116 protein-coding genes, 10 tRNA genes, 1 other RNA gene and 1 pseudogene (1 of these 128 only partly in view) are annotated in these 112047 nt (G+C 72.2%); 98 read left to right on the forward strand and 30 right to left on the reverse strand.

Annotation, left to right across the window (positions count from 1 at the left end; translation table 11 throughout):
- The 3 genes in view from ACIP5K_RS10735 to ACIP5K_RS10745 are tightly spaced (each overlapping or abutting the next) and all read left to right on the forward strand, a layout consistent with a single transcriptional unit that may run on beyond the window.
- Positions 1-897: the 3' portion of a hypothetical protein gene (locus ACIP5K_RS10735; protein WP_401407693.1), read on the forward strand. 567 nt of this gene lie to the left of the window's left edge; 897 of the gene's 1464 nt are visible here — the last part of the coding sequence; its start codon lies beyond the left edge, outside the window; it ends in the stop codon at positions 895-897.
- Positions 894-2738 carry a class II fructose-bisphosphate aldolase gene (locus tag ACIP5K_RS10740; RefSeq protein ID WP_401407695.1) on the forward strand — a complete coding sequence of 615 codons (1845 nt, stop codon included), beginning with the start codon at positions 894-896 and terminating at the stop codon, positions 2736-2738. The genes ACIP5K_RS10735 and ACIP5K_RS10740 overlap by 4 nt, the downstream gene beginning before the upstream one ends.
- Positions 2735-3229 carry a YbaK/EbsC family protein gene (locus ACIP5K_RS10745; RefSeq protein ID WP_401407697.1) on the forward strand — a complete coding sequence of 165 codons (495 nt, stop codon included), beginning with the start codon at positions 2735-2737 and terminating at the stop codon, positions 3227-3229. The genes ACIP5K_RS10740 and ACIP5K_RS10745 overlap by 4 nt, the downstream gene beginning before the upstream one ends.
- Before the next feature lie 320 nt (positions 3230-3549).
- Here the strand turns inward: ACIP5K_RS10745 and ACIP5K_RS10750 are convergent, their stop codons facing one another.
- The 3 genes from ACIP5K_RS10750 to ACIP5K_RS10760 all read right to left on the reverse strand — a co-directional run bounded on the left by ACIP5K_RS10750 (position 3550) and on the right by ACIP5K_RS10760 (position 6001).
- Positions 3550-5136 (reverse strand): site-specific integrase, encoded by a 1587-nt coding sequence (locus ACIP5K_RS10750; RefSeq protein ID WP_401407699.1) that lies wholly within the window; start codon positions 5134-5136, stop codon positions 3550-3552.
- A 9-nt stretch (positions 5137-5145) separates the two neighbouring features.
- On the reverse strand, positions 5146-5391 hold the full coding sequence (locus ACIP5K_RS10755) for a hypothetical protein (RefSeq protein WP_401407701.1): 246 nt from the start codon (positions 5389-5391) through the stop codon (positions 5146-5148).
- Between the two features lie 190 nt (positions 5392-5581).
- Positions 5582-6001, reverse strand: coding sequence for a helix-turn-helix domain-containing protein (locus ACIP5K_RS10760; RefSeq protein ID WP_401407703.1), 420 nt, complete (start codon positions 5999-6001; stop codon positions 5582-5584).
- 270 nt (positions 6002-6271) lie between these two features.
- Between ACIP5K_RS10760 and ACIP5K_RS10765 the strand changes: the two genes are divergently transcribed.
- From ACIP5K_RS10765 to ACIP5K_RS11030, 54 genes are all read left to right on the forward strand, one after another.
- Positions 6272-6565 carry a helix-turn-helix domain-containing protein gene (locus tag ACIP5K_RS10765; protein WP_401407705.1) on the forward strand — a complete coding sequence of 98 codons (294 nt, stop codon included), beginning with the start codon at positions 6272-6274 and terminating at the stop codon, positions 6563-6565.
- The gene (locus tag ACIP5K_RS10770) at positions 6562-6810 is read left to right on the forward strand and encodes a hypothetical protein (RefSeq protein WP_401407707.1); all 249 of its coding nucleotides are present in this window, start codon (positions 6562-6564) and stop codon (positions 6808-6810) included. Before ACIP5K_RS10765 ends, ACIP5K_RS10770 begins: the two co-directional genes overlap by 4 nt.
- A gap of 87 nt (positions 6811-6897) precedes the next feature.
- Positions 6898-7335, forward strand: coding sequence for a hypothetical protein (locus tag ACIP5K_RS10775; RefSeq protein ID WP_401407709.1), 438 nt, complete (start codon positions 6898-6900; stop codon positions 7333-7335).
- On the forward strand, positions 7332-7907 hold the full coding sequence (locus tag ACIP5K_RS10780; protein WP_401407711.1) for a hypothetical protein: 576 nt from the start codon (positions 7332-7334) through the stop codon (positions 7905-7907). Before ACIP5K_RS10775 ends, ACIP5K_RS10780 begins: the two co-directional genes overlap by 4 nt.
- Positions 7908-7984: 77 nt before the next feature.
- Positions 7985-8809 (forward strand): hypothetical protein, encoded by an 825-nt coding sequence (locus ACIP5K_RS10785; RefSeq protein WP_401407713.1) that lies wholly within the window; start codon positions 7985-7987, stop codon positions 8807-8809.
- 15 nt (positions 8810-8824) lie between these two features.
- Positions 8825-9436, forward strand: a complete 612-nt coding sequence (locus tag ACIP5K_RS10790) for a hypothetical protein (RefSeq protein ID WP_401407715.1) — start codon at positions 8825-8827, stop codon at positions 9434-9436.
- A gap of 79 nt (positions 9437-9515) precedes the next feature.
- Complete coding sequence (locus ACIP5K_RS10795; RefSeq protein WP_401407717.1) at positions 9516-9731, forward strand: hypothetical protein; 216 nt, start codon at positions 9516-9518, stop codon at positions 9729-9731.
- Positions 9732-9823: 92 nt separating this feature from the next.
- On the forward strand, positions 9824-12313 hold the full coding sequence (locus ACIP5K_RS10800) for a phage/plasmid primase, P4 family (RefSeq protein ID WP_401407719.1): 2490 nt from the start codon (positions 9824-9826) through the stop codon (positions 12311-12313).
- 289 nt (positions 12314-12602) lie between these two features.
- Entirely contained in the window at positions 12603-12959 is a 357-nt protein-coding gene (locus ACIP5K_RS10805) for a hypothetical protein (RefSeq protein ID WP_401407721.1), read from the forward strand.
- On the forward strand, positions 12956-13423 hold the full coding sequence (locus ACIP5K_RS10810) for a hypothetical protein (protein ID WP_401407723.1): 468 nt from the start codon (positions 12956-12958) through the stop codon (positions 13421-13423). Before ACIP5K_RS10805 ends, ACIP5K_RS10810 begins: the two co-directional genes overlap by 4 nt.
- A complete protein-coding gene (locus ACIP5K_RS10815) occupies positions 13420-13629 on the forward strand; it encodes a hypothetical protein (protein ID WP_401407725.1) in 210 nt (69 codons plus the stop codon). The genes ACIP5K_RS10810 and ACIP5K_RS10815 overlap by 4 nt, the downstream gene beginning before the upstream one ends.
- A complete protein-coding gene (locus tag ACIP5K_RS10820; protein WP_401407727.1) occupies positions 13626-13784 on the forward strand; it encodes a hypothetical protein in 159 nt (52 codons plus the stop codon). The genes ACIP5K_RS10815 and ACIP5K_RS10820 overlap by 4 nt, the downstream gene beginning before the upstream one ends.
- A gap of 11 nt (positions 13785-13795) precedes the next feature.
- Positions 13796-13960, forward strand: coding sequence for a hypothetical protein (locus ACIP5K_RS10825; RefSeq protein ID WP_401407729.1), 165 nt, complete (start codon positions 13796-13798; stop codon positions 13958-13960).
- Entirely contained in the window at positions 13957-14091 is a 135-nt protein-coding gene (locus ACIP5K_RS10830; RefSeq protein ID WP_401407731.1) for a hypothetical protein, read from the forward strand. Before ACIP5K_RS10825 ends, ACIP5K_RS10830 begins: the two co-directional genes overlap by 4 nt.
- Positions 14088-14291: a hypothetical protein gene (locus tag ACIP5K_RS10835; protein WP_401407733.1), complete on the forward strand. Its 204-nt coding sequence runs from the start codon at positions 14088-14090 to the stop codon at positions 14289-14291. The genes ACIP5K_RS10830 and ACIP5K_RS10835 overlap by 4 nt, the downstream gene beginning before the upstream one ends.
- Entirely contained in the window at positions 14288-14839 is a 552-nt protein-coding gene (locus tag ACIP5K_RS10840) for a hypothetical protein (protein ID WP_401407735.1), read from the forward strand. Before ACIP5K_RS10835 ends, ACIP5K_RS10840 begins: the two co-directional genes overlap by 4 nt.
- Positions 14840-14845: 6 nt before the next feature.
- Entirely contained in the window at positions 14846-15508 is a 663-nt protein-coding gene (locus ACIP5K_RS10845) for a hypothetical protein (RefSeq protein ID WP_401407737.1), read from the forward strand.
- A gap of 26 nt (positions 15509-15534) precedes the next feature.
- Positions 15535-15780 (forward strand): hypothetical protein, encoded by a 246-nt coding sequence (locus ACIP5K_RS10850; protein WP_401407739.1) that lies wholly within the window; start codon positions 15535-15537, stop codon positions 15778-15780.
- Between the two features lie 120 nt (positions 15781-15900).
- Positions 15901-16119 (forward strand): hypothetical protein, encoded by a 219-nt coding sequence (locus tag ACIP5K_RS10855; RefSeq protein WP_401407741.1) that lies wholly within the window; start codon positions 15901-15903, stop codon positions 16117-16119.
- Complete coding sequence (locus tag ACIP5K_RS10860; RefSeq protein ID WP_401407743.1) at positions 16116-17087, forward strand: hypothetical protein; 972 nt, start codon at positions 16116-16118, stop codon at positions 17085-17087. The genes ACIP5K_RS10855 and ACIP5K_RS10860 overlap by 4 nt, the downstream gene beginning before the upstream one ends.
- Positions 17084-17665, forward strand: a complete 582-nt coding sequence (locus ACIP5K_RS10865; RefSeq protein ID WP_401407745.1) for a hypothetical protein — start codon at positions 17084-17086, stop codon at positions 17663-17665. Before ACIP5K_RS10860 ends, ACIP5K_RS10865 begins: the two co-directional genes overlap by 4 nt.
- Entirely contained in the window at positions 17662-18165 is a 504-nt protein-coding gene (locus ACIP5K_RS10870; protein ID WP_401407747.1) for a hypothetical protein, read from the forward strand. The genes ACIP5K_RS10865 and ACIP5K_RS10870 overlap by 4 nt, the downstream gene beginning before the upstream one ends.
- Positions 18162-18758 carry a hypothetical protein gene (locus tag ACIP5K_RS10875; RefSeq protein WP_401407749.1) on the forward strand — a complete coding sequence of 199 codons (597 nt, stop codon included), beginning with the start codon at positions 18162-18164 and terminating at the stop codon, positions 18756-18758. Before ACIP5K_RS10870 ends, ACIP5K_RS10875 begins: the two co-directional genes overlap by 4 nt.
- A gap of 195 nt (positions 18759-18953) precedes the next feature.
- The gene (locus tag ACIP5K_RS10880; protein WP_401407751.1) at positions 18954-19334 is read left to right on the forward strand and encodes a DUF6221 family protein; all 381 of its coding nucleotides are present in this window, start codon (positions 18954-18956) and stop codon (positions 19332-19334) included.
- Positions 19331-19627 carry a DUF6221 family protein gene (locus ACIP5K_RS10885; protein ID WP_401407753.1) on the forward strand — a complete coding sequence of 99 codons (297 nt, stop codon included), beginning with the start codon at positions 19331-19333 and terminating at the stop codon, positions 19625-19627. The genes ACIP5K_RS10880 and ACIP5K_RS10885 overlap by 4 nt, the downstream gene beginning before the upstream one ends.
- Positions 19628-19641: 14 nt before the next feature.
- Positions 19642-19845 (forward strand): hypothetical protein, encoded by a 204-nt coding sequence (locus ACIP5K_RS10890; RefSeq protein ID WP_401407755.1) that lies wholly within the window; start codon positions 19642-19644, stop codon positions 19843-19845.
- Positions 19846-19976: 131 nt separating this feature from the next.
- A complete protein-coding gene (locus tag ACIP5K_RS10895) occupies positions 19977-20252 on the forward strand; it encodes an HNH endonuclease (RefSeq protein ID WP_401407757.1) in 276 nt (91 codons plus the stop codon).
- 2 nt (positions 20253-20254) lie between these two features.
- Positions 20255-20473 carry a hypothetical protein gene (locus ACIP5K_RS10900; RefSeq protein ID WP_401407759.1) on the forward strand — a complete coding sequence of 73 codons (219 nt, stop codon included), beginning with the start codon at positions 20255-20257 and terminating at the stop codon, positions 20471-20473.
- A gap of 6 nt (positions 20474-20479) precedes the next feature.
- Complete coding sequence (locus tag ACIP5K_RS10905) at positions 20480-20917, forward strand: AAA family ATPase (protein ID WP_401407761.1); 438 nt, start codon at positions 20480-20482, stop codon at positions 20915-20917.
- A 273-nt stretch (positions 20918-21190) separates the two neighbouring features.
- On the forward strand, positions 21191-21457 hold the full coding sequence (locus tag ACIP5K_RS10910; RefSeq protein ID WP_401407763.1) for a hypothetical protein: 267 nt from the start codon (positions 21191-21193) through the stop codon (positions 21455-21457).
- Entirely contained in the window at positions 21435-22925 is a 1491-nt protein-coding gene (locus ACIP5K_RS10915; protein ID WP_401407765.1) for a terminase, read from the forward strand. Before ACIP5K_RS10910 ends, ACIP5K_RS10915 begins: the two co-directional genes overlap by 23 nt.
- 5 nt (positions 22926-22930) lie before the next feature.
- Positions 22931-23095, forward strand: a complete 165-nt coding sequence (locus ACIP5K_RS10920; protein WP_401407767.1) for a hypothetical protein — start codon at positions 22931-22933, stop codon at positions 23093-23095.
- Entirely contained in the window at positions 23092-24423 is a 1332-nt protein-coding gene (locus ACIP5K_RS10925; protein WP_401407769.1) for a phage portal protein, read from the forward strand. The genes ACIP5K_RS10920 and ACIP5K_RS10925 overlap by 4 nt, the downstream gene beginning before the upstream one ends.
- Positions 24407-25162, forward strand: a complete 756-nt coding sequence (locus ACIP5K_RS10930; RefSeq protein ID WP_401407771.1) for an HK97 family phage prohead protease — start codon at positions 24407-24409, stop codon at positions 25160-25162. Before ACIP5K_RS10925 ends, ACIP5K_RS10930 begins: the two co-directional genes overlap by 17 nt.
- Before the next feature lie 68 nt (positions 25163-25230).
- Positions 25231-26481, forward strand: coding sequence for a phage major capsid protein (locus ACIP5K_RS10935; protein ID WP_401407773.1), 1251 nt, complete (start codon positions 25231-25233; stop codon positions 26479-26481).
- A 41-nt stretch (positions 26482-26522) separates the two neighbouring features.
- Positions 26523-26906, forward strand: coding sequence for a hypothetical protein (locus tag ACIP5K_RS10940; protein ID WP_401407775.1), 384 nt, complete (start codon positions 26523-26525; stop codon positions 26904-26906).
- Complete coding sequence (locus ACIP5K_RS10945; protein ID WP_401407777.1) at positions 26906-27124, forward strand: hypothetical protein; 219 nt, start codon at positions 26906-26908, stop codon at positions 27122-27124. Before ACIP5K_RS10940 ends, ACIP5K_RS10945 begins: the two co-directional genes overlap by 1 nt.
- 13 nt (positions 27125-27137) lie before the next feature.
- The gene (locus ACIP5K_RS10950; protein ID WP_401407779.1) at positions 27138-27686 is read left to right on the forward strand and encodes a head-tail connector protein; all 549 of its coding nucleotides are present in this window, start codon (positions 27138-27140) and stop codon (positions 27684-27686) included.
- Positions 27687-28154 (forward strand): hypothetical protein, encoded by a 468-nt coding sequence (locus tag ACIP5K_RS10955; RefSeq protein WP_401407781.1) that lies wholly within the window; start codon positions 27687-27689, stop codon positions 28152-28154. It begins immediately after the preceding gene.
- Positions 28155-28178: 24 nt separating this feature from the next.
- Positions 28179-28430 carry a hypothetical protein gene (locus tag ACIP5K_RS10960; protein WP_401407783.1) on the forward strand — a complete coding sequence of 84 codons (252 nt, stop codon included), beginning with the start codon at positions 28179-28181 and terminating at the stop codon, positions 28428-28430.
- Position 28431: 1 nt separating this feature from the next.
- A complete protein-coding gene (locus tag ACIP5K_RS10965; protein ID WP_401407785.1) occupies positions 28432-29418 on the forward strand; it encodes a phage tail tube protein in 987 nt (328 codons plus the stop codon).
- A gap of 7 nt (positions 29419-29425) precedes the next feature.
- Positions 29426-29932 (forward strand): hypothetical protein, encoded by a 507-nt coding sequence (locus ACIP5K_RS10970; RefSeq protein ID WP_401407787.1) that lies wholly within the window; start codon positions 29426-29428, stop codon positions 29930-29932.
- A 10-nt stretch (positions 29933-29942) separates the two neighbouring features.
- On the forward strand, positions 29943-30398 hold the full coding sequence (locus tag ACIP5K_RS10975; RefSeq protein WP_401407789.1) for a hypothetical protein: 456 nt from the start codon (positions 29943-29945) through the stop codon (positions 30396-30398).
- Positions 30399-30581: 183 nt separating this feature from the next.
- The gene (locus tag ACIP5K_RS10980) at positions 30582-33914 is read left to right on the forward strand and encodes a hypothetical protein (RefSeq protein WP_401407791.1); all 3333 of its coding nucleotides are present in this window, start codon (positions 30582-30584) and stop codon (positions 33912-33914) included.
- Positions 33915-33927: 13 nt separating this feature from the next.
- A complete protein-coding gene (locus ACIP5K_RS10985) occupies positions 33928-36378 on the forward strand; it encodes a LamG-like jellyroll fold domain-containing protein (RefSeq protein WP_401407793.1) in 2451 nt (816 codons plus the stop codon).
- Between the two features lie 13 nt (positions 36379-36391).
- Entirely contained in the window at positions 36392-36859 is a 468-nt protein-coding gene (locus tag ACIP5K_RS10990; RefSeq protein ID WP_401407795.1) for a hypothetical protein, read from the forward strand.
- Positions 36856-37374 (forward strand): hypothetical protein, encoded by a 519-nt coding sequence (locus ACIP5K_RS10995; RefSeq protein ID WP_401407797.1) that lies wholly within the window; start codon positions 36856-36858, stop codon positions 37372-37374. The genes ACIP5K_RS10990 and ACIP5K_RS10995 overlap by 4 nt, the downstream gene beginning before the upstream one ends.
- 62 nt (positions 37375-37436) lie before the next feature.
- Positions 37437-38357: a GH25 family lysozyme gene (locus ACIP5K_RS11000; protein ID WP_401407799.1), complete on the forward strand. Its 921-nt coding sequence runs from the start codon at positions 37437-37439 to the stop codon at positions 38355-38357.
- Between the two features lie 11 nt (positions 38358-38368).
- Positions 38369-38596, forward strand: a complete 228-nt coding sequence (locus tag ACIP5K_RS11005; protein ID WP_401407801.1) for a holin — start codon at positions 38369-38371, stop codon at positions 38594-38596.
- Positions 38597-38625: 29 nt separating this feature from the next.
- Positions 38626-39027, forward strand: coding sequence for a hypothetical protein (locus ACIP5K_RS11010; RefSeq protein WP_401407803.1), 402 nt, complete (start codon positions 38626-38628; stop codon positions 39025-39027).
- Positions 39027-39299 (forward strand): hypothetical protein, encoded by a 273-nt coding sequence (locus ACIP5K_RS11015; protein ID WP_401407805.1) that lies wholly within the window; start codon positions 39027-39029, stop codon positions 39297-39299. Before ACIP5K_RS11010 ends, ACIP5K_RS11015 begins: the two co-directional genes overlap by 1 nt.
- 138 nt (positions 39300-39437) lie before the next feature.
- Entirely contained in the window at positions 39438-40685 is a 1248-nt protein-coding gene (locus ACIP5K_RS11020; RefSeq protein WP_401408964.1) for a helix-turn-helix domain-containing protein, read from the forward strand.
- A gap of 79 nt (positions 40686-40764) precedes the next feature.
- Entirely contained in the window at positions 40765-41115 is a 351-nt protein-coding gene (locus tag ACIP5K_RS11025; protein ID WP_401407807.1) for a hypothetical protein, read from the forward strand.
- Positions 41112-41282, forward strand: a complete 171-nt coding sequence (locus ACIP5K_RS11030; RefSeq protein ID WP_401407809.1) for a hypothetical protein — start codon at positions 41112-41114, stop codon at positions 41280-41282. Before ACIP5K_RS11025 ends, ACIP5K_RS11030 begins: the two co-directional genes overlap by 4 nt.
- A gap of 193 nt (positions 41283-41475) precedes the next feature.
- Here ACIP5K_RS11030 and ACIP5K_RS11035 read toward each other — a convergent pair whose 3' ends face one another.
- The 6 genes from ACIP5K_RS11035 to ACIP5K_RS11060 all read right to left on the reverse strand — a co-directional run bounded on the left by ACIP5K_RS11035 (position 41476) and on the right by ACIP5K_RS11060 (position 47961).
- Positions 41476-41712, reverse strand: coding sequence for a helix-turn-helix domain-containing protein (locus ACIP5K_RS11035; RefSeq protein WP_401407811.1), 237 nt, complete (start codon positions 41710-41712; stop codon positions 41476-41478).
- Between the two features lie 291 nt (positions 41713-42003).
- Positions 42004-42076 (reverse strand) — tRNA-Lys (locus ACIP5K_RS11040).
- Between the two features lie 83 nt (positions 42077-42159).
- The gene (locus ACIP5K_RS11045) at positions 42160-43662 is read right to left on the reverse strand and encodes an amino acid permease (RefSeq protein WP_401407813.1); all 1503 of its coding nucleotides are present in this window, start codon (positions 43660-43662) and stop codon (positions 42160-42162) included.
- Positions 43663-43928: 266 nt separating this feature from the next.
- Positions 43929-46235 (reverse strand): DEAD/DEAH box helicase, encoded by a 2307-nt coding sequence (locus tag ACIP5K_RS11050; protein WP_401407815.1) that lies wholly within the window; start codon positions 46233-46235, stop codon positions 43929-43931.
- 216 nt (positions 46236-46451) lie between these two features.
- Complete coding sequence (locus tag ACIP5K_RS11055) at positions 46452-46919, reverse strand: hypothetical protein (RefSeq protein WP_401407817.1); 468 nt, start codon at positions 46917-46919, stop codon at positions 46452-46454.
- 691 nt (positions 46920-47610) lie between these two features.
- Positions 47611-47961 carry a metallopeptidase family protein gene (locus tag ACIP5K_RS11060; RefSeq protein WP_401407819.1) on the reverse strand — a complete coding sequence of 117 codons (351 nt, stop codon included), beginning with the start codon at positions 47959-47961 and terminating at the stop codon, positions 47611-47613.
- Positions 47962-48019: 58 nt separating this feature from the next.
- Here ACIP5K_RS11060 and ACIP5K_RS11065 point away from each other — a divergent pair, with 58 nt between their 5' ends.
- From ACIP5K_RS11065 to ACIP5K_RS11080, 4 genes are all read left to right on the forward strand, one after another.
- A complete protein-coding gene (locus ACIP5K_RS11065; protein WP_401407821.1) occupies positions 48020-49579 on the forward strand; it encodes a metallophosphoesterase in 1560 nt (519 codons plus the stop codon).
- A gap of 80 nt (positions 49580-49659) precedes the next feature.
- A tRNA-Glu gene (locus ACIP5K_RS11070) sits at positions 49660-49732 on the forward strand.
- A gap of 37 nt (positions 49733-49769) precedes the next feature.
- Positions 49770-49844: transfer RNA gene (locus ACIP5K_RS11075), tRNA-Asp, on the forward strand.
- Positions 49845-49871: 27 nt separating this feature from the next.
- A tRNA-Phe gene (locus ACIP5K_RS11080) sits at positions 49872-49945 on the forward strand.
- A 99-nt stretch (positions 49946-50044) separates the two neighbouring features.
- Here ACIP5K_RS11080 and ACIP5K_RS11085 read toward each other — a convergent pair.
- Complete coding sequence (locus tag ACIP5K_RS11085; RefSeq protein ID WP_401407823.1) at positions 50045-51193, reverse strand: ABC transporter permease; 1149 nt, start codon at positions 51191-51193, stop codon at positions 50045-50047.
- A 115-nt stretch (positions 51194-51308) separates the two neighbouring features.
- Between ACIP5K_RS11085 and hrpA the strand changes: the two genes are divergently transcribed.
- The 3 genes from hrpA (at position 51309) to ACIP5K_RS11100 (ending at position 55854) form a co-directional block, all read left to right on the forward strand.
- On the forward strand, positions 51309-55328 hold the full coding sequence (gene hrpA, locus ACIP5K_RS11090) for an ATP-dependent RNA helicase HrpA (protein ID WP_401407825.1): 4020 nt from the start codon (positions 51309-51311) through the stop codon (positions 55326-55328).
- Positions 55329-55423: 95 nt separating this feature from the next.
- A tRNA-Asp gene (locus ACIP5K_RS11095) sits at positions 55424-55498 on the forward strand.
- A 122-nt stretch (positions 55499-55620) separates the two neighbouring features.
- Complete coding sequence (locus ACIP5K_RS11100) at positions 55621-55854, forward strand: DUF6274 family protein (protein WP_401407827.1); 234 nt, start codon at positions 55621-55623, stop codon at positions 55852-55854.
- A gap of 493 nt (positions 55855-56347) precedes the next feature.
- Here ACIP5K_RS11100 and bldC read toward each other — a convergent pair whose 3' ends face one another.
- Positions 56348-56554, reverse strand: a complete 207-nt coding sequence (gene bldC / locus ACIP5K_RS11105) for a developmental transcriptional regulator BldC (RefSeq protein ID WP_003949541.1) — start codon at positions 56552-56554, stop codon at positions 56348-56350.
- Positions 56555-57043: 489 nt separating this feature from the next.
- On the reverse strand, positions 57044-57913 hold the full coding sequence (locus ACIP5K_RS11110) for a hypothetical protein (RefSeq protein WP_401407829.1): 870 nt from the start codon (positions 57911-57913) through the stop codon (positions 57044-57046).
- 243 nt (positions 57914-58156) lie between these two features.
- On the opposite strand from ACIP5K_RS11110, the gene ACIP5K_RS11115 reads away from it, so the two are divergent.
- On the forward strand, positions 58157-59269 hold the full coding sequence (locus ACIP5K_RS11115; RefSeq protein WP_401407831.1) for a Leu/Phe/Val dehydrogenase: 1113 nt from the start codon (positions 58157-58159) through the stop codon (positions 59267-59269).
- A gap of 246 nt (positions 59270-59515) precedes the next feature.
- Complete coding sequence (locus ACIP5K_RS11120; protein ID WP_401407833.1) at positions 59516-59782, forward strand: DUF3073 domain-containing protein; 267 nt, start codon at positions 59516-59518, stop codon at positions 59780-59782.
- A gap of 112 nt (positions 59783-59894) precedes the next feature.
- Here the strand turns inward: ACIP5K_RS11120 and purM are convergent, their stop codons facing one another.
- Positions 59895-60962 (reverse strand): phosphoribosylformylglycinamidine cyclo-ligase, encoded by a 1068-nt coding sequence (gene purM / locus ACIP5K_RS11125; protein ID WP_401407835.1) that lies wholly within the window; start codon positions 60960-60962, stop codon positions 59895-59897.
- Between the two features lie 33 nt (positions 60963-60995).
- On the reverse strand, positions 60996-62522 hold the full coding sequence (gene purF, locus ACIP5K_RS11130) for an amidophosphoribosyltransferase (RefSeq protein ID WP_401407837.1): 1527 nt from the start codon (positions 62520-62522) through the stop codon (positions 60996-60998).
- Positions 62523-62796: 274 nt separating this feature from the next.
- Between purF and ACIP5K_RS11135 the strand changes: the two genes are divergently transcribed.
- The gene (locus ACIP5K_RS11135) at positions 62797-62889 is read left to right on the forward strand and encodes a putative leader peptide (protein WP_401407839.1); all 93 of its coding nucleotides are present in this window, start codon (positions 62797-62799) and stop codon (positions 62887-62889) included.
- A gap of 183 nt (positions 62890-63072) precedes the next feature.
- Positions 63073-64482 (forward strand): sulfatase, encoded by a 1410-nt coding sequence (locus ACIP5K_RS11140; protein ID WP_401407841.1) that lies wholly within the window; start codon positions 63073-63075, stop codon positions 64480-64482.
- A gap of 20 nt (positions 64483-64502) precedes the next feature.
- On the opposite strand, the gene ACIP5K_RS11145 is transcribed toward ACIP5K_RS11140, so the two are convergent.
- From ACIP5K_RS11145 to purS, 5 genes are all read right to left on the reverse strand, one after another.
- Positions 64503-65318, reverse strand: coding sequence for an META domain-containing protein (locus tag ACIP5K_RS11145; protein ID WP_401407843.1), 816 nt, complete (start codon positions 65316-65318; stop codon positions 64503-64505).
- 49 nt (positions 65319-65367) lie between these two features.
- A complete protein-coding gene (locus ACIP5K_RS11150) occupies positions 65368-66174 on the reverse strand; it encodes a sterol carrier family protein (protein ID WP_401407845.1) in 807 nt (268 codons plus the stop codon).
- A 107-nt stretch (positions 66175-66281) separates the two neighbouring features.
- Positions 66282-68543, reverse strand: coding sequence for a phosphoribosylformylglycinamidine synthase subunit PurL (purL, locus tag ACIP5K_RS11155; protein WP_401407847.1), 2262 nt, complete (start codon positions 68541-68543; stop codon positions 66282-66284).
- Positions 68540-69223 carry a phosphoribosylformylglycinamidine synthase subunit PurQ gene (gene purQ, locus ACIP5K_RS11160; RefSeq protein ID WP_401407849.1) on the reverse strand — a complete coding sequence of 228 codons (684 nt, stop codon included), beginning with the start codon at positions 69221-69223 and terminating at the stop codon, positions 68540-68542. Before purQ ends, purL begins: the two co-directional genes overlap by 4 nt.
- Positions 69220-69486 carry a phosphoribosylformylglycinamidine synthase subunit PurS gene (purS, locus tag ACIP5K_RS11165; RefSeq protein WP_401407851.1) on the reverse strand — a complete coding sequence of 89 codons (267 nt, stop codon included), beginning with the start codon at positions 69484-69486 and terminating at the stop codon, positions 69220-69222. Before purS ends, purQ begins: the two co-directional genes overlap by 4 nt.
- A gap of 316 nt (positions 69487-69802) precedes the next feature.
- On the opposite strand from purS, the gene ACIP5K_RS11170 reads away from it, so the two are divergent.
- The 8 genes from ACIP5K_RS11170 (at position 69803) to ACIP5K_RS11205 (ending at position 74400) form a co-directional block, all read left to right on the forward strand.
- Positions 69803-70141, forward strand: a complete 339-nt coding sequence (locus ACIP5K_RS11170) for an Lsr2 family protein (RefSeq protein WP_401407853.1) — start codon at positions 69803-69805, stop codon at positions 70139-70141.
- A 135-nt stretch (positions 70142-70276) separates the two neighbouring features.
- Positions 70277-70348: transfer RNA gene (locus ACIP5K_RS11175), tRNA-Gly, on the forward strand.
- Positions 70349-70427: 79 nt separating this feature from the next.
- Positions 70428-70503, forward strand: a tRNA-Gly gene (locus tag ACIP5K_RS11180).
- A gap of 128 nt (positions 70504-70631) precedes the next feature.
- Positions 70632-71603 (forward strand): ABC transporter ATP-binding protein, encoded by a 972-nt coding sequence (locus ACIP5K_RS11185; protein WP_401407855.1) that lies wholly within the window; start codon positions 70632-70634, stop codon positions 71601-71603.
- On the forward strand, positions 71600-72379 hold the full coding sequence (locus ACIP5K_RS11190) for an ABC transporter permease (protein ID WP_401407857.1): 780 nt from the start codon (positions 71600-71602) through the stop codon (positions 72377-72379). Before ACIP5K_RS11185 ends, ACIP5K_RS11190 begins: the two co-directional genes overlap by 4 nt.
- Positions 72380-72395: 16 nt before the next feature.
- A complete protein-coding gene (locus ACIP5K_RS11195) occupies positions 72396-73673 on the forward strand; it encodes a sensor histidine kinase (RefSeq protein WP_401407859.1) in 1278 nt (425 codons plus the stop codon).
- The gene (locus ACIP5K_RS11200) at positions 73670-74278 is read left to right on the forward strand and encodes a response regulator (RefSeq protein WP_401407861.1); all 609 of its coding nucleotides are present in this window, start codon (positions 73670-73672) and stop codon (positions 74276-74278) included. The genes ACIP5K_RS11195 and ACIP5K_RS11200 overlap by 4 nt, the downstream gene beginning before the upstream one ends.
- Before the next feature lie 46 nt (positions 74279-74324).
- Positions 74325-74400: transfer RNA gene (locus ACIP5K_RS11205), tRNA-Gly, on the forward strand.
- 55 nt (positions 74401-74455) lie between these two features.
- On the opposite strand, the gene ACIP5K_RS11210 is transcribed toward ACIP5K_RS11205, so the two are convergent.
- From ACIP5K_RS11210 to ffs, 6 genes are all read right to left on the reverse strand, one after another.
- Positions 74456-75361 (reverse strand): phosphoribosylaminoimidazolesuccinocarboxamide synthase, encoded by a 906-nt coding sequence (locus ACIP5K_RS11210; RefSeq protein WP_401407863.1) that lies wholly within the window; start codon positions 75359-75361, stop codon positions 74456-74458.
- Positions 75362-75449: 88 nt separating this feature from the next.
- On the reverse strand, positions 75450-76898 hold the full coding sequence (locus ACIP5K_RS11215) for a N,N-dimethylformamidase beta subunit family domain-containing protein (protein ID WP_401408966.1): 1449 nt from the start codon (positions 76896-76898) through the stop codon (positions 75450-75452).
- Positions 76899-77233: 335 nt separating this feature from the next.
- Positions 77234-79063 carry a hypothetical protein gene (locus ACIP5K_RS11220; RefSeq protein WP_401408969.1) on the reverse strand — a complete coding sequence of 610 codons (1830 nt, stop codon included), beginning with the start codon at positions 79061-79063 and terminating at the stop codon, positions 77234-77236.
- Between the two features lie 362 nt (positions 79064-79425).
- Complete coding sequence (gene purD / locus ACIP5K_RS11225; RefSeq protein WP_401407865.1) at positions 79426-80685, reverse strand: phosphoribosylamine--glycine ligase; 1260 nt, start codon at positions 80683-80685, stop codon at positions 79426-79428.
- Between the two features lie 154 nt (positions 80686-80839).
- Entirely contained in the window at positions 80840-83173 is a 2334-nt protein-coding gene (locus tag ACIP5K_RS11230) for a DNA polymerase III subunit gamma and tau (protein WP_401407867.1), read from the reverse strand.
- A 57-nt stretch (positions 83174-83230) separates the two neighbouring features.
- An RNA gene (gene ffs / locus ACIP5K_RS11235) (signal recognition particle sRNA small type) lies at positions 83231-83327 on the reverse strand.
- A 72-nt stretch (positions 83328-83399) separates the two neighbouring features.
- Between ffs and ACIP5K_RS11240 the strand changes: the two genes are divergently transcribed.
- From ACIP5K_RS11240 to ACIP5K_RS11270, 7 genes and pseudogenes are all read left to right on the forward strand, one after another.
- Positions 83400-83484: transfer RNA gene (locus ACIP5K_RS11240), tRNA-Ser, on the forward strand.
- A 375-nt stretch (positions 83485-83859) separates the two neighbouring features.
- Complete coding sequence (locus ACIP5K_RS11245) at positions 83860-85200, forward strand: MFS transporter (RefSeq protein ID WP_401407869.1); 1341 nt, start codon at positions 83860-83862, stop codon at positions 85198-85200.
- Positions 85201-85517: 317 nt separating this feature from the next.
- Positions 85518-86605 (forward strand): annotated as a pseudogene (locus tag ACIP5K_RS11250) (transposase); the annotation flags it as partial.
- A 60-nt stretch (positions 86606-86665) separates the two neighbouring features.
- The gene (locus tag ACIP5K_RS11255) at positions 86666-87148 is read left to right on the forward strand and encodes a hypothetical protein (RefSeq protein ID WP_401407871.1); all 483 of its coding nucleotides are present in this window, start codon (positions 86666-86668) and stop codon (positions 87146-87148) included.
- 283 nt (positions 87149-87431) lie between these two features.
- On the forward strand, positions 87432-87761 hold the full coding sequence (locus tag ACIP5K_RS11260; protein WP_401407873.1) for a trypco2 family protein: 330 nt from the start codon (positions 87432-87434) through the stop codon (positions 87759-87761).
- Between the two features lie 19 nt (positions 87762-87780).
- The gene (locus ACIP5K_RS11265) at positions 87781-91821 is read left to right on the forward strand and encodes a trypsin-like peptidase domain-containing protein (protein WP_401407875.1); all 4041 of its coding nucleotides are present in this window, start codon (positions 87781-87783) and stop codon (positions 91819-91821) included.
- Between the two features lie 282 nt (positions 91822-92103).
- Complete coding sequence (locus ACIP5K_RS11270) at positions 92104-92964, forward strand: DUF7019 family protein (protein WP_401407877.1); 861 nt, start codon at positions 92104-92106, stop codon at positions 92962-92964.
- Between the two features lie 204 nt (positions 92965-93168).
- Here ACIP5K_RS11270 and ACIP5K_RS11275 read toward each other — a convergent pair whose 3' ends face one another.
- Positions 93169-94449, reverse strand: coding sequence for an MFS transporter (locus tag ACIP5K_RS11275; RefSeq protein WP_401407879.1), 1281 nt, complete (start codon positions 94447-94449; stop codon positions 93169-93171).
- 138 nt (positions 94450-94587) lie between these two features.
- Between ACIP5K_RS11275 and ACIP5K_RS11280 the strand changes: the two genes are divergently transcribed.
- Positions 94588-97842, forward strand: coding sequence for an AfsR/SARP family transcriptional regulator (locus ACIP5K_RS11280; RefSeq protein ID WP_401407881.1), 3255 nt, complete (start codon positions 94588-94590; stop codon positions 97840-97842).
- Here ACIP5K_RS11280 and ACIP5K_RS11285 read toward each other — a convergent pair.
- Positions 97832-98158, reverse strand: a complete 327-nt coding sequence (locus ACIP5K_RS11285) for a cupin (RefSeq protein WP_401407883.1) — start codon at positions 98156-98158, stop codon at positions 97832-97834. The two genes, ACIP5K_RS11280 and ACIP5K_RS11285, sit on opposite strands and share 11 nt — an antisense overlap.
- Before the next feature lie 42 nt (positions 98159-98200).
- Positions 98201-99118 carry a LysR family transcriptional regulator gene (locus ACIP5K_RS11290; protein ID WP_401407885.1) on the reverse strand — a complete coding sequence of 306 codons (918 nt, stop codon included), beginning with the start codon at positions 99116-99118 and terminating at the stop codon, positions 98201-98203.
- 199 nt (positions 99119-99317) lie between these two features.
- Here ACIP5K_RS11290 and ACIP5K_RS11295 point away from each other — a divergent pair, with 199 nt between their 5' ends.
- The 3 genes from ACIP5K_RS11295 (at position 99318) to ACIP5K_RS11305 (ending at position 101217) form a co-directional block, all read left to right on the forward strand.
- Positions 99318-100079: a sulfite exporter TauE/SafE family protein gene (locus ACIP5K_RS11295; RefSeq protein WP_401407887.1), complete on the forward strand. Its 762-nt coding sequence runs from the start codon at positions 99318-99320 to the stop codon at positions 100077-100079.
- 95 nt (positions 100080-100174) lie between these two features.
- The gene (locus tag ACIP5K_RS11300; RefSeq protein WP_401407889.1) at positions 100175-100804 is read left to right on the forward strand and encodes an HhH-GPD-type base excision DNA repair protein; all 630 of its coding nucleotides are present in this window, start codon (positions 100175-100177) and stop codon (positions 100802-100804) included.
- A gap of 77 nt (positions 100805-100881) precedes the next feature.
- Positions 100882-101217 carry a hypothetical protein gene (locus ACIP5K_RS11305; protein ID WP_401407891.1) on the forward strand — a complete coding sequence of 112 codons (336 nt, stop codon included), beginning with the start codon at positions 100882-100884 and terminating at the stop codon, positions 101215-101217.
- Between the two features lie 917 nt (positions 101218-102134).
- On the opposite strand, the gene ACIP5K_RS11310 is transcribed toward ACIP5K_RS11305, so the two are convergent.
- Positions 102135-103847, reverse strand: a complete 1713-nt coding sequence (locus ACIP5K_RS11310; RefSeq protein ID WP_401407892.1) for a helicase HerA-like domain-containing protein — start codon at positions 103845-103847, stop codon at positions 102135-102137.
- Between the two features lie 121 nt (positions 103848-103968).
- On the opposite strand from ACIP5K_RS11310, the gene ACIP5K_RS11315 reads away from it, so the two are divergent.
- Entirely contained in the window at positions 103969-104265 is a 297-nt protein-coding gene (locus tag ACIP5K_RS11315; protein ID WP_003955420.1) for a type II toxin-antitoxin system VapB family antitoxin, read from the forward strand.
- 114 nt (positions 104266-104379) lie between these two features.
- Complete coding sequence (locus ACIP5K_RS11320) at positions 104380-105033, forward strand: LytR C-terminal domain-containing protein (RefSeq protein WP_401407894.1); 654 nt, start codon at positions 104380-104382, stop codon at positions 105031-105033.
- A gap of 108 nt (positions 105034-105141) precedes the next feature.
- On the opposite strand, the gene upp is transcribed toward ACIP5K_RS11320, so the two are convergent.
- A complete protein-coding gene (gene upp, locus ACIP5K_RS11325) occupies positions 105142-105777 on the reverse strand; it encodes a uracil phosphoribosyltransferase (RefSeq protein WP_401407896.1) in 636 nt (211 codons plus the stop codon).
- Between the two features lie 145 nt (positions 105778-105922).
- On the opposite strand from upp, the gene ACIP5K_RS11330 reads away from it, so the two are divergent.
- From ACIP5K_RS11330 to ACIP5K_RS11370, 9 genes are all read left to right on the forward strand, one after another.
- The gene (locus ACIP5K_RS11330; RefSeq protein ID WP_401407898.1) at positions 105923-106144 is read left to right on the forward strand and encodes a hypothetical protein; all 222 of its coding nucleotides are present in this window, start codon (positions 105923-105925) and stop codon (positions 106142-106144) included.
- Between the two features lie 253 nt (positions 106145-106397).
- Positions 106398-106970: a hypothetical protein gene (locus tag ACIP5K_RS11335; RefSeq protein WP_401407900.1), complete on the forward strand. Its 573-nt coding sequence runs from the start codon at positions 106398-106400 to the stop codon at positions 106968-106970.
- A 181-nt stretch (positions 106971-107151) separates the two neighbouring features.
- Positions 107152-107610, forward strand: coding sequence for a tRNA adenosine(34) deaminase TadA (gene tadA, locus ACIP5K_RS11340; RefSeq protein ID WP_401407902.1), 459 nt, complete (start codon positions 107152-107154; stop codon positions 107608-107610).
- 10 nt (positions 107611-107620) lie between these two features.
- Positions 107621-107708, forward strand: a tRNA-Ser gene (locus ACIP5K_RS11345).
- A 479-nt stretch (positions 107709-108187) separates the two neighbouring features.
- Positions 108188-108358 (forward strand): hypothetical protein, encoded by a 171-nt coding sequence (locus ACIP5K_RS11350; RefSeq protein ID WP_351449614.1) that lies wholly within the window; start codon positions 108188-108190, stop codon positions 108356-108358.
- Positions 108359-108380: 22 nt separating this feature from the next.
- Positions 108381-108674 carry a Dabb family protein gene (locus tag ACIP5K_RS11355; protein ID WP_401407904.1) on the forward strand — a complete coding sequence of 98 codons (294 nt, stop codon included), beginning with the start codon at positions 108381-108383 and terminating at the stop codon, positions 108672-108674.
- A gap of 134 nt (positions 108675-108808) precedes the next feature.
- Positions 108809-109744: an RNA polymerase sigma factor SigF gene (locus ACIP5K_RS11360; protein ID WP_401407906.1), complete on the forward strand. Its 936-nt coding sequence runs from the start codon at positions 108809-108811 to the stop codon at positions 109742-109744.
- A 246-nt stretch (positions 109745-109990) separates the two neighbouring features.
- Entirely contained in the window at positions 109991-110896 is a 906-nt protein-coding gene (locus tag ACIP5K_RS11365; RefSeq protein WP_401407908.1) for an RNA polymerase sigma factor SigF, read from the forward strand.
- A gap of 272 nt (positions 110897-111168) precedes the next feature.
- The gene (locus ACIP5K_RS11370) at positions 111169-112038 is read left to right on the forward strand and encodes a hypothetical protein (protein WP_401407910.1); all 870 of its coding nucleotides are present in this window, start codon (positions 111169-111171) and stop codon (positions 112036-112038) included.
- Positions 112039-112047: the final 9 nt, after the last annotated feature.

Below are 112047 nucleotides of genomic sequence, written 5' to 3' on the forward strand. Positions count from 1 at the left end.
GTCAACACCTACCACCTGCCGATGGTCGACCGGACCCTGCTCATCGACGTGGACCGGCTGGCCACGCTCTGCGCCGAGCACCCGGAGATCAAACTCGTCATCCTCGACCAGTCGTTCAAGCTGCGCTGGCAGCCGCTGGCCCAGATCAGGGCCGCGCTGCCCGAGGGCGTCTTCCTCGCCTACGACGCCAGTCACGACGGCGCGCTGATCGCGGGCGGCGCGCTGCCGCAGCCCACGCTGCTCGGCGCGGACGCCGTGCACGGCAACACCCACAAGACCATCGCCGGACCGCAGAAGGCGTACATCGCCTTCCGGGACGCGGACCACCCGAAGCTCCGCGCGGTCTCGGACTGGGTGTGCCCGCAGATGCAGAGCAACTCGCACGCCGAGCTGATCGCCCCCATGTACGTGGCCCTGTCCGAGATCGCCCTCTACGGACACGACTACGCGCGTCAGATCATCGCCAACGCCCAGACCCTCGCGCACGCCCTGCACGAGGAGGGGGTGCGCGTCTCCGGCGAGTCCTTCGGGTTCACCGAGACCCATCAGGTGCACATCGTCACCGGGTCGGCCGCCGACGCGCTGCGGCTGTCCCTGGGCGACCTCGCGCGCGCGGGCATCCGCACCACCAACATCGAGGTGCCGGGCGCCAACGGACTGCACGGCCTGCGGCTCGGCGTCCAGGCGATGACCCGGCGCGGGCTGCGCGAGGCGGAGATGCGCGAGGTGGCCCGGCTGGTGGCGAAGGTGGTGCTGCGCCGGGCCGAGCCCGCGGCGGTGCGCGCCGAGGTCGCCGACCTGCTCCAGCACCACGACCTCGACCGGCTGGCCTACTCCTTCGATTCCTACGTCGACTCGCCGGCCGCGGCCCGGCTGCTGGGCGAGGTGTTCCGGTGAGCACGGCGATCCGGCCCCACCTGCCGCCCGGCGTGCGCCGGACCGTCCCGCGGCCCCGTCGCTCCGACGTCCCGCACGCCGTGATCGGCGCGGAGGTCTGGCAGACCCGGTGGGCCCGGCCGCTCCTGGAACGCCTCGGGCTGCGCACCGTCATCGCCGACGAGCGGCTGCCGTGCGAGCGGGTGCTGGACACGCTCGCCGCCCAGTCGGTGGCGTTCGTCTGCGAGGAGCTGCCGGTCAGCGGCCTGGCCGCGATGGGCTGGGCGGCCCGCCGCACCGAGGCGCTGCGCCGCGACGACCCGCTGCTCGGTGTGGTCTTCATGGTCGAGGACCGCCGGGCCCTCGACCCCCGCGCCCTCGGCCCGCTGGTCCGCACCCTGGCCCCGGGCGACACCGACCTGCCCGGCTTCGTCGCCGAGGTGCGGCGCGTCCGGCACGAGTACCACTGGGAGCTGCGCAACCGGCGGCCCGCCGCGCGGCAGGCCCGCGCGGCGGTGGCGCCGCCCGCCCGGTGGTCCGGCGCGGTGCCGAACTTCAACGTGAAGCACCCGTCCATGCTGCTGCCGTACGCCCTGCTCTCGGCGCGCACCGGGCGGGAGGTGTACTGCGAGATCTCGCCGCAGGAGGCGCTGCTGTTCGTCGCGGACCGCGTGGGCCGGGACCCGGCCGCCGCCGTCGCCGAGGTCTTCACGACCCTGCGCCAGGACGTCGACCGGCTCAACACCGTCCTCGGGTCGCGGCTGCTGCTGCACCTGGACCACGCCGACGACCACGAGGTGATCGAGGCGGCCTGCGAGGCCCGCTTCGACTCGGTCATGGTCGACGGATCCGGCCGGACGCTCCACCAGAACATCCTGTTCACCAACGCGGCGACGGAGCTGGCGCGGGGCTACGGCGTCCTCGTCGAGGGCGAGATCGGCTCCATCGACGCGGCGGGGCTGCGCAAGTGGAACAAGACGACGACGAGCGACTTCGCCCGGTTCGTCGAGCACACGGACCTGGATCTGGTCGGGGCGCACGTGGGCCAGTTCCACAGCTTCGACTACGGCTTCGCCGCCACCCGGCGCTCGCTGGCCGACGTCGGTCTCCTGGACGACCGGGGCGCCGGTGACGACCTGCACGCCTTCGCCCGGGCCTGCGCGGTCGTCGAGAAGGGCCTCGACGACGCGGGGCTGCCCGGGTACTCGGCCGAGCACCGGCTGGTGGCCGCGCTCGCCCGCCGGGCCACGACGGAAGGCGACGCGCCGGGCGACGGGCCGCGGCTCGACGCCGTGTTCCGCGCGGCCCGGGACCGCGTGCCGGTCTTCCAGCGCCCGCTGATCGACGTACTGGAACGGGAGTGGCTGGAGCAGCGGCTCGCCAAGGCGCGGCGCAAGACCGAGCTGTGGGACGAGGTCTTCGCCACCGAGCCCGCCCGCGGGCACCGGCACGCGGCGATCGACCACGGGCTCGTCCAGGCCCTCACCACCACCCTGGCGGGCACCGGCCGCGCCCTCGTCGTGCACGGCGGCAGCTCGCTCTCGCGGGTCGACCTGGCGTCGCTGCCGGCGCACGGGGTCGCCCGGGTGAACTTCGGCAGCGGGGTCTACACCGACTACCTGGAGGCGCTCCGCGCCCAGCTGCCGGTCGACCTCGGTGACGGGGGCGGGGCACCGACGGGTGAGGGGACGTGGAGACACGTCCGGCGGATGTCGTACCTTGCCGAGGCGACCCGTGACTGGCGGTCCTGGACCCATGAGCCGCCGTCCTTCGTGGACACCTTCGTCAGCCGGCTGGAGCGGCGCTACGCGGCCCCGCTCCGCGACCGCACGCCCCGAGAGGCCCTGGGAGGCCGCAGTTGAGTCCCTTCGAACAGATCGTCGATCTCCTCACCCGTGAGGGGGCCAGGTACCGCGTGGTCGAGCACCCCGCCGAAGGACGCTCCGAGGAGGTCTCGGCGGTGCGCGGCACGACGGTGTCGCAGGGCGCCAAGGCGCTGGTGTGCCGGGTGAAGGGGATCGAGTCCCCGGCCGTCCTCGCGGTGCTGGCGGGCGACCGGCGCGCGGACCTGAAGAAGGTCGTCGCGGCGGTCGCGGGCAAGAAGGGCGGCTTCGCCCCCGCGGAGCTGGCCGAGCGGCTCACCGGCTGCGTGGTCGGCGCCATCCCCCCGCTGTCCCTCTCCGGCGACCTGCCCGTCGTCGTGGACGGGGAGTTCCTCGCGGCCCACGCGGAGATCGCCTTCAACGCGGGGCGGCTGGACCGGTCGGTGGTCATGGCGACCGAGGACTACGTACGGATCGTGGCACCCGCGGTGGCGCCGATCGCGGCGCCCGCGGCGGCGGCCGTGGAGTAGCGCGCCCGAACACGCCGAAAGCCCAGCCAGGCACCTGCCTGAGCTGGGCTTTCCTCGTAGACCCTGTGGGACTCGAACCCACAACCAATGGATTAAAAGTCTGTGGAACTCTCATCACGTCTCGCGTCGTCTCGTATCGTCTCGCGCCGTCGCACGCCGGAAAGCCCAGCTCAACGATAACTTTCTTCCGATCCCGATGAGTGGTGAACAGCGTCTCGTACCGTCCTGTATCGCCTCGTTACGCGACTCTCGGGCCAGCAGCGGGCCAGCAGAAAGGCCCCCGACCCGCAGGTCAGAGGCCCTGAACAACTGCCTCAACTCTACGCCTTCGCAGACCCGTTGTCCGTGGCGTTCCCGCGCCGCGCGCGAGGAACGGCCGCCGCGGCGCGTTCGGTCACCTCGTCCTCGTACTCCTCGAACAGCTCCATGTACGTGTCCGACGTGAGCGTGATGGTGGAATGCCGCAGTTTCACCTTCGCGTCGTGGAGATCGCCCCCGCCCGCTTTCACGAGCGCGGCCGCGCCGTGCCGGAGGTCGCGCAGGTTGATGGGCGGAAGGCCGGCCGCGTCGGAGATACGGCGGAACGCCCGGCTGACCATGTCCGGGTGCAGCCAGGAGCCGTCCTCCTGGGTGAACATCTTCCCGTTGTCCGACCAGGCGGGCGTCTTCTTCCCCTGCTGCCGCTCGGCCGCCGCCTTCTCGTTCCACGCGTCGCGCTCGGCCAGCTGCTGCGCCCGATGTTCCTGGAGAACGAGCACGGTGCCCGCGTCCACCTTGACGACGCCCACGCTGCCGTCAGTCTTCGGCGCCGTCTCTACCGGCGTCCAACCGTCGACGACGATCTCGGCCGAGACGCGGATTTCCTTCCGCTCCGGCGAGAAGTCGGCCCAGCCCTGTCCCACGCCCTCACCGCGGCGCAGGCCGTGATGAGCGATCAGGTGGAAGAACGCGTACAGCCGGTCTCCCTCGGCCTCGTCCAGGAACGCGCCGAGCTGGGCCGGGGTCCACACCATGACAGGGCCCGGCTTCTCGCCGGTCTCCCGCCAGCGGGCCACGCGCTCCTTGGTCCACAGCAGCCCCTTGGGCCGCGTCGCGGTGGCGAGTTCAGCGTGCGCCGCAGCGTTGAACATCAGCCCCGTCTTGGCGATGGCCTTGTTCAGCGCCGTCCGGAGCGTGCGCCGGATCGCGTGCTTCGTCGAAAGGCCCGTGATCTTCCTGAACGGAGGCATCGCGGCCAGGCGCTCACGCTCGGCCGCGAGCTGGGCGCGCTCGGCCGCCTTGGGAGCACCCGGCTTGCTGCGCTTGCAGCGGGCGACCTGCTCCCGGCGGGCGGCGTTCTCGGCCTGGGTCGTCTCGTTGCGCTCGTCGATGGCGTCGAACATGGCCTCGACGTGCTGGACGCCCAGCCGGTCGAGGCGGAGGTGCCCGAGGGCGGGTTTCAGGTGGACCCGAATGTGGCTGGCATAGCCGTGGTTCGTGGTGGGCCTGGTCTTCTTGCTCGCCATCCAGACGTCGAGCCAGTCGCCCACGGTCATCTTGCCGTCGAGCGGGACGCCGACCCCGAGTTTCCGCTGAACGTCAGCGGCCTCGGGGATCGGGGCCCGCGTGCGCTGCACTTCTGCGAGGTAGTCGCCGACGCGGATCTGGTCCGCGTCGTCGTCGCCCGCGAGGTCGAGGATGGCCTGGAGCCGGGAGAGGTCGGCTTGGGCTTCCTTGAGCAGCGTGTATCCAGTGCGTCGGAACGGCCGGCGCCTTCCGGTGTCGTCGAGCGGGAGTTCCTGGCGCAGGGTCAGGGCGCCGTGGGTCCGCTTTTTCAGCTGGGGGCACTTGGACCCCAGCAGCTTGCCGTCCGTGCCGCGACACTCACAGCGTCGCGTGATGCCTCCTGCCCGGCGCGGACTTGGCATGGAAACCCCCTACGTCTGCGGCCCGTTGGACTCGTCGGGCTGGTCATCGGCGCCGGGCTGCCAGAGCCCGGTGCCCACCACATGTTCAAGCATCCTGTTCAGCTCTTCTACCATCTCGCCGCTGATGTGACCACGTCGTACCGCGATCATCGTTCCCTGCGGGGTGAGCACCGTCATGAGCAGATGTCCGTCGGGCAGATCGTCCCGGATCTCATACCAGGCCCGTGCAGGCCGGTGACCCTTACCGTTGACCATCTCCGCCCCCTCTCACTCGACATTCGGCCGTGTGTTCGATAATGCGATCAGACCCACCCGTTGAGGTGAGAGTGGGTGAGGCGACATGATCGCACTAGAGGGAGAAACGCGATACGAGCAGGCACGGTTCCCTCACAGAAGGTAACCCGAACGAGTGAATATCCCCTAGATCATCACACTGGGTCGTCGACTAGTCGACATCTCCGTCAGGAGCGACCGAGTCCAGGAAGCGCATGAGCTGTTCCCGCTGAGCCGGCGTCATGCGCTCCAGGCGGCGAACATACGCCTTAGCCTCACCCGACTCGGACCACGCCGGGTCGACGCCGTGGAACTGCTGCCCGGCCGCATCCTGCATGGTTTCCAGCGGCACCTCCGCCGCGCGGGCCAGACCGCGCAACTCCGGAAGTTGAGGCGGCGTCACCGGCTCGCCGGACTCCAGCCGGTGCACCCAGCTGTAGGACGTGACCTGCTCGCCCGACTCCGGGTCGACGGCGCGCTTGGCGAACTCCTTGAAGGACAGACCGAGGGCGGCGCGGCGCTGCCGCACGAGGTCAGCGAACTGCGTCCGGTCCTCGCGCTCCGTGGGGGGAGGTGTGTCCTGTGCGGCCATGGGGGTCATCCTGCCACTCCTGTGGGCTCAGCTGATCCTTGGTCGTTCGGTCGACTCATGTTGCTCAAGTGCATATGCACTGGTTGCGCGGGGGGTCATCTCATGTCCTGAACAGATTGTTCAGCGTACGGGCCACGATCGCCAGGGCGCACACGGGGTCTGACCGAAACGCGCCCCGCGTGAATCCGTTTCACTCACTGGACAAGACGTTCAGGCAATGCAATGCTCCAGACGTTGCACCACCTGGACGACTCGTTTCAGTGGAGAGACATGATCACTCCTGACGTTCCGCAGTTCCTCATGGACGGCCCGCTGCTGCGCCGCCTCATGAAGCGCACGGGTACCGGCCGCCGGGCCACCGTGCGGGAGCTTGCCGAGGCCGCGGGCATCGCCGTCAGCACCGTCGGCGGCATCCTCAACGGCACGCAGCGCACGCTGAACGAGGACGCAGCGCGAAAGATCGCTCAGACGATCGGGGTCGATCTGCTGGTCCTCGGCATCCCGTGTGAGCGAGCCGGGCGCGCGTTCGTCCCCGTTCAGCCGCTTGAGGCGGTGCCGGCATGAGCGTCAAGAACGCGCTGACGCCGGCCGAGGCCCTCGCACTCCCCGCGATGCCCACGGCGTTGGACGCGTTTCGGGCGCTGAATATCGGCCAGACCGCGGGCTACCAGCTCATCGAGAGCGGCCAGTTCCCGATCGAGGTCATCCGGATGGGCCGCCACTTCAGGGTCCGCCGGTCCGAACTCCTCGCCGCCATGGGCCTGTCCGATCCGCACGCCTCCACCGAGGTTGCGCCCGTCGCCGCCTGACCGCGGCCCCCAGAAACGCCGATGGCCGCCCGTTGCTTTCCCGGCCCGAGCGACCACGACCGGCAACCCCAACAGAGAGAGGTCACCGTGACCACACAGACTACCCACCCCGCCGCCGCCTTCTCCGGCCCGATCAAGGAAATGACCGCCGCTGTCGCGGTGCTGGCCAACCTGATCGCCCGGCACCCCGAGCTGCCGGACGCGTACATCGTCATTCACGCCCCGTTCCACAAGTCCCCTGCGTCCTTCGACTTGCAGCTGCGCAACGCGAGCGCCATGGAGGCGTGGCGAGAGGCCCTGCGCATCAACCCGCTGACGGTCGAACTGCACGGCCGCGGCGCGCACTCGTGGGTCGAGGCCACCACCACGGTCCACGGCTTCAAGGTGGACATCTCCGGGCACGGAGTGCTGCTCACTCCCGAGCAGGCCACCGAGCCGCGCGTGAAGACGCCCGGCCCGGTCGTGGCCCTCGCCACGTCGCCCGCCGCGCAGACGTCCGCCATCGGCCCGGCGGTGACCGCGTGAACTCCGTCGACCAGTACGCCGCGCAGGCCGAGCGCCTCGCCGCCCAGGCCCACCACTTCACCTACGGCGACGGCGCCGACCCGGGCACCGGGCACGCGCTCGCCGCCGAGGGGCAGATCTACGCCACGCTCGCGCTCGCCGCCGCGCAGCCCGCGCCCTCGACCGCCGAGGTCTTCCGCGCGGAGCACCCGGACTCCGGCATCACCCTCGGCCACTACACCTCGGCGGCCGCCGCCCGCGCGCACTGCGAGGCCCTGACCCGCCTCCGAGTACGACGAGGAGGCCGACGAGTGAACGCGCGCGCCATCACCAGCGCGGCCGGAGTCATCCTCGCCGCCCTCCAGCAGCACCGCACCTCCGCCGGCATCGCCTGCGCCCTCGACGCCGCCGGACTCCTCAACAGCCCCGAGCGCGCCGCCGACCTGACCGCACTCCGCAAACAGCTCGTCGAGCTGGAGACGCGAGCCACCGCCGCGCGCGGCATCCACACAAAGTTCCCGGACTCCGAGCACTGCACCCACGACGGCGAGCCCTGGCCCTGCCCCACCCTCGCCGCCCTCGGCCACGACTAGCCACCGAGACCGGCCGGGCCCGCTTCGCTCCGGGCGGGCCCGGCCACCCCAGCACCACCGAACGAAAGGGCACCACCGTGGCGAAGACCACCGGCAGCGACGAGACCGGCGAGACGCTCGCGCGCCGCATCGCCGACCTCATCATCGACGCTGCCACCAACTCGCCCCGGTCCCTGCAAAAGCGCATCGGCCCATCCGAGGTCGGCGACCCGTGCGACCGGCGCCTCGCCTACAAGCTGCTCGACTGGCCGACCGCACGCGACGACGGCGACCCCATCGCCTCCGTCATCGGCACCGGCTTCCACTCCTGGATGGAAGAGGTATTCACCGCGCGGAACAAGGTGGACCAGGAGACCGGCCGCACCCGCTACAAGGTCGAGGAGCGCGTCACCGTCCGCCCTCACCAGCTCGCCGCGCTCATCGTCGCCGGATCCTCCGACCTATACGACCGGGCCACCGGCACCGTGTGGGACTGGAAGCTCGTCGGACACACCACCCTCGACAAGTACCGGCGCGAGGGCCCCGGCACCCAGTACCGCACCCAGGCCCACCTCTATGGGCTCGGCCAGGAGAACGCCGGAGAGACCCCCGAGCGCGTCGCAATTTGTTTCGTCGCCCGCTACCACGAGCTGCGCGTCCACGTCTGGACCGAGCCCTACCAGCGGCAGGTCGCGCTCGACGCGCTCGCCCGCCTCGACGCCGTCCGCGCCCGCCTCGACGACGACAGCGCCCAGGCGACGGACTACGCCCACACCTGGTGGGCCCAGATCCCCACGGACAGCAAGGCCAAGTGCCGGTTCTGCCCGTGGTTCAAGCCCGGCTCCACGGACCTGACGGTCGGCTGCCCGGGTGTCCAGTCGGCCGGGCCCGCACGGCACGGCTTCGAATCCCTCATCGCATAAGCAGGAGACGTATCCATGGACGCCAACAGCTTCCTCATGGGCGGCGGCGGTGCCCCCACCGCCAAGTTCCCCACCATCGGAACCATCGTCGGCGGGCAGATCACCGAGCCCCCGACCCTCGAACAGCAGCGCGACATCAAGACCGGCGAGAAGAAGTTCTGGTCCAACGGCGACCCGATGATGCAGATGGTCGTCACCGTCCAGACCGACGTCCGTGACCCGGCCATCGAGGACGACGACGGCAAGCGCCGCATCTTCATCAAGAGCCACATGAAGAACGCCGTCGCCGACGCCGTGCGCGCGGCCGGCGCCAAGGGCCTGGAGGTCGGCGGCACCCTCCGTGTCCGCTTCACCAACGAGCTGCCCGCCAGCGGGCCCGGCATGTCCCCGGCCAAGCAGTACGACGCGCACTACGTCGCGGCCGCCGCCGCGCACCTCGGGTTCGACCAGCAGGGGCCGCCCGCGGCGCCGCCCGGCGTGAACCCGACCACCGGCGAGATCACCACCCCGCCGCCCGGCCTCACCCCGCAGCAGTACGCCGCCGCGCAGCAGAACCCGGCCACCGCCGCCCTCGCTCACCAGGCCGCCGCGCCCGCCGCGCAGCCCGGCGACGAGCCCCCGTTCTGACCCGCCCACCCGCGCCGCCCGCCGCCGCGACCACACCGCGCGGCGGCGGGCGGACCAACCACCAGAACGGAGGCCCGTAGTGGCCGACCTGACCGCCCGAGTCGCGGACGTCACCACCGAGTGGACGGCCAAGCTGCTCACCGACGGGCTCGAGGCCGACGCGCACACCGTCACCCTCGGCGCCGCTGAACGCCCCATCGCCCGTATCCACTTCGCGTTCGAGCCGGACATGCCCGACGAGATGCGCAACGCGCTCGTCGAGGGACTCGCCCAGGCCCTCGCCGACGTGCTCTGACCGTCCGCCGCCGGGCCTCCCACTTCCCCCCGCCCGGCGGCGGACCCCCCACGCCCCACCCCTCGCCCGCCTCGTCTTGAGGAGCACACCCCTTGAGCACCACGCCACCGCAGGACACGCTCGCCGCCGCCACCGCCTGGCACCAGGCCGGCGCGAGCGTCGTCCCCGCGGCCGCCAACGGCACCAAGGCCCCGGCAGGGCAGTGGAAGCAGGCGCAGACCGAACGCGCCAGCGCCGAGCAGCTGCACGCGTGGTTCACGAACGGGCACCCCGGCCTCGGCATCATCCTCGGCGCCGTCTCCGGCAACCTGGAGATGATCGAGTTCGAAGGCCGCGCCATCGACGAGAAGGTGCACGAGGCCTACGGCGAGATCATCGAAGCCTCCGGGCTCGGCGACGTCTGGACCGCCATCAAGACCGGCTACTGCGAGCGCACCCCCTCCGGCGGCTACCACCTCATCTACCGGGTCGACGGCGGCCCCGTCCTCCCGAACACCAAGCTGGCCCGCCGCCCGTCCACCACCGAAGAACTCGCGGCCAAGCCCGAGAAGTTCAAGGTACTGATCGAGACGCGCGGCAAGGGCGGGTTCGTCGTCACCGCCCCCAGCCACGGGCCCGTCCACGACACCGGCCGCCCCTGGGAACTCCTCGCCGGGGGCCCGGACCGCATCGCCACCATCACCGCCGACGAGCGCGACGCCCTGCACACCATCGCCCGGATGCTCGACACCACCGCCTCATCCGAGGGCCCAAAAGTAGAACCGGCCCACGCCGACGCAGGTCACAGCACCGACCCGGCCGCCGCGTTCCTGTTCGGCAGCGCACCGTCCACCGAGGGCGGCCTGTCCCCACTCGACGACTACGAGCAGCGCACCAGCTGGGCCGACATCCTCAAGCCGCGCGGCTGGCAGCTGCTCCTCACCCACGGACACACCTCGTACTGGCGGCGCCCCGGCAAGACCATCGGGATCTCAGCGACCACCGGCCACGCCACCGACCGCGACCGCCTGTACGTCTTCACCACCTCCACGGAGTTCGAGGCCGAGCGCCCCTATACCAAGCCGGGCGCCTACGCCCTCCTCGAACACGGCGGCGACCACAGCGCCGCCGCCCGCGAGTTGAGGCGCCTCGGCTTCGGCCGGCGCACCGAGCCCGCCCGGCACCTCGCCGTCGTCCCCGCCCCCGCCGCACCCGTCGACGGCACCGCCGCCCTCCACGTCGACGAACCCGCCCCGGCCGCCGGACGCGGCAGCTACACCCGCACCGACGACGGCAACGCCCTGCGCCTGGTCGACGACCACGCCGACAGCATCCGCTACTGCCCGCAACGCGGATGGCTCACCTGGGACGGACACCGATGGACGTGGGACGAGCGCGGCCACGTCGCCGAACTCGCCCGCGACATCGCACGGTCACTTCCCGAGGGCGAAGGCGACTTGCAGCACAAGGGCCGCTCCCTGTCCGCCCGCGGCCTCGACTCCATGGTCAAGGTCGCCCGCACCGACCCCCGCATCGTTGCCCCCATCGCCACCCTCGACGCCCGCCCCTGGGAACTCAACACGCCCGGCGGCGTCGTCAGCCTCCGCACCGGCCAGCTCACCGCCCCCGACCCCGACGCGCTGCACACCCGCTCCACCGCCGTCGCCCCCGACTTCGAACGCCCGGCGGAACGCTTCACCGCGTTCCTCAAGGAGACGTTCAGCGCCGACGCCGACCTCATCACCTACGTGCAGCGTCTCCTCGGACTCTCCCTCATCGGCACCGTCACCGAGCAGCTGCTGCCCTTCGCGTTCGGCGAGGGCGCCAACGGCAAATCCACCCTCGCCGACGTCGCCATGCGCCTGGTCGGCATCGGGGAGACCGGCTACAGCATCAGCGCCCCCTCCGAAATGCTCCTCGCCTCTTCGGCCTCCAACCACCCCACCGAGATCGCAAGGTTGGCCGGCGCCCGCTTCGTCGTCGCCTCCGAGCTGGACGACGGGCAGCGCTTCGCCGAGGCCCGGATCAAGATGCTCACCGGCCGCGACATCATCACCGGCCGCTTCATGCGCCAAGACTTCTTCTCCTTCGCCCCCACCCACACGCTGTGGCTGCTCGGCAACCACCGCCCGGCCGTGCGCACCGGCGGCCCCGCCTTCTGGCGCCGCCTGCGCCTGGTGCCGTTCCTCAACACCGTGCCCGAGCACCTGCGGGACACCGGCCTCGAAGAACACCTCGTTGACCACGAAGGCCCATCCATCCTCGGGTGGCTGATTCGCGGCGCCGTCGACTACGCCCGCCACGGACTCACCACCCCGGCTGCTGTTCAGACCGCGACCGAGGAGTACCAGGGCGAGCAGGACACCGTCGCCCGGTTCATCGACGAGCGGTGCACGCTCGGCATCCCCGGCACCCCGAGCATGCAGACCCCGTCGGGCGCCCTGCTCGCCGCCTACAAGACGTGGTGCGAGGGCGAGGGCGAGGAAGCCGTCTCGCCCAAGAAGCTCGCCGGACAGCTGAAGAAGGCGGGCGTCCTCGTCGACCGCAACAACCGCTTCCGGTTCTACGACGGCATCGCGCTGCGGTCTGGAGGTGCCCAGTGAAAGCGTCACGCCTCCGCACCCCCGACAGCCCTATGCGTCACGCCCGAATCACATTTATTGATCTTGGTTGTGGTGTCGCCGAACTCCGCTGTGACGCTTACGGCCCTCACCGTGACGCATCGAGTGACGCATCGCACCGCCCATCGCCGCAGGTGGTGACGCTTGTGACGCTTGTGACGCTTAGTCTCCCGTTCCTCTCTATCGCGCACGCGCGCACGCACACGGGCCGTCATCCCGGGTGTCGTGTCACAAGCGTCACGCGACACCCGAAGCGTCACGGCGGCCCGCCGTGACCGGCCGCCCGCGCCGGATGCTCGCCGACGTCGTCCAGGCCGCGGTCGACGCCCGTGTCGAGACCGTCGCCCGCGGCCCCTGCCCCCGCTGCGGCGCCGACACCGTCGCCGCCCGCACCCCCGACCGCGTCGCCGCCGTCGACGTCCGCGCCGACCCCACCCCGCTCGACCCCGTCGCCGAGATCCTCGCCCGCCTAGACGGCCGCCTCACCTGGTGCCTCACCACCGGCGAGCACACCGGCGACCGGATCCGCTGGCGCGGCACCGAGCACATCGCCGCCGGCCGCTGCACCCACACCGTCCTCGCCGACCACCGCTGTCGGCCCCGCCCCGTCCAAGGAGTCCTGCTGTGACCAACCGCAACAAGACGAAGGGCTCCGCCTGGGAGCGGGCCATTGTCGACCACCTCCGCGCCAACGGCTGGCCGTTCGCCGAACGCCGCATCGCCGGAGCGGCGAAGGACCGCGGCGACATCGCGGGCGTGGTCGGCGTCGTCATCGAGGCGAAGAACACCGCCTCCCGCAACCTCGCCGAATGGATCGAGGAGACCGAGCTGGAGCGGACCAACGACGGCGCCTGGCTCGGCGTCGTCTGGCACAAGCGCACCGGCCGCGCGGCCGCCGCCGACGGCTACGTCACCATGACCGGCGCCCAGTTCACCGCGCTCCTCGCCCGCGCCCTCGACATCCAGCCCGCCCTCGACGAGGCGAACGCCACCGCGCAGGACTGCGGGTACGACGACTACCACGCCCCCCACGCATGGGCCGACCAGCCGAAAACCTGGTGCCCCGGGCACGGAGAGGGTGACGTGGCATGAGCGAGCAGCCCGCCCGCGTGCAGGGCATCCGGCCCGGCCTCCAGGTCCGCGGCCTCGACCGCGGCCAGACCCCGATCGCCGACTGGCTGTGCGCCTGCGGCGTCCACGAGCGCGCCACCGGCCGGGCCCGCGTGCAGGAGCTGCTCGCCCGCGCCCGCGTCGGCGCCTGCCCGCACCGCCCGGCTGAGCAGGAGGTGGCCGCGTGATCCCCGACGCCGTCCGCGCCGTCCTCACCGCCGTCATGGCCGAGCACCCCGGCGCCTCACCCGACCTGCTCGCCCGCCTGTTCGTCGCCGAACTCAACGACCTCGGCTGGCACATCACCGCCAAGACTCTCCCCGCCGCCGCCCGCACCGCCTGAAGGAGCCCGCCATGCCCGACCGCCGCCGCTGCCCGCGCGGCCACTTCGCCCCCACCGCCGGTACCTGCCGGTGCGCCCGCCGCAGCTACCTCGGCCAGCACGCAGACATGTGGGGCCAGCGCCTGCACGCCGGCACCCGCGTCACCACCATCCCGCTCGCCGGAAACCGGCTGTGACCGCGCTCGCCGCCGCGTTCCTGACCGTCGTCTACGGGGCGCTCGCCACCGCCGCCGGGGCCGCCGCCCTCACCGCCACCGTCATCGTCATCATCGCCGGGTCCATCACCGGCCTGTGGAGGAGATCATGACTTTCATCGTCGCCGTCCTGCTCGCCGCCGCGCTCGGCTGGGTCTGGGGCCACAGCTGCGCCCGCATCAAGGTCGTCCCCGTCGGCGCCACCGCCGACCAGGACGCCGACGCCCTCGACGACGCCTGCTGCGAGGTGTGGTGGACGTCGGCCGGCACCGCCCACACCGACGGCTGCGACCGCGCGAGGTGGACCGCATGAACCAGCACATCGCCGACGAGGGCGCCCTGCGTACCGCACGCCGCGACGCCCTCGCCGTCCTGCTCTCCCGCGCCGCCCGCGGCGTCCTCGGCCCCACCGAGGCGCAACTGCTGCGTCAGCACGTCGAGACGGAGATGCGTGATGCCGACACCGCGCGCACCGAGCGCGACGACTGGGCAGGACGCTGCGGCACAGCCGACGCCGAAACGGACATCGCGCAACGCCACGCCGAGCACGCCGCGACCGAGCTGCGCGTCCTGCGAGCGGGCCTGCGCGCGAACGGCGCCGACCCCACCCAGATCCAGAACCTGTGGGCGCAGATCCGGCTCCGCAACCGGCAGTGGCGAGACGCCAAGGTGCGGGCCGCGCAGGCCGAGGAGCTGCTGAGCATCGCCCACGAGACGTCGAACCGAGCGGAGACCGCCCTGAACCGCGTGCGCGGTCTCGCCGCGCAGTGGGCCCGTGCCGGACAGGACCCGACCGCGTGCATCGACACGGACGCCGCCGCACGGGCCCTCGCCGCCGCCGTCGCCGACCCCAAGGAGTAGAGCACCATGAGCGCCACCTGCGGACTGTGCGAGCAGCTGCTGGAGCACGGCTACCTGTGCCCCGGCTGCACCCTCGCCACCGCCCGCCGCCTCGACGCCGCGCCCCGCTGGTACACCGCGCTGGAGGCGTTCCTGCCGCCCGCCGTCCTCGGCCCCGCCGAAGGACGGCGGGCCGGGGGCCGCACCGAGGCGCCGCTGCCGCTCGCCGAGGCCCCGTTCAGTCTTCGCGGGCCCGGCGGCATCGTCGGCGTCCTGGAGGACTGGCGCTCGGCGATGCAGGCCGACCGGCCCGGCTGGGGACGGCCCGTCACCGCGGGCACGATCGAGCGGAGGATCATCGTCGCCGCCCGCGCCCTCTCTCTCAACCTCGACTGGATCGCCGCGTCCTGGCCGGCCGCCGGGACGATGGCCGAGGAGATCCGCGACCTCGAACGGGGGGTGCGCTCGATCGTTGCGCCTCCCGACCCGGCCGAGCGGCCCGAGCCCCGGGGCCTGTGCCCCACCGTCGTGGACGCCGAGGGCGGCCGGTGCGGCGCCGTCCTGGTCCAGCGGCGCGGCGAGAGCGCCATCACTTGCCGGTGGTGCGGCACCTCCTGGCCGCCGTCCCGCGTGCTCGCCCTCGCGCGCGCCCAGCAGGAGGCGAGCCGCACCGAACCGATTGCAATCTAACCCCCGGGTTGGATATGGTCGGGGGGATGGAACCGAAGCCCTGGCGGGACCGGGTCCGCGACGAGGAACAGCTGTTGGAGCAGCTCAACCGACTCGCCTCCGAATCCGCCACACGACGGGCCGAGGCCCTGCGCGAGGGCGTTGGGGAACTCGGCAACGTGGCCGCAGTCGCCCGCGAACTCGACCGCAGCTGGAACGCCATCGACAAGGCGCTCCGCAAGGACCAGCGCAAGAAAGCGGCGAGCCAGCTCGACGCCAGCACAACCGAATAGAACGAGGGCCGGACAGCAGCTCACGGGTGTTGGAGCACCCGCGGCGCGCGCACCGCCCGACCCTCTACGCCCCGGCGCGCTCGTAACGCGTCGGCACTTGATCACGAGGAGCAGACCCTCATGACCCAGCGGAACCCTATCGCCCACCGGCGCCTCGTCGCCTCGGGCGTCCTGCGACGCACCCCGGCCGCGGCCGCCGCCGCCCAGCGCCACCGCGTCGCCCTGCTGCACAAGCAGTGCGCCGCCGACTACGCCGCGACCGCGCACCGCCGCGCCCAGGACCACCGCGACGACGCCCACCTGTGCGCCTACGCCGCCGAGGCGGTGGCCGGCCGATGACCGGAGCCCAGTTCGCGCGCGCCGTCGTCTCCACGGCCGCCGCCCTCACCGCCGGATGGTCGCTGTACGCCGTCGCCCGCCACTACGACGCCCCCAAGGGCATCGCCGGGGCAGCCGTCCTCGTCTTCGACGGCATCGCCTACATGTGCCTGCACCTCGCCAGCGAGGCCGCCGCCGACGGACGCAGCTCCTTCGGGGCCCGAGTCACCGTCCTGGGCATGGCCGGCGTCTCCGTCTACCTCAACCACACCCACGCCGACCTCATCCGCGGCGGCCTCCCCGCGTTCGCGCTGTTCGCCGTGCCGACCCTCGGCCTGCTCGCCGTCTCCGAACTCGCCTGGGCCGGGCCGCGGGCCCGCGCCCGCCGCGCCCACGGTGAGCAGCCGTTCCGCTTCCCGACGTTCGGCGGCTGGGCCTGGGCCCTCGCCCCGCGCAAGGCCGGAACCACCGTGCGGTCCCGCGCCATCGAGCACATCGAGCGCGACCCGCGAGCGACCGAAGCAACGCGCGACCCCGACCGCTCCCCGCAGGCCGTCCTCCGGCGCCGGTTCGCCGACATGGACCCCGCTGACGCGGTCCAGCTCGCACACGATGCGCTCCCTGATGCGACCCCGGCCGAACTCGCCTCCGACCTCACCGCCTACGGCGTCACCATCGACGCCGTACAGGTCGCCATGATCCTCGGCCACCGGCCCGCCGAGTACGCGGTGCATCGCCCCGCATCACCCCCGCATCAGCAGGTCAACCCGCCTGTGCCCGCGCTGGACCCGGTCAATCTTCAGGGCGCCGTCGAGGAGGCCGCAGCAGCCCTCGGCCCCGACGCATCACCCAAGGCGATTACCGAGCACGTCGAACGCCACAGGCGCCTCATCGTCGACGAGGCCTACGTCCGCACCGCACTGTCGCGCGCCGCCGCGAAGAGACAGCCACCCGCCGGCGGCGACCAGATGCGGGGTGGATACGCGTGACCAGCCACCAGCCCGGCGCCGACGAGCGCCGCGTCCAGGCCGCCCTGCGACGGCTCGGCGTCGGGGCCGATGCCGAGACCCGCCCGCTCCCGCCGATGCCCTCTACGCTGCCCGACGGTTTCGGGGCCCGGCCCCGCGACTGGCTCGACGATCTCCTCGACAGCAACAGCGATGAGCCCACCCCCCGGCCCGCCCCCACGCCGACGCCCCCCGCGCCCGAGCCCGCACCCGCGCCGGCCCCGGCCCCCGAGGAGCCGCCCGAGCACCGCGACTGGACGTGGCTCGCGCGGTGGATCCGCCCCTGGCACACCGTCACCGCCGGCGCCGTCTCCGTCCTGCCGCTCTTCAACGGCTGGTCGCCGGCCACCGGCTGGGCCCTCGTCCTGCACGACATGCGGGCCGACAGCGTCGGCGGCGCCTACACCACCGCGGCCGTCACCCTCGCTCTGGCCTACGCCCTGGACCTGCGCCGCCGCCGCTGGCTGCTCCGCCTCGCCCTCATCACCACCGCCGTGGGCTCCCTCGGCGTTCTCGACCTGTTCGACCCCGTCACCCTCGTCACTGGAGTACACCGATGACCGCCCTCACCGTGGGCGGCCTGCTCACCGCCCTGATCATCCTGACGGCCAACCTCTACCCCTGGTGGACCGGCGGCCGCGAACTCTCCAAGCTCTCGGCGTTCGGCAAGGGCTTCGCGGGCGCGGCCTGCGCGGCGGCCTGCCCCGGCGGCGTCCTCGGCTGGGCCCACACCCACAGTGGCGCCCTCGCCAACGGCGCGGGCGAACGCGCGGGCCGCGCCGCCACCGGCGCCCCCGCCACCGCCAGCCTGACCACCGGCCAGCTCACCGGCCTCGGCACGACCGGCGCCGTGATCGTGGTCGTCGTCGTGTTCCTCGTCGGCCTCTCCTACAAGGCCGCCGGGAAGAACGACAAGAAGAGGATCATCGGCGGGGCCGTCGTCGGCTCCATCCTGCTGCTCACCGCAGGCGTGGCCGGCGCCCTCGTCTGGCTCCCCGGCGCGCTCAACGGAGTTGGTGACGCGGTCGTGGCCGCCGTACAGGGGGCGGGAATCCTGTGAAACGCCCCGACCGCGCCGCCCGGGCCCGAGCGGCCGCACGCCTCGCCCGCGGCAGCACCCTCGTGTGGCGGCGCCGCGCCGCCGCGCTCGCCCGCTGGATCCGCAAGGGCCGCCGCGACGACCTCACCGGCTGGCGCGCCGTCCTCGGCCCCGTCGCCCGCGTCCTCGCCCTCATCGCGCTCGCCTGGATCGCCTACGGCATCCTGCGCGCCCTGCCCTGGCTCTGCGGCGTCCTCGCCGCCCTCTGGTGCAGGGCCGCGTGGAAGGCCGGCCGCATTGCCACCCGGGAGCCCTCGGTCGATGCCCCCGCGCCGCTCGACCCCGAGGCCGTTCGCACCCTCCTGCTGACCGTCATGGAGGACGCCCCCACGGTGCACCTGCGGACCGTCCTCGCTCACCTCCAGGAGCACGGCCAGTGGGAGGGCCAGACGGTCACCGATCTGCGCCGCTCCCTCACCGCCCTCGGGGTGCCGCACGATCGCCGCGTCAAGGTCGGCCGGGTGCCGACCTGGGGAGTCCGCCGGGCCGACCTGGAAGCCCCTTCCCCGGTCGAGCCGCAGGCCCCGTCTCCCACCCCGTCTACCGCCGCTTGACCTGCGCGTCTACCGGCTCATCTACCGCCATCTCCCGGGGCATCTCCCCGGACATCTACCTGCCCAAGGGGCGTGAACGCATCATGATCCACAGCCTGTTGAAGAGAATCCAGGCCGCGTACACCTACTGCTCTGAGTGCGGCTGGTGGGTGCAGAGCTGCCCCCACCAGAGTTGACTGCGAGAGGATGACTCTCATGACGGACGATCTGGTGCAGTGGCTCGGCGAGCAGCTCGACGAGGACGAGCGGATCGCGCGGGCAGCGACGGCTGGCCCGTGGACACAGAGCGGCATCGGCGAGTACGGGTGGGGCGTCGCCTTCAGTGTTCCGGGTGCTGGCGTGGAGGCCAACGACAGCGACCAAGGCCGCGCCGACGCCGACTTCATTGCTGCTCAGGATCCGGCGCGGGTGCTGCGCGAGATCGACGCCAAGCGGGAGCTGCTGGTCTGGCTGGTCCGCAAGGACGACTGGGCCCTGGACAACGACCTTTGGACGTGGGACAGCGACGACGCGCTGCTGCTCCTCGCCCTGCCCTACGCGGACCGGCCCGGCTACCGCGAGGAGTGGAAGCCGTGAGCGATCTAACCGACTGGGCTCGCGGCCACATGGCCTCTGCTGGCGGAATGCTGCTGTGGCTGGGCGAGCAGATCGACGCGGACGACGCCGGTGACCCATCGCACTCTCTGGGTGCCCTCCGGGCGGCGCTCGCGGAGTGCTCGTATTGGCATGGTCGCAGCGTTGCTGCCACCGCTGAACGGTTCCCGATGCCGGACCTGTCGGCCCGCTACGAGGTGGCCATGGCCACCGCCCGCGCCATGGCTGCCGCCTACGCAGACAGGCCCGGATACCGCGAGGAATGGCGGCCGTAGAGCACCATGGGCCCATGGAGTCACAGCTACTGCGCCCCGGCTATCTCACCGCCCATCAGACGGCGGCCGCCCTAGGCATCACCCTTGACGGCGTCCGCCAGCTGGTCCGCCGCGGGGAGCTGACCGCCGCCCCGGGCAGCAGCCCACGACAGCGCTGGTACAGCCTCACCGACGTCCAGGCCTACGACGCACGGCGAGCACTCCGCGCCGCCGCTTGACGCGCAGGTCAGAGCAGTGTCACGATCTCGGTGAACAACTGTGCCCTCAACCGGCACCGCAGACGCACGACGCAGCCCCCGCCACGAGCCCCCTCGGCGGGGGCTGCATCACGTCTCAGGAGGTGGCGCCCGTGGCCGACCCGCGCAACGGACGCCCCTACCGCCGCCTCGTCGCCGCACAGAAGGCGCTGGGCCTGCCCTGCTGGCTGTGTGGCCACAACATCCCCGCGCACGTCGACGGACGCCGGCACCCGCTCGCCTTCACCCTCGACCACCTCGTACCCCTCTCGCGCGGCGGCGACCTGCTCGACCCGGCCAACGCCCGCAGCGCGCACCGCCGATGCAACAGCGCCCGCGGCAACCGGCCCACGATCAAGCGACCGAAGCGACCCGCACTGAGGTGGTGACCATGAAGCACGGACAGGGCACTCACTTCTGGTTCATGTCCCTGGCACTGATCACCAGTGAAGGGATGAGCTTCTACCGACGCACGGGGCACATCTCCCTCAACAAAGGCGCCACACGCTTCAACGCCTTCGAGGAGATCCTGGCCGCGATGAAGGAACAGACACCCGCGCTGCATGACGCCGTGGTGCTGTCCTTCGACATCCAGCCGAACGCCCTGTGAGCCACCGTGCTGTACGTCATCACCGGCCCGCCGGCCGCGGGCAAGAGCAGCTGGATCGACGCGCACGCCAAGCCGCACGACATCGTCATCGACCTGGACCGCATCACCCTCGCCCTCACCGGACCAGGCGCGCCGCAGTGGAACCAGGACGCGACCGTCGTCCGCGTCGCCCAGCGCGCGCGCTACGCCGCCATCGACGAGGCCATCAGGCACCGGGACAAGGTGGACGTCTACCTGATCCACACCAGGCCCAAGGCCAAGGCGCTCGCGCAGTACAAGAGGTTGGACGCGCGCATCGTGGCCGTCGATCCGGGCCGCGACGTGGTCATGAAGCGCATCGACGCGATGCGTTCCCCGGAGATGAAGCGGGTGGCCACCGCCTGGTACAACGACCGCCGGCGCCAGGCCGCGCACACCGTCTCCCAGTCACCGCTGGACTGGTAGGCAACCGGCCCGCGGGGCGGTCGCAGCCCGTGACCGGGCCCGGATCGGGCACCTGCGAGCACGGTGGATCAGCGGCCTGGCGGGGAGAGTGGATCAAAAGTTCAGCGCTTCCCCGGGCGACCCAAACGCCCTTCTCGCCCGATTTTTTACACGGGTCCTGTACTCGCTATTCCGCTGGCCTCGACTCCAGCGAATTAGGGGCCGCCGCTAATCCGGCGAGCCTGCCTTCAGCGATTTAGCGCCGTGACGCTCTGCGACCTCTCGGGGGTGATCATGGCGACGAACGTGGAAGCGACCCAGGCCGAGATTGATCACCTCCGCGTCGCCGACAGCGCCCCGGGCCTGGCCCAACTCGCCCTGACCCTGGCGGCGGTGATGGACGGCAAGGACGGGGCGACGGCCAAGGCGAACGCGGGCCGTGAGCTGCGGGCCGCGCTGGAGGGCCTGCGCAAGGTCGCTCCGATCGCCGCCGAGGACGACAAGGTCGACCAGCTGTCGCAGAAGCGGGAGGAACGCCGTGTCCGCGCCCGCCGCGCCTGACTCCGGCTACGGCGTGCAGGCGCCCCGGCTGTTCACCGCACCGCCCAACTCCCTGTCGTCGTCTGGTCAAGAGGCTGTCGAGCTGGCGGCGATGGCCGGCCTGGACCTGTTCCCGTGGCAGCAGCACGTCCTCGACGTCGGGATGCGGGAGCGCGCAGACGGGAACTGGTCGGCGTTCGAGGTCGCGGTGAACGTCCCGAGGCAGAACGGCAAGGGCGGGATCATCGAAGGGAGGGAGTTGGCCGGGCTGTTCCTGCTCAAGGAGCGGTTGATCATCCACAGCGCTCACGAGTTCAAGACGGCCCGGGTCGCGTTCCAGCGGATTCAGTCGCTCATTCTCGGATGCCCTGACCTGCGCAAACGTGTCAAGCGGATGCTGTGCAACACCACCGAAACTTCGATCACCCTGACCACCGGGGAGAGCTTGCAGTTCATCGCCCGGTCGGGCGGGTCAGGGCGTGGCTGGACCGGGGACTGCAACATCCTCGACGAGGACATGATCCTCGGCGACGACGCCATGGGCGCGCTCATGCCGACCATGTCCGCCGTCCCCAACCCGCAGCTCTGGTACCTGGGCAGCGCGGGGATCGGCGCCCCGTCCGTGCAGCTGGCTCGGCTGCGGCGCCGCGCACTGGCCGCGCTGGAGGCCGGTGTTCCCGACCCGTCGCTGGCGTACTTCGAGTGGTCGATCGATCCGCACGTCGACGAGTGCCCGACCGGCTGCACCGACCACGACGATCCGGACGACCCGGCGTCGTGGGCGAAGGCGAACCCGTCGCTTGGCTACTTGATCACGTCGGAGTTCGTGCGCAACGAGCGCGCGAGCCTCGGCAGCTCCGGCATCTTCGAGCGGGAGCGGCTCGGCGTCGGCGCCTACCCCTCGGACGAGGCGGACACCTGGCAGGTCATCGGCGAGGACGCCTGGCGGGCCCTGGCGGTCGCTGACGCGAAGCGCAGCGGCACGGTGGCGTTCTCCATCGACATGACGCCCGAACGGTCGCACGCGGCGATTTCTGCCGCGTTCCCGTGGCGGGGCGGCGTGCACGTCACCGTCGTTGAGCACCGGCCCGGGGCGGGCTGGATCGTCGAGCGCGCCAAGGAGCTGCACAAGAAGTGGTCCCCGCGGTGCTGGGTGATCGACCCGGCGAGCCCGGCGGCGTCGCTGACCGGCGCACTGGAGGACGAGGAAGACGGGCTCGGCGTCGAGGTGGTCAAGCCCACGGGCCGGGACATGGCGGCGGCCTGCGGCCAGTTCTACGACGCGGTGTCGGCCCAGGAGCTGACGCACTTCGACGATGCACCGCTTGCCGCCGCGCTGGCCGGTGCCCAGCAGCGGCCGCTCGGCGACGCCTGGGCGTGGGCCCGGCGGGGCGTGTCCGTGGACATCAGCCCGCTGGTGGCGGCGACCCTTGCCAAGTGGGGGCTGGGCGCCGAGGTGGAAGAGGAAGGGGCGCCGAACCTGTGGTGAGAACCGTGCTGTTGACCGTCGCCGAGGTGGTGTCCCTGCTGGCCGTCGTCTACGGCGTCGCGCTGGTCTACGTGCCCGTGGCGCTGATCCTGGCCGGGCTGATGGGCGTGGTCGCCGTCGAGCGGCAGCTGGCGTCGCCGCGCGCGCACCGTAAGGAGTCGCCGTCATGAGCCTGTTCGGCCTGTTCGAGCGGCGGGCGTCCGTGGAGAGTCCGGCGGTACCGCTCACCTCCAACAACCTGCTGCACATGCTCGGCGGCACCCCGGGAGAGGCCGGCGTCCCGGTCACCGAGACCAGGGCGCTGCACATGCCGTCGGTGTGGCGGTCGGTGTCGGTCATCGCGAACGTGGCCGCGGGCCTGCCGCTGCACACGTACACGAGCGGCAGCCGCGATCGCACCGACGTGCCGCTGCTGCTGGAGCCGCATCCGGAGCTGACGCGGTTCGAGCTGTGGCGGCTGGTGTACGTGCACCGGCTGCTGTGGGGCAACGCGTACCTACAGAAGATCCGCAACGGGGCCGGACAGATTGTGCAGCTGTGGCCGGTGCGCCCGGACCGGGTGAAGGTCGACCGGGAGAAGCCGGGCGACGGCAATCCGGGCGGAAAGGTGTTCTGGGTCGAGGACGACAGCGGGGTGCGGCAGCGCCTGACGACCCGCGAGATCCTGCACCTGCCGGCGCTCGGCTACGACGGTGTGACCGGCTGCTCGCCGATCCGCGCGGCCGCCGAGGGCATCGGGCTCGGCCTGGCCGCTGAGAAGGCCGCGGCCCGGCTGTACGGGTCAGGCAACATGATCTCTGGAATCTTGCAGACGGAGCAGCGCCTGAACCCTGAGCAGGCGGCGAGCCTGAAAGCGTCGTGGAAGGCGAAGGTACACGGTGCCGGGTCCGCGAGCGACGTGGCCGTGCTCGACGCGGGCGCCAGCTTCCAGCCGGTGGCGATGCCGTACAGGGACAGCCAGTTCTTGGAGTCCCGGCAGTTCCAGGTCGTCGAGGTCGCCAGGATGTTCGGGGTGCCGCTGTTCCTGCTGATGGAGACGCAGAAGTCGACCAGCTGGGGAACGGGCCTTGAGCAGCAGGCGCAGGGCTTCGTGACGTGGGATCTGGCCCCGACGTGGCTGACACCGACCGAGCAGCGCGTCAACAAAGAGCTGCTCGGCACGAGGGTCTACGCCAAGTACCAGCTGGGCGGACTGCTGCGCGGGGACTCCTCGGCGCGCGCCGTGTTCTACCGGGCGATGCGCGATACCGGCGCCTACTCCGCCAACGACATCAGGGAGTTGGAGGATCTGCCTCCGATCCCGGGCCCCGAGGGGGATATGCGCCTTCAGGCGCTGGCTATGGCGCCGCTGGGCAGCGACCCCCTTGCCGGCGAGGGCGGCCCGCCTGCGGGCGGGCAGGACCGGGCCGCGCGGGCGGCCGAGTATCTGGCGGCCGCACACCGGCTGCTGCAACCGGACGACACCAAGGAGGGCGCCGACGATGCCCAGGAGCAATGAGGAGCGCCGCGACCTCGCCTTGGCCACGGCCGGGCCGCAGCTGCGTGCAGCCGGGGAGGGTCAGACGACGATGGGCTTCGCCGGGCACGCTGCCGTGTTCGGGCAGCGCACTGCGATCGGTAATCCGCTCACGTGGGGGTTCTACGAGGAGATCGCACCGGGCGCCTTCACCAAGACGCTGGGCGAGGGTGATGCCCGGTTCCTTGTGGACCACGACACTCGGCTTGTCGTATCCCGAGCCTCGGCCGGGTCCCTGCGCCTGTCTCAAGACGCGCAGGGTCTGGCGGTCGATGCCGACCTGGACACGCGCCTTTCCTACGTCCATGACCTTGTCGTGAACCTGGGCGTCTCCAACATCACCGGCATGAGCTTCGGCTTTCGCACCGTCAAGGACGACTGGGAGACCATCAGCGTCCAGACGTCCGAGGGCGACATGGAGGCCGAGCTGCGCGTTCTGCGCGAGGTGCAGCTGTTCGAGGTCTCAGCCGTGACGTTCCCCGCCTACGAGGGCACCGACGCCGCACTGCGGTCGGTCGGTGTCGCACTGGCCGCCCGCGGTGATGACGCCGCTTTCGACCGCCGGGCCGCCCTGCGGCCCGAGCTTCTCGACTTCCGCCACGAGCCGGCCGCCACGGCAGCCACTCGGGGCAGCGACGCAACCCAGCCGGGAGAGACCACTGGGGGCCGTCAGGCGCGGCAGATGGAGCTGCTCGCCGCCCGCTACCGCCTGGCGCGGTAGCCGCACCCACACCATCCCCCAGCCCCCGCACCGACCTGGTGCCGGGGCCCGTCGTGCTGGAGGCACGCATGCCCACTCTTCAGACCCTGCTCGACCAGCGGGCCACCGCCTGGGACAAGGCGCAGACGTTCCAGAACCGGTCGGCGGACGACGCGGAGCTGTCCGCCGAGGACCGCGCCGCGTGGGACGCGGCGCTCGCCGACGTCGAGCGGCTGTCCGCCGACATCGAGCGCGACGAGCGCCACCAGCGACTCGCCGCCGTCGACTACAGCCAGGTCGTCCAGACCGTCAAGGAGGCCGACGACGAGCGGCACGGCGGCCCGGACAAGGCCGCCGCCTACGCCGACGCCTACCGGGCGTGGATGCGCGACGGCACCACCGAGCTGTCCGCCGACCAGCGCACCGCCCTGCGCTCGGGCTGGGTCGACGGCAAGGAACTGCGCGCCGCGGGCGTGGCCACCGGCGCGGCCGGCGGGTACACGGTGCCGCCCGAGTTCCGGGCGAAGCTGGTCGAGGCCCAGAAGTTCTACTCTTCGATGCGCGACGTCGCCGAGGTCATCACGACCGAGAGCGGCGCGACGCTGCCGTGGCCCACCAACGACGACACGGCGAACGTCGGCGCGATCCTCGCCGAGAACACCCAGGTCACCGAGCAGGACATCACGTTCGGGACCAAGGACGTCGACGCCTACGTCTACACGTCCAAGCTCGTCCGCGTGTCTCTCCAGCTGCTGAATGACAGCGCCTTCGATCTGGAGGGCTGGCTGGCGAAGGTGCTCGGCCGCCGCATCGGCCGCGCGCAGAACGCGCACTTCACCACCGGCACCGGCTCCTCGCAGCCCGAGGGCGTGCAGACCAACGCCACCATCGCCAAGACCGGCGCCAACGGCCAGACCACATCGGTCACCTACGACGACGCGATCGACCTGATCCACTCGGTCGACCCGGCCTACCGCAACAGCGGGCGCGCGCAGTGGATGCTCGCCGACGGCACCCTCGCCGCGTTCCGCAAGCTGAAGGACGGGCAGAACCGTCCGCTGTGGGAGCCGTCCGTTCAGGTCGGCGTCCCGGACGGGCTGCTCGGCTACGCGTACACGATCAACACCGACATGCCCGCCATGGCCGCCAACGCCAAGAGCATCCTGTTCGGCGACTTCTACGCGGGCTACCTCATCCGCGACGTGCAGGACGTGCAGCTGCTGCGCCTGGCCGAGCGGTACGCCGACTACCTCCAGGTTGGTTTCCTCGCGTTCTCGCGCAGCGACGGCATCCCGCAGGACACCGCCGCCTACAAGGCGTACCGGAACTCTGCGACCTGATCGCCGCCGCCCTCTCCCGCATCGAGCAGAAGGAGTACCCCATGGCGAACACGCCGAAGAAGGAGCCGGAGCAGTCCGGCGTGCTACAGGACACGCCCACTCCGGCCGCCGCGCAGCACGGCGACCACGACCGCATCGTCATGGCCTCGCGCCGTGCCGACGGCACGATGGACCAGAACAACCCCGAGTTCATCGGCGACAAGGACACGGCCATCGCCGCAGCCAAGGTGCAGCTCGGACAGCAGGCCGCATCCGCCGTAGACGTCGCCGCGCGCGGCGTGTCCTCGACCCCGCAGGGCGAGGGCGCGAGCGAGCCGGACGCCCAGGTGCAGGCCCTCAAGGACGCACAGGACCAGGCGGTGCAGACCGCCGAGAACCGGGCCGTCCGCGAGGTCGAGCAGTTGCACCAGGGGCTGGGCGACTGATGGCCCGCATCCGCGTGCTGCGCAGCATCGCGGGCGCGGACTTCGTCTGGGAGCCGGGCCAGGTCGTGGACCTGCCCGGCGACCAGGCGGCCGCGTGGGCGGACGGGGTGCGCGCCGAACTCGTGCGCAGCCAGGACCCCGAGACGCCCGAGACCGCCTCCGCCGAGACGACCGCCCGAAAGACCGCGCGCCGCCGCAAGGCGCCGGCCGCCGACTGAGGAGGGGAGCACCGTGGCCCTGCTCACCCTGGACGAGGCCAAGGCCCAGCTGGACATCGAGAGCGACGTCGACGACGTCGAGCTGGAGGTGTACATCGACGGCCTCACCGCCCCGATCGAGAACCTGGTGGGCGTCGTCGAGGAACGCACGGTCACCGAGACGGTCCAGGGCACGGGGGCGACCCTGGTCCTGCTGAAGACGCCGGCCATCGCGCTGGTGTCGATCACACCGCAGGTGACCGGCGGGTCCCTCCTGGACGTCGCTCAGCTGCACCTGGACGGGGCCACCGGCGTGGTGCGGCCCCTGACCGGCGGCTGCTTCTACGGCGGTCCCTGGACCGTCACCTACACCGCCGGGCGCGCGGAGATCCCGCCCACCATCCGGCTCGCCGCCCGAATGCTGCTTCAGCACCTGTGGCGCACCCGCTACGGCAGCGCCCGCGGGCAGTCCGGCGCCGACGACTGGTCGGTGTCCGAGCCGGTCCCCGGGTTCGGGTACGCGATCCCCAACCGCGTCCTGCAACTACTGGAGGCCTACAAGCTGCCGCCGGGGGTGGCGTAGATGGCGACCTCCCGAGCGGGCGCCGCCATCGACGCGCTACTCGCCATCCTGCGGGCCGCGCCCGGCCTGGCGGACGCCGAGGTGATCGACGGGCCGCCGGCCGTGAACTACACCTCGCGGCGCCGTCTCTATCTCGGATGGTCGCCGGGCGCCGAGCAGGCCGCCGACATCGAGCAGTCGTTCAACTCGGCCGGAGCCCGCACGCGTGACGAGAAGTTCGTCATCCCCGGCTACGCCGAAGTGCGGGCCGGTGACAAGGACATGGCGCTGCGGCGGGCCGACGTCTTCACGCTGCTCGCCCAGGTCGAGGACGCACTGCGTGCGACCGACGCCGCGCCCGAGGCGCCGACCCTGTCCGGCACGGTGCTCTGGGCACACCTGACCACCGGCAGCCTCACCCAGGAGCAGACCGAGAACGGGGCTCTGGCCGGCCTCGCGTTCGCGGTCTCCTGCCGGGCCCGTATCTGATCACCACCACCCGAGGAGTACCCCATGGCGCGTGTGCGTCTGATCGGGCCCGAGCCGGTGTCCGTCCCTGAGCTGGGCGGGCGCACGGTCGAGCCGGACGAGATTGTTGAAGTGCCCGACGAGCGGTTCGAGGCCTACGTCTGCCAGACGCAGACGTGGGAGGCGATCGACGAGCCGCGGGCCACCGAGCCGCGGGCCACCGAGCTTGAGGTGCCGGCCGATGCGCCGCGGCTCTCGGTGAAGAAGGCGGCGCGGCCGCAGAAGGACGAGGTCTGACATGGCGATCGGATCCGGGCTCGGCGCCCAGCTCAGCATTGGTGCGGAGACCACCTACGGCACCTACGTGGCGCCGTCGAAGCATCTGGAGTTCACCAAGGAGTCCCTGGTGCTGAAGAAGACGACGGCGCAGTCCGCGGGGATCGCCGCGAACCGGCTGGTGGCGCTGTCGTCGCGGCGCGTGGTCACCCAGCGGGAGGCCAACGGCAGCATCGATCTTGAGGTCACCAACAAGGGCATGGGGACCCTGCTTCAGGCCCTGATGGGGACCTCGGTCACGCCGGCGCAGCAGGCCGCCTCGACGGCGTACCTGCAAGCGCACACGCTCGCGGACACGGCGGGCAAGTCGCTGGTGATCCAGAAGGGTGTTCCGCTCACCACGGGCGCCGTCACGGACAAGACGTTCCTCGGCTGCAAGGTCACGTCGGCGGAGTTCAGTTGCGAGCAGGGCGGCATGCTCACCGCCAGCTACGAGTTCGACTGCAAGGACTGCGACGAGACGCAGACGCTGGTCGTCGCCTCGTACTCCAACGTGTCGCCGTTCCACTTCGGGCAGATGGCGCTGAAGACGGGCACCTACGCGTCGGAGACGGCGCTGGACGGTATCCGCAAGGTCAGCATCAAGATCGAGCGTCCACAGGCTGTGGATCGCTTCTATGCCGGGCAGGCCGGGCTGAAGAAAGAGCCCATCAGCAACGACCAAGTCAAGATCACCGGCAGCGTGGAGATGGACTACGTCGCCACCACGCTCGATGACCTGCACACGAGCGACGCGGCGACGAGCCTCGTGTGGGAGTTCGTCGGCCCGATCATCGCCTCGACCTACCCCGAGACGTTCCGGATCAAGTTGCCCGCGATCCGCATCGACGAGGCGCCCCCGACGATCGACGGGTTCGAGGTCATCAAGCCCACGATCAGTTTCACGGGCCTGTACGACGGGACGAACCAGCCCGTCATCGAGTACATCTCCACCGACACCACCCTGTAGGTGCACGATGCGTGACGTCCGCATCCTCTCAACCGGCAGCCTGCTGGAGCTTCAGCGCCGCCTGCGGGCCGCCGGGGGCGAGAACATCCGAGCCAGCATGCAGCGCCGCATCCGGCGCGCCGCCGAGCCGCTGCGCGACGACTTGCAGTCGACGATGCGCGGCCTGGACATCGCGGCGCCCCCGCGGCGCGGCCGGCCGGGCGGCCCGTCACCGACCACCAGGCCGCTGCGCGCGACGATCGCCGAGTCGATCCGGATCAGCGTCCGCACGACGGGCGGCGGCGCGGGCGCCACGGTCTGGGTGGACAAGTCGCGGCTTCCGCCGGACCTGAAGAAGATGCCCGAAACCATCAACACCGGCCGGATCCGGCACCCCGTGTACGGCAACCGGCGCCGCTGGGTGCAGCAGAACGCGACACCGCTGTGGTGGGACAACACCGTTCGCCGCCACACCCCCCGTATCGAGCGCGAGGTGGGGCGCGTCCTGGACGACGTGCGCCGCCGCCTGACCTGAAGGAACCCACATGCTCATCGAGTACACGCCCGAGGGCGGCGACACCGAGCTGCTCGACGCGGGCCGGATGCGCGCCTCCGAGGTGCAGGCCATCGAGCGCACCGCCGACATGAAGTGGCCCGCCGTCCTCGCGGGGCTGGAGGACGGCGACGTCACCGCGGTCCGCGTCGTCGGCTGGGCCGTGAAGAAGCGCAGCCAGCCGACGCTGCGGCTGGCCGACTTCGACCCCTACGACGACGAGGTCCGCGTCCGCCTGGACGCGCGAGAAGTCCCCCGGTACGTGGCCGAGCTGGTGCGCCGCTACGGCGACGAGCCCGACAACCTTGCCGCCGCGTTCGAGGAGCTGCGCGAGGTCGCGCACGACCGTGAGGCGTGCGAGCTGGCCATCAAGGAAGCGCAGGCCCCAAAAGCACCGGGCCCCGACCCGGCGCCGACAGCGGAGATGACTGGTTCACCGACCGGCTGAACAGCTACCTGCCGCTGTTCGGGCTGTACCTGCACTACACGGCGGCCGACGTCGACGACCTGAGCATGGAGCGGTTCGAGCTGCTCGCCGCGTGGATCGACCAGCACGAGGCCCGCATGCGCGCGGCCGCCACACCCGAATAGCGGGCCGCGCCCCGCCCCGACCGAGAGGGGGGCGGACGACGTGGCCGAGCGCCTGCGGTTCATCCTCGACGGCGACGACCGGCTGTCTCCGGTCCTGGCCCGGGCCGGGGACTCCTCGGCGCGTCTGCACCGGCGGCTGGCCAACGACAGCCAGGCCAGCAGCCGCTCGCTGCGCGCCTTCACCCGGGACGCCAACGGGCAGCTGCGCGACCTCGAAGGCCGTTTCGTCTCCGTCGCCCACGCCTCCCGCCTCATCCGCGACGACAACGGCCGCTGGCGGGACCTGAACGGCCGGTTCATCGCCTCGGCCACCGCCGCCCAGCGGATGGCCACGGTCACCGCCGGCCTGCCGCCCGCGCTGCGTACCGCCGACCGTGCGGTGACCGACGTCAACGGTCGCCTGCGCGACGCACGCGGCCGGTTCATCCGGGCCGGGGACGCGGCCGGCAGCCTCGGCGACGCGGCGTCCAGCACCGCCGAGCAGCTGGGCGGGAAGGGCGGCGGCCTCGGCGGCGTCCTCGGCGGGGTCGCCGCGATTGCGGGCCTGTCGCTGCTGCCCGCGCTCGGCGCCGTCGTGCCGATGATGGCCGGCGCCGGGCTCGCCGCGGGCACGATGAAGCTGGGCTTCTCCGGGGTCGGCGACGCGATGGAGGCGCAGGCCCAGGGCACCGAGGAGTACAACGCCGCGCTGAAGAAGCTGTCTCCGGAGGCGCGCGGGTTCACCAAGGCCCTGGTCGGGTTGAAGGGCGAGTTCTCCGGGGTCGGCAAGAACATTCAGAAGGCGATGTTGCCCGGCTTCACCAGCGCGGTGAGGGCGGCGGCCCCGCTGGTCAAGATCCTCGGCAAGAACATGGTCGACCTCGGCGGCACCTTCGGCGGACTGGCCAAGCGGGCGGGCGCCGTCTTCCGGGAGTCGGGATTCCAGCGCGACCTCCAGGCCAACCTGACGCTGGGCAAGCGGTTCGTCGGCGAAATGGCGTCGGGGGTCGGCCGGCTCGGCCGGTCCTTCCTGGACTTCGGTGCCGCCTCCAAGCCGACGCTGACCGCCCTGTCGGGCGGGATCCGCGACGTGCTCGGCAAGGGACTGCCCGGCATGTTCGACGGGCTGAAGACCGGCATCTCGGGGAGCGCCGCGTTCCTGAACGGCCTGTTCGGCATGATCAACCGGCTGCTGCCCGCGCTCGGCCGCCTGTCGGGCGAGGTCGCCAGAACCTTCGGCCCGCTGCTCGGCGAGATGCTCACCTCGCTGGGGGCGCGCGGCGCCAACGCCATGGACATTCTCGGGCAGGCCGTGAAAGCGCTGCTGCCCGTCGCCAAGGATCTCGGGTTCGGGTTCAAGGCGACGACGCAGATCATGCAGCTGCTCGCGCCGACCATCAAGGACGTCGGGTCGGCGCTGGTCGGCAGCCTGCTGCCCAGCTTCTCGCAGGTCGACTCCGCGCGCGGCCCGCTCCAGCGCCTCTCGGACACGATCAACGACAACAAGGGCGCGATCCTGGAGTTCGCCCGGCAGGCCGGCGGCGCCTTCCTGTCGGTCGTCCAGGTCGGCGTGAACGCCTTCCCGACCCTGCTGGGCGTCTTCCGCGTGGTGACGGGCGGCATGGTCACTGCCATGGGCGGTGTCCTGCACGCCGCCGCTTCGGCCTTCGGCTGGATCCCCGGCATCGGCGGCAAGCTGAAGTCCGCGGACCGCGCGTTCCAGGGGTTCAAGGACAAGTACGTCGGCGCGCTCAACAGCGCGCAGTCCAAGGCCGACAGCTTCGCTGTGTCGGTCGGGCCGAAGCTTGCCGCGGGCAAGCTCAAGCTGAACATCAACAACTGGCAGGCCCAGATCGAGGAGGCCAAGCGGAAGCTGAAGACGGTCCCGCCGTCGAAGCAGGCCGCGCTCAAGGCCACCATCGCCGACCTCGAATCGAAGGTCGCGACCGCGCGGAACCGGCTGAACTCCCTGAACGGGAAGACGGCGACCACCTACGTAGTCACCTACTACAAGGTGAAAGGCCGCAACGGTGTGCCGTCTGGCAGCTACGGCGGCTCGACCCCCGGCCGGATGTGGCGCGGCGGCCGGGTGCAGCACCTGGCCGGCGGCGGCCCGGTGGTCGGGCCCGGCACCGGCACCTCCGACAGCGTGCCCATCATGGCCTCCGCCAACGAGTTCATGGTCAACGCGCGGGGCGCCCGTAAGCACCGCGGCCTGCTGGAGGCCATCAACGACGACCGGGTGCCGCACTCGCTCGGCGCGGTCGGCATGGACGTGGGGCGCGGCCTCGCCGCGGGCATGTCCGGCTCGCTCGGCACCGTCGCCAAGGGCGCCCGCGCGACGGCGGGCGCGATCATCTCGGCGATGAAACAGGAGCTTCAGATCGCGTCACCGTCGAAGCGGACCACCGCGCTCGCCAAGGACGTTGGCAAGGGCCTCATCAAGGGCCTGACCGGGTCGAAGGCGCAGATCAAGGCCGCGTCCAAGGATCTGGCCAAGGACATCTGGTCGGCATTCACGGGCAGCAAGGACAACCGGCTCGTCGCCTACGTGAACAGGGAGACGAAGAAGCTGACGACGCTGGCCGGACGGCGCGACAGCATCGCGTCGACGATCAAGCGGGCCAAGGACTTCGCCGAGACGACCCGCGTCGGGGCGAAGAAGGCGGCCAGCCTCGGCGGCATGTTCGAGGGCGGCGAGGAGGTCACCGCCTCCGGTATCAACTCGAAGATCCAGGCCCGGCTGGCGAAGATGAAGACCTTCACCAGCTACATCGGCACCCTCGCTAAGCGCGGTCTCAACAAGACCATGCTCCGCGAGATCCTCGACATGGGCCCGGAGGAGGGCTACGCCTACGCGAGCGCTCTGGCCGGGTCATCGTCGAAGCTGCTGAAGTCCATCAACTCCGCGCAGTACGGCATCAACGACCAGGCCGAGAAGCTGGGCCGCTCGGGCGCCGACGCCCTGTACGACTCGGGCAAGAACGCAGGGCGTGGCTTCCTGAAGGGCCTGTCCTCGCAGCAGGCGGCGATCGAGAAGCAGATGTTGAAGATCGCCAAGGGGATGGACAAGGCCATCCGCAAGGCGCTCGGCATCAAGAGTCCGTCGCGGGTGATGGCCGAGGTCGGCCGGTACTCCACCGAGGGCCTGGCCGCCGGGCTCACCGAGCGGACCCCGGTCCTCGACCGCGCGCTCGGCGACGTCGCCGGCCGGGTCGCCGCGACGCGCCCGGTCCTCGGCCGGCCCGCAGTCGCTGCGGGCGCGGGCGGCGGCATGAACGTCTACATCACGGTCGAGCAGGCCATGGACCCGGTCGCGGTCGGTCGAGAGCTGGAACGTCTGCTTACCCGGCTCGGCCGAGCGCAGGGCCTGAAGGTCAGCATCAGCCACTGAGAAGGAGAACGTCGTGCCGCTGCTCGTCGAGGCCGGGTGGGGCGGGCTGGTGCAGTACCCGTCGACCATCACGTGGACGGACATCACTCCGTTCGTGGACACCGTGACGGGGGTGACGGTCACCCGGGGCGCCTCGGACGAGCTGTCGGAGACGCAGCCGGGGACAGCCACCCTCACCCTCGACAACGCGGACGGCCGGTTCACGCCCGGCAACAGCGGCAGTCCATACGCCCCGTTCGTGCGCCGTAACGCGCCGATCCGGGTGTCGGCGGTCGTGATGCCGCAGCGCAGCGGCGCCGCCCCGTACCCCCTGTCGATGTGTGGCGACGACTTCGACGCCGGGCTGGGCAGCATGTGGTCCAGCGTCTACGGCGGCGCCACCGTCGTCGACGGGCGCGTGCGCATCCCCATGAACCCCGGGGTCTCCTCGGGTATCCAGTCGGCCCGGCAGTGGTCCCTGCCGGGCACGTCGCTGACCGTGCGCTGGCCCACCGTGCCCGGCGCCAACGGTTCGTCGTCGGTCCTGGCCAACTTCGTGCTGGACGGGGTGACAGCGGGCAACCGGATCGGGTTCCAGTACAACGGGCTGACAGGCAAAATGCGCTGCGTCAACATGGTCGGCTTCTCCGATGCCAGCTCCACGGATCTCACCTACAGCGCGATCGACCACCAGTGGCTGCGCATCCGCGAATCGGGCGGCACCTTCTACTGGGAGACGTCGTCCGACGGATTCGGCTGGACGGTGCGCCGCTCGCTGGCGACGCCGAGCTGGGCGGCCACGGACCAGCTGATCGTCTCACTCACCACCGGCCGCACCGGCGGCACCGGCGACTACACCGAGTACGACCTGCTTGGCGCAAAGGTGCGGCCGCGGTTCTGGGGCACGGTCAACGAGTGGCCCATCGGCTGGGACGGCCTCTACTCAAAGGCCCAGATCACAGCCACGGATCTGTTCAAGCGGCTCAACAAGCAGCCCGCCCTGAAAAGCATGCTGGCTCAGGAGATCCTCGCCCCGGACTCCAACCTGCTCGTCTACTACCCGCTCACCGAGGACAGCACGTCCACCGCCGCGGGCGACCTGTCCGGCACCGGCGCCCCCGCGCTCGCCACCGTGCAGGCCGGCGCCGCAGGCTCCGGCACGCTCACCCTCGGCAGCGCCGACGGCCCGCCAGAGACGGGCGAACAAGTCGCCGCCTTCGCGCCGGTCTCGGCGACCGCGGGCAAGTACCTGTCCGTCGACATGGGGCCGGCGGTCGGCCAGCGCATGTACAACTACCTGTGCCTGGAAGCGTGGTTCCAGACCACGACGACCGGCCGGTGCATCTTCGGGATCCAGTCCACCGACCTCGTCTACCAGCACCTGCTGTCCGTCGCCCCGGGCGGCGGCCTTCAGATCGAGTGGACGTGGGACGGCACCCCGCTCACCGTCGAGACGCTGTCCGGGCCCACGACGATGGCCGACGGGAAGTGGCACCACGTCGTCTACGACCAGGGCGCCGTCCGCCTCTGGGTCGACGGCGTCCTCGTCGACTCCGCGATCGCCGTGCCGCGCACCTGGGAGGAGCGCGTCCTGCACGTGGGCGGCTACCGCGGCACCCGGCTGTGGAACGGCGCGATCGGTCACGTTGCGATCGTCTCGTCGCCGTCCACCGCGCCGGACTACGGGCCGACCGGGGCCACGCACTACGCGGCCGGCATGACCGGATACGCGGGCGAGACTGCGGATGCACGGATGACGAGACTGGCCCGCTATGCCGGGGTGTCCTCGGTGACGATCTGGGGCAGCACTCACGACCCGATCGCCAGCCAGGGGCCGGGCGGATCCTCTGTCGTGGCCCGGATGCGGGAGGTCGAGTCCACCGAGTCCGGCCGATTGTGGGCCGAGCGCGACTGGTACGGGCTGGCCTACCAGTCCCGGGACGTGCGCTACAACCCGTCGCCGGGAGCGGAGACGTTCACGATCAACTACGCCGACCTGGAACCCGGCATCAGCCTGGCGGACGACGACCAGAAGATGGTCAACATGGTCGAGGCCACGAGGCCGGGCGGCGCCACCCAGCGCGTGTCCGCGCCCGCATCCGTGCTGGCGTTCGGCGAGTACCAGCAGGATCTGAACATCCTGAAGACCTCCGACAACAGCGTGCTTGACGCCGCGTACTGGCTGGTGTCCCGCTACGCCAACCCCGCCCCCGAGCTCCGCGAAGTGCCGATCCAGGCCTACACGATGGCCAACTACCTGGACATCCTTGACGCGGAGATCGGCTCCTACTTCTCCGTGTACAACCTGCCCGCGCAGGCCACGGCCCCGTCCATGCGCGTCACGGTCGAGGGCTACACCGAGACGATCCGGGACCGCGGCCACGACATCACGTTCACCACCAGCGCCAGCTTCACCGACTCCGTGTGGGTCCTCGACGACCCCGTCTACGGCGTCCTCGGCTCCACCACCCGCCTCGCCTACTGACAGGAGCAGTCCCGTGCCGATCGCTGTCGTGCGCGCCGAGAACTACTACGTTCCGCCGCGGCCCATGCCCGCCGACGCGTGGGCCGGTACCCCGCCGGCCGAGCTGGTCTACGTGTGGACCGAGTACCGGCTCAGCCGCCGCGTGCCCCTGCCGGACGGCGTCCTCGAGGGAGAGCCCGCCCTGTACGCCCGGGTCGACGCCAACCGGTGGCTGGTGCAGTGCGTGTGCGGCTCGGCCGACATCATCTCCCCGGCCGACCCTCGGTGGGGCTGCGTCACCTGCGGCTACGGCTGGGTGGCCGTCATCGTGCCGTCGCCGTCCGAGGTCGCCGCGATCGAGGCCGAGCTGCTCAAGCAGCCGAGACCGGCTCGGCGGTTCTGGTGGCACGCCGACGATCCGGCGAATCCGGAACGGCCGACCGAGGCGCCGATCCCGCCGACCGAGCCGCCCAAGACGGGGCAGGACGGGGCGACGAAGTGACGTTCGCCCCGCGGACCTGGACGTCCGGTGAGGTCGCCACCGCGGCGATGATGAACACCGAGATTCGGGATCAGTTCAACTCGTTCTTCGGCGCGTGGACGACGTACACACCGGGCATCTTCGCGGAGACCGGCACCGCGCCGACGATCGGCAACGGCACACTGACCGGCCGGTACCTGAAGACCGGCCGCACCGTCGACTGGGTCGCTCAACTCACCTGGGGATCCACCTCGGCCCCGGGCTCCGGCGGCGGATCCGAGAACTGGATGATCGGCCTGCCCGCCGCGCCCGCCGCCGGGTTCACCCAGCGCATCATCCTCGTCGACGTGTTCGACGCGTCGTCGTCGCTGCACTACAGCGCCAGCGCGATCTACTCGACGAGCAACGGTGGCACGTTCCGAACCATCGTCTCCAACCGCGCCGACGCCTCCGGCATCTGGGACTCGACCCTGCCGATCGTGTACGCGGCCGGCGACATCCTGTACGCGTCCGGCCGCTACGAAGCCGCCTCCTGACCTGTCCAACCCCCGCCCGCCCCGCGCCTGATGGCCGGGGCTTTCCTCATGTCTGGAGACCCATGACCACCAGCCGCGGCATCGACGTGTCCGCGCACCAGGGCCCGCAGGACTGGGCCGAGCACAAGCGCGACGGCGTGACCTTCGCCTTCGCCAAGGCGTCCGAGGGCCAGCACAGCAAGGACTCCCGGTTCGCCACGCACATCGCCGGAGCCAAGGCCGCGGGCCTGGTCGTCGGCGGCTATCACTTCGCCTGGCCGAACCAGAGCGCGGCGGCCGAGGCCGCCAACTACATCGCCGCGGTGAAGGGCCACGCCGGGCCGGGGTTCGTGCACTGGCTCGACCTGGAGAGGTATTCGGACGGCCGGAACTACCGGGGCCGCAGCGCCGCGCAGATCAAGGCATGGGCCGCCGCCTGGATCGCCGCCGTGGAGCAGGCGTTCCCCCGCCAGCGCGTCGGCATCTACACCTCGGCCGCAGACCTCGCCGCCGGGCACGTCCCGTCCGGTGTGCCGCTCTGGTACCCGGCCTACCCGGGCAATTCGGTGGACACCTACGCCGAAGCCGAGAAGCGCGCCCAGCCGAAGCCGTCCGGCCGCTCACCGGTCTTCTGGCAGTTCGTCGGCAGCCCCCTCGACCGGTCCGTCTGCTACATGTCCGCCACCGACCTGCGCCTGTGGGCGGGCGCCGGCACGACGACGGAGGGCGGCAAGCCGAAGTACGAGCCGTACCCCGGCACCGCGTTCTTCATGAGCGGGAAGCAGCCGGCGCTCGGCAAGTCCTCGCCGGTCTTCACCGCGATGGGCAGGCGGCTCGTCGCCGTCGGCTGCGGCCGCTACAAGCAGGGCCCCGGCCCGAAGCTCGGCCAAGCCGACGTCGACAGCTACGAGGCGTATCAGCGCTCCCTCGGCTACACCGGCGCCGACGCCAAGTGGCCGCCCGGCCCCACCAGCTGGTCCAAGCTCCACGTCCCCAACGTCTGAGAGGAACGATCATGGCTTCACCGTCCGCACCCATCGAGAAGAAGGTCACCGCGGGCTCCGTGCTCGCCTACCTCGCGAGCCTCGCCGGGCTCGCGGTCCTCGGCGCCGTCACCGACGACCCATCGCTGATCTCCGGCATGCCCGACGCCGTCGAGCCCTTCGTGCTCGCTCTCATCCCCGCGGCCGCGTCCTGGATCGCCGGGTGGGCGGCGCCGCACACCCCCCGCTCGGACGCCTGATGCGGAGCGCGGTGGCGCCACGGTGGCAGGTGTCCCGCCGCCGCGCCTTCCTCGTCACCATCGGCACCGGCTGGGCCCTGTACGGCGGACTCGGCATCGTCGGCAATCCCCGCTACGGCACCGCGCGCGGTATGGCCTCGATCACCCGGTATGTACCGCTCGACGTCCTCGGATGGATGTGGGTGGTCCTCGGCCTGGCGGCGGCACTGGCCGGGCTCGCCGTGGGGTGCCCGCGCGTCCAGGCCGCGGGCTACACCGCGCTCGCCGTCCCCGCCGGCCTCTGGGCGGGCAGCTTCGCGGTGGCCGCGGCGACGACGTACAGCGAAGCGATCGGCAGCGCGTGCGGCTGGGGGGCGTTCACGATCGGGGTGGTGCTGGTGTCGGGAATGGACGATCCGCCGCCGCTGTACCTGAGAAAGAGAGGCCGCTGATGGACGTGGGGGCACTGGTCGGGGGCGCCGTCGCGCTGGTCGTCGGCCTGCTGTCGTGGACGCAGAGCCGGGCGACGAACCGCCGGTCGGACTTCACCGCGATCACCGACCGGCTCGATCGGGAACTGGCCGACGAGCGCAAGCAGCGCAAGCTGCTCACCTCCTACGTGGTGGACCTTTGGCGGTGGGCGCAGCGCGTCGGCCCGGACACACCCGCCGGGCCCACGCCCGAGCCACCTGCGGAACTCGACGTCGCCCCGTGGCGGAACTGACCGGGCCCTGCTCTCCTCCGGGAGGGCGGGGCCCATTCGTCGTGCCCGGGCGCGGTGAACCCTGCCCAGAGCCCTCACATGGAGATGGCCCCGCCCCATACCCTGACAGTGACGAGCTGTTCAGAGAGGGGCGAGACCGTGCCATCTGATGCTACCCCGGACCCGTATGCCGACCCCCTGGCATTCGGCCAGAGAATGCAGATCCTCCGCACACGCCGCGGGCTGACGCGCGACCAGCTCGGCGGCCTCGTCGGCCGCACCGGCGACTGGGTGAAGAAGGTCGAGACAGGCAGGCAGCAGGCGCCCCGCTTGGAGGACGCCCTCCAGATTGCCGAGGCCCTACGCGTGCGCGATCTGTCCGAGCTGACTGGACATCCAGGGCACCTTCCTCTGTTCACCGGCCCGGGGCACGCTCGGTTGCCTGCCGTGAAGGCTGCCGTCGATGCGCTCCCCTTCACCGTGACGGGCGAGGCGCCCCCCGGCGAGCACCTCGCGGCCCGCCTGGCGCGCGCCTGGTCGGCCCGTCACCAGGCACCGAACCACCGCGAGATCATCGGCACGTTGCTACCCGAGTTGATCCGCGATGCCCAGCTGTCCGTGCGGCAGGCCGACACTGCCGCCGACCGGCGCGCCGCGCACGCCGCGCTCGCCGAGGTGTACTCGCTGTCGCAGTTCTTCATCGCGTACCAGCCCGACGCAGCCCTGTTGTGGCGCGTCGCCGAGCGCGGCCTGATCGCAGCGCAGGAGTCCGAAGACCCGCACGCCCTGGGCGTGGCCGCATGGCTGGCGGCACAGGCCCACCGAGACAGCGGGCCCGCGCACTTCGACGCCGCCGACGCCGTCAACCTGGGGACACTCCGCCACCTGGAGCCGCTCCTGCCCGACGCATCGCACGAGGTGACCGCGATCATCGGTGCCCTCACCTTCGAAGCCGGCTACACCGCTGCCCGCCGCAAGGAGACCGGCGTGGCCTGGAGGTACTGGGACAAGGCCAACGAGATCGCGAAGCGGCTGCCCGCCGACTACTACCACCCGGTCACGTCGTTCTCCCGCGCCATCATGGGCGCCCACGCCGTGACCGTCGCCGTCGAGCTGCACGCCGGCGGCGAGTCCGTGCGCCAGGCCGCCGCCGCCGACGCCTTCACCATCCAGTCCCGGCCGCGCCGGGCCCGGCACCGCATCGAGGAGGCCCGCGGCTACCAGTTGGACGGACAGCCGGACGTCGCGCTCGCCACCCTGGAGAAGGCGCACGAGGCTGCGCCCGAGACGATCCGCTACAACGGATACGCGAAAATGATCATTCTTGAGGAAACCGAGGCGAAGTCTCCGGCCCGCCGGCAGCGCGCCGCCGAACTGGCGGTGAAGCTAGGCATCTTGGCCGCCTGAACGAGGGGGGCCAAAACGGCCCCCTGCTCTGTCCGCCCCGCTCTTACGGTCGTTGCACGATCAAGGGAGGAGGCGACGGATGGTGAACGCGACGACCGGACCGAGGCACCCGACCATCACGGTCCCGCACGTGGGGGAGATGGCCGAGGGGCAGCTGCGCGGACACCTCTGCGTGTGGTGTGGCCAGGGGCTCCGCCCTGATGCGAGCGTGGACCTCGGCCCGCGGATCGGAGAGGACGACCACCGCTGGTACCCCCGCAGCTGCCCCGCGTGCGCCGTACCGCAGCTGCACGGCCAGCTCGTCGAGCACACCGGGTCGTGCGAGCAGTGCGCCGACGAGCCCAGGCTGTGCACGGTCTGGGAGAGTCTGCAATCGGCGCTGCGCGAGGGCCGCCGCATCATCGCGCGGGCCCGGACGGATCGCTCATGAGCGAGGTCCAGCCCGGGGAGTTCACCCCGATCCCGATGCACTGCTTCATCCGCCGGCCGGACGACGTCCTGCGCTGCACTCTGCCCCCGCACGTCGAGGGCGATCACTGGCACGCCTACGAGCGGGTGTCCTGGCCCCGGCGCCCGGGCGAGAAACAGGCCGACTGACTGCCCAGCTCCCGCTGCCGTGTCCCCCCGGCCCGGCGGCGGGCAGTCCGGTCCGGCCCTGCGGATCCTCCGGACCGGACGGGGGCGGCCACCGTCGGTACGGGCGTGGCCGCCCCACCGACCTCCCGCGCTCCCCCAGGCTCCGGGCGCGGGCGGGCGGGCGGCGGCCCGACGGCGGACGGCCGCCGCCCGGTCACAGCACCAGGGCGCTCAGCTCTACATCGAGTGCAGCTGCGAGACGGATGAGGGTGTCGAGACTCGGGGACTGCTGCCCCGCCTCGATTCGCACGAGGGACGGCCGATCGATGCCGGCCACGAGCGCCACCGCCTCTTGCGTGCGCTGCTGGTCCTGGCGTACCGCGCGGATCCGCTGGCCCACGCGGCGACGTCGGGTGAGGACCCAGTCATGGGGCGGGTAGGCGGACGGCACTCGCCCACCGTCACGGCTCCATGATCGAATGTCTGTAGGGGTACGCCTACATTGCAGAGTGAACTCCCCGCCGCCAGTCTGGAGAGGCCGAGCGGCGGGCGAGGGGCGGCGGCGCCGAGCCTCCGGTCCGCCAACCGCCCCCGACAGGGGATGTCCCTCCTGTCGGGGGCGGCCCCATGTGCAGCATGATCGTTAGCGGTTCGGGCCAGCAGCGGGCCAGCTAACGATCTTTGAACCCCCGAAACACGCCGAAAGCCCAGCCAGGCACCTGCCTGAGCTGGGCTTTCCTCGTAGACCCTGTGGGACTCGAACCCACAACCAATGGATTAAAAGTCCACTGCTCTGCCAATTGAGCTAAGGGTCCACGCGCCGGACCGGGCCGACGCACCCCCGAGCATAGCCCGCCGGGCCCGGAACGCCGATCGGGTATCGGTGTTCCGGGGCGGGTCAGGAGCGGGCGAGGAACCAGCGGCGGGCCGAGACCAGCCACCAGACGCCCGCGAAACCGAGGACGACGAGCACCGCGACGGGGGCGTAGTTGAAGGTCTCCCAGGTCACCGGGGAGACCTGGGGCAGCATGAACAGGACGGTGATCACGGCCACCCAGGTCACCGCCACCACACCCACCGCCCCGGACCAGCGGCCCAGGTGCCACGGGCCGCGTTCGAAGGCGTCGCCCTTGCGCAGGCGCAGCAGCGTCGGGATGACGTAGGCGATGTAGAGGCCGATGACCGCGATCGAGGTCACCGCCGTGTACGCCGTGACGTTGATCAGGTACGGCAGGCCGAGGACCAGCGCGCCCGCCGCCGCCAGCCAGACCGCGGCGACCGGGGTCCGGGTGCGCGGGCTGACGGTGTGCCAGACGCGGGAGAACGGGAGGGCGCCGTCGCGCGAGAAGGCGTAGATCATGCGGGAGTTGGCCGTCACCGACGCCATGCCGCAGAAGAGCTGGGCGCCGATCACCACGAGCAGCAGGAGCTTGCCCGCCGTCGCGCCGAGCGCGTCGAGCAGGATCTGCGCCGGGGGCGCGCCCGTCGCCGAACCGAGTGCGCCGCTGTACGACTGGATGGCGAAGGTGAAGCCGAGGAGCAGCACGAATCCCGCGATCCAGGACGTCCAGATCGAGCGGACGATGCCCTTCGGGCCGGCCGTCGACGCGTCGTGCGTCTCCTCGGTCATGTGGGCGGACGCGTCGTAGCCCGTGAAGGTGTATTGCGCCATCAGCAGGCCGATGAGGACGACGTACGCGCCGCTGCCCCAGCCCGTGTTGTTCACGAACTCGCCGAAGACGAACGACGCCGATCGGTGGTGGTCGGGGGTGAAAGCGAGGGCGCCCACGATCACCGCGACACCCAGCACGTGCCACCACACGCTGACCGCGTTCAGGAAGGCGACGATGCGCACGCCGAAGGTGTTGAGCAGGCCGTGCAGGACCAGGATCGCCGCGAACAGCAGGATCGTGCGGCCGGGCGTCACCCGGAAGCCGAACTGGAGGTTGAGGTACGCGCCCAGGAAGGACGCCGCGCCGAAGTCGATGCCCGCGGTGACGGCGACCTGCCCGAGGACGTTGAACCAGCCGGTGAACCAGGCCCACGCCGCCGCGCTCTTCTCCGGCGCCAGCCGGTGCGCCCAGAAGTACAGGCCCGCCGAGGTGGGATAGGCGGAGCAGATCTCGGCCATCGCCAGTCCGACGAAGAGCGTCATCAGGCCGACCCCGACCCAGCCCCAGGTGATCAGCACCGGGCCGCCGGTGTTCATGCCGAACAGATACATCGTCAGGCAGCCGGAGAGCACCGAGATGATCGTGAAGGAGACCGCGTAGTTCGAGAACGCGGACATCCGGCGGGCCAGGACCTGGGTGTACCCGAGCTGGGCGAGACGTTCCTCGTCCGAACCGCCCGCCGCCGGGGGCGGTTTCCGGTCGGCGGCGTCGCCTGCTTCTGTTGTCATGCCCCCAGCAATGCCCTCACGGGGGGCGCGACATGCCTCTGATCAAGGTCCGGCTGCCGGGCCGGAAAACACCCTTCTACGGCACCCGGTGGTCGTCCCCGGCGGCGTACGCCACGAAACCGTCCCCGAGCAGGCCGCGCGAGGGGTGTCCGGCGGGCGCGAGCACGACGAAAGCGGGCCCACCCCCTGGAGGGGTGGGCCCGCTTTCATGGATCAGAGTCGATCAGGGCCGATCAGGGTCGATCGGGGATCGGCTCCGGACGCCGTCAGCCGTTGCGCTTCCAGCGCGGCTTGTCGTCCCGGCGGCCGAACGACGCGCCGGTGCCCGAGCCGGAGCCGGCGCGGTCGTCCCGACGGCCGTAGGGGCGGTGGCCGCTCGACGGGCGGTCGTCACGGCGGTCGCGGTTGAACGGACGGTCGCTGCCCCGGTGACCACCGGCGGGACGGTCGTCGCGGCGGAAGCCGCCACGGTCGTTGTCCCGGCGCTCGAAGGGACGGCCGCCACGGTCGCCACCCCGGTCGAAGCCACCGCGGTCGTCGCGGCGCTCGAAGGAACGGCCGCCACGGTCGCCACCGCGGTCGTTGTCCCGGCGGTCGTCGCGGCGGAAGCCGCCACGGTCGCCACCCCGGTCGTCACGGCGCTCGAAAGAACGGCCGCCACGGTCGCCACCGCGGTCGTTGTCCCGGCGGTCGTCGCGGCGGAAGCCGCCACGGTCGCCACCCCGGTCGTCACGACGCTCGAAAGAACGGCCGCCACGGTCGTTGTCCCGGCGCTCGAAGGGGCGGCCGCCGCGGTCGCCGCCGCGGTCGTCACGACGCTCGAAGGGACGCCCGCCACGGTCGCCGCCGCGGTCGTTGTCCCGGCGGAAGCCGCCGCGGTCGCCGTCACGGCGGTCACGGCGCTCGAAGTTGCCCCGCTCGTCACGACGCTGGCGCGGCTCGTAGGAGGAGCGCTCCTCCTGGCGCGGCACCTCGGCGGCGGCGACGGCCTCGGCGGCGGCCTCGGTCGCGGCGGCGACGGCGGCGGCCACGCCCTCCTCGTCCTCGCCACGGTCACGGGCGGCGCGGGCGGTGAGGCGGTCGGCCTCCTCGCGCAGCTCGGCGGCGCGCCGGGTGGCGCGCTCCAGCTGCTTGGTCAGGGAGGAGACCTCGCGCTCGGCCTGCTGCGCGGCGTTGCCCGCGGACTCGGCCTGGACCTCGGTCATCGAACGGGCGCCGGTGATCTCGGCGACCTCCGGCTCGAACGCGGCGCCGCCCTGGATGATGTGCCGGCCGGCGTCGACGCCCGCGTCCTCCATGAGACGGAAGATCTGGCGGCGCTGGTGCGGCAGCGACAGGGAGACGACGGTGCCCGTGCGGCCCGCACGCGCCGTGCGGCCCGCGCGGTGCAGGTAGTCCTTGTGGTCGCCGGCCGGGTCCACGTTCAGGACCAGGTCGATGCCGTCGACGTGGATGCCGCGGGCGGCGACGTCGGTCGCGACCAGCGCGTTGACGTAACCGTCCTTGAAGTCGGCGAGGGTGCGGGTGCGCGCGCCCTGCGTCATGCCGCCGTGCAGCGCGTCGGCCTTCACACCGGACTCGCGGAGCTGCTCGGCGATGCGGTCGGCGCCCAGCTGGGTGCGCACGAAGATGATCGTGCGGCCCTTGCGGGCGGCGATGGCCGCGGTGACCGGCGCCTTGTCCTTCGGCTTCACGATCAGGATGTGGTGCGACATGGTCGTCACGTTGCCCTGGGCGCTGTCGACCTCGTGGCTGACCGGGTTGTTCAGGTAGCGCGAGACCAGGGTCTTGATCTCGTTCTCCATCGTGGCGGAGAACAGCATCCGCTGGCCGCCGGCCGGGACCTGGTCGAGCAGCTCGGTGACCTCGGGCAGGAAGCCCAGGTCGGACATCTGGTCGGCCTCGTCGAGGACGGCGACCTCGATGTTGCCGAGGTTGCAGGCGCCGCGGTTGATGAGGTCGCGCAGCCGGCCGGGGGTGGCGACGAGAATGTCGACGCCGCGCTCCAGGGCGTAGATCTGGTTGCCCATCGACGTACCGCCGCAGACGACCTTCATCTTCAGGCCGACCTGGTCGCCGTAGGGCTGGAGCGCGTCCGCGACCTGCATCGCCAGCTCACGGGTCGGGGTGAGGATGACGGCGCGCGGCTTGTGCTTCTCGCTGCGGCCGCCGGCCAGCCGCGCCAGCGTCGGCAGACCGAACGAGAGGGTCTTGCCGGAGCCGGTGCGGCCACGGCCGAGGATGTCCTTGCCGGCCAGGGCGTCCGGGATGGTCGCGGCCTGGATCGGGAAGGGGGTGGTCACACCGTTCTGCGCGAGCTTGCGCACGACGCCCTCGGGCAGACCGAGGTCGGCGAAGGTGATGCCGGGCTCGTCGTCCTCGGCGTCGGCGTCGTCCTCGGCATCGGCGGTGACGTCCGTGACGTCGGCGCTGTCGGCGCTCTCGGCGTGCTCGGCGGCGTCGGTCGTGTCGACGGCCTCAGTGGTGTCCGCGGCCTCGACGGTCTCGGCAACCACGGCGGGCTGCTCGGACTCGATCTGCTCGGACACGGTGTTTTCAGTGGAAATGGACATGCGAAATGCGAAACCTTCCGGAGTCTCGGCACGCGCCCGTCAACTCCGTGTAATTGCGCTTTCGCAAGTCGACCGCCTCAATGCGGTCCAGCCACGGCAAGGGAGAGTACGCGCCACGCGGCGCTCTCTTGACGGCGCCGGGCAAATGGGATCAAACGATCTACCACCATACGCACCCCCCACCCCCCAAGGCAAACCGCCTCCCTGAGAGCCGGGTCACACGGGGTCCCCGGCCTGCGGTGCGGGCACCCCGTCCGCCGCCGGACCGGACTGCTCGTGGGCCGACGACGACGGCTCGGCGGTCGTGGGCGACGGGGTCGGCGGCTCCGAGGTCGGCGGCTGCGGGGTCGGCTCCGGCGAGGACGGCGTGTCGCGCGGCGACGAGGGTCGCGCCGACATCGAGGCGCGCGCCGAGGTGGTGGTCCGCCGGCTCGGCGAGGCGGCGGTGTGCCCGGCCGCGCTCTTCGAGGGGGTCGCCGCGGCGGCGCCGGACGTCTCGCCCGGCGACGGCACGGAGTCGCCGGCCTGGGTGCCCACGCCCTCCCCGCGGTCGGAGACGACGGTCGCGCCGTCCGGCGCGGTGCCCGCGCTGCGCGGCGAGGCGGACGGCGACGGCGCGGCGGGGCGGCCGTCGTCCGCGACGCTCATGCACCCGGCGGCCGCGGCGAAGGCCACCGTGGTCACGGCGAACCGGCCGACCGACCGGAGGAGGACACGGGAGTCGCGGGCATCACGAGAGCCGCGGGCAGCACGGGAATCGCGCGAAACGGACAGCTGGCGCACGGGCGGGCACCTCCGGGAATCCGGCAGGAGACGAGGTCACCGTCCCCAACTGGCACGCCCCTCGGGAGGACACGCAGCGGCACACGGACGGGACACACCCGTCACGAGCAGCGCACAGACCCGTCACACGACCCGGCACACACCCCGGCACACCCGTCGGCCACCCACCTCGACCCACCGCCCGGCACGAAGCCCCGCCCCGGGACCCGCACGAAGGCCGACCGAGGAGCCCGGCTGAGGGGCCCGGCCGAGTGACCCGGCCGAGGAGCCCGCCCGAGGAGCCCGGCCGAGGAGCCCACCCGAAGAGCCCGCCCGAGCGGCCCGGCCGAGGAGCCCGGCCGAGCGGCCCGGCCGAGGAGCCCGCCCGAAGAGCCCACCCGAAGAGCCCGGCCGAAGAGCCCGGCCGAGGAGCCCACCCGAGCGGCCCGGCCGAGCGGCCCGGCCGAGCGGCCCGGCCGAGCGGCCCGGCCGAGCGGCCCGGCCGAGCGGCCCGGCCGAAGAGCCCGCCCGAGCGGCCCGGCCGAGGAGCCCGCCCGAAGAAGCGCGACCGAAGAAGCGCGACCGGAGAAGCGCGACCGGAGAAGCGCGACCGTCAGCCGTACCCCAGGGCGTGCAGTCGTGCGTCGTCGATGCCGAAGTGGTGGGCGATCTCGTGCACCACGGTGATCTCCGTCTCCGCGACCACGTCCTCCCGGGACGCGCACATGCGCAGCGTCGGCCCCCGGTAGACCGTGATCCGGTCGGGCAGCACGCCCGCGTACCACTCGCCGCGGTCCGTCAGCGGAGTCCCCTCGTAGAGCCCGAGCAGCTCGGGATCGTCGGAGGGCGGCTCGTCCTCCACGAACACCGCGACGTTGTCCATCAGCCGCGTCAACTCGGGCGGAATCCGGTCGAGCGCCTCCGCGACCAGTTCCTCGAACTCCTCACGCGTCATCTCCAGCACCCGCCCATTGTCCGGTACAACCCGCATATCGACCCGCCCACTTGGGCATACGGGGGCAATGGCCCGCCCGCCCGCAGCAGCGACCCGACGAGCCCTCCGCCGGATCCGGGCGCTCCACCGCCCCCACCCCTCGCGCCTCACCCTGGAACTGGTCCACCAGCCCCACCCGTACGTGCGCACCCTCGGCCTCGTCGCCGTGGTGCTGCTGGGCGCCTGGCTCGGCCTGCTGATCGTCGGGAGCGTGCGGGCCCCCGTGGGCCCCATGGACACCAAGATGACCCTGCGCCCCTCCCTCACCGGCGGCACCAAGATCAACGTGTCGCCGCTGGGCGCCCTGGAGCTGGACTCCCACACCGCCCCCATCCGCCTCGACGTGGACGTGGACCAGCTCGACCCGGCCCGCGCCCAGGAACTGGTCGACCACCCCGAGCGCCTCTCGGGGCTCCAGGACGAGGTGGCCCGCGACGTCGAGCACGGCACCGCCGACCTGGCGATCCGCTCCTGCGTGGCCGTGGTCGCCGGCGCGACGGCGCTCGGCCTCGCGGTCTACCGCCGCCCGCGCCGCGCCCTGGCCGCCGGCGGACTGGCCCTCGCCCTCCTCGCGGCGTCCGGCGCGACCGCGTACGCGACCTGGAACCCCAAGTCGGTCCTGGAGCCGAAGTTCTCCGGACTGCTCTCCTCGGCGCCCTCGGTCGTCGGCAACGCCCGCTCGATCGTCACCGAATTCGACGTCTACCAGAAGGAGTTGGCCCGGCTCGTCACCAACGTCACGCAGCTCTACGACGTGACGTCCACGCTGCCCACGTACCAGCCGGACCCCTCGACCATCCGGGTGCTGCACGTCTCGGACATCCATCTCAACCCGGCGTCCTGGAAGATCATCGGCTCGCTCGTGCGGCAGTACCGGATCTCGGTGATCGTCGACACCGGCGACACGATGGACCACGGCTCGGCCGCCGAGAACGCCTTCCTCGACCCGGTCGGGGACCTCGGCGCGCCCTACGTCTGGATCCGCGGCAACCACGACTCGAAGACGGACACCCAGGCGTACCTCTCCGACAAGAAGCGGTTCAGGAACGTGCACGTCCTCGACGACGGGCGGGCCGTCACGGTCGCCGGGCTGCGCTTCGCCGGCACCGGCGACCCGCAGTACACCCCGGACCGCTCCGCCGTGGCGCCGGGCGACCCGGCCGAGCGGATGGCGGGTCTGCGGCTCGCCTCCGCGCTGCGCGACCAGGCGGCGGCGGGCACCCCGGTCGACATCGCCCTCGCGCACGAGCCGGCCGCCGCGAAGGAGGTCGACGGCACCGTCCCGCTGGTCCTGGCCGGGCACGTCCACCACGAGCAGATGGACGTGCTGCCGCTCGGCACCCGGCTGCGGGTCGAGGGCTCGACCGGCGGCAGCGGACTGCGCGCCGTCGACAACAGGAACGGCCACCCCGACCCGGTGGAGGCGTCGGTGCTCTACCTGGACCGCTCCAGCAAGCGCCTCCAGGCCTGGGACGAGATCCGGCTGGGCGGTCTCGGCCTGACGAAGGCCGAGGTCAGCCGCCATCTCCCCAAGGAGAACCAGCCCGGCGCCACCCCCTCGCCGAGCGCGCCCAGCGGGTCCCCGTAAACCGTTTTGGCGATAGCTCCCCGCATCCCATATGCTTCTCACGTCCCCGACGCGCTGCGAAGCGCGCAGGCGGGCCGATAGCCCTCATCGTCTAGCGGCCTAGGACGCCGCCCTTTCAAGGCGGTAGCACGGGTTCGAATCCCGTTGGGGGCACGTAAAACCGTGTGCAACACTGTTGCACGCACAGCTTGGTCCTGTGGAGCAGTTTGGAGTGCTCGCCACCCTGTCAAGGTGGAGGCCGCGGGTTCAAATCCCGTCAGGACCGCTTGCAGTTCATTTCGGTGAACTGCGTGGCTGGGTAGCTCAGTTGGTACGAGCGATCGCCTGAAAAGCGATAGGTCGCCGGTTCGATCCCGGCCCCAGCCACCTCCTCGAAGGCCCCGTCCGCGGACGGGGCCTTCGGCGTGCGCCCCCACCCCTCACCCGGTTTCCGCTTTCCGGTTTCCGGTTTCCGCGCCCGCGGGGTCACACGGCCGCGGCGTGCAGCGGCTGGGTGCCCCGGCCGCCCGGGTGGCGGTGCCGCCAGAACCAGAACAGGCCCGACGACAGCACCGCCCACCCGGCCAGCACCAGGAACGGGAACGCGTGCTGGTGACCCTGGAAGTACACCGCCGTGTGCTGCGCGTTCACCGAGGCCCCCGGCGGCAGCCACTGGCCGATCCGGCCGAGGACCGTCGGCAGCAGCGGGGGCGCCACCGCGCCGCCCGACGCCGGGTTGCCGACCAGGACCAGCAGGCCCCAGGTCGGGATCATCGCCCAGCGGTGGAAGAACGTGTTGAACATCGTGAAGACCATCCCGCACGTGAACATCGTCAGCGCGAGGATCAGCCACGACTCCACGAACGGCAGATCGAGCGCGCCGAGCCCCCAGTCGACGACCGCCGCCACCGCGAACCCGCCGAGCAGCGCGTACGCGATCGTGGCGACGATCCGCTCCGCCGGGTTCAGGCCGCGCGCGTGCACACTCAGCTGGATCGCCCCGACGAAGCCGATGATCACGGCCGCCAGCGAGATGTAGAAGATCGCCAGGCCCCGCGGGTCGCCGCTCTGCAACGGGTTCAGGTCCTTCACCGTCACCGGGATGCCGGTCTCCTTGCTGACCTGCGGCGCCGCCTCCGTGAAGACCTGGGCGACCGAGACCCCGGACGCGCCGGAGACCTCCAGGTCGACCCGGGAGCCGTCGCCCCGCACGTCCAGCACCGCGTAGATCCGCTGCTCGTCGATGGCGTCGCGGGCCGCCTCCCGGTCGGCGTAGTGCTTCAGGTCCAGCTGGGCGTCCAGCGCCTTCTCCATCGCCCCGACGAACGCGCTGCGCCGCGCCGCGTCCCGCTCGCCGGTCACGCCGGTCGGGATGTGGTGCGGGGTCGGGTTCGCCATGGAGTACGTGTACGACGCCGCGAACAGGGCCGCCGCCGCGGCCAGGATGAAGGTCAGGACGACCGCGGGCAGGAACGGCGACTTCTTGAAGCCCGCCCACCGGTCCGCCCGGGTCGGCGGCCGGCCGTGCGCACCGTGCGCGGGGGGCGCGGCGGGCGCACCAGGGTCGCCTGGCTCGTCGGGGTCGCCGAGCGGCGGATGGGGGCGCGGTTGTTCCTCGTCGGGCAAGGGCGACATACCTGCACGCTAATTCAGTCATAAGCCGCATACATCCCGAGAGGGGTATCCGCGTCGCGGTCGGCGCCAAAACCGTTCGCCACGGATTTCTCCGAGGTGAGATCCTGGACGGCGTATGTCTACGCAGCCTGCTCCCGCCGCCGCCGATCAGTTCGCCGCCCTCGCGCGGCGGCTGTCCGAGCTGTCCCTCCGCGACGCGCACCGGCTCGGGCGCAGGCTCGAGGGTGCCCGCAAGATCCGCAAGCCCGAGGCGCGCGCCGCCGTCGTGGCGGAGCTGGACGCGGAGGCCGAGAAGGCCGCGCGCCGCACCGCCGTGCGCCGTGAGCGCCGCGCGGCCCTCGACGTCACGTATCCGCAGCAGCTCCCGGTCAGCCAGAAGAAGGACGAGATCGCCGACGCGATCCGCGACCACCAGGTCGTGATCGTGGCCGGTGAGACCGGCTCCGGCAAGACCACGCAGATCCCCAAGATCTGCCTGGACCTCGGCCGGGGCGTGCGCGGCATGATCGGCCACACCCAGCCGCGCCGGATCGCGGCCCGCACGGTCGCCGAGCGCGTCGCCGACGAGCTGCGCACGCCGCTGGGCGAGGCGGTCGGCTGGAAGGTCCGGTTCACCGACCAGGTCGACCAGGACGGCACGTTCGTCAAGCTGATGACGGACGGCATCCTGCTCGCCGAGATCCAGACCGACCGCGAGCTGCGCGCCTACGACACGATCATCATCGACGAGGCGCACGAGCGGTCCCTGAACATCGACTTCCTGCTGGGGTACCTGGCGCAGCTGCTGCCCAGGCGCCCGGACCTGAAGGTCGTCATCACCTCGGCGACGATCGACCCCGAGCGGTTCTCCCGGCACTTCGGCGACGCCCCGATCGTGGAGGTCAGCGGCCGGACGTACCCGGTGGAGGTGCGCTACCGCCCGCTGCTGGAGGAGGACGGCGACGACTCCGACCGCGACCAGATCACCGCGATCGCGGACGCGTGCGAGGAGCTGATGGCCGAGGGCGCCGACGGCGACATCCTCGTGTTCCTCTCCGGCGAGCGCGAGATCCGCGACACGGCGGACGCGCTGGAGAAGAAGAAGTACCGGTTCACCGAAGTGCTGCCGCTGTACGCGCGCCTCTCGCACGCCGAGCAGCACCGCGTCTTCCAGCAGCACACCGGACGCCGCATCGTCCTGGCGACGAACGTCGCGGAGACCTCGCTGACCGTCCCGGGCATCAAGTACGTCATCGACCCGGGCACCGCCCGCATCTCGCGCTACAGCCACCGCACGAAGGTGCAGCGGCTGCCGATCGAGCCGGTCAGCCAGGCCAGCGCCAACCAGCGCAAGGGCCGCTGCGGCCGTACCTCCGACGGCATCTGCGTCCGGCTGTACTCCGAGGACGACTTCCTCGCGCGGCCGGAGTTCACGGACGCCGAGATCCTGCGCACCAACCTCGCCTCCGTCATCCTCCAGATGACCGCGGCCGGCCTCGGCGACATCGAGAAGTTCCCCTTCATCGACCCGCCGGACCACCGCAACATCCGCGACGGCGTGCAGCTCCTCCAGGAGCTGGGCGCGCTGGACCCGGGTGAGAAGGACGTCCGCAAGCGCCTCACGCAGCAGGGCCGCAAGCTCTCCCAGCTGCCCGTCGACCCGCGGCTGGCCCGGATGGTCCTGGAGGCCGACAAGAACGGCTGCGTCCGCGAGGTCATGGTGATCGCCGCCGCGCTGTCCATCCAGGACCCGCGCGAGCGGCCCTCCGACAAGCAGGCGCAGGCCGACCAGCTGCACGCCCGCTTCAAGGACGAGACCAGTGACTTCCTGGCGCTCCTGAACCTGTGGAACCACGTGCGCGAGCAGCAGCGGGAGCTGGGCTCCTCGGCGTTCCGCCGCATGTGCAAACGCGAGTTCCTGAACTTCCTGCGCATCCGGGAGTGGCAGGACATCTACAGCCAGCTGCGGACCGTGGCCCGGCAGATGGGCATCCAGCTGAACGAGGAGGACGCCCCCGGCGACTCCATCCACGTCTCCCTCCTCGCCGGCCTGCTCTCCCACATCGGGATGAAGGACGTGAAGGAGACCAAGGAGTCGCAGGCGAAGGACCCCAAGCAGCGCGAGCGCGGCGGCGGCCGCAACGAGTACATCGGCGCCCGCAACGCCAAGTTCGCGATCTTCCCCGGCTCGGCCCTCTTCAAGAAGCCGCCGCGGTTCGTGATGTCGGCGGAGCTGGTGGAGACGTCCCGGCTCTGGGCGCGGGTCAACGCGCGCATCGAGCCCGAGTGGGTCGAGCCGCTCGCGGAGCACCTGCTCAAGCGCACGTACAGCGAGCCGCACTGGGAGAAGGACCAGGCCGCCGTGATGGCGTACGAGAAGGTGACGCTGTACGGCGTCCCGCTCGTCGCCCAGCGGAAGATCAACTACGGCCGGATCGACCCCGAGGTCTCGCGCGAACTGTTCCTGCGCCACGCGCTGGTGGAGGGCGACTGGCGTACGCACCACAAGTTCTACGCCGACAACCGCAGGCTCCTCACCGAGGTCGAGGAGCTGGAGCACCGGGCGCGGCGCCGCGACATCGTGGTGGACGACGACACCCTCTACGACTTCTACGACCAGCGGGTCCCCGAGCACGTCGTCTCGGGCGCCCACTTCGACTCCTGGTGGAAGCACAAGCAGAAGGAGGAGCCCGAACTCCTCGACTTCGAGCGCTCCATGCTGATCCGGGAGTCCGCGGAGGCGGTCACCAAGGCCGACTACCCCGACAGCTGGCGGCAGGGCGCGCTCACGTTCCGGGTGACGTACCAGTTCGAGCCGGGCGCGGACGCCGACGGCGTCACGGTCCACATCCCGCTCCAGGTGCTCAACCAGGTCACGGACGAGGGCTTCGACTGGCAGATCCCGGGCCTGCGCGAGGACGTGGTCGTGGAGCTGATCCGCTCCCTGCCCAAGCCGATCCGCCGCAACTACGTGCCCGCGCCGAACTACGCGAAGGCGTTCCTGGACCGCGCGGTGCCCCTCCAGGAGGCGCTGCCGGTCACCCTGGCGCGCGAGTTGCAGCGGATGGTCGGCGTGCCGGTCCAGGCCGGCGACTTCGACCTCACCCGCGTACCGGACCACCTGAAGATCACCTTCCGGATCGTCGACGAGCGGCGCCGCAAGCTGGCCGAGGACAAGGACCTGGAGGCGCTCAAGCTCCGGCTGCGCCCGAAGGCGCGGCAGGCCATCTCCCAGGCCGCGGCGGCCACCGCCGAGCGGGCGGGCGGCCCCTCGGTCGAGCAGAAGGGCCTGACGGACTGGACGATCGGCACCCTGTCGAAGGTCTTCGAGACCCGGCGGGCGGGCCAGCCGGTCAAGGCGTACCCGGCGCTGGTCGACGACGGCCCCGGGGCGGGCACCGTCTCGGTCCGGCTCTTCGACAGCGAGGCCGAGCAGGCCCGCGCCATGTGGACGGGCACCCGCCGGCTCATCCTGCTCAGCATCCCGGTGAACCCGGCGAAGTTCGCCTCGGACAAGCTGAACAACGCGGCGAAGCTGGCCCTGTCGGCGAACCCGCACGGCTCGGTGCAGGCCCTCTTCGAGGACTGCGCGACGGCCGCGGCGGACAAGCTCATCGGCGACTTCGGCGGCCCGGCCTGGGACGAGGCGTCGTACCGCGCCCTCTACGAGAAGGTGCGCGCGGAGATCGTCGACACGACCGTGCACGCCGTGGACCAGGTCCGGCAGGTGCTCGCCGCCTGGCAGGCCTGTGAGCGGCGGCTGAGGTCGATGCGCAGCCCGACCCTGCTGGCCAACCTCCAGGACGTGCGGACCCAGCTGGACTCCCTGGTGAAGCCGGGCTTCGTCACGGCCACCGGGCTGCGCCGCCTGGGCGACCTGATGCGCTATCTGGTCGCCGCCGACCGCCGCCTCCAGCAGATGCCGACCGGCGCCCAGCGGGACACCTCCCGCATGGAGAAGGTCCACGAGATGCAGGACGAGTACGCGTGGCTGCTGGAGCAGATGCCGCAGGGCCGGCCGGTGCCCCAGGAGGTCCTGGACATCCGGTGGATGATCGAGGAGCTGCGGGTCAGCTATTTCGCGCACGCGCTGGGCACCGCGTACCCGGTCTCGGACAAGCGGATCGTGAAGGCGATCGACGCCCAAGTGCCGTGACGGAGCGGGCACACCGGGTGAGTTCGACCGGTGGGCCTGCACTGCTGTAGAGTCCTTCTCGCAGCGCAGGAAGGAAACGAAGCGCCGCAAAGCCTGGTCCTGTGGAGCAGTTTGGAGTGCTCGCCACCCTGTCAAGGTGGAGGCCGCGGGTTCAAATCCCGTCAGGACCGCAGTGGAGAAGCCCCGCACCGATGGTGCGGGGCTTCTCGCGTTGCCGCCGGGCACTCTTGACGGCGCATCGGCCGCCCGGTACGCCGGAACCACGACCCGGCCCGGAGCACGGAGGCGGCGCATGGCGGCAGCCCGGCACGAGACGCGGGCGCTGCTGCGCGCCCACCTGTCCGCCGCGTCCGGCCACCGCCACCTCACCCGCCACTGCCCGGTCTGCCACCGCCTGCTGCGGCTCGCCATGGACCCGGCGACGGACGCGACGGCGGATCCGTCCGTGGACGCCGCCACAGAGGCCCTGGAGGGCTGCGAGAGCGCCCCGGAGGGAGGTGGGGACGAAAGTCCCCCGAAGGCATGACCAAAGCCGCCCCACGAGCCCGCCAACTGGTGGGAGCCTGAAGAGAGTCGGGTGGACCACGAGCGGGCAGGAGGAGCGGGAGGCTCCTCTAGCGCACTTGTGTCATCCGCAACAAGCTGCCGGGTATGTGACGGGTGTCACCGAACTAGTTTTGGAAACACCGTTTCTTACACCCCGCCTACAACTGCTCAATTTAATATGTGCAATTGCACTACCTCCGCAAGGGTCCGCCGGAGACCGATCAAGGTCCGACAGGACCACCCACGGATCCCCGCCGCAGGCCGGCGCCCGCGCACAAAAAAGATCGCGCTGGACCCGGCGGAGTCCAGCGCGATCGACGACGCGCCCGTGATGCTGTGGAGATGACGCCTCAGCGGGCTCTTCAGAAGAAGGGGGCCTGTTGGGGCAGGCCCGCGCCAAGTGGAGCTATGGGGTGGGCGCGGCTCGGGTTGGGGGGCCCGAAACGCCCGGTAATGCAGCGTTCTGCGGTGCCTCAGGCCTCGCTGCGCTGCTGGGGGATGCCCGCCAGCAGTGCGCGGACCTCGGCCTCGCGGTAACGGCGGTGTCCGCCGAGCGTGCGGATCGACGTGAGCTTGCCAGCCTTCGCCCAGCGCGTGACCGTCTTCGGGTCGACGCGGAACATCGTGGCGACCTCAGCCGGGGTCAGCAGCGGCTCGGCATCAGGGGTGCGAGCGGTCATGAGCGGCCTCCTCGGGAGAACCGAACCTTCTCGGTTCTTTCCTTTAAATTCTGCACCTTGACCCGCGTTGCCGGATATGGCGGACACGGGTCGAGTCGGTTATAGGACGAACGGCTTGTCCTCGGCACTACAACTACACCATCCGTCCAGCCGCGTCGGCCAAACCGATGGAATTGCCCTCCCAGGTGTTCATCAGCGACGGAAGCCGATGGACCATGCCATAGCGGACAGTCACGCCACAGTGACGATCAGTCACAGAGCGATCAGGAGTCGTCAGACCCCCCACAGACAGTGCAATGCTGAGCAATCCGTCCATGGTTGGACTTAGATGGACGGATGGAGCCCTCCCCGGACTCCTTGTCCTATTTTGGCACGAGGAGGGGCGATGGACGCAAGGGCCCCGTAAGTGCATTCCGTCACGCTTGAGTCATTAGCCCGGATCAGGACGTAGGTCCTAAGAGCGCCGCGCACGGCGTCAGTTGGCGCCCGTCAGTTGGCGTACTGCCGGTCCCGCACCGCGCGCCAGCGCTCCACGAGCCGGGTGTACGCCTCGCCCGCCCCCTCCCCGTCACCGGAGCGCAGGGCCGCGATCCCCTCGGCCACGTCCGCCGCCGAGTGGTCCCCGTCCAGCAGCTCGGCCGGCAGGGCGTGCACCAGCCCGCCGTAGTCCAGTTCGACGTACGAGCGCGGGTGGAACTCCTCCAGCCAGCGCCCCACGTCCATCAGGCCGTCGATGAGCGGCCCCTCGTCCATCGCCTCCCGCAGCGCCCGCAGGCCGCGCGCCACCCGCCGGCGGGCCTGCACCATCGGGGTCCGGTACCGCAGGTACGGGTCCTCCGGGCCGCACCCGCCGCCCTCCCCGGCCCCACCGCCCTTCGGCTCGTACTCCCGCTCCTCGTCGGCGACGAGCACGAACCAGTCGAGCGGCACCTGCCAGAGCGACGTCCGGATCCAGGGGCGGGCGTCGGGGTTGCGCTCCAGCCAGCGCTCGTAGTCGGCCGCCGCCTGCCGGCGCACCACCGGCGGCAGCACCGCGTCCAGGACCGGGGCGGGCAGCCGCTCCGGCAGCTCGCCCAGCGCCTGCCAGCCGCGCAGCCGGGTCCGCCACGGGCACACGCACAGCACGCCCGCGACCTCGATCACGAACGCGTCGTCGCTCTCGTGCACCGGCACCGCCACGGGCGGCGTGGGCACCAAGTCGGCCAGGGAGCGGCGCAGTTCGTCCTGGTAGGAAGGCCGGCGCGGGCGGCGCGCATAGCGCTCCCAGTGGCCGCGCTCGGGCTGCGGGAACGCCGCGAGCGGTTCATAGACGCGCAGATACGCCGCGTACGGGACGGTCACCGACGACACCTTGGGCACGGCTGCTCCCTCCCCCGCCCGCGGACCGGAAAACACTCCGCATCGTCCCACCCGGCGCGGCGGCCGGGCGCGGCGGGCCGCCCTGGCACGCCGGCGGGCCCGGGACGCGAGAGAGTGATCCTCGGCACTGCGCCCGTGGCGGGCCCGCGCAGGTTCTAATCTCGTGCTCACGCACCACCACGGACGCCCGCCACCCGTACGGGAATCCGCTCAACCGCCGCTATGTACTTGGGAGTCACCACAGTGACCGATGTGACCGGCGCGCCTGCTGACGTACTGCACACCCTCTTCCACTCGGACCAGGGGGGACACGAGCAGGTCGTTCTCTGCCAGGACCGGGCCAGCGGCCTCAAGGCCGTCATCGCCCTCCACTCGACCGCCCTGGGCCCCGCCCTCGGCGGCACCCGCTTCTACCCCTACGCCTCCGAGGCGGACGCCGTCGCCGACGCGCTGAACCTCGCCCGCGGCATGTCGTACAAGAACGCCATGGCCGGGCTCGACCACGGCGGCGGCAAGGCCGTGATCATCGGCGACCCGGACGTCGTGAAGAGCGAGGAGCTGCTGCTCGCCTACGGCCGGTTCGTGGCCTCGCTCGGCGGGCGCTACGTGACGGCGTGCGACGTCGGCACCTACGTCGCCGACATGGACGTCGTCGCGCGCGAGTGCCGCTGGACGACGGGCCGCTCGCCGCAGAACGGCGGGGCCGGCGACTCGTCCGTCCTCACCGCCTTCGGCGTCTACCAGGGCATGCGGGCCAGCGCCCGGCACCTGTGGGGCGATCCGTCGCTGCGCGGGCGCACGGTCGGCATCGCGGGCGTGGGCAAGGTGGGGCACCACCTGGTCGAGCACCTGCGGGACGAGGGCGCCGAGGTCGTGATCACCGACGTGCGCGCCGAGTCGGTGCGGCGGATCACCGACCGGCACCCCGGGGTGCGGGTCGTGGCGGACACCGACGCGCTGATCCGCGAGCCGGGTCTCGACGTCTACGCGCCGTGCGCGCTCGGCGCGGCCCTGAACGACGAGACCGTGCCGGTGCTGACCGCCAAGGTGGTGTGCGGCGCGGCCAACAACCAGCTCGCGCACCCGGGCGTCGAGAAGGACCTCGCCGACCGCGGGATCCTCTACGCCCCGGACTACGTGGTCAACGCGGGCGGCGTCATCCAGGTCGCCGACGAGCTGCACGGCTTCGACTTCGACCGCTGCAAGGCGAAGGCCGCGCGGATCTTCGACACCACCCTCGGTATCTTCGCGCGCGCAAAGGCCGACGGGATTCCGCCGGCCGCGGCGGCCGACCGGATCGCCGAACAGCGGATGGCGGAGGCGCGCGGCCGGGGCGTGATCGGCGTTCCCGCGTAAGAAGAGTCACGCCGATCGGCGGGTCGTCCGCCGAGAAGAGGTTAAAATCGCAGCTGACCAGCGAGGACAGGGCTCCTTGCTGGTCCTGTGCACAGGCGCGTCCTGTGGGCGACGTACCGTATGGGCGTGGGCTCAGGTACCGTGGAAGCCCTACGGACCGGTCTCTCTGCGGAGAGTCCGTTCCAGATCATGAACGCGTGTCAAGACTCTGGGGCCGTCGAGCCCCGTCACCGAGGGGGTCGAGCCATGGGGCGCGGCCGGGCAAAGGCCAAGCAGACGAAGGTCGCCCGCCAGCTGAAGTACAGCAGCGGCGGGACTGACCTCTCGCGTCTGGCCAATGAGCTGGGCGCATCGACGTCGAATCCAGTATCGAATCAGCCGCCGAACGGTGAGCCTTTCGAGGACGACGACGAGGAAGACGACCCGTACGCCCGCTATGCGGATATGTACGACGACGACGAGGAAGACGACTCCGGCGAGTCTGGACCTTCGTCGCAGCGCCGCGGCGCTTGACCTCGTACCACACTGAGCGTTTTCAGCGCGTAACCCGCTTCTGACGACCTCTGCACTCACCCGGTCCGGGGTGTCACCACCCCGGACCGGGTTTTGTGCTGCTCCGTGCGGGTTACTGCGCGTAGTCGCCCGTGAGCTCCGCGCCCGTCGTGCGGTCGCCGCGGTCGGTGATCTCACCGGCGACCCACGCGTCGACCCCGCGGTCGGCGAGGGTCGCGAGGGCGACGTCCACCGACTCCTGCGGGACGATCGCCATCATGCCGACGCCCATGTTCAGCGTCTTCTCCAGCTCCAGGCGCTCGACCCGGCCCGCCGAGCCGACGAGGCCGAAGATCGGGTCCGGGGTCCAGGTGGCGCGGTCGACCGTGGCGTGCAGGCCGTCCGGGATCACCCGGGCCAGGTTGGCCGCGAGGCCGCCGCCCGTGATGTGGCTGTAGGCGTGGACCCGGGTGGTGCTGGTCAGCGACAGGCAGTCCAGCGAGTAGATCTTGGTGGGTTCGAGGAGTTCCTCGCCGAGCGTGCGGCCCAGCTCGTCCACGTGCCGGTCGAGCGTCAGGCCCGCGCGGTCGAGGAGGACGTGCCGGACCAGCGAGTACCCGTTGGAGTGAAGACCGGAGGACGCCATGGCGATCACCGCGTCACCCGTACGGATACGGTCCGGGCCCAGCAGGTCGGCGTGCTCCACGACGCCCGTACCGGCGCCCGCGACGTCGAAGTCGTCGGGGCCCAGCAGGCCCGGGTGCTCGGCCGTCTCGCCGCCGACCAGGGCGCAGCCGGCGAGGACGCAGCCCTCCGCGATGCCCTTCACGATGGCGGCGACGCGCTCGGGGTGGACCTTGCCGACGCAGATGTAGTCGGTCATGAAGAGCGGCTCGGCGCCGCAGACGACGATGTCGTCCATGACCATCGCGACGAGGTCGTGGCCGATCGTGTCGTAGACGCCCAGCTGGCGGGCGATGTCGACCTTCGTGCCGACGCCGTCGGTGGCGGAGGCGAGCAGCGGACGCTCGTACTTCTTGAGGGCGGAGGCGTCGAAGAGGCCGGCGAAGCCGCCGAGGCCGCCGAGGACCTCGGGGCGCTGCGTCTTCTTCACCCACTCTTTCATCAGCTCGACGGCGCGGTCACCGGCTTCGATGTCGACGCCCGCGGACGCGTAACTGGCACCTGTGGTCTCAGACATTGCCTGGGATCTTTCGGGTTGGTGAATCGGGGTCTACGGGCGACGGATCGCGTCGGCCGCAGCCGTGGCGGCGGGTCCCGCGGCCAGTTCCGTCTCCAGGAGCTGCTTGCCGAGCAGTTCCGGGTCGGGGAGATCCATCGGGTACTCGCCGTCGAAGCAGGCGCGGCAGAGGTTCGGCTTGTCGATGGTCGTGGCCTCGATCATGCCGTCGATGGAGATGTAGGAGAGGGAGTCCGCCCCGAGCGAGGTGCCGATCTCCTGGACCGACATGCCGTTGGCGATCAGCTCGGCGCGGGTCGCGAAGTCGATGCCGAAGAAGCAGGGCCACTTCACGGGCGGGGACGAGATCCGGATGTGGACCTCCGCCGCGCCGGCCTCGCGGAGCATGCGGACCAGGGCGCGCTGGGTGTTGCCGCGCACGATCGAGTCGTCGACGACGACCAGCCGCTTGCCCTTGATGACTTCCTTCAGCGGGTTCAGCTTCAGCCGGATGCCCAGCTGGCGGATCGTCTGGGAGGGCTGGATGAAGGTACGGCCCACATAGGCGTTCTTCACCAGACCCGCACCGAACGGGATGCCGGACGCCTCCGCGTAGCCGATCGCCGCGGGGGTCCCGGATTCCGGGGTCGCTATGACCAGATCGGCGTCGACCGGGGCTTCCTTGGCGAGCTTGCGGCCCATCTCCACGCGGGAGAGGTAGACGTTCCGCCCGGCGATGTCGGTGTCGGGACGGGCCAGGTACACGTACTCGAAGACACAGCCCTTGGGCTTTGCTTCGGCGAAGCGGGACGTTCGCAGGCCGTTCTCGTCGATGGCGACGAACTCGCCCGGCTCGATCTCGCGGACGTACGCGGCGCCGCAGATGTCGAGGGCGGCGGACTCGGAGGCCACCACCCAGCCGCGCTCCAGGCGGCCGAGGACCAGCGGGCGGATGCCCTGCGGGTCGCGCGCCGCGTACAGGGTGTGCTCGTCCATGTAGACGAGCGAGAAGGCGCCCTTGACCTGGGGCAGCACCTTGGCGGCGGCCTCCTCCAGGGTCAGCGGCTTGCCGTCGTCGTCGACCTGGCCGGCGAGCAGCGCCGTGACCAGGTCGGTGTCGTTGGTGGCCGCCACCTGGGTGGCGCGGCCGTTCTCCTTGGGGAGGTCGGCGACCATCTCGGCGAGCTGCGCCGTGTTGACCAGGTTGCCGTTGTGGCCGAGCGCGATCGAACCGTGCGCGGTGGCGCGGAACGTCGGCTGGGCGTTCTCCCACACGGAGGCCCCGGTGGTCGAGTAGCGGGCGTGACCGACCGCGATATGACCTTGGAGGGAACCGAGGGACGTCTCGTCGAAGACCTGGGAGACGAGTCCCATGTCCTTGAAGACGAGGATCTGGGAGCCGTTGCTGACCGCGATTCCCGCGGATTCCTGACCCCGATGCTGGAGGGCGTAGAGCCCGAAGTAAGTGAGTTTGGCGACCTCTTCACCCGGAGCCCAGACACCGAAGACGCCGCAAGCGTCCTGGGGGCCTTTCTCGCCGGGGAGCAGATCATGATTGAGTCGACCGTCACCACGTGGCACGCGACCGAGTGTAGACGTGATCGACCACTGGTCCGAATTGGGGACAGGGGGTTTCGGCGTTGACACGCCGTGGCAGCGCGTCGTCGCGACCCCGGCGCCCCCGCGGAGCCGACCCGGATCCACGGCTCTGACCTGGCCAAACGGCGGAACCGGACGGGTCCGCCCGAGGGGTACGGCAGGTGTGACCGATGTCGCTGTCGGGGCGGAGGCGGCGGGTCCGGAGTGCGGACGCACCGTTGACAGGTGTACGTCAGACTCGGCAAGGTCCTGGATCATGCAGCCCCTCCGTGACCGCACGGTCACCCTCGTGGAGCGCCGCCACGTCGACCTGGTCCGTGTCGCGAGCGCCATCTGTCGCTGCGTCTGAGTTCCACCCGCCGTCCGCACCCCCTCCGGCCGTGATCGGCGGCTGAGGTCCGTCCGGGGCGGTCCCCTGTGCCCCTTTTCTCCTCGCTGTCTCCTCCTGCGTGCGGGCCGTCGGCGGTCGCCGGCTGCCCGCGCGCAGTTCCCCGCGCCCCCTGTCGGGGCGCCGTCTCCCCGGAGTCCTCCCATGACCCCGCACGTCCCGAACCTGTCCCGCCGCTCCGCGCTGGGCGGGGCCGCCGCCGTCGCCGCGCTCGGCGTCACGGCCGCACCGGCCGCCGCCGAGGCCGCCGCCGCGCCCCGCGAGACCCCGTTCCGCGCCGCCGCCCACCGCAGGTCCCGGCGGCCCAACATCCTGTTCATCCTGGGCGACGACCTGGGCTGGGCGGACCTGTCCTCGTACGGCGCGCCCCACATCAGGACCCCGCACCTGGACCGGCTGGCCCGCCAGGGCGTGCGCTTCACCGACGCCTACAGCGGGTCGGCGACCTGCTCGCCGACCCGGTTCAGCCTCTACACCGGCCGCTACCCGGGCCGGACGAAGGGCGGGCTCGCCGAGCCGATAGCCGACCGGTCCGTCGGGCTCGACCCGAACCACCCCACGCTCGCCTCGCTGCTGCGCGGCGCGGGCTACTCGACCGCGCTGATCGGCAAGTGGCACTGCGGCTACCTGCCGGACTACTCGCCCACGAAGTCCGGCTGGGACGAGTTCTTCGGGAACTTCGGCGGGGCCCTGGAGTACTACTCGAAGCTGGGGCTCGGCGGCGAGTACGACCTGTACGAGGGCGACGCCGAGTACAAGGACCTGCGGTACTACACGCGGATCCTGACCGAGCGGGCGAGCGAGTACGTGCGCCGCGACCACGGCGACGGTCCGTGGCTGCTCAACCTGAACTTCACCACCCCGCACTGGCCGTGGATCGCCGACGGGGACGAGGAGGAGAGCGCCGAGGTCGCGCGGAAGATCCGGGCGGGCGACGCGCGGGCGCTCTTCCACACCGACGGCGGATCGGTGGCGAAGTACACGCAGATGGTCGAGGACCTCGACCGCTCGGTCGGCAAGGTGCTCGCCGCCCTGAAGGAGTCGGGGCAGGAGGACGACACCCTCGTCTTCTTCGCCTCCGACAACGGCGGCGAGCGCTTCTCCTACAACTGGCCGCTGTCCGGCAACAAGGCCTCCCTCCAGGAGGGCGGCATCCGGGTGCCGACGATCGTGCGCTGGCCCGCCCGGATCGACGCCGGGCAGGTCAGCCACGAGCCGGTCTTCACGCCGGACTGGACGGCGACCCTGCTGGAGATCGGCGGCGCCCGGCCCGACCCCGGCCACCCGCTCGACGGCACCAGCCTCGCCGGGTATCTGCTGCGCGGCGCCGCCCTGAAGGAGCGTGAGCTGTTCTGGCGGGTGCGCGGGGAGCGCGCCGTGCGCCGGGGCGACTGGAAGTACTACCGGGGCAGGAGCGGCGCCGACCAGCTGTTCGACCTCTCCGCCGACCGCCGCGAGCAGGCCGACCGGGCCGCCGACGAGCCCGCGCTGCTGGCCGAGCTGAAGGCGGTGTGGGAGAAGACGGACAAGACGCTGCTGCCCTACCCGTCCTGAGAACCCGCCGACCGCCGGTGTCAGGCGCCGGCGGTCAGGGTGATCGCGGTGCCGTCGGCCGCCTCCACGGTCAGGGTGTCGCCCTGGATGTCGTAACGCGCCCTGCCCGTGAGGACGGTCCGCATCGTCTGCTCCACGTCGGACGCCTCGCCGACGCACCCCATCCTGGTGGAGGTCAGCGGGCCGAAGGTGAGGTGGCCGTCCGCGACGGTGGCCTCGGCGCCGCCGCTGTTGCAGCCGAGGCGGGCGCCGACCGTGCCGTCCTCGGCGAAGACGAGGCGGGCCCGGCCCGCGGCGGCCTTCGGCAGCGGCTCGGTGGTGCCGTCCGCGCCGAGACCCGTGACGGTCCACCTGGTGCCGACGAGCGCGGCGTCGCGCTGCTTGACCAGGGAGATCGTGGCGCCGTCCGGGCCGGTGAGGGTCAGTCCGTCGCGGCCGGCCGCGCTGATCGTGTTCTCGGCGGCGAGGGCGCGGGCGAGCGCCCTGTCGAAGGCGCGCTGCCGCGCGTCCCGGCAGAACACCTCCGTGGTCGCGGGCCGGCCGAGGTCGACGGTGTCGGCGCCGACCTCGGCCGGGGCATCGAAGCGGTGGCAGCCGTAGTCGCCGCGGACCCGGGCGTCGGACACGAACTCCAGATACGCGCCGCGCGGCGCCTTCGTCGTCGTGCCGTCCACGGTCATGCCGCGCACGCTCCAGTGGACGCCGGTGGCGGGCACCCCGACGGCCGCCACCGATCCGGGGGCCTTCTCCTCCGCACAGGCCGTGACCGCGGCGAGCGCGGCCACCGGCAGGGCCGCGGCGAACAGGGCGCGGGTGCTGCTGCGTTGCGGGAACATGCCGGTGCGACGGGACGGACCAGCCGACCGGTTCCGTCCGCCGTGCGATTCACGCCATGATCGGCAACAGGGCTTCCAGGTCGGCCCGTTCGCCGCTGGCGCTGACCTGGGCCGCGTCGAGCGCCGCCGGCCACGTCGTCCGTCCCGTGGCCAGGCGGATCCAGGTCAGCGGGTCGGTCTCCACGACGTTGGGCGGGGTGCCGCGGGTGTGCCGGGGGCCCTCGACGCACTGCACGACCGCGAACGGCGGGATGCGGACCTCGGTGGAGCCGCCGGGCGCCCTGGCGGCGAGCGCGTCGGCGAGGAACCTCGTCGCCGCGGCCAGCAGTTGCCGCTCGACGGGCAGTCCGAGCGCGGGCAGCGCGTCGTTCAGGTCGTCGGTGTGCACGGCGAGTTCGACGGCGCGGGTGACGAGGACGTCGGTCAGGGTCATCGTGCCGACCCGGTGCGCCACGGGCCGGGTGCCGTCGACGCCCGGCGGCAGATACGTGTCGAGCCCGGCGGCGACCCGCGCGTACAGCTCGCCCGGCGGCGCGCTGTCCGCCAGCTCCCGGACGCCGTCGGCGATGGCGGAGGCGGCGGGCGCGGTCAGCGCGGGATAGTCCAGGAGGGCCAGGTCGGCCCGGGCCGGGGCGGGCTCGGCGAGGCCGCGCGGCAGCATGCCGACGGCCATGGTGACGTGCGCGGCCAGCTCCCGCACCGTCCAGTCGCCGAGCCGGGTGGGCGCCGCGAGCTGCTCGGGCGTGAGCGCCTCGACGGCCGCGCGCACGGCGGCGAACTGGGCCAGGACGGCGGTGCGGAGCTTCTCGGTGTCGTAGGAGCGCGCGCGCTTCCCGGAGGTCTTGGGCGGGGCCATGACGGCGACCCTACGCCCGCGCCGCGACGCCGTGCGGGCGGACGGCGGGCGGACGAGGGCCCCGGCCGGAGCGCGTCCGGACGGGGCCCTCGGTCACGTACCGCGCGCTAGGCCAGCAGCGCCGGCAGCGTCTCCTCGTGCGCCACGCGCAGCTCGGCGAGCGACAGGGCGAACTCGCCCTGCACGTCCACCGCGGCGTCGTCGCCGGAACCGTCCACGACACCGATGCGGGTGACGGGCAGACCGCGCGCCCCGCACATGTCGTTGAACCGCAGCTCCTCGCTGCGCGGCACGGACACGACCGCGCGGCCGGCCGACTCCGAGAAGAGGAACGTGAACGCGTCGAGCCCGTCGGGGACGATCAGGCGCGCGCCCTTCCCGCCGAGCAGCGCCGACTCGACCACGGCCTGGATCAGGCCGCCGTCGGACAGGTCGTGCGCGGCGTCGATCATGCCGTCGCGGGAGGCGGAGATCAGGATGTCGCCGAGCAGCCGCTCGCGCTCCAGGTCCACCGTCGGCGGCAGCCCGCCGAGGTGGTCGTGGACCACCTGCGACCAGGCCGAACCGCCGAACTCCCCGCGGGTGTCGCCCAGCAGGTAGAGGAGCTGGCCCTCTTCCTGGAAGGCGACCGGGGTGCGCCGGGCCACGTCGTCGATGACGCCGAGGACGGCGACGACCGGCGTCGGGTGGATCGCGGCCTCGCCCGTCTGGTTGTACAGCGAGACGTTGCCACCGGTCACCGGGGTGCCGAGCTGGAGGCAGCCGTCGGCGAGACCGCGCACGGCCTCGGCGAACTGCCACATGACGGCCGGGTCCTCGGGCGAGCCGAAGTTCAGGCAGTCGGAGACGGCGAGCGGCTTGGCGCCGGTCGTCGCCACGTTGCGGTACGCCTCCGCGAGGGCGAGCTGCGCGCCCGTGTACGGGTCGAGCTTCGCGAACCGGCCGTTGCCGTCCGTCGCGATGGCGACGCCGAGGCCGGACTCCTCGTCGATGCGGATCATGCCCGAGTCCTCGGGCTGCGCGAGGACGGTGTTGCCCTGCACGAAGTGGTCGTACTGCTGGGTGATCCACTTCTTCGACGCCTGGTTCGGCGACGCGACCAGCGCGAGGACCTGCTGCCGCAGCTCGTCCCCGGTCGTCGGCCGGGGCAGCGCGTTCGCGTCGTCGGCCTGGAGCGCGTCCTGCCACTCGGGGCGGGCGTAGGGACGCTCGTAGACCGGGCCGTCGTGGGCGACCGTGCGCGGGTCGACGTCGACGATCTTCTCGCCGTGCCAGAAGATCTCCAGCCGGTCGCCGTCGGTGACCTCACCGATGACGGTGGCGATGACGTCCCACTTCTCGCAGATCTCCAGGAAGCGGTCGACCTTGCCGGGCTCCACGACGGCGCACATGCGCTCCTGCGACTCGCTCATGAGGATCTCCTCCGGCGAGAGCGTGGAGTCGCGCAGCGGTACGTCGTCCAGCTCGACGCGCATGCCGCCCGAGCCGTTGGACGCCAGCTCGCTGGTGGCGCAGGAGATGCCGGCCGCGCCGAGGTCCTGGATGCCGACGACGAGCTTCTCGGCGAACGCCTCCAGGGTGCACTCGATGAGGAGCTTCTCCTGGAACGGGTCGCCGACCTGCACCGCGGGGCGCTTCGACGGCTTGGCGTCGTCGAAGGTCTCGGAGGCCAGGATGGAGGCGCCGCCGATGCCGTCGCCGCCGGTCCGCGCGCCGTACATGATGACCTTGTTGCCCGCGCCGGACGCCTTCGCGAGGTGGATGTCCTCGTGCCGCATGACGCCGATCGCACCGGCGTTGACCAGCGGGTTGCCCTGGTAGCAGGAGTCGAAGACGACCTCGCCGCCGATGTTCGGCAGGCCCAGGCAGTTGCCGTAGCCGCCGATGCCGGCGACGACGCCCGGGAGCACGCGCTTGGTGTCGGGGTGGTCGGCGGCGCCGAAGCGCAGCGGGTCGACGACCGCGACCGGGCGGGCGCCCATGGCGATGATGTCGCGCACGATGCCGCCCACGCCCGTGGCCGCGCCCTGGTAGGGCTCGACGTAGGAGGGGTGGTTGTGCGACTCGACCTTGAAGGTGACGGCGTAGCCCTGGCCGACGTCGACGACGCCCGCGTTCTCGCCGATGCCGACGAGCATCGCGTCGGACTGCGGGGCCTTCTCGCCGAACTGGCGCAGGTGCACCTTGGACGACTTGTACGAGCAGTGCTCGGACCACATGACCGAGTACATGGCCAGCTCGGCGCCGGTCGGGCGGCGGCCGAGGATCTCCACGACGCGCTCGTACTCGTCCTTCTTCAGGCCGAGTTCGGCCCAGGGGAGGTCGACGTCGGGCGTCTTGCTCGCGTTCTCTACGGTGTCGAGGCTCATGAGGCGGCGACCAGCTTCTTGAGGATCGAGGTGAAGAAGGGGAGGCCGTCGGTGCGGCCGGACCCGACGAGGGGCTCGACGGCGTGCTCCGGGTGCGGCATCAGGCCGACGACGTTGCCCGCCGCGTTCGTGATGCCGGCGATGTCGCGGAGCGAGCCGTTCGGGTTGACGTCGAGGTACCGGAAGACGACGCGGCCCTCCGCCTCCAGCATGTCGAGGGTGCGCTCGTCGGCGACGTAGCGGCCGTCCATGTTCTTCAGCGGGATGTGGATCTCCTGGCCCGCCTCGTAGTCGGACGTCCAGGCCGTGCCCGCGTTCTCCACCCGCAGCTTCTGGTCGCGGCAGATGAAGTGCAGGTGGTCGTTGCCCAGCATCGCGCCGGGGAGCAGGTGGGCCTCGGTGAGGACCTGGAACCCGTTGCAGATCCCCAGGACCGGCAGGCCCGCCCTCGCCTCGCCGATCAGGCTCTCCATGACCGGCGAGAACCGCGAAATGGCGCCCGCGCGCAGGTAATCGCCGTAACTGAATCCGCCCGGCAGGACCACCGCGTCGACCTGCTTCAGGTCCTTGTCCTTGTGCCAGAGAGCGACCGGCTCGGCGCCCGCGAGACGGATCGCGCGCTGCGTGTCCCGGTCGTCGAGCGATCCCGGAAAGGTGACGACGCCAATACGAGCGGTCACTTTTCGACTCCCGCGACAAGCTCCTCGACCTTGACGGTGAAGTTCTCGATCACGGTGTTGGCGAGGAAGGTTTCCGCCAGCTCGTGGATACGGGCGAGCGCGGCGTCGTCCACCGGCCCGTCCACCTCCAGCTCGAAACGCTTTCCCTGGCGGACGTCGGAGATGCCGTCGAAACCGAGGCGCGGCAGCGCACGCTGCACCGCCTGGCCCTGGGGGTCGAGGATCTCCGGCTTGAGCATGACGTCGACTACGACGCGTGCCACTGGCACTCCCGGTGTGTGGTGCTGAGCAGGTCCGTTCAGAGTACCCGCCCAAATCTTCTACTCGCGTAGACAGTAGGAATCTACGAGAGCCGCGTCACGTTACGGCAACGACGCGAGATCCGCACGGAAAAATAAGGGAAAGACACCGAAAGACCCTGGCATATCCATGAGGGCAGACACGCGGAGGTTTTTAAATGGTCTTCCCTCTGCAATGCCGGACAGGGTAAAAAGGAATGGGCAGAAACCGGAAACAGACCGGAACAGTCGACATCTCCGCACGTCAAAGCGGGGATGCCGGACGAAGGGACCGATATTCGTGGCGCAGCGTGTCGTGGTCACTCTCTTTGACGACATCGACGGCTCGGAAGCGGCGGAGACGGTCGCCTTCGGTCTCGACGGCAGGTCGTACGAGATCGACCTGAATCAGGCCCACGCCAAACAGCTCCGCAAGGCCCTGGCCCCGTACCTCCAGGCCGGCCGCAAGCGGAACGGCCGGGCGGCCAGGACCGACCGGACGGCCAAGGTGTTCACGCACACGTCCGTGAGCCCGGACCCGGCCGCCGTGCGCGCCTGGGCCCGCTCGAACCACCTGGACGTGCCGCCGCGCGGCCGCATCCCCAAGCGGATCTACGAGGAGTTCGCCAAGGCCAACTGAGGGCGGCGCCCGCCCCGCGGCCACCCCGTCAGATGCCCCTCGCGGCAACCGACTTGCGCTGCACCCCCGGCGGTCGGCTAGAGTCTGGAGCACGCCGAGGGGCAAGGCCGCAGGGCCGGACCCCACGGAGTAGATGCGGGTGTAGTTCAGTAGTAGAACATCCCCCTTCCAGGGGGAAGGCGCAGTGTGCAATTCCTGTCACCCGCTCCGCATCGCGTACCGACCGCCCTCCGGGGTGCGGTAGGCTGATGCTCGCGCCGCACGGTGAAAGCCGGTCGGATGCCATGCGAACGTAGCTCAGTTGGTAGAGCGCAACCTTGCCAAGGTTGAGGTCGCGAGTTCGAACCTCGTCGTTCGCTCCAGTTCCGAAGGCCCGGATCCCCCAGGGATCCGGGCCTTCGGCGTGTGCGGCCCGCCGTCTGACATTTGTCACGGACGTCGATGACAGCGCGCACTGCCGCACCGCCCCGGCCGGCGGAAGGCTGGAGCCATGACCAACAACGAGCGCGTGATCGACGTCACTGATCTGCGCCGCGTGTACGGGGACGAACGGGGTTCCTTCGAAGCGGTGCGCGGAGTGACCTTCTCCGTGGGACGCGGCGAACTCTTCGCCCTCCTCGGCACCAACGGCGCGGGCAAGACCTCCACCGTCGAACTCCTCGAAGGGCTGGCGGCACCGGCCGGCGGGCAGGTGCGAATCCTCGGGCACGACCCGCACACCGAACGGGACCGGGTGCGGCCGCGGATCGGCGTGATGCTCCAGGAGGGCGGCTTCCCCTCCGAGCTGAGCGTCACCGAGACCGTCCGCATGTGGGCCGGATGCACCAGCGGGGCACGGCCCGTCGGCGAGGCACTCGACATGGTCGGGCTCGGCGGACGCGGCAAGGTCCGCGTCAAGCAGCTGTCCGGCGGCGAGAAGCGGCGCCTCGACCTGGCGCTCGCCCTGCTGGGACGGCCCGAGGTGCTGTTCCTCGACGAACCCACCACCGGACTCGACGCCGAAGGCCGCCGGGAGACCTGGGAACTGGTGCGCCGGCTGCGCGCCGAGGGCACCACCGTCCTGCTGACCACGCACTACCTCGAAGAGGCCGAGGACCTGGCCGACCGGCTCGCGATCCTGCACGAGGGGCGGATCGCCGCCGAGGGCCGCGTCGCCGAGGTCGTCGCCGCCCAGCCCTCGCACATCTCCTTCGAACTGCCCGAGGGCTATCTGCTCGGCGACCTGCCGCCGCTCGCCCCGCTCGGCGTCACCGGCCACGAGACCGAGGGCCGCACGGTCCGGCTGCGCACCGACGACCTCCAGCGCGCCGCGACCGGGCTGCTGCTGTGGGCCCGGGACGCCCGGGTCGAGCTGCGCCGCCTCGACGTGCGCGGCGCCTCCCTGGAGGAGGCGTTCCTGCGGATCGCGCGGAACGCCAAGAACGGCACCGAACCGGCACGGGACAAGGAGATGGCAGCATGAGCACGCTGGCGACGACGACCTCCCCGGGGCGGCTGGCCTCGCTCGCGCGGGCCGAGTTCACCCTCATCGGGCGCAGCAAGGGCGTGCTGTTCACCGCGGTCTTCGTACCGCTGGTGCTGCCCTTCAGCGTCTCCCGGACGGTCGACAAGGGCTCCCTGAAGGACGCCGGGCTGAACATCGGCACGGTCATGGTCTCCTCGGCGATCGCGTTCTCCCTGCTGTTCGCCGTGTACAGCGCGCTGGTGAGCGTCTACGCGTCCCGGCGCGAGGAGCTCGTCCTGAAGCGGCTGCGCACCGGTGAGCTGCGCGACCTGGAGATCCTCGCCGGGGCCGCGGTGCCGTCGGTGGTGATCGGGCTCGTGCAGTGCGCGGCGGTGGCCGTCGTGAGCGCGCTGGCGCTCGACGCGGGGGCGCCCGGCGCTCCCCCGCTGGTGCTGCTCGGCGTCCTGCTGGGCATCCCGCTGTGCGTCGCGCTCGCCGCCCTCACCACGGTGTTCAGCCGCAGTGTGGAGAGCGCGCAGGTCGCTGCGATGCCGATGCTGATCATCTCGATGATCGGCTCCGGGGGCGTCGTGCCGCTGGAGGTGCTGCCCGACCGGATGGCGGCCGTGTGCGAGTTCCTGCCGCTGACCTCGGCGCTCACGCTGGTGCGGGGCGGCTGGAGCGACACCCTGTCCGGCGGGGAGGCCGTGAAGGCGATCGTGCTCGCGGTGGCCTGGATCGGGCTCGCGGTGTTTGCTGTCCAGAAGCGCTTCCGGTGGGAGCCGCGGCGGTGAGGCGAGGGGTGCGGTAGTGCGGGCAGGGCAGTGGTGGGCGCGCCACCGGCGGATTCCCGGCTGGCACAACCGGAGCGACATCGCCCGGATAGAGCTGTACACCCGCGTCACGCTGTATGTGGTCATCTGGCTGATGCTGCTGTCGCAGTTCGCCCTGACCGTGACCGCGCCGGTCCGCGCGGCGGCCCCCGCCGCGCTGATCGCCGCGGCCTGCGTCCTCGGGCTGGCGCAGGGCGCCTGGAACAGCCGGCTGGCCTCGCGCGGCCTCGACATCTATCTGGGCCGCGCCCCCTTCGAACGGCACGCGTTCGTGGTCGGCGCCGTCCTGATGCTGGGGGCGGCGGGCACACTGCTGGCCCTGGCCACCTACCTCGCCCCCGGCGGCTTCCCGATGTTCGTGCTCGCGCTCGGCGCGTCGCTGCTGCCCTTCTTCGGGGCGCTGAGCCTGGTCACCGCGCGGCGCGGGACGGCCCTGCTGGCGACCCTCGCCCTGGCCTGCGCCACGGGCGTGGGCCTCGGCCTGTCCGGCCATGGGCGGCTCGTCGTCCTCTCGGTGTTCGGCGTCGTGTTCGGCGGGGTGTGGGGTGTCTGCACGATGCGGCCCTCGGGCTGGACCCTGAAGGGCATGTGGGACCTGCACGAGGCCCGCGAGACCAAGGCCATGCTCGCCGTCGCCGAGGAGCGGCTGCGCTTCGGCCGCGACCTGCACGACGTGATGGGCCGCAATCTGTCCGTCGTCGCCCTCAAGAGCGAGCTGGCGGTCCAGCTCGTCCGGCGCGGCCGGACCGAGGCGGCCGTCGCGCAGATGGTCGAGGTGCAGCGCATCGCGCGGGAGTCGCAGAAGGAGGTGCGCGATGTCGTACGGGGATACCGCGAGGCCGACCTCGCGGTCGAACTGGCCGGTGCGCGCGGCGTGCTGGACGCCGCGGGGATCACCTGCGCGGTGACCGGCTCGCCGGCCGGGCTGCCCGACCCGGTGCAGGCGGCGCTCGGCTGGGTGGTGCGGGAGGCGACGACGAACGTGCTGCGGCACGGCGACGCGAAGACCTGCCGGGTGGAGCTGGTGACCGGAGTGGAGGACGTGGTGCTGACCGTGGAGAACGACGGGGCCGGCGACGGCGCGGAGGCCGGCACCGGCTCCGGGCTCGCCGGGCTGCGGGAGCGGCTCGCCGTCCTGGGCGGGGAGTTGACGGCGGGCCGGGCCGGCCGGGGCGTCTTCCGGGTGCGGGCGCGGGTCCCGCTGCCCGGGGCGGCCGGCGCCGGTGCGCGGCAGGAACGGGAGAGCGCCCGATGACCGTACGTGTCCTGCTCGCCGACGACGAGCACCTGATCCGCGGGGCGCTCGCCGCCCTCCTCGCGCTGGAGGACGACCTGGTCGTGGTCGCCGAGGCGGCGACCGGGCCCGAGGCGCTGGCCATGGCGCGGGCCCACGGGCCGGACGTCGCCGTGCTCGACCTCCAGATGCCGGGCGCCGACGGTGTGAGCGTGGCCACATCGATCAGGGCCGAGCTGCCCGGCTGCCGCACCATGATCGTCACCAGCCACGGGCGCCCGGGGCACCTCAAGCGGGCGCTCGCCGCCGGGGTGCGCGGCTTCGTGCCGAAGACGGTCAGCGCCCAGCGGCTCGCCGAGATCATCCGGACCGTGCACGCGGGAAACCGTTACGTGGACCCCGAGTTGGCGGCCGACGCGATCGCCTCCGGCGACTCCCCGCTGACCGTGCGCGAGGCCGAGGTGCTGGAGCTGGCGGCGGACGGGGCGCCGGTCGCGGAGATCGCCGAGCGAGCCGCCCTCTCCCCGGGCACGGTCCGCAACTACCTGTCGTCGGCCGTCTCCAAGCTCGGGGTGGAGAACCGGCACGCGGCCGTGCGTCTCGCGCGCGAGCGGGGTTGGGTATAGTTGGCGTCGCGCTTCGGCGCACGGAGCACCGCGTGAGCGGCGCTTTGCGAACGTAGCTCAGTTGGTAGAGCGCAACCTTGCCAAGGTTGAGGTCGCGAGTTCGAACCTCGTCGTTCGCTCCACAAGAAGAACCCCGGTCCGCTCGGACCGGGGTTCTTTCGTGTCCGGGGGCCCGGGTCACAGGGTCCAGGGCGTCCCGGTCAGCAGCTCGTACGCCTCGATGTACTTGGCGCGCGTCGCGGAGACGACCTCGTCGGGGAGGGCCGGCGGCGGGGTCTCGCCGCGGCGGTCCCAGCCGGACGCGGCCGACGTCAGCCAGTCCCGCACGAACTGCTTGTCGTAGCTGGGCTGCGCGCGGCCCGGCTGCCACTGGTCGGCCGGCCAGAAGCGTGACGAGTCCGGGGTCAGCACCTCGTCGGCGAGGATCAGCGTGCCGTCCTTGTCGAAGCCGAACTCGAACTTGGTGTCCGCCAGGATGATGCCGCGCTCGCGCGCGATGTCCCGCGCCCTGCCGTACACGGCGAGGGTCGCCTGGCGCAGCTGGGTGGCGGTCTCCGCGCCGACCTGGCGGGCCACTTCCTCGTACGACACGTTCTCGTCGTGCTCGCCGACCTCGGCCTTGGTGGCGGGCGTGAAGATCGGGGCGGGCAGCTCCGAGCCGTCGGACAGGCCCTCGGGCAGGGCGAGGCCGCAGACCGTGCGCGAGGCGTTGTACTCGGCCAGGCCGGAGCCGGTGAGATAGCCGCGGGCGACCGCCTCGACCGGGACCATGTCCAGGCTGGTGCAGACGAGGGTGCGGCCCGCCCAGTCGGCGGGGGCGCCCGCGGGCAGCTCCGTGGACAGCACGTGGTTCGGGATCAGCTCCCGGAGCTGGTCGAACCACCACAGCGACAGCTGGGTGAGCACCTTGCCCTTGTCCGGGATGGGGCTGGGCAGCACCCAGTCGTAGGCGGAGATGCGGTCGGTGGCGACCATCACGAGGTCGCCCGCCTCGTTGCGGTACAGGTCCCGCACCTTGCCGGTGTGGAGATGCACCAGGCCCGGCACCTGAAGCGGCTCGGGCTTTTCGACGAATCCGGACACGGTTCCTCCCCGTGGTTCTGTACGAGTGCTCCTGATTCTCCCGCACCGGAGGACGAGCCTTGGCCAGGGGTCGGCCCGAGGGGGGCGCTCAGTCCCGTTTGCAGATGCGGTCCAGGAGGTTGGCCGTCGCGCGCTGGATCCGCGGGTCGACGTGCCCGGGCCGGTCCAGGGCGGGGGACCAGGCGAACGTCCCGGACGCGAAGACCAGCGCGCCGGACGGGGAGCGGTACAGCGACGTCTCCTGGTGGCGGCGCGCCTTGTCGCCGTCCCGGTAGGGGGAGTGCGCCAGGAGGATGCGGTCCTCGTTCTCGGGCAGGGCGGTGCGCGGGAAGTAGCGGTCGGCCTCGCCGGCCACCAGACCGTCGATCTCGTCGCCCTCGTGCGCGCCCGTCGCCTCCCACAGCCAGTGGTCCGCGTTGCGCACCACCAGCGGGTGCGGCTCGGGGACCCGGCCCGCGTACTGGATGCCGAGGAGCTGCTGCTCGGGCCGGTCGATCTCCCGCCACAGCGTCGGCTTCCCCGGGCCGCGGCGCTTGCGGCAGGTCAGCAGGCGGTCCGGGACGCCGGACGCGGACGGCCCCAGCTCGACCTGCCAGTACATGGTGTTGGCCGACAGGAAGACCAGGGAGGTGCCCTGCTCGCGGGCCAGCTCGGTGGTGCGCCGCATGTTCGCCGACCAGTACTCGTCGTGGCCGGGGAAGACCAGGCCGCGGTAGCGCGTGGGGTCGATGCGGCCCGCGTGCAGGTCGCGGGCATCGGCGTACGCCAGGTCGTAGCCGTAGCGCTCCGCCCAGCGGATGAAGTCGTAGGCGTGGCCGACGTGCAGGGGCAGGCCCGCGCCCGCGTACGGGCGGTCGAAGGAGACCGTGACCGCGGCCTCGCTCTCGCCGAGCAGCCGGCCCTCCTCGTCCCACGCGTGGTAGAGGCTGGCGCCGATGTGCCCGTCCTCCGGGTACAGGTTGTACGCCTGCCAGGTGATGTCCGGCAGCAGCAGGAGCAGGTCCGCCGGGCGGTTGTCCCGGACCGTGAACGGGACGTGCGAGCGGTGGCCCCCGACGGTGGTCAGGACCGCGACGTACGCCCCCAGGCTCCAGAACGACGGGATCTGGAGGCGCCAGGACTGCCACCAGTGGTGGCAGGAGACGGTGCGGTCCACCGACAGCGGCGCGGGCTGGACGATGCCGGAGAGCCGGGGACTCGTGGTGATCTTGGAGGCGCCGTCGCCGCCGTAGTGCCCGATCCGGTAGATGTCCACGCTGAACTGCTGGGGCGGGTCGACCGTGATGTGGAAGTCGATCGCCTCGCCGGGCGCGGCCGCGCCGGTGGAGGTGAACCCCTTGATCTGCCGGTGCACGTCGTCGGCGGTCCGGGGGCCGCCGGTGCGCGGGCTCGGGATGGCCGCCGTGTTCGTGGAGCCGGGCTGCGCGAGGTCCGCGTACCAGGGGACGACCTGGCCCGTGTCGTCGAAGTAGGTCTCACTGCCGCGCAGCCAGGGCAGCGGGCCCTGGCCGAAGGGGTCGCTGACGGCGTGTGCCATCGCGCCCGACTCCCAGCGGCGGGTGCGGGGGCGCGGGGGCGGTGCGGCACCCTCTCCGGCCTGCTCCTCGGGGTGCTCCGCCCTGTCCGGACCCAGCGCCATGTGTCTTCCCCTCCCTCGCTCCCCCGAGCCGAGCGCGGATGTCGGGTCCGCTGGGCGCGCCGCTCTGGCCCGCCCGCTCGTCGCGCACGTCTGCTTGGTCGTCCCGCACGTCCGCCTGTTGTGTCCGCGACCGGTCCCAGCACATCACATTACGCGCGCGGTCCGTCACCGTTCGTCGTGAATTGACGGGACAGGAACGATTCCCTCCGCGACGCGCTTCGGCACGCATCCGGTCATACCAGACGTACGGGTTTCTCGGGGCGGATCCCGAGACGGGTCAGCCAGCCCCTGAGCGGCTCGGGGTCGCCGTCCTCCACCAGGCTCAGCACGCGCGGCCCGAGGTCGGCGGCGCGCTCGCCGCCGACCAGCAGCGACGGGCCGTCCAGCCAGTCCAGGCCGGGGGCCGCGCCGGCCGTGTCCACGGCGGCGCAGCAGACCATCGCCGTGACGTGGTCGGCGAGCAGCTCGCGGCCGGTGCGCGGGGGCTGGAGCGGGAAGAGCGGGAGGGCGCCCTCGTCCCAGAGCGCGCCGTCCGGGCCCTGGCCCGCCGGGGCCGCGGCGGGCGCGGGGCGCTCCTGCTCCTCGCGGGCCAGCTCGGCGGTGAGCCCCGCCGAGAGCGAGTCGGCCTCGGGGCGCAGGGTGGCTTCGGGGTCCAGGTCCGGGTCGGGGTCGGGGTCGGAGGTTCGGGTGTCCGAGGCGTCCGAGGTGTCGGCCGGGGTCGGGTTCCCCGCCGGGGACGGGGCCGGGGCGGTGGATACGTTCGGGGAGGGGGCGAGGGTGGCCACGGGGGTCGTCAGGTGGGCCAGGATGCGGTCCAGGGTCGGGCCCTCGGCGCCCGCGGCGGAGCCGGTCCCGGCGTCCACGCCCAGGGTGTCGAGGACGCGGTGCAGGCGGGCGGCGTCGGTGCGCCACTTGCGGTCCACGACCTCGTCCGGATACTCCTGCCAGTCGACCGGCGCCCAGTCCGGGCCGGTCTCGGCGGGCCCGCCGTGGAAGAGGCGGGCGGCGAGCAGCGAGGCCGCCTCGTCGATGGCGCCGGGCTCGTCCAGCAGGTCGCAGGCGGGGCGCTCGCCGAGCCGGGACGCGAAGGTCCCGTTCTGCGCGGCGAGGCGGTCGCGGCGGGACAGCTCGGTGAGGGCGGCGACGACGCCGGCGTCCAGCCGCGACGGCCAGCGGCCCATCCGCCAGGCGGGCAGCGCGACCCGGGTGAGGAGGCGGTCCCAGCCCGCGTAGGCGAGACCGACCTGTTCCTGGGCGACGATCCGCAGGCCGTAGTCCACGGTCTGGGCCCGCTCGGCGGCGGCCGCGGCGACCCCGCGCTCCATCTCGGCGGCGTGGATCCGGCAGCCGCTCAGCATCTGCCGGGCGACCCAGCCGACGGCGCCGAGCACGGTGCGGGCGAGGGGCCCGCGCCCGGGCGCCGAGCCGACGGCCACGGCGGCGTCCAGGCCGCGTACGAAGCGGCGGGCGGCGGCTATGTCGGGGTGGGCGCTCGGTCCCGTACCGGCGACGACCGGGGCGAGGACGGCGCGCAGCTCACCCACCCGCATCCACCACAGGAACGGGGAGCCGATGACGAGTACCGGTGCGACCGGCGCGACCGGCGCGGTGCTGCCCTCGGCGGCGGCGCCCGGTGCGGCGGCGCTCCGGGGCGGGCCGTGGGCCGGGTGGGTGCGGTCCTCCAGCCAGCTGTCGCAGTCCGGGGTCAGCGCTATCGCCGACGGCGCCGGGACGTCCAGCCGGTCGGCCAGGTCGCGCACCAGCCGGTAGAGATCGGGGGCGGTGCTCTCGGCGATCGGCACGGTCGGGCTGAGCGCGGGGCGGGCCCGCGCCACGACGAGCGCGACGCCCGCGGCGGCGAGCAGCACGAGCACCGCGACCGCGGAGACCACGATCCGCGCGACGTCCCAACTCCCGCCCGTCAGATGACCGGTGGCGCCGCCCGCGAGCAGCACCACGGAGCCGGCCGCGGGCAGCAGGGCGAGCGCCGTCGCCCTGCCGCGGATGCGCAGCACGGCGAGAGCCCGGGAGCGCGCCGTGCGCGCCCCCACCTCCGCACCCATACCGGACACGACCGATGTCACCCCCTGCTGCCTCTGCCTTTTGTCCCGCCGGGGGCCGAGGCCCGTGGCCGAACACTGGTGGCGTTGCTCACTCCCCCACTGTGGCACCCGTCACTGACATCGCAATGCCGGTGGTCCGTCTGGTTCTGTCCCCGGCTCCGCCACGGCTTCCACCGGGGCGGAGTCCGGCCGCGCGGGTGCCCGAACTCCGTGCGCCGCACCCTAGTTGGGCTCCGGGGCGTCGTCAGCCGGATGGGCGAGCGGTCACCCGATGGAATGGCTTTGGGTAAAGGTGGCTGACATGGGAGCGCCGGGCGGGAGAGGGTGACTCCCACCCGGCGTCCGGTGCCGGCGGCCGGCGGTCAGCTCTCGGCCGCCGCCTTCGCGGCGATGTCCGTGCGGTGCTGGGAGCCGTCGAGCCCGATGCGGCCCACGGCGGCGTACGCCCGCTCGCGGGCCTGCGCGAGATCGCCGCCCGTCGCCGTCACGGACAGCACCCGGCCGCCCGCGCTGAGGACCGGCCCGTTCTCGCCGTCGCGACTGGTCCCGGCGTGCAGGACGTACGCGTCGGGGGCATCCTGTGCGGCCACCGCGTCGAGCCCGGTGATCGGGTCCCCGGTGCGCGGGGTGCCCGGATAGTTGTGCGAGGCGATGACGACGGTGACGGCCGCGTCGTCGCTCCAGCGCAGCGGCTCCAGGTCGGCGAGCGTGCCGTTCGCCGCGGCGAGCAGGACCCCGGCGAGCGGCGTCGTCAGCCGGGCCAGGACGACCTGGGTCTCCGGGTCGCCGAAGCGGGCGTTGAACTCGATGACGCGGACGCCGCGGCCGGTGATCGCGAGTCCGGCGTAGAGCAGGCCGGAGAACGGCGTGCCGCGTCGCCTCATCTCGTCCACCGTCGGCTGGAGGACGGTGTCGAGCACCTCCCGCACCAGCTTCGGGTCGGCCCACGGCAGCGGCGAGTAGGCGCCCATGCCGCCGGTGTTCGGGCCCTCGTCGCCGTCCAGCGCGCGCTTGAAGTCCTGGGCGGGCTGGAGCGGGACGACCGTCGTGCCGTCGGTGATCGCGAAGAGCGAGACCTCGGGGCCGTCGAGGAACTCCTCGATGACGACGCGCCCGCAGGCGTTGGCGTGGGCGCGCGCCCGGTCGACGTCGTCGGTCACGACGACGCCCTTGCCCGCCGCGAGCCCGTCGTCCTTGACGACGTACGGGGCGCCGAACGCGTCCAGCGCCTCGTCGACCTCGGCCGGGGTCGTGCAGACGTAGGAGCGGGCGGTGGGTACGGCGGCGCCGGCCATGACGTCCTTGGCGAACGCCTTGGAGCCCTCCAGGCGGGCGGCCTCGCCGGACGGGCCGAAGACGGGGATCCCGGCGGCCCGGACGGCGTCGGCGACGCCTGCCACCAGGGGTGCTTCGGGGCCTACGACGACGAGGTCGGCCTCCAGTCTCCGGGCGAGCGCGGTGACCGCCGCACCGTCGAGGGCGTCGACCGCGTGCAGCTCGGCGACCTCGGCGATGCCTGCGTTGCCGGGGGCGCAGTGCAGGGCGGAGACGTCGGGGTCGAGGGACATTGAGCGGCACAGGGCGTGTTCGCGGGCGCCGCTGCCGATGACGAGGACCTTCACACCGTCAGCCTATCCGGCGCGGGCACGGGCTCTTGTAGGGGCGTCCCACGGTGGGCCGGGGCGGCGTTTGTGGGTTTCTCCAGCCGGGTGGGTGCGCCGACGGGTGCCGGGCCGCCGGGACTCGGCCACCGGGCGGGCCAGGTCCGGCCCGGAGCTACTCGTTGGTGAACTCCTCCATCACCGTGGCGCCCAGCTCGCGGACGATCAGCTCGTGGCCCGACAGCGCGTTCTCGTCCAGGTCGGGGTCGTCGTCCTCCGGGGTGTCGTCCTCCACGGAGACCGTGCGGCGGGCCGGGGGCGGGGACGGCGCGGGGGCCGGCGGGGCCGGGGACGAGGACGGTGCGGCGGCCGGTGCCGCGGACGCTTGCGGGGCGGCCGGTCGGGGAGCGGGCGGGGCGGGGCTGTACCCGCCGCCACCGCCGCCTCCGCTTCCGCCGCCACCGCCGGGTCCGCCGTAGCCTCCGGCTGCACCGCCGCCGTAGCCACCGCCGCCGAAGCCGCCACCGGTGGGCGCGGGGGCGCCGCCGCCCGAGGGGTCCACGGCCGCGTCGATCTTCCACTGGACGTGGAACTGCTCGGTCAGGGCGGCCTTCAGGACGTCTTCGCCGCCGCTGCTCACGAACCGGTCACGCGCGCCCGCGTTCACGAACCCGAGCTGCAACGTGGTGCCGTCGAAGCCCGTCACCTGGGCGTTCTGGCTGATCAGCATCCAGGTGAAGCGGCGCTTGTTCTTGACCGCCTCCAGGATGTTCGGCCACAGGGTGCGCGGGTCGGGGCCGCCGGCCGGGGCCGCCGCCATGGGAGCGGGGGCGGCGGGCGCGGCGGCCTCCGCCGCGGGCTGCTGGGGCGCGGGCGGCTGTCCGGTACCGGCGGCCGTCGCGGTGGGCCAGCCACCGGGCCTGCGGCCTCCGCCGGCGGGCGCCGCGGTGGGCCAGGCACCGGGCGCCTGGGCGGGCTCGGACGCCGGGGCGGGAGCGGGGGCCGGAGCGGGGGCCTCGGCCTGTGTCGGGGCGGGGGTAGGGGCGGGGGGCTGGACCGGAGCGGGCGCCGGAGCCGGGGCGGGGGCGGTAGCCGGGGCGGGGGTGGCCCCCGCGGCAGCCCCGTGAGCCTCTCCGTAACCCGAACCCGAACCCGCACCCGAACTCGCACCCGCGCCCGCACCGGGACCGGTCCCCGAACCCGTGCCCGGGGCGCCGCCGCGCACGGCCGCGCGGGCCGCCGCCGGGCCGCCGCCGGGCTGGACCGGTGCCGCCTGGGGCACCGCGTGGGCATCGGGACCGGGCACGTAGGCCATCGCCGGACCGGGCCCCTGTCCGCCCGGGGTGAAGACGCCGCCGCGCTCGATGCGGTCGAGGCGTGCCATGACCGAGCGCTCGTCGTCGTACGCGGCGGGCAGCAGCACGCGCGCGCAGATCAGCTCCAGCTGGAGTCGCGGCGCGTTGGCCCCGCGCATCTCGGTCAGGCCCTCGTTGACCAGGTCGGCGGCGCGGCTCAGCTCGGCGGCGCCGAACGTGCTCGCCTGCGCCTGCATCCGCTCCACGACATCGGCCGGGGCGTCGATCAGCCCCTTCTCGGCGGCGTCCGGCACGGCGGCCAGGATGACCAGGTCGCGCAGCCGCTCCAGCAGGTCGGAGACGAACCGGCGCGGGTCGTTGCCCCCCTCGATGATCCGGTCCACGACCTCGAAGGCGGCGGCGCCGTCCCCGGTGGCGAAGGCCTCGACGACGGAGTCGAGCAGCGACGCCTCCGTGTAGCCGAGCAGACCCGTCGCCATGGCGTACGTCACACCCTCCTCGCCTGCGCCGGCGAGCAGCTGGTCCATGACGGACATGGAGTCACGGACGGATCCCGCGCCGGCCCGCACGACGAGCGGCAGCACCCCCTCCGCGACGGGGATGTCCTCCTTGCCGCACACCTCGCCGAGGTACTCCCGCAGCGTGCCGGGCGGCACCAGCCGGAACGGGTAGTGGTGGGTGCGCGACCGGATCGTCCCGATGACCTTCTCGGGCTCGGTCGTGGCGAAGATGAACTTGAGGTGCTCCGGCGGCTCCTCGACGACCTTCAGCAGGGCGTTGAACCCCGCCGAGGTGACCATGTGGGCCTCGTCGATGATGTAGATCTTGTACCGGCTGCCCGCAGGACCGAAGAACGCCTTCTCGCGCAGGTCACGGGCGTCGTCCACACCACCGTGCGACGCCGCGTCGATCTCGATGACGTCGATCGAACCCGGTCCGTTCCGCGCGAGGTCCTGGCAGGACTGGCACTCCCCGCACGGCGTGGGGGTGGGGCCCTGCTCGCAGTTCAGACAGCGGGCCAGGATGCGCGCACTGGTCGTCTTGCCACAGCCGCGCGGACCTGAGAACAGGTACGCGTGATTGACCCGGTTGTTCCGCAGCGCCTGCTGCAACGGGTCGGTGACATGCTCCTGCCCGATGACCTCGGCGAACGACTCCGGGCGATAGCGGCGGTACAGCGCGAGAGACGACACATCTACGAGGTTATAGGCGCCCACCGACAACCCGGCCCGCCCGACCGCCCCCGGGAACGCAGACGCCCCCCACGCACCCGCCAGAGCCGACCTACCCTTGCTGCCTTCCGGCCCTGGGGGAGTTCAGTCAGATAGCGCCACGTGAGGGGCTGCGCCCAGAGTACATGCTCCGGCCGGGTGGGAACGAGTTCGCGAGCACTCCTCAACGTCTTGTATTGTTTGCCGCGGAGGATTCGCCTAGAGGCCTAGGGCGCACGCTTGGAAAGCGTGTTGGGGGCAACCCCTCACGAGTTCGAATCTCGTATCCTCCGCAGGCTGAAGGCCCGGACCGTGCAAACGGTCCGGGCCTTCGTCGTTGCCCGGCCCGGCCGGGCCGGGCAAGCACGGGCGCTTCCGTGTGACGCGCGTCATACAGCCGCCCGTCCCGCACGCCCGGCCGGCCGCGCCGTCCCGGGCACCCGAGATCCCTGGCCGACAGACCCAGCGCCGTCGTCTCGCCGACGCTCGCGTCCAGGTCGCTACGACAAGACCGCCCAGTCCTACGAGGCGGCTGTCGCCCTCGCCTCACTCCTGGTGTGGGCGTGACATTCGACGAGAGAACTAGGTCGAGCGGCGGAGAACGCGGCCCGTCCCTCTGGGCCCATTGGCCGAGGCGGCGGCACGGGGTGAGGGGGCAAGGTCGCCCCATGCACAACGTTCCTGCACAGCGGCCGGACCGCCAAAGACCCGGAGGCAACGCCTTCCTCGCCGCCTTGTTCGTCGACGCCCTGGGCTCGGGCCTGTATCTCCCGCTGACCTTGCTCTTCATCCACGAGGTGACCGGGCTCTCGGTGACGACCGTCGGACTCGGAGTCACCGTGGCGGCGGCCGTGGGCCTTGCGGCGAGTCCGGTGGCGGGCGTCCTGGTGGACCGGTTCGGTTCGCGGACCGTCCTGATCGGCACGTATCTGGTGCGTGCGCTCGGCTTCGCCCTGTACCCGCTGGTGGGGAGCTTCCCCGCGCTGATCGCCGTCGCCGCCGTGATCGCGGCGGGCGACCGGGCCTACTACCCGGCCACGTCGAGTTACACGGCCGCCATCGCGTCCGGCGCGGACCGGGACAGGCTGTACGCCTTCGTGGCGATGGCCCGCAACATCGGCTTCGGTCTGGGTGGCCTGCTGTCGACGGCCGCGCTCACACTGATCGGCGGCCAGGGGTTCGCCGTGATGGCGGTCGTCAACGCGGTCAGCTTCCTCGGGGCGGCCGGATGTCTCGCCCTGGCCGCCCCCCGGCCGGTCGACGAGAGCGCCCGCCCCGCCGAGCCGGTCCGGCGGCGGGGTGGATACCGGAGCGTCCTCGCCGACCGGCCCTTCCTCTCGCTGGTCGCGGCGGAACAGGCGTTCACGCTCGCGCACTCGGTCCTGCCGGTCGCCCTGCCGCTCTACGCCGTGACCGTTCTCGACGCGCCGCCCGCTGTCCTGGGCGTGCTGTACACCCTCAACACCGCCCTCCTCGTCGTCGGCCAGCTCCCCGTGCGGCGGCTCCAGGTCAAAGCCCGCCGCACCCACGCGCTCGCTCTGGGCGGCGCTGTCTTCGCCGCCTCCTGCGCCGCGTTCGCCGCGACGGCGTACCTGCCGCACGGCGGCTGGCAGCTCGCCGGACTGGTCGCCGCGACACTCGTCTACACGGCCGGTGAACTGATGCACACCGCACCGTCCTCGGCTCTCGCCGCCGCTGTCGCGCCCGCCGCGCTCCGAGGCCGGTACCTCACCGTCTACCAGCTCACCTGGGGCGTGGCCGCGATCATCGCCCCGGCCGGCTTCTCCGCGCTGCTCGACGTGGCCGCTCCCCTGTTGTGGACCGTGCTGGGGCTGTCCCTCGTGCTCGCGTGCACCTGGGTGCTCAGGGTCTCGCGCGGCCTGTCCGACGCGGCTCTGTACCCGCTGCCCGCGACGGCACCGACGCCATCCGTCTCCGCGTCCCGGCCACGGGCACGACAGCCGGACCTGCGGGGAGAGCCCGGCTCGCGACAGGACACGGACGCTTGACCTCCCGTCATCACTGCTCGTAGGGCGGTTCTGGGGGTGCCCGGAAAACCATGGAGCCAGAGTCGCAGGCAGGCGAGAGCGCCCACAGCTCGGAGGTTTGAAGACAGCTCCTTGGCTTGTCATTTATGGTCCGGCGTCGAACGCGGCTCGAACTCGGTCGGCTTTTTCAAAGTTCAGCGGACACGTAGGAGGCCTTCGTCTGATCCTGCGCTCCGTCACAGAGTGGACCAGCACGAAGGCCGTGATCGTGAGTTGGTGCATCAGGGCGTCCTGCGGGATGCGTTCGCGGAAGTGTCCGGCTTCCGATCCGCGAGGGCAAGCATCAGATGGTGCCCGGCCGGCCGTACTCGGTGGTGGCCGCGCTGGAGACCGGCAGCACGTCCTGGACGGCGGTGCTGGACGCGGTGCGCCTGGACCCCGGCGCCGACGTCGCCGCGGTGACCACGGTCCTGCTCCGCGAGGTCGTCGAACGGCTCGTCGCCGCCGGCCAGTGGAAGCGGGGCGACCCCGACGTCCTGGTCGTGCTGGACGCCGGATACGACGCGCCCCGCATCGCTCACCCGCTGGGCGACCTGCCCGTCGAGATCCTGGGCCGACTGCGCTCGGACCGGGTGATGCGCCGGCCGACGCCCTCCCTCAAGGAGTACACCCTGTCCTGTCCCCAAGGCGGGCGACCGCCGAAGCACGTCGGCGAGTTCGTCCTCGGCGACCCGGCCACCCGGGGCACCGAGCAACCCAGGACGGTCACCGACACTCGCCGCTACGGGAAGGCGACCGCGCAGGCAGGGGACCGGCTGCATCCGAGGCTGACCCGTCGGGCGGCCTGGCTCGACCACGACGGCCCGCTGCCTCTCATCGAGGGCACCGTCATCCGTCTGGTCGTGGAGAAGCTGCCCGGCGGCGGGGTCGACAAGCAGGTCCGGCTGTAGTGGTCCGGCACCGACCCCACCACCGGCGACGTGGACCGCTGCTGGCATTCCTTCCTCCGCCGCTTCGACATCGAGCACACATTCCGCCTGTTCAAGCAGACGCTCGGACGGACCAAGCCCCGGCTTCGCAGCTCGGAAGCAGCCGATCGGTGGACCTGGCTGGTGATCGCCGCCTACGCCCAGCTCCGGCTCGCCCGCCCGCCGGCCGCTGACCTCCGGCGCCCTTGGAGAAGCCGGCCGAGCCGAACAGACTCACTCCTGCCCGCGTTCGAAGGGGGTTCCGCAACCTGCGTACGAAGACCGGCACTCCAACCGGTGCACCGAAACCGTCCCGCCCCGGACCCGGCCGTCCGCCGGGCTCAAAGAACCGTCACCCCGCCACCCGTCATGACGTGGGCAGAGTCCTCGCGACCGGCGAGGCGTACACCCTTCCCGCCCATCACAAGGAGGGCACCAAGCCTCGCCGCACAGCGTGAACCCGCAGCTCATGCCATCCACGACCACCGATGCACCTCCCACCAGGCAAAATGAGCGACATGGGCGACGACGGGAACACCAGGTTCGTGCTGCCGCGGGGGGCGACAGGCTTCTTCTGGCCGAAGGAGGGCCCGCTCCCGAAGACCGACCTGCGGGCGTTCCGCACCGCTCTGTATTCCGCGGCCCGCGGCGCCGGAGGCACAGTGGGCGAGGTGGAGGAACAGGCATATCCTCGGACCTTCCACACTGCATCGGTCGTCGCAGGCGCAGGCGCAGGCGAGAGCATCGTCCTGTGTCACGCTCATCACCCCTGGATCGCCTTCGCCCAGGCACGTCGGAACGGGTACGGGGAGGAGTTCCTCGCACCGCCTCCGTGGGCTCATGCCTTTACCGACGCGGGCTTCGTCGTCCTGAGCGGCGAGTTGCTTGCCACACCGCTTTCCGACGTGGACACCTCAGTGCTCGGGCCGGGCGAGTGGCGTGAGGTCCGCTTCCACAGCATCACGACGTTGGGCGGGGTCCTCTTCAACGCTTGGGACTGACAAGCGAGCAGAGCCGTCAAACGGTTTGCCCCCCTCGTCGGCCGCGGACCAGCCCGACGAGGTGATCTCGTAGTCCAGCAGGCCGGGCGCGGCACGGCCCACCTGCTCACGGATCGTGGTTCCGGACTCCCCGTGGTCGAAAAGGATGTGCGGGAGGCTGGAGCAGGCACCCCCTTCAACTCACCTTCTTTCAGCACCAGTTGCAGTATCGTCGATGTCGTCTACAACAACACTAGAGTCGTCTGTGGTGTGCGCGGCCGACGGTGGGGCGGGGGAGTTCCTGATGGTGGCGGAACACGTCGAGGACGAGGGCATCGGCCTAGCGGTCGCGCTCGGAGCCATACGACGCGAGCTCGCGCAAGCGGTGGACGCGGCCGAGGCCGAGGGCGGCCCGGTGCGGCTTGCGGTCTCCTCGCTCGAACTCGAACTCCAGACGACGCTGAGCCGGTCCCGCGGCGTGAACGGCGGTATCCGCGTCCACGTGATCTCCGCGGGCGGGCAGCGCACCGAGGACCGCAGCGACGTGCAGACGCTGAAACTCCAGCTGAACGCCACGACTCCCGACAACAGGCCGATCTCCGCGGGCGACACGCTGAGCCGACGGCCGAGGTGACGTGCCGGTGCCCTCCGGCGTGGATGTCGCCCAGGTTGCGCGCGTGGTCGTCGGCCTGCCCGACGACAAGTGCCGCGTGGGCAGCGGCTACCGGATCTCGGAGCGGCTCGTCCTGACGGCGAAGCACGTGCTCAAGGGCGGCGAAAGCGTGCATGTCCGGCTCGGCGGGGAAGAGTTCGACAGGCCGGCCGCGGAGGTGAGGCAGGACACGGATCTGGACGTGGCCCTGCTCCAGCTCGATACGTCACCCACTCTCGATACGTCACCCACTGCTTGCGCCGACCCGGTTCTGCTGGGACGCGTGGACCGCTCCCGGAACGCCGAGGTGACCACCCACGCGGTGGGCTTCCCCGGCTGGGCCGTGGTCGACAGAAGCTCCCCGGATGCGCCGGACGACATCTGGCGGGGCAGCGCAACGGTCCGTTGCCGGATCCTCACCAGCGACGTCGGGTCGCCGGACATGCTGCGCGTCGTCGTGGACGACGCCCCCGAGGTCCTGGCGGCGCCGGGTTCGGGCACCAGTCCCTGGCAGGGCATGTCCGGGGCGGCGCTGATCAGCGACACCGGGCTCCTGGTCGGCATCGTCAAGGAACACGTACCGGCGGCGGGGATCGGCAGGCTGGAGGTAACGCCTCTCGACCGCATCGACGACGAGGGGTGGCGGGACGCGCTGAGGGACGAACACGTGGACCCACGCCCCCTGCCCGTCCTTCCCGACAACTGGAGCCGGACCGACGGTCTCCACCAACACCACAGCCGGTACGCCGTCGTCAGGAACATGGCGTCGCATTCACTCGTCGAGGAGAGGCTGCCGTACGTCGATCCCGGCGACTCCACTTCGCCCGACGAGGTCCTGGCCCGGCTCGCCGACCTCGCCGAGAGGCCGGGCCTGCCCGCCGGACTGCTCATCGACGGGGCGGCCGGAGCTGGTAAGTCACGGCTGTGCCTGGAGGTAGCCGCGCTGGCTCAGGAGAGCCGGGACTGGCTGGTCGTGCACGTGTCCCAGTCCGCACCCCTGCGTGATGTGTGGGACAGCGTCCGCGACCTGGCGGGCCGAGTGCTCGTCGTCGCCGACGAGATCGACTGGATCGCCGACCCGGGGACGACCTACAGCAGCGTGTTCAGCGAGGCAGAGGGCAGTGGCGTCCGGCTTGCCGTACTGACGACCGTTCGCCGCGGCCGGCTGAAGGATGAGGCGCTCCGAACGCTGGACCCGGACAACACCTTCGAGACCGTCCACGTCCGGGCGGACCCGGTGTACCACCGAGCCGTCACCCAGCAGATCGTCCAGAGCCTCGCGCCCGACGCCGTGGAGCAGCAGGGCGACCGCTACATGAAGGAACGTTGCGCCGGTCCTCCGGTGGTCAGCCGGTTCTACGCCACGCACCTCAACCGCACGGCGCGGGCCGGTGAGGACGTGAGGAAGGCCGCGCCTTCTCCCGACTCCGACTTCGGCTCATGGCTCAACGCCATCCTGATCGACATGGGACTGCCGCTCCTCGGGGACGAGGTGCCGGACCGCGCGGCGACGGCCGTGGCTCTGACCGTCGCCCACTCACCGTGCCAGCTCGTAGACGCACTCGACTTCTTCGCTCCGGACGCCGACGACCCGCGCCGGGTGGAGGGCGGTCGGCTCTTGGGCAAGCTCCTCGACCACGGCCTGCTCGCGTCCCGGAACCACGCCCTTCAGCCCGTGCACGATGTCTACGCCGACCATCTGCTCGGCGTCGCCGTGCTCAAGAAGGGCCAGAATTCCGTGCACGGCGTCGGCCTGCGCCGGGTCTTGGACTCAGGGCTGGCGGACGGTTCTGCCCTGGCCCGGGTCGCCGTCGCGGTGGACCGCCTGCGCGACAAGCTGGACAAGGAGGCGGTCGACGCGCTGACCGGAGTGGTGGACGAGTGGTGCGTCGCCCATCGTGACGCTGTCCAGGACCTGGTCGTGGCAGCGGATGCGAAGGGCGACGGCCGGGACCTTCGGGCCCTGCTCCTGCGGGAGACATGGCGCCCGGTGGTGCTGCGCGAATTCACGGAACCGTGGCTGCGCAAGCACTACGCCAAGGCCAGAGCCCTCGACACCATCCTGGCCGTGGCATCGCAGTTGCCCGACAGCGACCGCTACCTCTCCGAGTGGATCTACATCCACGGTGAACGGCCCGGCGCCGCACGCGCTCTCCATAAGGCCCTGGCAAGCGACCTCGGCCCTGGAAACCGGGAATGGACGACGGGCCAGGCCTACGAGTGGCTCACACGGCACCCGCTCACGAAAAACGCCAGCTTCCCTCTACAGCGACTCCTCGATACGCGGCTGGACGTCCTGCCGCGCGGCGACGCGCGTATGAACCAGGTCCGGAACTGGGCGTTGCGCTGGTTGCGCCGTTACGGCACGACAGGTCAAGCCGGTTACGTGGCGGGGCCACTGCTCAAACACCCCGAACTGACCGGCGCGGACCTCGAACGGACGGTCCGTCTGCTCCTTGACACGGTGGCCCCCGCGGACCCGCCGGCTGCCCCCTTCGCCCTCGTAGCCGTGTTGAGCAGACACCGTCTGTTCCGGGATCTGACCGAGGAGCTGTACGGACAGGTGGTCAGGGACTCCTTCGCCTGGCTGAACCATGAGGCCCGTTACGGGCTACAGCCCACTGCTGCGTACCTGCTCAGAGAACTGATCGTCCCCGGACTGCCCGGACGGGACGGCCTGCCGCGTGCCGTGCAGGCGGCGTGGAACTGGTTGAACGTGAATGGCGGTCGACACGTTGAGATGGGCCTGCTTCTTCCTCCGCTGCTGAAGAACGCGGCCAAGACCAGTGCTCGCGACAACGCTGCCCTCACCGAGGACGAACAACAGCACCTTGCGGTAGTGGCCATGGACTGGCTGGCGGCAGACGACGGCTCCATGTGGCTGAGTGTCAGCGAGGTGACCGGGGCGCTCCTGAGCACCAGACTGCCGGACGAGGACCCGGAGCGGCTGCGGTGGCTGGCGGACCGGGCGCTGGCCCTGCTGCGGGACCGGCCCGGCCCGAGCGTGGCACGCTCCGTCCTGACGCCACTGCTGCATCGCACGAACCTCGACACCGACACCCGTGACCGGGTGCTGGTCGCTACGTTCGCCCAGCTTGCCGCGACCCCCGACAGCCCGCACCTGGCCTACCCCCTGACCTCGCTCCTGCGGCGCTCCGATCTCACCGGCGACGAACCCGCCCGGACGATGGCCGCGACCCTTCGCTGCCTGGACGAGAACCCCAGGGCCCCCGGCGCCCTGGGCATGCTGACCACCGCGTTGAACAGCCCCTTCGCGAAACCGGCCGATCGCGCACAACTGGCGGCGCGATCCGTCCGGGTGCTGTCCCTGAGGGCTTTGGTGCCGGAGAAGAACCGCAAGAAACCCAGTCTCGTCAGAGCCCTCCGGAACCACCGCGCAGACAATTCGCCCGAGTGGAACCGCTTCGTCGCCCGCGCCTGTGACCTGCTGAAGCATGCGAGGTACCCGAAGAGAGCCGAGCCAGCGCTCGAAGACCTGCTGAAGGGCTCCGAGCAACTCGACGCTCCCGTCCTGGACCGGCTGTGCACGGCCTGCGTCGACTGGTCCGCCGTCAACGACCACGACAACCGATCGATCCAGTTATTGGCGCAGGTCCTCGACATCCGCCATTCCTCGCCGCGGGTCCGGCGCCGCGCGACGGAGGTCGCCCGGCAACGGTTTTGGACCGGCGGCGAGCGGAACGTGCGGAACGCGGCGAACGGAAGGCTGCTGAAGGCCCTGCTGTCCGGCGGAGATTTCCCGGACGCGGAAGCGATCGAGCAGGTTCTCGACGTGGCGTTGGACTGGCTCGCCCTCCAGTCGAACAGGCAGGCCGCGGTCGGTCCGCTGCTGGTGCAGGTGGCGCACTCGCTGGAACACTCACCGAGGCGACCCGAGGCCGAGCGTCGGGCACGGCGGGCTCTCGGCCTCTCGGACGCGTGGCTGCGCGACCGTCCCGACGACGACAGCGAACGGCGTCAGCAGGTCGAGGGCCACCGGCGCCGTCTCGCCGCACTGCTGGGGGTCGACGACTCCGGTTGAGGTGGGTCCGCCGGGCCGGGCGGGAGACAGGGCCTCGTCACTCGTCCGAACTCACCGGTGCCGTGCCCGCGACGTCTCACTCCTGATGTGGGCGTGACAACGGTGTATCACTCCGCCAAGTCGCCCTGCGGACGAGTGCAGAACCGGCGGAACTTCAAGGTCATGGCGGAGGTCGATGCCATGGACGCGTCTCCGTACGCCTATCTGGACCGCTGCTCGGCCTGTGACTGGATGCGGGCGGCCAGGATCCACGGCAATCATCTGATCGGAGAAGGATAGGCAGTGGCGAGGGAGGCTGACGCCGGTAGTTATCTGTACTGGTCAGAGCGCCGCGTCGACGAGATCGCGTCCGACAACGGCGTCACCTGGGACAGCCGGCTGAGCTGGACCTTCAAAGCCGCCCCGCAGGGCGTGGGGGCGGAGGTCGGGAACCGTGAGCGGTCGGGCCTCACCCGCCGCGAAAAGGCACGCAAGATCGAGAAGGTGATCGGGGGGCAGGCGGTCTCCGCCTTCAGCACACCGCCGCCCGCGCGCTTCACCAAAGGCGTCGGGCAGGTCCGCATCGCACGGTTCATCGGTGGCCCGGAGCGGGACCGGGGCGCGGTGCTGCACATCAGAACGAGCAGTGTCGAGGGCCGGCAGGTCGATCTGGTCCTCTTCGGGAGCCTGGACAGCTTCCCCGGGCACCCCTTTCGGCCTTCGGACGCCCCGGAGTCCGGTTGGGCCTCCTCCGCCTGGTACGCCATCGCGGAGCTGCTGGAGAGCCGGGGCACGCGCAACACGTCCCAGTGGGACGACCCCGAATCGCTTTCCGTCGAGGCACTGCACATCGCTCTGAACGAGGGGAGCGAACACCCCGGAACCGATCACGAGGAGCCCTGGACCCGCGGGCTCACCCTCGCGGACGCTCACGACTGCGAGTGGTTCGCTCAGATCTACACCGATGTCGAACTGACCCCGAGCCGTTGGGACTTCCGTGACAACAGGCGGGGCGCGGACCGGATCCTGATCGGGGCTCCGGTGTGGGTGCGGACCGCGAGCCCGGACTCGGTGACCCGGTACGCGGAGCTGAGGCGCCCGCCGCGCCGAGAGCCCCGCAGGCTGCTCCCCCTGCGCGGGAGACGTCGTCGCGGGGCGGGCTGACCGGCCCGGACAGCCCCGGCCGCGGGACTCGCCCCGGGCTATCTGCGGCGCCTGACGTACCAGGTCACCGCCAGCACGACGGCGACGGCGATCACGAAGGCCCACACCGTCGTCGCGGTGTCGTACGAGGTGTACACCAGAGCGAGCATGACGGACGGGTGCCCGGGACGGCCGTGCGTACGCGGGATGCGGCGGCCGTCCCGGTCAGGACGCGGGGAACCCGTGCCTCCGGGCCGTGACGACCACCCCGAGGACGGGAGCCAGGAGCAGCGGCACCGCCCAGGGGAGCGCCGCCGGGCCCGCCAGGTGGAGGAGGAGGCCGCCCGCCACACCGCCGGCGGCCATCGCGACGTTCCACAGGGTGACCAGCAACGCCTGGGCGGCGTCGGCCTGTTCGCCGCCCGCGCGGCCCGCCGCCGTCTGCAACAGCGTCGGGACGCCGCCCCAGCCCAGGCCCCACAGGGCGGCCGCCGCGTAGACCGGCACCGCGGAGTCGGCGGTCAGCGCGAGGAGGGTCGCGGCGGCGGCCACCAGGACGGTGCCGGCCAGCGTGAGATGGCGCAGCCGGTGGTGGACGAGGGCGCCGACCGCCCAGATGGACAGCAGCGAGGCCGCGCCGAAGACCAGCAGGACCAGATCGGTCTGCGCGCCCAGGCCGACGTCGTCGAGGAACGGGGCGATGTACGCGTAGAGGATCGTGTGCGCCAGCACGAAGACCAGGGTGACGGTGAGCACGGCGGGGACCCCGGGGACGCGCAGCGCGTGCCGGACCGGGGTGCGGGCGGCGCGGGCCCGGCCGGGGTGGTCGGGGACGGTCAGGCGCAGCCAGCCGAGCAGGACGACGGTGAGTGCGGTCATCGCCAGGAACGCGGTGCGCCAGCCGAGCGTCGTGCCGAGGAAGGTGCCGGCCGGGACGCCCAGGGAGAGCGCCACCGGGATGCCCGCCATGGCGATGGCCATGGCCCGGCCCTCCAGGTCCGGCGGGGCGAGCCGGCGCGCGTAGCCGGCCAGCAGCGCCCAGGCGAGACCGGCCGCGACCCCGGCGGCGAAGCGGGCCGTCATCGTCAGGGCGTACGAGGACGACAGCGCCGTCACCGTGTTGGCGACGGCGAACCCGGCCATGGCGGTGAGCAGCAGTCGGCCGCGGCTCCAGCCGGCCGTCGCCGCGGTGAGGGGGAGGGCGGTGAGGAAGGTTCCGGCGGCGTAGACGGTGACGGTCTGGCCGGTGGCCGACTCGGTGGTGCCCAGCGAGCGGCTCATCGCGGGGAGCAGGCCCGCCGGGAGGGTCTCGGTGAGGCTCGTGATGAAGACGGCGGTGGCCAGGGCGAGGAGCGCCGGGAGGGGGAGTCTCGGCGCCTGCGCGGGCACCGTCCCCGCCCCGGACCCCGGCCTGGTCTCCGGTCCGGTCTCCGGCCCGGTCTCCGGTCCGGTCCCCGGGCGGGGCGGTGGTGTGTGCGAGGTTCCCGTGGTCGTCGTGTCGGGCATGGTCGGTCCGTTTCCGTGCCGGGGATGGTGGGGCGGGCACGAGCCTGTCCCGGTGGGGTTCGGGACCGCTGATGAAGTCCTGATGGCGGCTGCCGTCGGCACGCCGGGGGAGCGCGGTCCCGGCGTTACCGTTTCCCCATGTGGTTCGGGGTGTTGGGGGGACTCGTCGTCCGCGGGCGCGCCGGCGGGGAGGTCGTCGCCGTCCCCGAGGTGAAGGTGCGGGCGCTGCTGGCCGTGCTGCTGGCGCACGAGGGGCGCGTCGTCTCCGTGGACCGGCTCGTCGAGGACCTGTGGGGCGCCCGCCCGCCGGGCAAGCCCGTCAACGCGTTGCAGGCCAAGGTGTCCCAGCTGCGCCGGGCCGTCGGCCGCTCGCGCGTGGTGCGGCAGGCCCCCGGGTACCGGCTCGACCTGACCGGCGCCGAGGTGGACGCGGTGGTGTTCCGGGACCTCGTCGAAAGTGCGGCACGGGCGGCACGGGCGGCACGGGCGGCCGCGGACCCCGGCGACCGGATCGAACTCCTGGACCGGGCGCTGGAGTTGTGGCGGGGTCCGGCGTTCGCCGACTTCGCCGACGCCCCGTTCGTCCGGGGAGCGGCGCGGCGGCTCGAAGAGGTGCGGCTGGTCGCGCTGGAGGAGCGGGCCGCCGCCCTGATCGCGGCGGGGGAGCACGGTCTGGCCGCCGCCGAGCTGGGCGGGCTCGTGGCCCGGCATCCGCTGCGGGAGCGGCTGCGGGCGTCGCAGATACGCGCCCTGTACCTCGCCGGGCGGCAGGGCGAGGCCCTCGCGTCGTACGAGGAACTGCGCCGGCTCCTCGCGCGGGAGCTGGGCGTCGACCCCACCCCGGAACTGGCCGCCCTGCACGCCCGGATCCTGCACCAGCGGGAGCCCCGGCCGCCGCACGAGCGCGAGCCGCAACACCAACACGAGCCACAGCACCAGCACCAGCACCAGCCGCAACTGCGGCCCCAGCACCGCCCGGTGGAGCTCCCCGCCGCGCCCCCGGCGCCGCCCCCTCCTCCCCCGGCCCCCCACACCGCCGCCCTCCCCCATCCGTCCACGTCGCTCGTCGGGCGGGAGCGGGATCTCGGCGACGTCGGGCGGCTTCTCGGTGCGCACCGGCTGGTGACACTGACCGGGCCGGGCGGGGTCGGCAAGACGCGGCTGGCCGTGGAGGCCGCCCGGGCGGCTCCCGCGCCGGGCGGGGTCTGGCTCGTCGAGCTCGCGGGGCTGCCCGCGGACAGTGCCGCCGACGATCTCGCGCAGGCCGTCGCCGCCGCCCTCGGCCTGCGCGAGGACGTGCCGCACGCCCCTGCCGGCCCGGCCGCGGGCACCCCCGCCGACCGCCTCGCCTCCGCGCTGCGCGAGCGCGACGGCCTGCTGGTCCTCGACAACTGCGAGCACGTCGTCGACGCCGCCGCCGACCTCACGTACGCCCTGCTGCGCGCCACCTCCCGGCTGCGCGTCCTCGCCACCGGGCAGGAACCCCTCGGGCTGGCCGCGGCCGGGGAGGCCGTCCGGCCCGTGGAGCCGCTGGCGACCGCCGACGCCGTCCGCCTGTTCACGGCGCGGGCCCGCGCCGCGGCGCCCGGGTACGACCCCGGCGACGCCCCCGACGCCGTCGCCGAGATCTGCCGCCGCCTCGACGGCATCCCGCTCGCCGTGGAGCTGGCCGCCACCCGCGTACGGGCGTTGGGGGTACGGGAGCTGGCGGCGCGGCTCGACGACCGGTTCCGGCTGCTCGGGGCGCGGCAGCGCGGCGTGCCCGCCCGGCAGCGCACGCTGCGGGCGGTGCTCGACTGGAGCTGGGAGCTGCTCGGCGCGCGGGAGCGGACCGTGCTGCGGCGGCTCACCGTGCACCGCGACGGCTGCACCCTGGAGGCGGCGGAGGCCGTCTGCGCGGGGCGGGGCGTGGCCCGCGCCGAGGTCCCCGGCCTGCTGACGCGGCTCGTCGAGCGGTCGCTGGTCGTGGCGGGGCCCGGCCCGCGCCCGCGCTACCGGCTGCTGGAGTCCGTCGCCGCGTACGCCGGGGAACAGCGGGACGGCGACGGCGCGGACGACGCCGTACGGGAGCGGCATCTGCGGTACTACCTGGAGCTGGCCGAGCGCGCCGCGCCCCGGCTGCGCGGCGCGGGCCAGCAGGAGTGGCTGGGCCTGCTCGACGCCGAGGCGGGCAATCTGCGGGCCGCGCTCGACGCGGCGGTGCGCACCGACCCGGCCGCGGCGCGGCGGCTCGGCGCGGCGCTCGCCTGGTGGTGGCTGCTGCGCGGCCGGCTCACCGAGGGCCACCGCGCCCTGTGCGCGCTGCCGGACGCCGCGGGCGGCGGCGAACCGGCCGCGCTGCGCGCCGCGTTCGGGCTGCTCACCGGAGCCGTGCGCCCCGGCGCCGCGGCCCTGCCCGCGGTCGGGGTGTCCGCCGCCACCTCCTGGCTCTGCGCCCACGCCCTCTTCCACGGCGGCGACCCCGACGCCTGCGGGCGCCGCCTCGACGCGTGCCCGCCGCCCCCGGACGACCCCTGGGCCGTCGCCGCCTCCCTCGCCCTGCGCGCCCGGCACGCCCTGATCCGCGGGGACCTGTCCGCACTGGAGCGGGACGGCCGGCGGGCCGCCGCGCTCCTGCGCGAACTCGGCGACCGGTGGGGCGAGTTGCAGACCGTCGAGCCGCTCGCCGCGCTGGCCGGGATCCGCGGCGCGTACGCGGAGGCGGAGCGGCTGGGCCGGGCCGGGCTGGCCCTCGCCCGGGAGCTCGGGCTCGCCGCCGAGGTCGCCGCCCGCCTCTCCGGGCTCGGCCGGGTCGCCCTGCTCCGGCACGACTGGGACCGCGCCCGCGACCTGCACATGCAGGCGCGCGCCCGGGCCGTCGAGCAGGGCTACCGGTACGGCGAGGTGCACGCCGAGATGGGGCTGGCGCTCGGGGCCCGCCGCGCCGGTGACCTCGGGGCGGCGCGGGCGCACCTGATGCGGCTGCGCGACGGCCACGGCGACGTCTCCTCCCCCGCGGGCGACCATCTCTACGCGGCCGAGTTCGGGTTCCTCGCCGAGCTGGCCGGGGACGCGGTCGCCGCGCGGGCGCACCAGCTGCGCGGTCTCGACGCCGCCCGGGTCCTCGCCGAGCCGCGCGCCTACGCGCTGACGCTGGAGGGGCTGGCGGGGGCGGTGTCCCTGGCGGGCGACGCGGCGGGCGCCGCGCTGCTGCTGGGGGCGGCGGACGCGGCCCGGCGGGGCGTCGGCGCGCCGCTGCCCGCGGCGGAGCGCGGCGACGTGGAGCGGATCACGGACCGGGCGCGCCGCGCGCTGGGCGGCGCCGCGTTCGACGCCCGGTTCGCGGCGGGCGCCGCGCTGGAGCCGGAGGCGGCGCTCGACGCGGTGCTGTGCGCCGGCCGGATCAGGCCGTGACGGCCGTCAGCAGCACCACGGCGTCGGTCAGCGCCAGCAGCCCGTGCCGCTCCTGCGGGATCGCGCGGAGGTCGCCGGGGCCCAGCTCGGCGTCGCCGGAGACGGCGGTGAGCCGGACGCGGCCGGTGAGGACCTGGAGCGCCGCGGCGGGCGGGGCGTTGTGCTCCTCCAGCGCGCTGCCCTCCACCAGGGCGATGACGCTCTGCCGCAACTGGTCCTCGTGCAGGATCAGTTCGGCGCTGCGCCCGTGCGGGGCCGAGCGGGCCGCGGCCAGGTGGTCGTCGGCGAGGGCGGCGAGGCGGTGTGTGGTCGTCATGGGGCCAGGGTCGCCGCGGCGGGCGGCGCGCGCGAGACCGCGTCAGCCGTTCGGGCGGACCGCGGCGCCCGGGCAGCTGCCCTCCACCAGGTCCGCGAACGCGCGGGCGGGCGGCGACAGCGCGGCCCAGCGGCGCACCGCCCAGCCGACCTGGAGCGGCGGCAGGCACGGCACGGGCACGAGCACCAGGCCGGGGTGGCCGGGCCCGCGCAGGCCGGGCAGGCCGGGGACGACGGCGTGGCCGAGGCCGAGCTGCGCCAGGTGCGCGGCGGTGTCCCAGTCGGCGATGCCGGTGCCGGCGGCGGCCGCGCCGGTGATGCCCAGCTCGGCGAAGCGGTCGTTCAGGTGGGAGCGGGACGTGGAGTGCTCGGGCGGCAGGATCAGCTGCGCCGACGCCGCCAGGTCGTCCGGTCCGGCGTGGGGCACCGCGGCCAGCGGGTCGTCCTCCTGCACGGCGAGCACCCAGGGCAGCTCGACGACCGGCCGCAGCTCGATGCCGCGCGCGGCGGGCCCCATCGTGATCCAGGCGAGGTCCAGGTCGTGCGCGGCCAGCGCCTCGAAGCAGCTGCGGCTGGAGCTGACGGTCTGGAACTCCAGGCTGATCTGCGGGTGGGCGCGCCGGTAGGCGACGATCGCCTCGGCCATGAAGTGCCGTACCGAGGTGGCGCCCGTGGTCACCCGCACCGAGCCGCTCGCCCCGCGCGCCAGGTCGTCCAGGCGGCGCAGCGCGTCGTCGAGGACGCCGATGCCGTCGGCCGCCGCCGCGCGCAGGATCCGGCCCGCGGGCGTGGGCACGACCCCGCGCGCGTGCCGTTCGAGCAGGCCGACGCCGGTCTCCTTCTCCAGCCGCTTGACGTGCTGGCTCACCGCGGACTGCGTGCAGGACAGGTCGCGTGCGACGGCGCTGAGACTGCCCGCGCGGCAGACGGCGACGAAGACACGGAGGTCGTCGAGAGTCACGCCGACCAAAGCTACAGCTTGGGCATGTGCAAGAAAACCCTAGGATTGACTTGGATCGGTGGGCGGCGCACGATCGTCGACGGGACGGCCCAGGGCGGCAACCCGCCGCGGAGGTCGCGAACTCCCGGCGGGTGCCGACCCGTCGGCCGGCCCGTGGCCGCGGTCGGCGCGGTGCGACGCGCGAGGGTGGAGCGAGTACGTGGACGTAGGGCAAGCGGTCGCGATCGGGGCCGCGGGGCTCGCGGCGGGCGGCATGAACGCGGTGGTCGGCTCCGGCACCCTGATCACCTTCCCGACCCTGCTCGCCTTCGGCTATCCGCCGGTGCTGGCGAACGTGTCCAACAACGTGGGGCTGGTGCCCGGAGTGCTCAGCGCCGCGTACGGGTACCGGCGCGAACTGCGCGGCCAGCGCGCCCGGCTGATCCGGTTCGGCGCCGCCTCCCTGCTCGGCGGGCTCGCGGGGGCGCTCCTGCTGCTGCGGCTGCCCGGCTCGGCGTTCCGCGCGATCGTGCCGGTGCTGATCCTCGTCTCCTGCGTCCTGGTGCTGCTCCAGCCGCGGCTGAACCGGTGGACCGCCGCGCGGCGGGGGTCCGGCTCGCGCACCGACGGCGGGCTGCCCCTGTGGCTCGGGGTGCTCGGCACCGGCGTCTACGGCGGCTACTTCGGCGCGGCCCAGGGCGTGCTGCTCATGGGCATGTTCGGCGCGGTGCTCCGCGACGACCTGCAACGCCTGAACGCCGCCAAGAACGTCCTCGCCTCCCTGGTCAACGGCATCGCCGCGGTCGTCTTCATCGCGGTGTCCGACGTCGACTGGGCGGTGGCCGCGCTGATCGCGGCGGGTTCGACGGCGGGCGGGCTGCTCGGCGCACGGCTCGGCCGCCGGCTGCCGCCGGTGGTGCTGCGCGGGGTGATCGTGACGGTGGGCGTGACGGCGTCGGTGCTGCTGCTGGTCCGCGGCTGACGCCCTCCCCGGGCCCGGCGGCCTTCCACGGCCGCCGCCACCCGGCCCCCGGCGGCCGACGGGCGCCCGGCACCCGGCCGCGCGATCATCGACGTATGAGCCGCACGCACCGGACCGACGACACCGGCCCCGCCCTGCACCTCGCCCAGGACCCGGCCGCCGACGAACTGCTGGGCCGCAGCCCGCTCGCCGCGCTGGTGGGGATGCTGCTCGACCAGCAGGTGCCGATGGAGTGGGCGTTCGCCGGGCCGCGCACGATCGCCGACCGGCTCGGCGCCGACGACCTGGACGCGCACGAGATCGCCGCCCACGACCCGGAGTCCTTCGCCGCGCTGCTCTCCGCGAAGCCGGCCGTGCACCGCTACCCGGGCTCGATGGCCAAACGGGTCCAGCAGCTGTGCCAGTACCTCGTCGAGCACTACGACGGTGCCGCGGCGGCCGTCTGGGACGGTGTCGGCACCGGCGACGAACTGCTGCGGCGCCTGACCGACCTGCCCGGCTTCGGCGAGCAGAGGGCGCGGATCTTCGTCGCGCTGCTCGGCAAACAGTTCGGGGTGCGGCCCACCGGGTGGCGGGCGGCGGCGGGCGACTACGGGAAGGCGGGCGCGTTCCGCTCCGTCGCCGACATCACCGGCCCCGAGTCGCTGGCCAAGGTCCGCGCGCACAAGCAGGAGATGAAGGCGGCGGCCAAGGCCGCGAAGGCCGCCGCGTCGTCAGCGCGGTGACGTCCGTGTAGCCCATGCGAGGGGAAAAGGGCGCGGGGTGATTGCGTCGCGGGCGCGTCCGGGGGACAAGTCGACGCATGAGTGTCGCGCCGTTCCCCCTCGCGCCGGGCCGCCGTGCCCGGTCGTGGGCGGACGCGCTCCTGCTGGTCCTCGCGCTGCTGCTCGCGCCGTTCGCGGCGCCGTCCGCCGCAGCGGTGGCGCCGCTCCCGGTGGCCGCGGCCTCCTGCGAGGGCGGCGAGCACCAGGACACTCCCGAGGCCGCGCTCCGGCTGCCCACCGGGCATCCCACCCGGCTGCTGACCTCCCCGCCGCCGCGGCCGCTGCCGGCGGTCGCGGCGCACCGGACGGTCCCCGCGGCGCCCGCGGCCCGCCCGGAGCACCGCGCCCTGCGCACCGTCGTCCTGCGCTGCTGACAGTCCCGGCACGTTCCGGAACGCCTGTCATGCCTGTCAGCACCGAAAGGACGCTCCACCATGCCCAAGGACCCGTACGCGCTGCTGCGTGCCCTGTTGCGTGCCGAGGCTGCGCGCGATGCCCGTGCGCCGCAGCGGCCCCAGGATTCGACGCCGCCCCGCCAGTCACCCACGTCACCCCCGCCCCGCCCGACAAACTCCTGACCCCCACTCAGAACGCCCCCGCCACACCCCGGCGGGGGCCGACCGCACAGTTCCCCGCGCCCCTCTTTCCCGCGCGCCACCGTCGTGGCTGGCCACGCAGTTCCCCGCGCCCCTCTTTCCCACGCGCCACCGTCGTGGCTGGCCGCGCAGTTCCCCGCGCCCCTCTTTTACGCGCGCCACCGTTGTGGCTGGTCGCGCAGTTCCCCGCGCCCCTGGGTGGTCTTCCAGGTGCAGGCCGGTGGCCGCTTCTCGCGCAGTTCCCCGCGCCCCTGAGATGCGCACTGCGTGCGGCATCTCATCAAGAGCGGGCCACCGGCCCGCCCCCCAAAGGAGAGGCGCACGCGAGCGCGCAGCCTCGGGCAGGAGAGGCGCACGGTGCTCAGCCTCAGGCAGGAGAGGCGCGCGACCGTCCCGCCTCCCAGGAGAGGCGCGCGGTGCTCAGCCTCAAGGGGAGGCTGCGCGGCAGCGCATGCCTCAGGGGCGCGGGGAACTGCGCGGGAAGAGGCCACCGGCCCGCGGATGAAGAACCACCCAGGGGCGCGGGGAACTGCGCGAGACGCGGCCACCGGGCCGCGGACGACGAACCACCCAGGGGCGCGGGGAACCGCGCGACCAGCCACCGCCGGGCCGCAGACGACGAACCACCCAGGGGCGCGGGGAACCGCGCGGCCAGCCACGACGGGAGGTGCGGGCCGCTGCGCGTGCCCCACCCGTCAGCGACGTCGCGTGCCGAAGATCGAGCGGGAGATCTCGCGGCCCAGCTGCGTCCCCATCGACCGGGCCAGCGACTTGAAGATCCCGCTCCCCACGACCTGGTCCACGACGGAGGCGTCCCGGGCCGGCCTCCCCCCGGCCCTGGCCGCCTTCTCCGCCTTCTCCGCCGCGACGGCCTCGGCCTCGGCCTGCTTGCGGGCCGCCGTCTCGGCCTCCCGCGCGGTCAGCTTCTCGTACGCCGATTCCCGGTCCACGGCATCGGCGTACCGCGCGTACAGCAGCGACCCGCGCACGGCGGCGTCGAGCACGTCGGCCGGCACCGGCCCCATCAGCGACTCGGGCGCCCGCAGCCGGGTCGCCGCCACCGGCGTCGGCGCGCCCTTCTCGCTGAGCACGGTGATCACGGCCTCGCCGGTGCCGAGCGAGGTCAGCGTCTCCTCCAGGTCGTACCCGGAGTGCGGGAACGTCCGCACCGTCGCCTTCAGCGCCTTCTGGTCGTCGGGCGTGAAGGCGCGCAGCGCGTGCTGGACCCGGTTGCCGAGCTGCCCGAGGACGTCGGCGGGCACGTCCTTCGGCGTCTGCGTGACGAAGAAGATGCCGACGCCCTTGGACCGGATCAGCCGCACGGTCTGCGTGATGGCGTCGAGGAACGCCTTCGACGCCCCGTTGAAGAGGAGGTGCGCCTCGTCGAAGAAGAAGACGAGCTTGGGCCGCTCCACGTCCCCGACCTCGGGCAGCCGCTGGAACAGATCGGCGAGCAGCCACATCAGGAACGTCGAGAACAGCTGCGGCTTGTCCTGCACGGCGGGCAGTTCGAGTACGGAGATCAGCCCGCGCCCCCCGTCGGCGGTGCGCAGCAGCTCGCTGGTGTCGAACTCCGGTTCCCCGAAGAAGTCCCCCATCCCCTGTGCCTCGAACGCCGTCAGGGCCCGCAGGATCACCCCGGCCGTGACGCTCGACAGCCCGCCGATCGTCTTCAGCTCGGGCTTGCCCTCGTCGGACGTCAGGAAGGTGACGACCGCGCGCAGGTCCTTCAGGTCGACGAGTTCGAGGCCCTTCTGATCCGCGTAGTGGAAGATCAGGCCGAGCGACTGCTCCTGCGTCTGGTTGAGCTGGAGCACCTTCGACAGCAGCACCGGGCCGAAGCTGGTGACGGTCGCGCGCAGCGGGATGCCGGTGCCGATGCCGCCGAGCGCGTAGAACTCGCACGGGAAGCCGGTGGCCCGCCACTCCTGGCCCACCTGCCCGGCCCGCTCGCGCACCTTCCCGCCGTCCTCGCCGGGCGCCGAGATGCCGGAGACGTCGCCCTTGATGTCGGCGAGGAAGACGGGCACGCCCTGCGCGGCCAGCTGTTCCGCGATGAGCTGGAGGGTCTTGGTCTTGCCGGTGCCGGTGGCGCCCGCGACCAGGCCGTGCCGGTTCAGCATCGGCAGCGGGATGCGGATGCCGGCGTCCGGGTGGCACACGCCGTCCCACAGCAGCGCGCCGAGTTCGAGGGCCGGCCCGCTGAACGCGTACCCGGCGGCGATCTCCAGCGCCGCCGCGGGCAGCGCGGGCGCACCGGTGACGGCCTCGGGCCGCGGTGGCCCCGGGTGTTGCGGCTCCTGGCGCTCCGGGTCCCGGCGCTCCCGCGTCAATGAGGCGCCGCTTTCTCCCCCGGACGGGTCCGCCCCGCCGGGCCGTCCGTCCGCCAGCGGCTCGCTGTCACTCATTTCAGGCCTCTGTCCCGGGTTTGAGTGGTCCTGTTTCGCCCTGCTTCAGGGCGGTATTTCACAGGGTCGCACTCCCTCTCCATGGCTGCGCCCGGAGAGCCCGGCCCGGTAGGCTTTCCGTGTGATCTTCAAGCGCATCGGAAACGGCCGGCCGTACCCCGACCACGGCCGGGAAAGCACCCGGCAGTGGGCGGACGTCGCGCCGCGCCCGGTCCGCCTCGATCAGCTCGTGACGACCAAGGGCCAGCTCGACCTGGAAACGCTGCTCGCGGAGGACTCGACGTTCTACGGCGACCTCTTCGCGCACGTCGTGAAGTGGCAGGGCGACCTGTACCTGGAGGACGGGCTGCACCGCGCCGTCCGCGCCGCGCTCCAGCAGCGCCAGGTGCTGCACGCCCGCGTGCTCGAACTCGGCTGACGGCCGCCGCGCCTGAGGGCCCCTCACGTCCGTATTGGCCCTTTCGGGTTGGACTGAGCGGCCACCACTGATCATTTAATAGGCATCGCCGTCGGGCGGCACTACGCTGCGCCCATGAGCATGCTCACTCCCCCCGGCATGGGTGGCAAATACCGCATCACGGGGGACAAGTACCCCCGCATGCGGCGCGGCCGCCCGCGCAGCAGGATCGTGCTCGCCGTCGTCGCGTCCGTCGCGGCGATCGGCCTGATCGGCTGGGGATCGTTCCAGCTCGTCGATGTCTTCACGGGTGGCGGCAAGGCCAGTGCGGCCGATTCGGGCGCCGCGGCCTGTCCGAAGCACCCGAGCGCGAGCCCGTCCCCCGCCAAGGCCGCGGCGAAGCTGCCCGCCCCCGCGAAGATCAAGGTCAACGTCCTCAACGCCACCACCCGCGGCGGCCTGGCCAAGGACACCGCCGACGAACTGAAGAAGCGCGGCTTCGCCATCGGGGACGTCGGAAACGCGCCCAAGACCTACGACAAGAAGGTCAAGGGCGTCGGGATAGTGCTCGGCGCGAAGTCGGCCTCCGACGCGGCGCTGCCCGTCCTCGGCACCCAGCTGTCCGGCGCCGAGCAGAGGACGGACACCCGGCCGGGGCCGGCCGAGGTGGACCTCATCATCGGCAAGGAGTTCAAGGGCCTGACCCCGAAGACGGCCGCCGACAAGGCGCTCGCCGCCCTGACCCACCCGCAGCCCACCCCCTCCGCGAAGCCCGGCTGCGCCTCGTAGGGGATCGGGAGACCGGACACGCGGAAGAGCCGCGGTCGCTCCCGCTCGGTGCACGAGCGGAAGCGACCGCGGCTCTTCTCCGTCCGGGCCCGGCACGGGCCGGCGGGACTACTCCGCGGCGCCGTACATCCGGTCACCGGCGTCGCCGAGACCGGGCACGATGTACCCGCTCTCGTTCAGCCGCTCGTCGACCGACGCGGTCACCACGGTCACCGGCGTCCCGGCCAGCTCCCGCTCCATGATCTCGACGCCCTCGGGCGCGGCCAGCAGCACCACGGCGGTGACGTCGTCCGCACCGCGCTTGATCAGCTCCTGGATCGCCGCGACGAGCGTGCCGCCCGTGGCGAGCATCGGGTCGAGCACGTAGACCTGACGGCCGGAGAGGTCGTCGGGCATGCGCGTGGCGTACGTGGACGCCTGAAGCGTCTCCTCATTGCGCACCATGCCGAGGAAACCCACCTCGGCGGTCGGCAGCAGCCGCACCATGCCGTCGAGCATGCCGAGACCGGCGCGCAGGATCGGCACCACCAGCGGCCGCGGGTACGACAGCTTCACGCCGGTCGTCCGCGAGACGGGGGTGTCGAGGTCGACCTGCTCGGTGCGCACGTCCCTGGTCGCCTCGTAGGCGAGCAGGGTGACCAGCTCGTCGGCCAGGCGCCGGAAGGTCGGGGAGTCGGTGCGCTTGTCGCGCAGCGTGGTGAGTTTGTGCGCCACCAACGGGTGGTCGACGACGTGGATCCGCATGTCCTCAACAGTAACCGGGCCCCGCGGCCCCGGCTCCCCCGCGCCCGGCACGGGCCCGGCCCGGGGCATCAAGCGTGTGCCGGGAGGGAAACCGGAGGGTCGGGGACAATGGAGTGGACCCGTCGAGTGGGGTGGGAGGTGGCTCATGCCGGACAGCAAGCGCCGAGCGCAGCCGGACCCCGACGCCGAGAACACCGCGGCGGCGGAGCGGCCCGGGCCCGAGACGGACGCCGAACGAAGGCGCCGTCGCGCGATGTTCCTGCGGGAACTGACCGAGGCACGCGAGCTGCGCGCCCGGGTCCAGCCGCGCCGCGCCCGGGCCGCACGGATGCGCCAGCAGATGCGGATGCGCACCTTCCGCTGGTGAGCGCGCGCCGCGCCCGGGACCGCGGACCGGCTGGGCCGGGCTCCACCACGCCTCGCGGGTGACGCGGCTCACATCAGACACCCGTGTGCACGGCCTGTCGCGAACGCGACGCCAACACAGCGCGCGGAAGACCTCTCCTGACGGCGTTCTTTCTGCCACGATTCCGAGTGGGCGGGGCTTGAACTGCACTCCCGTCCATCAGACTCCGCCGGGGGGACCCCCGACCGGCACTGAGACCAGTGGGAGAGTCACGGTGTACTTCGCCGCACTGCTCGCGCGCACCGAAGACGGGTGGGAAGCGAGCGACACAGAGCTCGACGACGTGGAGACCCTGTCGGACCTGTCCGACCTGGCCCGCGAAGCGGCCGCCGAGGCCGATGCGGAGGACGACACGGTCCTCGTCTTCATCGAACAGGAGGACGCGTGGTTCGGCGTCGTCCGCGTGGACGGCGAGGACGACCCTCGCATCTACGTCTCGGACGCGGCGGCCGCAGCCCGCAGTAGTTACGGCGAGATCCTGCTCACCGACGAACTGCTCGGCAAGGATCCGGGCGCCGACGAACTCGACGCCCTCGACCTGGACGGCACCGAGGACGGCGAGCCGGACACGGCCGCCGCCGACGGCGACGACGACGACGAGACGGACGACGGTGGCGGCGGTGGCGTCCCCGGCTCCGAGCTGCCCGCGGGGCCGCTCGGGGACCGGGACATCCTCGCCGACCTCGGCGTCCCCGAGAAGGAGCTGCTGGCGCTCGACGGGGCCGACGCCCTGAGCGAGATCGCCGACGCACTGGGCGCCGCGGAGGTTCTCGAAACGGTCCGCTGACCCCGGGGGCCCGGCCGCCGGGGTTACATTCCTGGCCGTGACCCCCCGGACCCCCGACCTCCCCGATCTTCCAGAGCATCCCGGCCCTCCCGATGCCCCCGATGCCCCCGATGTCCCCGACACCCCTGCCCGCCCCTACCCCCCCGACCCCGACCCCGTACGCGATCCGTGGCGGCCCGCCATGCGGCAGGCCCTGGCCGAGGCCGGGCTTGCCGCGGCGGGCGGCGACGTCCCCGTCGGTGCCGTCCTGCTCGCGCCGGACGGCACCACGGTCCTCGCCACCGCGCACAACGAACGCGAGCTGACCGGTGACCCCACCGCCCATGCCGAGGTCCTGGCGATCCGCCGGGCCGCACAGCGGCTGGGCGAGTGGCGGCTGACCGGCTGCACGCTCGTCGTCACCCTGGAGCCGTGCACGATGTGCGCGGGCACCGCCGTCCAGTCCCGCCTCGACCGCGTCGTCTACGGAGCCCGTGACGACAAGGCCGGGGCGGCCGGCTCCCTGTGGGACGTCCTGCGCGACCGACGGCTCAACCACCGCCCCGAAGTCATCGCCGACGTCCTCGCGGCCGAGTGCGCCGAACCCCTCACCCGCTTCTTCCGGGATATGGATTTCAAACCACGGCCCCCTATGGGCTAGAGTTCCTCTCGGTAGCGTGTCCGAGCGGCCGAAGGAGCTCGCCTCGAAAGCGAGTGTGGCGTAACCCGTCACCGTGGGTTCAAATCCCACCGCTACCGCTGACGACGCCCCTCTTTCCCGGGTCACCCGGGAAAGAGGGGCGTTCTGCATGTCCGGGGGCGGCCGGGGCCGGACACAGAAATCCCCGGCGCCTGACCGAGGCCGCCGGGGAGACTGTCCCGCTGGGGGCGGGGGAAGCGGTTTCGGGGGGACGAACCGCTTCCCCCGATGAGGACGGACTCCCGTCAGCCCACGCCGCTTCGGGGGAGATGCGGCGTGAACCCCGCAGTCGGGGTCCGGTCCCTGCCCTTCCGATTCCTGCCAGATCGTCCGGGCTCACCACCTATCCTCCGGCACGCGACCGGCTCCGAGCGGCGGCAAAGGGCCTGGAAACAGGGGACGTTGGTCCTTAAAGGTCAAGTGAAAAGGCGTCACGTTAGACTCACGCCGGCACCAGGGGCACACACGGGCCACACAGGACACCGGGGCGCGCACACCGACGCGCGGGCCGGCACGGGGCAAGGGGAGGCCGGGCGCGATGGATCCGAAGAAAATAGGGCTCTTCGTCGTGATCGTGTTCGTGCTGTATCTGATCATCACCGACCCGGCCAAGGCCGCGGACTACGTCCAGATAGGGTTCGAGGGCATATCGTCCGCCGCGCGGTCCATCGGGGACTTCATGACCTGGGTGGCCAACGGCGGCAAGTGAGTACGGCTGAGGAGCGTCGCCCGTGATCCGCCATCTGGTCCTGTTCAAGCTCAACGACGGCGTCGGCCGTGACGAGCCCCGTGTGGTCGAGGGCGTCGCGGCCTTCCGCGCCCTGGGCGGCCAGATCCCCGAGCTGACGTTCTGGGAGTGCGACTGGAACATCACCGACCGCCCCATCGCCTACGACTTCGCGATCAACTCGGCGGTCGAGGACACCGACGCCCTGAAGCGGTACCTCGAACACCCCGCGCACCAGGCGGGCGTCGCGCAGTGGCGCGAGTTCGCCACGTGGGTGATCGCGGACTACGAGTTCTGACGGTCCCCGCGTCACCCGTTCGAGCGGCCCCTCACCTGAACGGTGAGGGGCTTTTCGCTGTCCCGAACCCCTGCTCGGCCCTTCAACACGTAGTAATGCGGTGCTTGCACACAGTGCACATGTCTTGTGATGCTATGACCGCTTTTGATCGAAGAGTTGACGAAACAGAGGTGGGGTTGACCGTGCCGGCCAGTACTGCGCCTCAAGAAGCGCCGCAAGCACCACAGGCGCCACAGGCACCTCAGACGCCACAGACATCACCGGCGCCTCACGTGCCATCGGCGTCACCGGCGCCGGCCGCGAAGTCGCGCGGGGCCGACACCCGGGCGCTCACCCAGGTCCTCTTCGGCCAGCTCAAGAACCTGCTGCCGGGCACCCCGGAGCACTCCCGGGTGCGCGGCGCCCTGATCGAGGCGAACCTGCCGCTGGTGCGCTATGCGGCCGCCCGCTTCCGCAGCCGCAACGAACCGATGGAGGACGTCGTCCAGGTCGGCACGATCGGCCTGATCAACGCCATCGACCGGTTCGACCCGGACCGCGGCGTGCAGTTCCCGACCTTCGCCATGCCGACCGTGGTCGGCGAGATCAAGCGGTATTTCCGCGACAACGTGCGGACCGTGCACGTCCCGCGCCGCCTGCACGAGCTGTGGGTGCAGGTGAACGCCGCGAGCGAGGACCTGACCACCGCCTTCGGCCGCTCCCCGACCACCGCCGAGATCGCCGAGCGGCTCCGCATCGGCGAGGACGAGGTGCTCGCCTGCATCGAGGCCGGCCGCTCGTACCACGCGACCTCCCTGGAGGCCGCGCAGGAGGGCGACGGGATGCCCGGGCTGCTCGACCGGCTCGGCTACGAGGACCCCGAGCTGGACGGCGTCGAGCACCGCGACCTCGTCCGCCACCTCCTCGTACAACTGCCCGAGCGGGAGCAGCGGATCCTGCTGCTGCGGTACTACAACAACCTCACGCAGTCCCAGATCAGCGCCGAGCTCGGTGTCTCCCAGATGCACGTGTCAAGGCTCCTCGCCCGTAGTTTCGCTCGACTTCGATCCGCAAACAGGATCGAGGCGTAGCTGAATCGGGTAGACCGGTTCTGCGGGGATTTCCCGGCGGAAACGCCGTCCTCTTTGGCCACACCCCCTGCTATCAGCGCTGATTCGCCCCTTCCATGTCGACATGTCACTACAGCGTGTTGCCGACATGTGACATTCTGCTGGAACCGCGTTTGGCGCAGCCCCGCGTCCGGTATTCAGGTGGAGGCTGCGTTCCTACCTGACGGGAGCGTCCGCCGCGACCGTCCGCGACCTCAAGGGGGTGGCATGTCCGCAGACCAGGGCAGCTCGAAGGTGCTCACGCTCTCGCCCGACACGCCTGTTCCTGTTCCGGCCCGGGCTCAGGCCCCGGCCCCGATCCAGGCCCCGGCTCCGGCTCCGGCGGCGCCGGTGGCGCCGGTGTCATCGGGTTCCATCGACACCCGCACCCTGTCCCGCTCCCTCTTCCTGCGGCTCGCCTCGCTCGACGAGAACAGCCCTGAGCGGGCGTACGTCCGCGACACCCTCATCGAGCTGAACCTGCCGCTGGTGCGGTACGCGGCGGCCCGCTTCCGCAGTCGCAACGAGCCGATGGAGGACATCGTCCAGGTCGGCACGATCGGCCTGATCAAGGCGATCGACCGGTTCGACTGCGAGCGCGGGGTCGAGTTCCCCACGTTCGCGATGCCGACGGTGGTCGGCGAGATCAAGCGGTTCTTCCGGGACACCTCGTGGTCGGTGCGGGTGCCGCGCCGCCTCCAGGAGCTGCGGCTCGCCCTGACCAAGGCCAGCGACGAGCTGGCGCAGAAGCTGGACCGGTCGCCGACCGTGCCCGAACTCGCCGCGGTGCTGGGCGTCTCGGAGGACGACGTCGTCGACGGGCTCGCGGTGGGCAACGCCTACACGGCGTCCTCCCTCGACTCGCCGGCCCCCGAGGACGACGGCGGCGAGGGCTCGCTCGCGGACCGGCTCGGGTACGAGGACACCGCCCTTGAGGGCGTCGAGTACCGGGAGTCGCTCAAGCCGCTGCTCGCCAAGCTGCCGCCCCGCGAGCGCCGGATCATCATGCTCCGGTTCTTCGCGAACATGACGCAGTCGCAGATCGGCGAGGAGGTCGGGATCTCGCAGATGCACGTGTCGCGGCTGCTGACGCGGACGCTGGCGCAGCTGCGCGAGGGCCTGATCGCGGACTGACCCCTGCCTCACGGATGTCACGGGGCGGCGACTCGGCAGAGTCGCCGCCCCGACGCATTCCCGGGGCGCCGCTCCCGGCCGTCGCCGCCCAAGAGGTCCGAACCCGAGGGTTCCCGGTCCGAGGGTTCCGCTCCGAAGGTTCCGCTCCGAAGGTTCCGGTCCGAGGGTTCCGGTCCGAGGGTTCCGGTCCGAGGGTTGCGGTCCGAGGGTTCCGGTCCGAGGGTTCCGGTCCGAGGGTTCCTAATTGACGGTCCGTCAGACACACTGGCGCGATGCTGCGGACGTGGGTACGAGGACGTAGGGGCGTCGCGGTGGCGGTCGCCTCGGCCGCCGCGGTGGGGCTCGGCGGGGCCGCCACCGTCGCCTTCGGCGGTGCCAGCGGGCCCGCCACCTATGTGGCCGTGGGCGCCGCCGGGGGCTCGGACGCGCCGGACCGGGGCGCCGCGCCCACCGGGAAGGTGGAGCTGGTGCCGCTCGACCAGGACTCCCCGGGACCCGCCGGGAGCGGCGCCCGCGCCGAGGGCGCCGACGGCAGCGGCCGGGGCGGAGGCGAAGGCGAAGGCGAGGAGACGGGCAAGGGCAAGGGCGGGAACACCGGCACGGACAAGGGCGGGTCCACGGAGAGGGCCGGGGGCCGCGCGGGCGGAGCCGGCGGGAAGGGGAGCGGCGGCGGATCGTCCGCGGCGGGCTCCCCCGGCGCCGGTGCGGGCTCCTCCGGCTCACCGGGCCGCTCGGGCGGCGGCGGCGGTGGTGGCGGTGCCGGGGGCGGCGCTCCCTCCGCCCCGGGTCAGGGTCCGGGCACCCCCGCCGGTGGCGGCAGCACCGCGCCGCCCGCCCCGGCCGCGCTCAAGGTGGGCGACCCCGTCCTGAAGGACGCCGGGCACCGCTGGTGCCAGGACGTGACGCTGGCGCTGCACAACTCCGGTGGCAGCGCGGTGCGTTCGGGCACGGTCACCTTCGGGACCCACATCATCGGCTCGCTCGGCGTCGACTGGGCGACCGTCGAGTCGACGGAAGAACTCCCCGTGCCCATCGGGCCCGGGGAGAAGAAGGAGAAGACGTGGACGGTCTGCGTCGACTCCTGGCGCGTACCGCTCGGGATGCACGTCGAGACGCGGGACGTCTCCGTGCGCTGGAAGTGAGCGCGGCCG

Origin of the sequence: Streptomyces sp. NPDC088785 (assembly GCF_044750685.1) — a bacterium.
Classification (GTDB): domain Bacteria; phylum Actinomycetota; class Actinomycetes; order Streptomycetales; family Streptomycetaceae; genus Streptomyces.

Bases quoted from the DNA above. Each gene is read 5' to 3' on its own strand.
- ACIP5K_RS10750 (WP_401407699.1), bottom strand. From the start codon at position 5,136: ATGCCAAGTCCGCGCCGGGCAGGAGGCATCACGCGACGCTGTGAGTGT.
- ACIP5K_RS10755 (WP_401407701.1), bottom strand. From the start codon at position 5,391: ATGGTCAACGGTAAGGGTCACCGGCCTGCACGGGCCTGGTATGAGATC.
- ACIP5K_RS10760 (WP_401407703.1), bottom strand. From the start codon at position 6,001: ATGGCCGCACAGGACACACCTCCCCCCACGGAGCGCGAGGACCGGACG.
- ACIP5K_RS10765 (WP_401407705.1), top strand. From the start codon at position 6,272: ATGATCACTCCTGACGTTCCGCAGTTCCTCATGGACGGCCCGCTGCTG.
- ACIP5K_RS10770 (WP_401407707.1), top strand. From the start codon at position 6,562: ATGAGCGTCAAGAACGCGCTGACGCCGGCCGAGGCCCTCGCACTCCCC.
- ACIP5K_RS10790 (WP_401407715.1), top strand. From the start codon at position 8,825: ATGGACGCCAACAGCTTCCTCATGGGCGGCGGCGGTGCCCCCACCGCC.
- ACIP5K_RS10815 (WP_401407725.1), top strand. From the start codon at position 13,420: ATGAGCGAGCAGCCCGCCCGCGTGCAGGGCATCCGGCCCGGCCTCCAG.
- ACIP5K_RS10825 (WP_401407729.1), top strand. From the start codon at position 13,796: ATGCCCGACCGCCGCCGCTGCCCGCGCGGCCACTTCGCCCCCACCGCC.
- ACIP5K_RS10835 (WP_401407733.1), top strand. From the start codon at position 14,088: ATGACTTTCATCGTCGCCGTCCTGCTCGCCGCCGCGCTCGGCTGGGTC.
- ACIP5K_RS10840 (WP_401407735.1), top strand. From the start codon at position 14,288: ATGAACCAGCACATCGCCGACGAGGGCGCCCTGCGTACCGCACGCCGC.
- ACIP5K_RS10845 (WP_401407737.1), top strand. From the start codon at position 14,846: ATGAGCGCCACCTGCGGACTGTGCGAGCAGCTGCTGGAGCACGGCTAC.
- ACIP5K_RS10850 (WP_401407739.1), top strand. From the start codon at position 15,535: ATGGAACCGAAGCCCTGGCGGGACCGGGTCCGCGACGAGGAACAGCTG.
- ACIP5K_RS10855 (WP_401407741.1), top strand. From the start codon at position 15,901: ATGACCCAGCGGAACCCTATCGCCCACCGGCGCCTCGTCGCCTCGGGC.
- ACIP5K_RS10860 (WP_401407743.1), top strand. From the start codon at position 16,116: ATGACCGGAGCCCAGTTCGCGCGCGCCGTCGTCTCCACGGCCGCCGCC.
- ACIP5K_RS10870 (WP_401407747.1), top strand. From the start codon at position 17,662: ATGACCGCCCTCACCGTGGGCGGCCTGCTCACCGCCCTGATCATCCTG.
- ACIP5K_RS10880 (WP_401407751.1), top strand. From the start codon at position 18,954: ATGACGGACGATCTGGTGCAGTGGCTCGGCGAGCAGCTCGACGAGGAC.
- ACIP5K_RS10890 (WP_401407755.1), top strand. From the start codon at position 19,642: ATGGAGTCACAGCTACTGCGCCCCGGCTATCTCACCGCCCATCAGACG.
- ACIP5K_RS10900 (WP_401407759.1), top strand. From the start codon at position 20,255: ATGAAGCACGGACAGGGCACTCACTTCTGGTTCATGTCCCTGGCACTG.
- ACIP5K_RS10910 (WP_401407763.1), top strand. From the start codon at position 21,191: ATGGCGACGAACGTGGAAGCGACCCAGGCCGAGATTGATCACCTCCGC.
- ACIP5K_RS10925 (WP_401407769.1), top strand. From the start codon at position 23,092: ATGAGCCTGTTCGGCCTGTTCGAGCGGCGGGCGTCCGTGGAGAGTCCG.
- ACIP5K_RS10930 (WP_401407771.1), top strand. From the start codon at position 24,407: ATGCCCAGGAGCAATGAGGAGCGCCGCGACCTCGCCTTGGCCACGGCC.
- ACIP5K_RS10935 (WP_401407773.1), top strand. From the start codon at position 25,231: ATGCCCACTCTTCAGACCCTGCTCGACCAGCGGGCCACCGCCTGGGAC.
- ACIP5K_RS10940 (WP_401407775.1), top strand. From the start codon at position 26,523: ATGGCGAACACGCCGAAGAAGGAGCCGGAGCAGTCCGGCGTGCTACAG.
- ACIP5K_RS10945 (WP_401407777.1), top strand. From the start codon at position 26,906: ATGGCCCGCATCCGCGTGCTGCGCAGCATCGCGGGCGCGGACTTCGTC.
- ACIP5K_RS10955 (WP_401407781.1), top strand. From the start codon at position 27,687: ATGGCGACCTCCCGAGCGGGCGCCGCCATCGACGCGCTACTCGCCATC.
- ACIP5K_RS10960 (WP_401407783.1), top strand. From the start codon at position 28,179: ATGGCGCGTGTGCGTCTGATCGGGCCCGAGCCGGTGTCCGTCCCTGAG.
- ACIP5K_RS10965 (WP_401407785.1), top strand. From the start codon at position 28,432: ATGGCGATCGGATCCGGGCTCGGCGCCCAGCTCAGCATTGGTGCGGAG.
- ACIP5K_RS10970 (WP_401407787.1), top strand. From the start codon at position 29,426: ATGCGTGACGTCCGCATCCTCTCAACCGGCAGCCTGCTGGAGCTTCAG.
- ACIP5K_RS10975 (WP_401407789.1), top strand. From the start codon at position 29,943: ATGCTCATCGAGTACACGCCCGAGGGCGGCGACACCGAGCTGCTCGAC.
- ACIP5K_RS11000 (WP_401407799.1), top strand. From the start codon at position 37,437: ATGACCACCAGCCGCGGCATCGACGTGTCCGCGCACCAGGGCCCGCAG.
- ACIP5K_RS11005 (WP_401407801.1), top strand. From the start codon at position 38,369: ATGGCTTCACCGTCCGCACCCATCGAGAAGAAGGTCACCGCGGGCTCC.
- ACIP5K_RS11015 (WP_401407805.1), top strand. From the start codon at position 39,027: ATGGACGTGGGGGCACTGGTCGGGGGCGCCGTCGCGCTGGTCGTCGGC.
- ACIP5K_RS11025 (WP_401407807.1), top strand. From the start codon at position 40,765: ATGGTGAACGCGACGACCGGACCGAGGCACCCGACCATCACGGTCCCG.
- ACIP5K_RS11030 (WP_401407809.1), top strand. From the start codon at position 41,112: ATGAGCGAGGTCCAGCCCGGGGAGTTCACCCCGATCCCGATGCACTGC.
- ACIP5K_RS11045 (WP_401407813.1), bottom strand. From the start codon at position 43,662: ATGACAACAGAAGCAGGCGACGCCGCCGACCGGAAACCGCCCCCGGCG.
- ACIP5K_RS11050 (WP_401407815.1), bottom strand. From the start codon at position 46,235: ATGTCCATTTCCACTGAAAACACCGTGTCCGAGCAGATCGAGTCCGAG.
- ACIP5K_RS11065 (WP_401407821.1), top strand. From the start codon at position 48,020: ATGGCCCGCCCGCCCGCAGCAGCGACCCGACGAGCCCTCCGCCGGATC.
- ACIP5K_RS11085 (WP_401407823.1), bottom strand. From the start codon at position 51,193: ATGTCGCCCTTGCCCGACGAGGAACAACCGCGCCCCCATCCGCCGCTC.
- hrpA (WP_401407825.1), top strand. From the start codon at position 51,309: ATGTCTACGCAGCCTGCTCCCGCCGCCGCCGATCAGTTCGCCGCCCTC.
- ACIP5K_RS11100 (WP_401407827.1), top strand. From the start codon at position 55,621: ATGGCGGCAGCCCGGCACGAGACGCGGGCGCTGCTGCGCGCCCACCTG.
- bldC (WP_003949541.1), bottom strand. From the start codon at position 56,554: ATGACCGCTCGCACCCCTGATGCCGAGCCGCTGCTGACCCCGGCTGAG.
- ACIP5K_RS11120 (WP_401407833.1), top strand. From the start codon at position 59,516: ATGGGGCGCGGCCGGGCAAAGGCCAAGCAGACGAAGGTCGCCCGCCAG.
- purM (WP_401407835.1), bottom strand. From the start codon at position 60,962: ATGTCTGAGACCACAGGTGCCAGTTACGCGTCCGCGGGCGTCGACATC.
- ACIP5K_RS11135 (WP_401407839.1), top strand. From the start codon at position 62,797: ATGCAGCCCCTCCGTGACCGCACGGTCACCCTCGTGGAGCGCCGCCAC.
- ACIP5K_RS11140 (WP_401407841.1), top strand. From the start codon at position 63,073: ATGACCCCGCACGTCCCGAACCTGTCCCGCCGCTCCGCGCTGGGCGGG.
- ACIP5K_RS11145 (WP_401407843.1), bottom strand. From the start codon at position 65,318: ATGTTCCCGCAACGCAGCAGCACCCGCGCCCTGTTCGCCGCGGCCCTG.
- ACIP5K_RS11150 (WP_401407845.1), bottom strand. From the start codon at position 66,174: ATGGCCCCGCCCAAGACCTCCGGGAAGCGCGCGCGCTCCTACGACACC.
- purL (WP_401407847.1), bottom strand. From the start codon at position 68,543: ATGAGCCTCGACACCGTAGAGAACGCGAGCAAGACGCCCGACGTCGAC.
- ACIP5K_RS11185 (WP_401407855.1), top strand. From the start codon at position 70,632: ATGACCAACAACGAGCGCGTGATCGACGTCACTGATCTGCGCCGCGTG.
- ACIP5K_RS11190 (WP_401407857.1), top strand. From the start codon at position 71,600: ATGAGCACGCTGGCGACGACGACCTCCCCGGGGCGGCTGGCCTCGCTC.
- ACIP5K_RS11200 (WP_401407861.1), top strand. From the start codon at position 73,670: ATGACCGTACGTGTCCTGCTCGCCGACGACGAGCACCTGATCCGCGGG.
- ACIP5K_RS11215 (WP_401408966.1), bottom strand. From the start codon at position 76,898: ATGGCACACGCCGTCAGCGACCCCTTCGGCCAGGGCCCGCTGCCCTGG.
- ACIP5K_RS11220 (WP_401408969.1), bottom strand. From the start codon at position 79,063: ATGGGTGCGGAGGTGGGGGCGCGCACGGCGCGCTCCCGGGCTCTCGCC.
- ACIP5K_RS11245 (WP_401407869.1), top strand. From the start codon at position 83,860: ATGCACAACGTTCCTGCACAGCGGCCGGACCGCCAAAGACCCGGAGGC.
- ACIP5K_RS11255 (WP_401407871.1), top strand. From the start codon at position 86,666: ATGGGCGACGACGGGAACACCAGGTTCGTGCTGCCGCGGGGGGCGACA.
- ACIP5K_RS11260 (WP_401407873.1), top strand. From the start codon at position 87,432: ATGGTGGCGGAACACGTCGAGGACGAGGGCATCGGCCTAGCGGTCGCG.
- ACIP5K_RS11275 (WP_401407879.1), bottom strand. From the start codon at position 94,449: ATGCCCGACACGACGACCACGGGAACCTCGCACACACCACCGCCCCGC.
- ACIP5K_RS11280 (WP_401407881.1), top strand. From the start codon at position 94,588: ATGTGGTTCGGGGTGTTGGGGGGACTCGTCGTCCGCGGGCGCGCCGGC.
- ACIP5K_RS11285 (WP_401407883.1), bottom strand. From the start codon at position 98,158: ATGACGACCACACACCGCCTCGCCGCCCTCGCCGACGACCACCTGGCC.
- ACIP5K_RS11300 (WP_401407889.1), top strand. From the start codon at position 100,175: ATGAGCCGCACGCACCGGACCGACGACACCGGCCCCGCCCTGCACCTC.
- ACIP5K_RS11305 (WP_401407891.1), top strand. From the start codon at position 100,882: ATGAGTGTCGCGCCGTTCCCCCTCGCGCCGGGCCGCCGTGCCCGGTCG.
- ACIP5K_RS11310 (WP_401407892.1), bottom strand. From the start codon at position 103,847: ATGAGTGACAGCGAGCCGCTGGCGGACGGACGGCCCGGCGGGGCGGAC.
- ACIP5K_RS11320 (WP_401407894.1), top strand. From the start codon at position 104,380: ATGAGCATGCTCACTCCCCCCGGCATGGGTGGCAAATACCGCATCACG.
- upp (WP_401407896.1), bottom strand. From the start codon at position 105,777: ATGCGGATCCACGTCGTCGACCACCCGTTGGTGGCGCACAAACTCACC.
- ACIP5K_RS11330 (WP_401407898.1), top strand. From the start codon at position 105,923: ATGCCGGACAGCAAGCGCCGAGCGCAGCCGGACCCCGACGCCGAGAAC.
- tadA (WP_401407902.1), top strand. From the start codon at position 107,152: ATGCGGCAGGCCCTGGCCGAGGCCGGGCTTGCCGCGGCGGGCGGCGAC.
- ACIP5K_RS11350 (WP_351449614.1), top strand. From the start codon at position 108,188: ATGGATCCGAAGAAAATAGGGCTCTTCGTCGTGATCGTGTTCGTGCTG.
- ACIP5K_RS11360 (WP_401407906.1), top strand. From the start codon at position 108,809: ATGACCGCTTTTGATCGAAGAGTTGACGAAACAGAGGTGGGGTTGACC.
- ACIP5K_RS11365 (WP_401407908.1), top strand. From the start codon at position 109,991: ATGTCCGCAGACCAGGGCAGCTCGAAGGTGCTCACGCTCTCGCCCGAC.
- ACIP5K_RS11370 (WP_401407910.1), top strand. From the start codon at position 111,169: ATGCTGCGGACGTGGGTACGAGGACGTAGGGGCGTCGCGGTGGCGGTC.